The sequence below is a fragment of the Luteibacter sp. UNC138MFCol5.1 genome (genome assembly GCF_900110505.1).
In the GTDB taxonomy this organism is placed as follows: Bacteria; Pseudomonadota; Gammaproteobacteria; order Xanthomonadales; family Rhodanobacteraceae; genus Luteibacter.
Map to the genome: position 1 here is coordinate 1 of NZ_FODZ01000005.1, position 114,325 is coordinate 114,325.

At 68.5% G+C, this 114,325-nt stretch carries 100 protein-coding genes, 1 tRNA gene, 1 rRNA gene and 1 riboswitch (1 of these 103 cut by a window edge); of the genes, 48 read left to right on the forward strand and 54 right to left on the reverse strand.

Annotation, left to right across the window (positions count from 1 at the left end; genetic code table 11):
* Window positions 1–84 (reverse strand): 16S ribosomal RNA (locus BMY69_RS14190); the annotation flags it as partial.
* A 444-nt stretch (window positions 85–528) separates the two neighbouring features.
* Between BMY69_RS14190 and BMY69_RS14195 the strand changes: the two genes are divergently transcribed.
* Window positions 529–975, forward strand: a complete 447-nt coding sequence (locus tag BMY69_RS14195) for a DUF192 domain-containing protein (protein WP_090179471.1) — start codon at window positions 529–531, stop codon at window positions 973–975.
* Between the two features lie 257 nt (window positions 976–1,232).
* Here BMY69_RS14195 and BMY69_RS14200 read toward each other — a convergent pair whose 3' ends face one another.
* Complete coding sequence (locus BMY69_RS14200) at window positions 1,233–1,424, reverse strand: rubredoxin (RefSeq protein ID WP_090057151.1); 192 nt, start codon at window positions 1,422–1,424, stop codon at window positions 1,233–1,235.
* A gap of 96 nt (window positions 1,425–1,520) precedes the next feature.
* Here BMY69_RS14200 and thiE point away from each other — a divergent pair, with 96 nt between their 5' ends.
* Together thiE and hemL are read left to right on the forward strand one after the other, a co-directional pair.
* Window positions 1,521–2,165 (forward strand): thiamine phosphate synthase, encoded by a 645-nt coding sequence (thiE, locus tag BMY69_RS14205; protein WP_090179473.1) that lies wholly within the window; start codon window positions 1,521–1,523, stop codon window positions 2,163–2,165.
* Entirely contained in the window at window positions 2,165–3,442 is a 1,278-nt protein-coding gene (gene hemL / locus BMY69_RS14210; protein WP_090179477.1) for a glutamate-1-semialdehyde 2,1-aminomutase, read from the forward strand. The genes thiE and hemL overlap by 1 nt, the downstream gene beginning before the upstream one ends.
* A 45-nt stretch (window positions 3,443–3,487) precedes the next feature.
* Here the strand turns inward: hemL and BMY69_RS14215 are convergent, their stop codons facing one another.
* The 6 genes from BMY69_RS14215 to BMY69_RS14240 all read right to left on the reverse strand — a co-directional run bounded on the left by BMY69_RS14215 (window position 3,488) and on the right by BMY69_RS14240 (window position 10,157).
* Window positions 3,488–4,738 (reverse strand): acetylornithine/succinylornithine family transaminase, encoded by a 1,251-nt coding sequence (locus tag BMY69_RS14215; protein ID WP_090179480.1) that lies wholly within the window; start codon window positions 4,736–4,738, stop codon window positions 3,488–3,490.
* Between the two features lie 430 nt (window positions 4,739–5,168).
* Entirely contained in the window at window positions 5,169–6,434 is a 1,266-nt protein-coding gene (locus tag BMY69_RS14220) for a sigma-54 interaction domain-containing protein (protein WP_255364568.1), read from the reverse strand.
* 285 nt (window positions 6,435–6,719) lie between these two features.
* Complete coding sequence (locus BMY69_RS14225) at window positions 6,720–7,538, reverse strand: SDR family oxidoreductase (RefSeq protein WP_090179485.1); 819 nt, start codon at window positions 7,536–7,538, stop codon at window positions 6,720–6,722.
* A 10-nt stretch (window positions 7,539–7,548) separates the two neighbouring features.
* Entirely contained in the window at window positions 7,549–8,151 is a 603-nt protein-coding gene (locus BMY69_RS14230; protein ID WP_090057164.1) for an LON peptidase substrate-binding domain-containing protein, read from the reverse strand.
* 10 nt (window positions 8,152–8,161) lie between these two features.
* Window positions 8,162–9,520 carry a UDP-N-acetylmuramate:L-alanyl-gamma-D-glutamyl-meso-diaminopimelate ligase gene (gene mpl / locus BMY69_RS14235; RefSeq protein ID WP_090179488.1) on the reverse strand — a complete coding sequence of 453 codons (1,359 nt, stop codon included), beginning with the start codon at window positions 9,518–9,520 and terminating at the stop codon, window positions 8,162–8,164.
* A gap of 55 nt (window positions 9,521–9,575) precedes the next feature.
* Window positions 9,576–10,157, reverse strand: a complete 582-nt coding sequence (locus BMY69_RS14240; RefSeq protein WP_090179491.1) for an adenylate kinase — start codon at window positions 10,155–10,157, stop codon at window positions 9,576–9,578.
* Window positions 10,158–10,362: 205 nt separating this feature from the next.
* Here BMY69_RS14240 and BMY69_RS14245 point away from each other — a divergent pair, with 205 nt between their 5' ends.
* A complete protein-coding gene (locus BMY69_RS14245; RefSeq protein WP_090179492.1) occupies window positions 10,363–11,619 on the forward strand; it encodes a 6-phosphofructokinase in 1,257 nt (418 codons plus the stop codon).
* A gap of 97 nt (window positions 11,620–11,716) precedes the next feature.
* On the opposite strand, the gene BMY69_RS14250 is transcribed toward BMY69_RS14245, so the two are convergent.
* Together BMY69_RS14250 and BMY69_RS14255 are read right to left on the reverse strand one after the other, a co-directional pair.
* The gene (locus tag BMY69_RS14250) at window positions 11,717–13,135 is read right to left on the reverse strand and encodes a UdgX family uracil-DNA binding protein (protein WP_090179495.1); all 1,419 of its coding nucleotides are present in this window, start codon (window positions 13,133–13,135) and stop codon (window positions 11,717–11,719) included.
* Between the two features lie 2 nt (window positions 13,136–13,137).
* A complete protein-coding gene (locus BMY69_RS14255; protein WP_343124103.1) occupies window positions 13,138–14,511 on the reverse strand; it encodes a putative DNA modification/repair radical SAM protein in 1,374 nt (457 codons plus the stop codon).
* Between BMY69_RS14255 and BMY69_RS14260 the strand changes: the two genes are divergently transcribed.
* The 7 genes from BMY69_RS14260 (at window position 14,450) to ppa (ending at window position 29,288) form a co-directional block, all read left to right on the forward strand.
* Entirely contained in the window at window positions 14,450–15,736 is a 1,287-nt protein-coding gene (locus BMY69_RS14260) for an amidohydrolase family protein (protein WP_090179500.1), read from the forward strand. The genes BMY69_RS14255 and BMY69_RS14260 overlap by 62 nt on opposite strands.
* 149 nt (window positions 15,737–15,885) lie before the next feature.
* Entirely contained in the window at window positions 15,886–16,308 is a 423-nt protein-coding gene (locus tag BMY69_RS14265) for an RcnB family protein (protein WP_090179502.1), read from the forward strand.
* Between the two features lie 12 nt (window positions 16,309–16,320).
* Window positions 16,321–16,692 carry an RcnB family protein gene (locus BMY69_RS14270; RefSeq protein ID WP_090179505.1) on the forward strand — a complete coding sequence of 124 codons (372 nt, stop codon included), beginning with the start codon at window positions 16,321–16,323 and terminating at the stop codon, window positions 16,690–16,692.
* A 155-nt stretch (window positions 16,693–16,847) separates the two neighbouring features.
* Entirely contained in the window at window positions 16,848–24,221 is a 7,374-nt protein-coding gene (locus BMY69_RS14275; protein ID WP_090179507.1) for a SpvB/TcaC N-terminal domain-containing protein, read from the forward strand.
* A gap of 107 nt (window positions 24,222–24,328) precedes the next feature.
* Window positions 24,329–26,377, forward strand: coding sequence for a sodium-translocating pyrophosphatase (locus tag BMY69_RS14280; protein ID WP_090057187.1), 2,049 nt, complete (start codon window positions 24,329–24,331; stop codon window positions 26,375–26,377).
* Between the two features lie 166 nt (window positions 26,378–26,543).
* The gene (locus BMY69_RS14285; RefSeq protein ID WP_090179509.1) at window positions 26,544–28,667 is read left to right on the forward strand and encodes a prolyl oligopeptidase family serine peptidase; all 2,124 of its coding nucleotides are present in this window, start codon (window positions 26,544–26,546) and stop codon (window positions 28,665–28,667) included.
* 87 nt (window positions 28,668–28,754) lie between these two features.
* Complete coding sequence (ppa, locus tag BMY69_RS14290) at window positions 28,755–29,288, forward strand: inorganic diphosphatase (protein ID WP_090179511.1); 534 nt, start codon at window positions 28,755–28,757, stop codon at window positions 29,286–29,288.
* Window positions 29,289–29,361: 73 nt separating this feature from the next.
* Here ppa and BMY69_RS14295 read toward each other — a convergent pair whose 3' ends face one another.
* From BMY69_RS14295 to BMY69_RS14305, 3 genes are all read right to left on the reverse strand, one after another.
* Window positions 29,362–30,384 carry a DUF2333 family protein gene (locus BMY69_RS14295; RefSeq protein WP_090179514.1) on the reverse strand — a complete coding sequence of 341 codons (1,023 nt, stop codon included), beginning with the start codon at window positions 30,382–30,384 and terminating at the stop codon, window positions 29,362–29,364.
* Between the two features lie 59 nt (window positions 30,385–30,443).
* Complete coding sequence (locus BMY69_RS14300; RefSeq protein WP_090057196.1) at window positions 30,444–31,013, reverse strand: ferritin-like domain-containing protein; 570 nt, start codon at window positions 31,011–31,013, stop codon at window positions 30,444–30,446.
* 192 nt (window positions 31,014–31,205) lie between these two features.
* Window positions 31,206–31,871, reverse strand: a complete 666-nt coding sequence (locus BMY69_RS14305) for a TetR/AcrR family transcriptional regulator (RefSeq protein WP_090057199.1) — start codon at window positions 31,869–31,871, stop codon at window positions 31,206–31,208.
* Between the two features lie 362 nt (window positions 31,872–32,233).
* Here BMY69_RS14305 and BMY69_RS14310 point away from each other — a divergent pair, with 362 nt between their 5' ends.
* Complete coding sequence (locus BMY69_RS14310) at window positions 32,234–32,893, forward strand: protein-L-isoaspartate O-methyltransferase family protein (protein ID WP_090179516.1); 660 nt, start codon at window positions 32,234–32,236, stop codon at window positions 32,891–32,893.
* A 34-nt stretch (window positions 32,894–32,927) separates the two neighbouring features.
* Window positions 32,928–34,304: a TolC family outer membrane protein gene (locus tag BMY69_RS14315; protein ID WP_090057203.1), complete on the forward strand. Its 1,377-nt coding sequence runs from the start codon at window positions 32,928–32,930 to the stop codon at window positions 34,302–34,304.
* A gap of 84 nt (window positions 34,305–34,388) precedes the next feature.
* Here the strand turns inward: BMY69_RS14315 and waaA are convergent, their stop codons facing one another.
* The gene (gene waaA, locus BMY69_RS14320; RefSeq protein WP_090180001.1) at window positions 34,389–35,654 is read right to left on the reverse strand and encodes a lipid IV(A) 3-deoxy-D-manno-octulosonic acid transferase; all 1,266 of its coding nucleotides are present in this window, start codon (window positions 35,652–35,654) and stop codon (window positions 34,389–34,391) included.
* A 70-nt stretch (window positions 35,655–35,724) separates the two neighbouring features.
* Between waaA and lpxL the strand changes: the two genes are divergently transcribed.
* Complete coding sequence (lpxL, locus tag BMY69_RS14325; protein ID WP_254779375.1) at window positions 35,725–36,651, forward strand: LpxL/LpxP family Kdo(2)-lipid IV(A) lauroyl/palmitoleoyl acyltransferase; 927 nt, start codon at window positions 35,725–35,727, stop codon at window positions 36,649–36,651.
* A gap of 461 nt (window positions 36,652–37,112) precedes the next feature.
* The gene (locus BMY69_RS14330) at window positions 37,113–38,027 is read left to right on the forward strand and encodes a VirK/YbjX family protein (RefSeq protein ID WP_177191186.1); all 915 of its coding nucleotides are present in this window, start codon (window positions 37,113–37,115) and stop codon (window positions 38,025–38,027) included.
* Here BMY69_RS14330 and BMY69_RS14335 read toward each other — a convergent pair.
* The 6 genes from BMY69_RS14335 to BMY69_RS14360 all read right to left on the reverse strand — a co-directional run bounded on the left by BMY69_RS14335 (window position 37,974) and on the right by BMY69_RS14360 (window position 45,863).
* Window positions 37,974–38,768 (reverse strand): glycosyltransferase family 2 protein, encoded by a 795-nt coding sequence (locus tag BMY69_RS14335; RefSeq protein WP_090179521.1) that lies wholly within the window; start codon window positions 38,766–38,768, stop codon window positions 37,974–37,976. The two genes, BMY69_RS14330 and BMY69_RS14335, sit on opposite strands and share 54 nt — an antisense overlap.
* Window positions 38,758–40,038 (reverse strand): O-antigen ligase family protein, encoded by a 1,281-nt coding sequence (locus BMY69_RS14340; protein WP_090179524.1) that lies wholly within the window; start codon window positions 40,036–40,038, stop codon window positions 38,758–38,760. Before BMY69_RS14340 ends, BMY69_RS14335 begins: the two co-directional genes overlap by 11 nt.
* Window positions 40,035–41,174, reverse strand: a complete 1,140-nt coding sequence (locus tag BMY69_RS14345; RefSeq protein ID WP_090179526.1) for a glycosyltransferase — start codon at window positions 41,172–41,174, stop codon at window positions 40,035–40,037. The genes BMY69_RS14340 and BMY69_RS14345 overlap by 4 nt, the downstream gene beginning before the upstream one ends.
* A 62-nt stretch (window positions 41,175–41,236) precedes the next feature.
* Window positions 41,237–41,443, reverse strand: coding sequence for a zinc-finger domain-containing protein (locus BMY69_RS14350; RefSeq protein ID WP_090057215.1), 207 nt, complete (start codon window positions 41,441–41,443; stop codon window positions 41,237–41,239).
* Window positions 41,444–41,628: 185 nt separating this feature from the next.
* The gene (locus BMY69_RS14355; protein WP_090179529.1) at window positions 41,629–43,527 is read right to left on the reverse strand and encodes a S8 family serine peptidase; all 1,899 of its coding nucleotides are present in this window, start codon (window positions 43,525–43,527) and stop codon (window positions 41,629–41,631) included.
* Between the two features lie 35 nt (window positions 43,528–43,562).
* Window positions 43,563–45,863 carry a YadA-like family protein gene (locus tag BMY69_RS14360; protein WP_143070482.1) on the reverse strand — a complete coding sequence of 767 codons (2,301 nt, stop codon included), beginning with the start codon at window positions 45,861–45,863 and terminating at the stop codon, window positions 43,563–43,565.
* 236 nt (window positions 45,864–46,099) lie between these two features.
* Here BMY69_RS14360 and BMY69_RS14365 point away from each other — a divergent pair, with 236 nt between their 5' ends.
* Window positions 46,100–47,869, forward strand: a complete 1,770-nt coding sequence (locus BMY69_RS14365) for a hybrid sensor histidine kinase/response regulator (RefSeq protein WP_143070483.1) — start codon at window positions 46,100–46,102, stop codon at window positions 47,867–47,869.
* Here BMY69_RS14365 and BMY69_RS14370 read toward each other — a convergent pair.
* The 3 genes from BMY69_RS14370 to BMY69_RS14380 form a co-directional block, all read right to left on the reverse strand.
* The gene (locus BMY69_RS14370; protein ID WP_090179537.1) at window positions 47,851–48,543 is read right to left on the reverse strand and encodes a response regulator transcription factor; all 693 of its coding nucleotides are present in this window, start codon (window positions 48,541–48,543) and stop codon (window positions 47,851–47,853) included. The genes BMY69_RS14365 and BMY69_RS14370 overlap by 19 nt on opposite strands.
* 97 nt (window positions 48,544–48,640) lie before the next feature.
* Window positions 48,641–49,228: a YceI family protein gene (locus tag BMY69_RS14375; protein WP_090057226.1), complete on the reverse strand. Its 588-nt coding sequence runs from the start codon at window positions 49,226–49,228 to the stop codon at window positions 48,641–48,643.
* 73 nt (window positions 49,229–49,301) lie between these two features.
* The gene (locus tag BMY69_RS14380; protein WP_090179539.1) at window positions 49,302–49,895 is read right to left on the reverse strand and encodes a malonic semialdehyde reductase; all 594 of its coding nucleotides are present in this window, start codon (window positions 49,893–49,895) and stop codon (window positions 49,302–49,304) included.
* Window positions 49,896–50,029: 134 nt separating this feature from the next.
* Between BMY69_RS14380 and BMY69_RS14385 the strand changes: the two genes are divergently transcribed.
* Window positions 50,030–50,995: a mitochondrial fission ELM1 family protein gene (locus BMY69_RS14385; RefSeq protein ID WP_090179542.1), complete on the forward strand. Its 966-nt coding sequence runs from the start codon at window positions 50,030–50,032 to the stop codon at window positions 50,993–50,995.
* Window positions 50,996–51,083: 88 nt separating this feature from the next.
* Here BMY69_RS14385 and recG read toward each other — a convergent pair whose 3' ends face one another.
* The 4 genes from recG to rpoZ all read right to left on the reverse strand — a co-directional run bounded on the left by recG (window position 51,084) and on the right by rpoZ (window position 56,221).
* The gene (recG, locus tag BMY69_RS14390) at window positions 51,084–53,189 is read right to left on the reverse strand and encodes an ATP-dependent DNA helicase RecG (RefSeq protein ID WP_090180003.1); all 2,106 of its coding nucleotides are present in this window, start codon (window positions 53,187–53,189) and stop codon (window positions 51,084–51,086) included.
* A 29-nt stretch (window positions 53,190–53,218) separates the two neighbouring features.
* Window positions 53,219–53,602 carry a RidA family protein gene (locus BMY69_RS14395; protein ID WP_090179544.1) on the reverse strand — a complete coding sequence of 128 codons (384 nt, stop codon included), beginning with the start codon at window positions 53,600–53,602 and terminating at the stop codon, window positions 53,219–53,221.
* A gap of 36 nt (window positions 53,603–53,638) precedes the next feature.
* Entirely contained in the window at window positions 53,639–55,819 is a 2,181-nt protein-coding gene (locus BMY69_RS14400; protein WP_090057234.1) for a RelA/SpoT family protein, read from the reverse strand.
* A gap of 111 nt (window positions 55,820–55,930) precedes the next feature.
* Window positions 55,931–56,221: a DNA-directed RNA polymerase subunit omega gene (rpoZ, locus tag BMY69_RS14405; RefSeq protein WP_090057237.1), complete on the reverse strand. Its 291-nt coding sequence runs from the start codon at window positions 56,219–56,221 to the stop codon at window positions 55,931–55,933.
* Window positions 56,222–56,397: 176 nt separating this feature from the next.
* Between rpoZ and BMY69_RS14410 the strand changes: the two genes are divergently transcribed.
* A complete protein-coding gene (locus BMY69_RS14410; RefSeq protein ID WP_090057239.1) occupies window positions 56,398–57,234 on the forward strand; it encodes an MlaA family lipoprotein in 837 nt (278 codons plus the stop codon).
* 47 nt (window positions 57,235–57,281) lie between these two features.
* Here the strand turns inward: BMY69_RS14410 and prmA are convergent, their stop codons facing one another.
* Window positions 57,282–58,181 carry a 50S ribosomal protein L11 methyltransferase gene (prmA, locus tag BMY69_RS14415; RefSeq protein WP_090179547.1) on the reverse strand — a complete coding sequence of 300 codons (900 nt, stop codon included), beginning with the start codon at window positions 58,179–58,181 and terminating at the stop codon, window positions 57,282–57,284.
* Window positions 58,182–58,254: 73 nt separating this feature from the next.
* On the opposite strand from prmA, the gene BMY69_RS14420 reads away from it, so the two are divergent.
* The 3 genes from BMY69_RS14420 to purH all read left to right on the forward strand — a co-directional run bounded on the left by BMY69_RS14420 (window position 58,255) and on the right by purH (window position 61,218).
* Entirely contained in the window at window positions 58,255–59,097 is an 843-nt protein-coding gene (locus tag BMY69_RS14420; protein ID WP_090179549.1) for a zinc-ribbon and DUF3426 domain-containing protein, read from the forward strand.
* 226 nt (window positions 59,098–59,323) lie between these two features.
* Complete coding sequence (locus BMY69_RS14425) at window positions 59,324–59,557, forward strand: helix-turn-helix domain-containing protein (RefSeq protein WP_090057246.1); 234 nt, start codon at window positions 59,324–59,326, stop codon at window positions 59,555–59,557.
* 71 nt (window positions 59,558–59,628) lie between these two features.
* Complete coding sequence (purH, locus tag BMY69_RS14430; protein WP_090179551.1) at window positions 59,629–61,218, forward strand: bifunctional phosphoribosylaminoimidazolecarboxamide formyltransferase/IMP cyclohydrolase; 1,590 nt, start codon at window positions 59,629–59,631, stop codon at window positions 61,216–61,218.
* 68 nt (window positions 61,219–61,286) lie between these two features.
* On the opposite strand, the gene BMY69_RS14435 is transcribed toward purH, so the two are convergent.
* Complete coding sequence (locus BMY69_RS14435) at window positions 61,287–62,276, reverse strand: bile acid:sodium symporter family protein (RefSeq protein ID WP_090179554.1); 990 nt, start codon at window positions 62,274–62,276, stop codon at window positions 61,287–61,289.
* A gap of 96 nt (window positions 62,277–62,372) precedes the next feature.
* Here BMY69_RS14435 and BMY69_RS14440 point away from each other — a divergent pair, with 96 nt between their 5' ends.
* Together BMY69_RS14440 and BMY69_RS14445 are read left to right on the forward strand one after the other, a co-directional pair.
* A complete protein-coding gene (locus BMY69_RS14440) occupies window positions 62,373–63,263 on the forward strand; it encodes a LysR family transcriptional regulator (protein ID WP_090179556.1) in 891 nt (296 codons plus the stop codon).
* Window positions 63,264–63,308: 45 nt separating this feature from the next.
* Window positions 63,309–64,007, forward strand: a complete 699-nt coding sequence (locus tag BMY69_RS14445; RefSeq protein WP_090179558.1) for a glutathione S-transferase — start codon at window positions 63,309–63,311, stop codon at window positions 64,005–64,007.
* 6 nt (window positions 64,008–64,013) lie between these two features.
* Here BMY69_RS14445 and BMY69_RS14450 read toward each other — a convergent pair whose 3' ends face one another.
* Window positions 64,014–64,532 (reverse strand): DUF2782 domain-containing protein, encoded by a 519-nt coding sequence (locus BMY69_RS14450; protein WP_177191187.1) that lies wholly within the window; start codon window positions 64,530–64,532, stop codon window positions 64,014–64,016.
* A 94-nt stretch (window positions 64,533–64,626) separates the two neighbouring features.
* On the opposite strand from BMY69_RS14450, the gene polA reads away from it, so the two are divergent.
* From polA to BMY69_RS14470, 4 genes are all read left to right on the forward strand, one after another.
* Complete coding sequence (gene polA, locus BMY69_RS14455; RefSeq protein WP_090179561.1) at window positions 64,627–67,353, forward strand: DNA polymerase I; 2,727 nt, start codon at window positions 64,627–64,629, stop codon at window positions 67,351–67,353.
* Between the two features lie 332 nt (window positions 67,354–67,685).
* On the forward strand, window positions 67,686–67,904 hold the full coding sequence (locus BMY69_RS14460) for a hypothetical protein (protein WP_090179564.1): 219 nt from the start codon (window positions 67,686–67,688) through the stop codon (window positions 67,902–67,904).
* Window positions 67,905–68,078: 174 nt separating this feature from the next.
* Window positions 68,079–70,283: a DNA helicase II gene (gene uvrD, locus BMY69_RS14465; RefSeq protein ID WP_090179565.1), complete on the forward strand. Its 2,205-nt coding sequence runs from the start codon at window positions 68,079–68,081 to the stop codon at window positions 70,281–70,283.
* Between the two features lie 87 nt (window positions 70,284–70,370).
* Window positions 70,371–72,170, forward strand: coding sequence for an Hsp70 family protein (locus BMY69_RS14470; RefSeq protein ID WP_177191188.1), 1,800 nt, complete (start codon window positions 70,371–70,373; stop codon window positions 72,168–72,170).
* A 143-nt stretch (window positions 72,171–72,313) separates the two neighbouring features.
* On the opposite strand, the gene BMY69_RS14475 is transcribed toward BMY69_RS14470, so the two are convergent.
* The 3 genes from BMY69_RS14475 to BMY69_RS14485 are packed head-to-tail and all read right to left on the reverse strand — an operon-like array spanning window position 72,314 to window position 75,547.
* Complete coding sequence (locus BMY69_RS14475; protein ID WP_090179569.1) at window positions 72,314–73,570, reverse strand: heme biosynthesis protein HemY; 1,257 nt, start codon at window positions 73,568–73,570, stop codon at window positions 72,314–72,316.
* Entirely contained in the window at window positions 73,567–74,730 is a 1,164-nt protein-coding gene (locus BMY69_RS14480; RefSeq protein WP_177191189.1) for a uroporphyrinogen-III C-methyltransferase, read from the reverse strand. Before BMY69_RS14480 ends, BMY69_RS14475 begins: the two co-directional genes overlap by 4 nt.
* A gap of 46 nt (window positions 74,731–74,776) precedes the next feature.
* Window positions 74,777–75,547, reverse strand: a complete 771-nt coding sequence (locus BMY69_RS14485) for a uroporphyrinogen-III synthase (protein WP_255364571.1) — start codon at window positions 75,545–75,547, stop codon at window positions 74,777–74,779.
* Window positions 75,548–75,668: 121 nt separating this feature from the next.
* Here BMY69_RS14485 and BMY69_RS14490 point away from each other — a divergent pair, with 121 nt between their 5' ends.
* The 5 genes from BMY69_RS14490 (at window position 75,669) to BMY69_RS19380 (ending at window position 79,208) form a co-directional block, all read left to right on the forward strand.
* A complete protein-coding gene (locus BMY69_RS14490) occupies window positions 75,669–76,133 on the forward strand; it encodes a YiiD C-terminal domain-containing protein (RefSeq protein WP_090179576.1) in 465 nt (154 codons plus the stop codon).
* Window positions 76,134–76,162: 29 nt separating this feature from the next.
* Window positions 76,163–76,576 carry a hypothetical protein gene (locus BMY69_RS14495; RefSeq protein WP_090057833.1) on the forward strand — a complete coding sequence of 138 codons (414 nt, stop codon included), beginning with the start codon at window positions 76,163–76,165 and terminating at the stop codon, window positions 76,574–76,576.
* A gap of 49 nt (window positions 76,577–76,625) precedes the next feature.
* A complete protein-coding gene (locus BMY69_RS14500) occupies window positions 76,626–77,072 on the forward strand; it encodes a rhodanese-like domain-containing protein (protein WP_090057272.1) in 447 nt (148 codons plus the stop codon).
* 196 nt (window positions 77,073–77,268) lie between these two features.
* Window positions 77,269–78,486 (forward strand): hypothetical protein, encoded by a 1,218-nt coding sequence (locus BMY69_RS14505; RefSeq protein ID WP_090179579.1) that lies wholly within the window; start codon window positions 77,269–77,271, stop codon window positions 78,484–78,486.
* A complete protein-coding gene (locus BMY69_RS19380) occupies window positions 78,474–79,208 on the forward strand; it encodes a hypothetical protein (RefSeq protein WP_143070485.1) in 735 nt (244 codons plus the stop codon). The genes BMY69_RS14505 and BMY69_RS19380 overlap by 13 nt, the downstream gene beginning before the upstream one ends.
* A 65-nt stretch (window positions 79,209–79,273) precedes the next feature.
* On the opposite strand, the gene BMY69_RS14515 is transcribed toward BMY69_RS19380, so the two are convergent.
* On the reverse strand, window positions 79,274–80,329 hold the full coding sequence (locus BMY69_RS14515; RefSeq protein ID WP_255364572.1) for a 2Fe-2S iron-sulfur cluster-binding protein: 1,056 nt from the start codon (window positions 80,327–80,329) through the stop codon (window positions 79,274–79,276).
* Between the two features lie 49 nt (window positions 80,330–80,378).
* Between BMY69_RS14515 and BMY69_RS14520 the strand changes: the two genes are divergently transcribed.
* From BMY69_RS14520 to BMY69_RS14545, 6 genes are all read left to right on the forward strand, one after another.
* The gene (locus BMY69_RS14520; RefSeq protein ID WP_090057281.1) at window positions 80,379–80,834 is read left to right on the forward strand and encodes a hotdog fold thioesterase; all 456 of its coding nucleotides are present in this window, start codon (window positions 80,379–80,381) and stop codon (window positions 80,832–80,834) included.
* Entirely contained in the window at window positions 80,831–81,775 is a 945-nt protein-coding gene (locus tag BMY69_RS14525) for a serine/threonine protein kinase (RefSeq protein WP_090179587.1), read from the forward strand. Before BMY69_RS14520 ends, BMY69_RS14525 begins: the two co-directional genes overlap by 4 nt.
* A gap of 85 nt (window positions 81,776–81,860) precedes the next feature.
* Window positions 81,861–82,304, forward strand: coding sequence for a hypothetical protein (locus BMY69_RS14530; RefSeq protein WP_090179591.1), 444 nt, complete (start codon window positions 81,861–81,863; stop codon window positions 82,302–82,304).
* A 19-nt stretch (window positions 82,305–82,323) separates the two neighbouring features.
* Window positions 82,324–83,493 carry a class I SAM-dependent rRNA methyltransferase gene (locus tag BMY69_RS14535; RefSeq protein ID WP_090179594.1) on the forward strand — a complete coding sequence of 390 codons (1,170 nt, stop codon included), beginning with the start codon at window positions 82,324–82,326 and terminating at the stop codon, window positions 83,491–83,493.
* A 48-nt stretch (window positions 83,494–83,541) separates the two neighbouring features.
* A complete protein-coding gene (locus BMY69_RS14540; RefSeq protein WP_090057291.1) occupies window positions 83,542–84,624 on the forward strand; it encodes a DNA topoisomerase IB in 1,083 nt (360 codons plus the stop codon).
* Between the two features lie 65 nt (window positions 84,625–84,689).
* Window positions 84,690–85,613, forward strand: a complete 924-nt coding sequence (locus tag BMY69_RS14545; protein ID WP_143070486.1) for a hypothetical protein — start codon at window positions 84,690–84,692, stop codon at window positions 85,611–85,613.
* A 187-nt stretch (window positions 85,614–85,800) separates the two neighbouring features.
* Here BMY69_RS14545 and pnuC read toward each other — a convergent pair whose 3' ends face one another.
* The 3 genes from pnuC to BMY69_RS14560 all read right to left on the reverse strand — a co-directional run bounded on the left by pnuC (window position 85,801) and on the right by BMY69_RS14560 (window position 89,833).
* Complete coding sequence (gene pnuC, locus BMY69_RS14550; protein WP_090180008.1) at window positions 85,801–86,370, reverse strand: nicotinamide riboside transporter PnuC; 570 nt, start codon at window positions 86,368–86,370, stop codon at window positions 85,801–85,803.
* Between the two features lies 1 nt (window position 86,371).
* Window positions 86,372–88,546: a TonB-dependent siderophore receptor gene (locus BMY69_RS14555; RefSeq protein ID WP_090180010.1), complete on the reverse strand. Its 2,175-nt coding sequence runs from the start codon at window positions 88,544–88,546 to the stop codon at window positions 86,372–86,374.
* A gap of 56 nt (window positions 88,547–88,602) precedes the next feature.
* Window positions 88,603–88,699, reverse strand: a riboswitch (TPP riboswitch).
* Window positions 88,700–88,702: 3 nt separating this feature from the next.
* Window positions 88,703–89,833 (reverse strand): phosphotransferase enzyme family protein, encoded by a 1,131-nt coding sequence (locus BMY69_RS14560; protein ID WP_090179600.1) that lies wholly within the window; start codon window positions 89,831–89,833, stop codon window positions 88,703–88,705.
* 333 nt (window positions 89,834–90,166) lie between these two features.
* Here BMY69_RS14560 and BMY69_RS14565 point away from each other — a divergent pair, with 333 nt between their 5' ends.
* Window positions 90,167–91,090, forward strand: coding sequence for an MASE1 domain-containing protein (locus tag BMY69_RS14565; RefSeq protein ID WP_177191190.1), 924 nt, complete (start codon window positions 90,167–90,169; stop codon window positions 91,088–91,090).
* Between the two features lie 51 nt (window positions 91,091–91,141).
* Here the strand turns inward: BMY69_RS14565 and BMY69_RS14570 are convergent, their stop codons facing one another.
* From BMY69_RS14570 to rplM, 4 genes are all read right to left on the reverse strand, one after another.
* Window positions 91,142–91,585: a hypothetical protein gene (locus BMY69_RS14570; protein ID WP_090179605.1), complete on the reverse strand. Its 444-nt coding sequence runs from the start codon at window positions 91,583–91,585 to the stop codon at window positions 91,142–91,144.
* Window positions 91,586–92,216: 631 nt separating this feature from the next.
* Window positions 92,217–92,290: transfer RNA gene (locus tag BMY69_RS14575), tRNA-Gln, on the reverse strand.
* Window positions 92,291–92,356: 66 nt separating this feature from the next.
* A complete protein-coding gene (rpsI, locus tag BMY69_RS14580; RefSeq protein ID WP_089981021.1) occupies window positions 92,357–92,749 on the reverse strand; it encodes a 30S ribosomal protein S9 in 393 nt (130 codons plus the stop codon).
* A gap of 9 nt (window positions 92,750–92,758) precedes the next feature.
* Window positions 92,759–93,187, reverse strand: coding sequence for a 50S ribosomal protein L13 (rplM, locus tag BMY69_RS14585; RefSeq protein ID WP_072323841.1), 429 nt, complete (start codon window positions 93,185–93,187; stop codon window positions 92,759–92,761).
* 267 nt (window positions 93,188–93,454) lie between these two features.
* Between rplM and coq7 the strand changes: the two genes are divergently transcribed.
* Complete coding sequence (coq7, locus tag BMY69_RS14590; protein ID WP_090057311.1) at window positions 93,455–94,096, forward strand: 2-polyprenyl-3-methyl-6-methoxy-1,4-benzoquinone monooxygenase; 642 nt, start codon at window positions 93,455–93,457, stop codon at window positions 94,094–94,096.
* On the opposite strand, the gene BMY69_RS14595 is transcribed toward coq7, so the two are convergent.
* Both BMY69_RS14595 and speD read right to left on the reverse strand, forming a co-directional pair.
* Window positions 94,093–94,779 (reverse strand): extensin-like domain-containing protein, encoded by a 687-nt coding sequence (locus BMY69_RS14595; protein WP_090179608.1) that lies wholly within the window; start codon window positions 94,777–94,779, stop codon window positions 94,093–94,095. The two genes, coq7 and BMY69_RS14595, sit on opposite strands and share 4 nt — an antisense overlap.
* Window positions 94,780–94,862: 83 nt before the next feature.
* The gene (gene speD / locus BMY69_RS14600; RefSeq protein ID WP_036109987.1) at window positions 94,863–95,648 is read right to left on the reverse strand and encodes an adenosylmethionine decarboxylase; all 786 of its coding nucleotides are present in this window, start codon (window positions 95,646–95,648) and stop codon (window positions 94,863–94,865) included.
* 413 nt (window positions 95,649–96,061) lie between these two features.
* Here speD and crp point away from each other — a divergent pair, with 413 nt between their 5' ends.
* A complete protein-coding gene (crp, locus tag BMY69_RS14605) occupies window positions 96,062–96,676 on the forward strand; it encodes a cAMP-activated global transcriptional regulator CRP (protein WP_254779384.1) in 615 nt (204 codons plus the stop codon).
* Between the two features lie 17 nt (window positions 96,677–96,693).
* Here the strand turns inward: crp and BMY69_RS14610 are convergent, their stop codons facing one another.
* The gene (locus BMY69_RS14610; protein WP_090179609.1) at window positions 96,694–97,644 is read right to left on the reverse strand and encodes a bifunctional helix-turn-helix transcriptional regulator/GNAT family N-acetyltransferase; all 951 of its coding nucleotides are present in this window, start codon (window positions 97,642–97,644) and stop codon (window positions 96,694–96,696) included.
* A 140-nt stretch (window positions 97,645–97,784) separates the two neighbouring features.
* Here BMY69_RS14610 and BMY69_RS14615 point away from each other — a divergent pair, with 140 nt between their 5' ends.
* The gene (locus tag BMY69_RS14615) at window positions 97,785–98,531 is read left to right on the forward strand and encodes a sulfite exporter TauE/SafE family protein (protein WP_090179611.1); all 747 of its coding nucleotides are present in this window, start codon (window positions 97,785–97,787) and stop codon (window positions 98,529–98,531) included.
* Here the strand turns inward: BMY69_RS14615 and BMY69_RS14620 are convergent.
* From BMY69_RS14620 to BMY69_RS14640, 5 genes are all read right to left on the reverse strand, one after another.
* Window positions 98,528–99,235 (reverse strand): haloacid dehalogenase-like hydrolase, encoded by a 708-nt coding sequence (locus tag BMY69_RS14620; RefSeq protein WP_090057322.1) that lies wholly within the window; start codon window positions 99,233–99,235, stop codon window positions 98,528–98,530. The genes BMY69_RS14615 and BMY69_RS14620 overlap by 4 nt on opposite strands.
* 7 nt (window positions 99,236–99,242) lie before the next feature.
* A complete protein-coding gene (gene trpC / locus BMY69_RS14625; protein ID WP_090057324.1) occupies window positions 99,243–100,097 on the reverse strand; it encodes an indole-3-glycerol phosphate synthase TrpC in 855 nt (284 codons plus the stop codon).
* Window positions 100,098–100,147: 50 nt separating this feature from the next.
* On the reverse strand, window positions 100,148–101,179 hold the full coding sequence (gene trpD / locus BMY69_RS14630) for an anthranilate phosphoribosyltransferase (RefSeq protein WP_090179614.1): 1,032 nt from the start codon (window positions 101,177–101,179) through the stop codon (window positions 100,148–100,150).
* A 14-nt stretch (window positions 101,180–101,193) separates the two neighbouring features.
* Window positions 101,194–101,790: an anthranilate synthase component II gene (locus BMY69_RS14635; protein WP_090057329.1), complete on the reverse strand. Its 597-nt coding sequence runs from the start codon at window positions 101,788–101,790 to the stop codon at window positions 101,194–101,196.
* A gap of 213 nt (window positions 101,791–102,003) precedes the next feature.
* Window positions 102,004–102,894 carry a LysR family transcriptional regulator ArgP gene (locus tag BMY69_RS14640; protein ID WP_090179617.1) on the reverse strand — a complete coding sequence of 297 codons (891 nt, stop codon included), beginning with the start codon at window positions 102,892–102,894 and terminating at the stop codon, window positions 102,004–102,006.
* A gap of 105 nt (window positions 102,895–102,999) precedes the next feature.
* Here BMY69_RS14640 and BMY69_RS14645 point away from each other — a divergent pair, with 105 nt between their 5' ends.
* Entirely contained in the window at window positions 103,000–103,614 is a 615-nt protein-coding gene (locus BMY69_RS14645; RefSeq protein WP_090179619.1) for a LysE/ArgO family amino acid transporter, read from the forward strand.
* Between the two features lie 36 nt (window positions 103,615–103,650).
* Here BMY69_RS14645 and BMY69_RS14650 read toward each other — a convergent pair whose 3' ends face one another.
* Window positions 103,651–105,219 (reverse strand): serine hydrolase domain-containing protein, encoded by a 1,569-nt coding sequence (locus tag BMY69_RS14650; protein ID WP_090179621.1) that lies wholly within the window; start codon window positions 105,217–105,219, stop codon window positions 103,651–103,653.
* Window positions 105,220–105,331: 112 nt separating this feature from the next.
* On the reverse strand, window positions 105,332–106,303 hold the full coding sequence (locus tag BMY69_RS14655; protein WP_090179624.1) for a hypothetical protein: 972 nt from the start codon (window positions 106,301–106,303) through the stop codon (window positions 105,332–105,334).
* An 844-nt stretch (window positions 106,304–107,147) separates the two neighbouring features.
* On the opposite strand from BMY69_RS14655, the gene BMY69_RS14660 reads away from it, so the two are divergent.
* The 3 genes from BMY69_RS14660 (at window position 107,148) to BMY69_RS14670 (ending at window position 109,264) form a co-directional block, all read left to right on the forward strand.
* A complete protein-coding gene (locus BMY69_RS14660; RefSeq protein ID WP_090179625.1) occupies window positions 107,148–107,843 on the forward strand; it encodes a hypothetical protein in 696 nt (231 codons plus the stop codon).
* A gap of 67 nt (window positions 107,844–107,910) precedes the next feature.
* Window positions 107,911–108,294 (forward strand): VOC family protein, encoded by a 384-nt coding sequence (locus BMY69_RS14665; RefSeq protein WP_090179628.1) that lies wholly within the window; start codon window positions 107,911–107,913, stop codon window positions 108,292–108,294.
* 13 nt (window positions 108,295–108,307) lie between these two features.
* Window positions 108,308–109,264 (forward strand): D-2-hydroxyacid dehydrogenase family protein, encoded by a 957-nt coding sequence (locus BMY69_RS14670; protein WP_090179630.1) that lies wholly within the window; start codon window positions 108,308–108,310, stop codon window positions 109,262–109,264.
* Between the two features lie 87 nt (window positions 109,265–109,351).
* Here BMY69_RS14670 and BMY69_RS14675 read toward each other — a convergent pair whose 3' ends face one another.
* Both BMY69_RS14675 and BMY69_RS14680 read right to left on the reverse strand, forming a co-directional pair.
* Window positions 109,352–110,173, reverse strand: coding sequence for a DUF2884 family protein (locus tag BMY69_RS14675; RefSeq protein WP_090179633.1), 822 nt, complete (start codon window positions 110,171–110,173; stop codon window positions 109,352–109,354).
* Between the two features lie 118 nt (window positions 110,174–110,291).
* Window positions 110,292–110,930, reverse strand: a complete 639-nt coding sequence (locus tag BMY69_RS14680) for a response regulator (RefSeq protein WP_254779386.1) — start codon at window positions 110,928–110,930, stop codon at window positions 110,292–110,294.
* A 287-nt stretch (window positions 110,931–111,217) separates the two neighbouring features.
* Here BMY69_RS14680 and BMY69_RS14685 point away from each other — a divergent pair, with 287 nt between their 5' ends.
* On the forward strand, window positions 111,218–113,617 hold the full coding sequence (locus BMY69_RS14685) for an ATP-binding protein (protein WP_177191191.1): 2,400 nt from the start codon (window positions 111,218–111,220) through the stop codon (window positions 113,615–113,617).
* A 111-nt stretch (window positions 113,618–113,728) separates the two neighbouring features.
* Window positions 113,729–113,944: a hypothetical protein gene (locus BMY69_RS14690; protein ID WP_090057350.1), complete on the forward strand. Its 216-nt coding sequence runs from the start codon at window positions 113,729–113,731 to the stop codon at window positions 113,942–113,944.
* Here the strand turns inward: BMY69_RS14690 and BMY69_RS14695 are convergent.
* A protein-coding gene (locus tag BMY69_RS14695; protein ID WP_090057352.1) for a PA2169 family four-helix-bundle protein crosses the window boundary here: on the reverse strand, window positions 113,941–114,325 show its 3' portion. Its footprint extends 50 nt past the window's final position; the window shows 385 of its 435 coding nt (coding positions 51–435); its start codon lies off the right edge, out of view — the gene reads right to left on this strand; it ends in the stop codon at window positions 113,941–113,943. The two genes, BMY69_RS14690 and BMY69_RS14695, sit on opposite strands and share 4 nt — an antisense overlap.

Genomic DNA, 114,325 nt, shown 5'->3' on the forward strand with positions numbered 1-114,325 from the left:
AGCTCTGCTGTGCTGCCGTTCGACTTGCATGTGTTAAGCATGCCGCCAGCGTTCAATCTGAGCCAGGATCAAACTCTTCACTTAAGTTTTCGACCGTCTAAAAGACGATCTATCTTTCTGAAGTGTTTAACCCCAACAAGAAAAAACTCATTGCTGACTTCTTTCTAGTGGGACACTTGCATTTGGTTGACATCGTCAATCCACCGCAAGGCGTCCACACAATTCACCTGCGCACACTGTCAAAGATCAATCACTTGCATCATCTTTCGTTGATGCCCTCTGAACATTTCGTCCCGAGGTGAGCCGCCCATTCTATATCGTTTTTCGTTTCCGTCAACACCCTCGTGAAACTTTTTTTCGAGGTGGTTGGTGAAGCCGAAGAACTGTCGCGTGGGTGACTTTCGTCGCGACCAGGAGGAGAAGTATAGGGCCGGGCCGAAGGTCTGTGAAGGGGTTTTCGACATCTTTCTGAAAAAAAGTGGCGAGGTAGACTGCCCGCATCTCCTCACACTAATAAGGTGTCTTTCGATGCTCTTGCGCGTGCTGTCCGTCGCCCTCTTCCTGGCGCCCCTTGCCGCCACCGCTGCGACGCCGCCGTCGGTGACGCTGCATGGCGCGCGGTTTTCCACCGAATTCGCGATGTCGGACGCCCAGCGCGAGCGCGGACTCATGTTCCGCACCGAGCTGAAGCCCGATCAGAGCATGCTCTTCATCTTCCCCGACAGTCAGCCGCGCGCGTTCTGGATGAAGAACACCCTCATCCCGCTCGACATCCTGTACTTCGACGGAGCGCGCAAGCTCGTGGCGATGCAGCTGAACGCGCAGCCGTGCAAGGCCGATCCCTGCGCCATCTATCCCAGCGACGGGCGCGACGCGGCCTATGTCCTGGAGGTGGCCGCCGGCACCGCGGGCAGGCTCGGGCTGAAACTGGGCGAGACGCTCGCCATCGAGGGCGCCCCGCCGTCCGCGCGCTGAGCGGCCGAGAGTCCGTGTTCGCAGGGCACGCCCACGTGGTAAGGGACGAGCGACGCCGGGTCGAGCCGGGCCAGTTCGTCCCACTGGTCGTCGAAGGGTATGAATCGCTGCATCGCCGCTTCCTCCACGTCATCGGCGCACGTTGCGTGTGCCACGGGATCATGGAAGCAGGTTTTCCTGCCTTATCGCTGGCGAAATGGGGCGAAACGATGTCAGCCCCATTCCCGCATCGGTGCGGCTCCCGGCCGCATCCGCCGTCAGTCGATCTCGACGAGCTCGAAATCGTCCTTGGTCACGCCGCAGTCCGGGCAGGTCCAGGTGTCGGGGACGTCTTCCCAGCGCGTGCCCGGTTCGATGCCGTCTTCGGGCATGCCCAGCGCTTCGTCGTAGATGTACCCGCAGACGACGCACATCCATTTGCGCGTTTTGGTGTCGGTGTCGTTGCTCATGGCTTCGCGTACTGTCGTGGAGCGGAAAAGTCCCTCATTCTGTCACCCCCGGGCCGAAGGCGATAGCACGGCCCCGTCACGCTTCAAAGGATGCCCATGAACGCCCTCCCCCGCGCCGCCCGTCTCCGCGGCGGTGTCTACGCCATCACCGACGGCCCGCGCGACGACCTTTTCGCCGCCGTGGAGGCCGCCCTCGCCGGCGGTGCCAGCCTCCTGCAGTACCGCGACAAGACCGATGACGCGGCGCGCCGACTCGCGGAGGCCAGCGAGATCGCCAGCATCTGCGCGCGGTACGGGGTGCCGTTCATCGTGAACGACGACGTCGCACTCGCTCGCGAGACCGGTGGCGGCGTGCATCTGGGGCACACCGACGTTTCCATCGCGATCGCTCGCGAGGAACTGGGGCCCGAGGCGATCATCGGGGTTTCCTGCTACGGCTCGGTCGACCGCGCACGGCAGCTGCAGGCGGAAGGCGCGGATTACATCGGCTTCGGCGCCATGTATCCCTCCACGACCAAGCCCCACGCCGCGGTCGCGCCGCACGACGTATTGACGCAGGCGAAGACGCTGGGCCTTCCCGTCGTGGCGATCGGCGGCATCACGCCCGACAATGGGCGGGTGCTGCTCGAGGCGGGCGCGGATTACCTCGCCGTGGTGTCCGCGATCTTCGCCCAGCCCGACATCCAGACGGCGACGCGCCGCTTCGCCGCTCTTTTCGAATCCCGTTCCGGAACCCTCTGATGACCACGAACCACGAACTCTTCGAACGCGCCCAGACGTTGCTGCCCGGCGGCGTGAACTCGCCCGTGCGCGCCTTCCGGTCGGTGGGCGGCGAGCCCTTCTTCACCGCCCGCGCCGACGGCCCGTTCCTGTGGGACGTCGAAGGCAAGCGCTACATCGACTACGTCGGCTCCTGGGGCCCGATGATCGTGGGCCACAACCATCCCGCCGTGCGCGAGGCCGTCCAGGCCGCGGTACTCGACGGCCTCTCGTTCGGCACGCCCTGCCCCGCCGAAGTGACGATGGCGGAGACGATCGTGTCGCTCGTGCCGTCGGTGGAGATGGTGCGCATGGTCAATTCGGGCACCGAGGCCACGATGTCCGCCATCCGCCTGGCCCGCGGCGCCACGGGGCGCACGAAGATCGTGAAGTTCGAAGGCTGCTACCACGGCCATGGCGACAGCTTTCTGGTGAAGGCGGGCTCGGGGGCGCTCACGTTCGGCGTGCCGACGTCGCCCGGCGTGCCGAAAGCCGCCGCGGACCTCACGCTGACCCTGCCGTACAACGACTTCGCGGCCGCCGAGGCCCTGTTCGCCGAGCACGGCGACGACATCGCGGGCCTGATCATCGAACCCGTCGCCGGCAACATGAACTGCATCCCGCCGAAGGACGGCTACCTGCAGGCGCTGCGCGAGCTGTGCACGAAGCACGGCGTGCTGCTGATCTTCGACGAGGTGATGACGGGTTTCCGCGTCGCGCTCGGCGGCGCGCAGGCGCACTACGGCATCACGCCCGACCTCACCTGCTTCGGCAAGATCATCGGCGGCGGCATGCCGGTCGGCGCGTACGGCGGCCGTCGCGACCTGATGGCGCAGGTGGCGCCCTCGGGTCCGATCTATCAGGCGGGCACGCTGTCGGGCAATCCCGTGGCCATGGCGGCGGGGCTGGCGATGCTGACGCTGATCCAGGCTCCCGGCTTCCATGAGGATCTCGCGCGCCGCGCCGTCCGCCTCACCGATGGCCTGCTCGCCGCCGCGCGAGACGCCGGCATCCCCTTCAGCGTGACCCGCGTCGGCGCGATGTTCGGGCTGTTCTTCACCGGCGAGCAGGTGGAAACGTACGCGCAGGCGACGGCCGCCGACGTCGGCCGGTTCAACCGGTTCTTCCACGGGATGCTGGAGCGCGGCGTATACCTGGCGCCGTCGGCGTTCGAGGCGGGCTTCGTGTCGAGCGCGCATGGCGACGCGGAGATCGATGCGACGATCGCCGCCGCGCGCGAGGTGTTCGCGACGTTGTGATCATGCCGCCCCGGTCCCGTGGGCGGGACCGGGGCGGCAGGCCGATCAGGCGACCTGCGCTTCCTTGACGAATGCCGCGAGGGTGTCGTGGAGGCGCTGGAGGCCTTCCGCGGTTTCCTCGTCGGTGATCGTCAGCGGCGGCACGATGCGCAGGACATCCGGGCCGGCCTGGAGGATCAGCAGACCGTGGGCCGCCGCGATGTCCAGGATCTCGCCCGCGCGTCCCTTGTACGCCGCGTCGAGCACCGCGCCGATCATCAGGCCCCGGCCGCGCACTTCCGAGAAGACGTGGAACGCGTGGTTGAGCTTCGCCAGTCCCGCGCGGATGTCGTTCGCCTGGCGCTCCACGTTCAGCAGCACCGCCGGCGAGGCGATCTTGCGCAGCGCCACCAGCGCCACCGCCGCGGCCATCGGGTTGCCGCCGAAGGTGGTGCCGTGCGCGCCGAACTGCATGACGTCGGCGACCTTCGGACCCGCCAGCATCGCGCCGATCGGGAAACCGGCGCCCAGCGCCTTGGCCAGCGTGACGATGTCGGGCGTGACGTGATCGTGCGAATGGGCGAACAGCGTGCCGGTACGACCCATGCCGCACTGGATCTCGTCGAGCACCATCAGCGCGTCGTGCGCGTCGCACAGCTCGCGCACCTTCTTCAGGAACCCGGGCTCCGCCGGCATGACGCCGCCTTCGCCCTGCACGGGCTCGAGCATCACCGCGGCGACGCCGCCCTGGGCGAAGGCGCCTTCGAGCGCGGCGACATCGTTGAACGGCACGTAGCGGAAGCCGCCCGGCAACGGCTCGTAGCCTTCCTGGTATTTGGGCTGCGCGGTCGCGGTCACCGACGCGAGCGTGCGGCCGTGGAACGAGCCCTGGAACGTGACGATCACGCGGTTGTCCGGCGTGCGGCCCTGCGCGGCGGCCCACTTGCGCACGAGCTTGATCGCGGCCTCGTTGGCCTCGGTGCCCGAATTGCACAGGAACACGCGCTCGGCGAACGGCGCGTGCTCGACGAGCTCCTGCGCCAGGTGCAGCGGCGGCTCGGTGTAGAAGACGTTGCTGGCGTGCCAGAGCTTGTGCGCCTGCGCGACCAGCGCGGCGACGAGGTCCGGATCCTGGTGGCCCAGCGAGTTCACGGCGATGCCGGCCCCGAAATCGAGGTAATCCCGGCCCTGTGTATCCCACACGCGGGCGCCCTTGCCGTGATCGAGCACGACATCGCGCGGTCGATAGACGGGCAGCCAGTAACGCTTGCCCAGGCCCGTGAGTTCGGAGGGATCGACAGGATGCGACGACGACATTGGAACGACTCCCGGTGCCGGCCGCAGCGCCGGAACCCTTGCAGGAACGGATGGAATCGCACGGTACGCTCTGCGGTCCGACATCGATCCGAATCCCGCGGGGCAGCTTCCGGCCTGGCCGGAGCATGCGCGCGTGGGACATGCATCGTATAAGGCGCGGGCGGCGGCGACAACGCGCTCCGTGTAGCGCCCCTGCAACGGCGTGTTACACGCCGCTTTCAGAGGCCATGGGGCCTCCCCCGACCGCGCCGGAGAAATTCCTTGCGAATCAGAGCAACGCCCGGGTGGCATGGGGCTTGCTCCCCTCGCCAGTGAGGCGCCCCACCGGGCGCCGCGTGGTTCGCTCGTCCAGCGCCCTGCCAGCTGGGCGGCGAATGGGAACTCCCGGTCCCCCAGAGGACCGGGAGTTTTCTTGTCGGACGACGTGCCTTCAGCGCAGCTGGTCGAGGGCGAGTTGATGCTTCTTGCAGAGGCGGTACACGGTGACGCGGGACACGCGAAGGCGCCTTGCGCACTCGCTGATGTTGAACGCGCTGGCCCGGAGGCAGTCGACGATGGCCTCCCGTTCGGCGCAGGTGCGCGCGCTGCCGAGGCTGTCGCGTTCGCCGCCCGGCGTGTCGACGCTGAGCTCGAGGTCGTCGGGGGTGATCAGCGCATCGTCCGCGATCACGGCGGCGCGCTGCACCCGGTTCATCAGCTCGCGCACGTTGCCGGGCCAGCTGAAGGCGTTGAGCGCCTTGCGGGCGCTGGTGCTGAAGGCCCGGGCCCGCGTCCCGTAGCTTTCGCGGAAGGCGTCGAGGAAATGCTGGGCCAGCAGCTCGATGTCGCCGTTGCGCTCGCGCAGCGGCGGCATGCGCAGCCGCAGCACGTTGAGACGGTAGAAGAGATCTTCGCGGAACCTGCCCTGGGCGACGGCCTTTTCCAGGTCCACGTGCGTCGCGGCCAGCACGCGCACGTCGACGCGGATGGACTGGCAACTGCCGATGCGCTCGATCGTGCCTTCCTGCAGCACGCGCAGCAGGTTGGTCTGCGCGTCGAGCGGCAGGTCGCCGATCTCGTCGAGGAACACGGTGCCGCCGTCGGCGGACTCGAAATGACCGATGCGGCGTGCCGTGGCGCCGGTGAACGCGCCGCGCTCGTGCCCGAAGAGTTCGGACTGCACCAGATTGGCCGGGAGCGCACCGCAGTTGATGGCGGCGAACGGTTTCGCGCTGCGCGGCGACAACTGATGCAGCGCGCGCGCCGCCATCTCCTTGCCCGTGCCGGTCTCCCCCGTGATCAGCAGCGGGAGCTCCACCGGCGCGAACTTGCGGATGTTCTGCGAAAGCGCCCGGATGGCGGGACTGTTCCCCGTGAGCAGGTTGGGGGCATCGTCGTCGTGCGCGGGCTCGCCATCGCCGGGCGCGCGCATCAGCGCCTGGCGCAGCGCGCCGAGCGACGAGGTGCCTTCGATGATCTCGAACGCGTGCGGCAGCACGTGACGCACGCCGGGATCGGCGGACGGCGTCCGCGCGCCGGTCAACCCGATCCACGCCATGCCGGGGTGCGCATCCCGCAATCCGGCCAGGATCCGCACGGCCGCCTGGGCGCTCGCGCGCAGATCCACCACGGCGATGGCGGCATCGCCGCATTCGGGCAGTTCGCCCGGTTGCCGCGCCGGATCGGCGACCAAGGTGCGCCAACCGGCCCGGATCAAGCCGAAATGTTCTTCAACGCTCGGTCTGCCGATCCAGACGACGCAACGACCCGTCGATTCCCCGCGCGACATGCCTGCTCCTCACCCGTTCTCGTGGCCTGCTGCCGGCTTCGCGGGTACACCTGACGGACCCGCCGCCGGCACCCCCTGCAGGCCGGCAAGCCCCACTTGCCGCCTTCCCTTTGGCGGGAAGCGACCGTGGATCGACGTTACCCCGGCTTGCCGAAAGCGGCCATACGCCAAACGGGCTAGCCTGTGCGCGGCTTTTCTTGGCTGCCGCGGTAGCTACAGAAACAGATCCGGGAGCAGGGGCTGGCCCGGCGCCACGGCATAGCGCTCGAAATCGTCCACGCCTTCGGCGCGGAGCACGTCCTCGTCGATGAAGAACCGGCCCGTCGCCGCGCGTGAGGGTTTCGTGAGGATCGCATGCGCCGCGTCGGCCACGATCTCCGGCGTGCGGCAGTTCTCCACGCGCACGCTCTCGCCGAGCATGGCGACGGCTGCCGTGGCGATGACCGTCTTCGGCCACAGCGCGTTCACCGCGATGCCGAGGGGTTCGAATTCGGGCGCCATGCCGAGCACGCAGTGGCTCATGCCGAACTTCGCGATCGTGTACGCCACGTGCGGCGCGTACCACCGCGGATCGATGCTCGGCGGCGGCGAGAGCATCAGCACGTGCGGGTTCGTCGCGTGCTTCAGGAACGGCAGGCAGGCCTGCGTGGTGAGGAACGTGCCGCGCGTGTTGACCTCGTGCATGAGGTCGAAGCGTTTCATCGGCGTGCCTTCGACGCCCGCCAGCCAGATCGCGCTGGCGTTGTTCACCACGATGTCGATGCCGCCGAAGCGTTCCGCCGCCGTGGCGGCCGCCATGCGCACTTCCGCTTCCTCGCGGATGTCGACCTTCAGCGGCAGCGCGGTACCGCCGGCGGCTTCGATTTCCGCGGCCGCGGTGTGGATCGTCCCCGGCAGCTTCGGGTTGGCCACGTTGCTCTTGGCCGCGATGACGATGTTGGCGCCGTCGCGCGCGGCGCGCAGCGCGATCGCCAGGCCGATGCCGCGCGAGGCGCCGGTGATGAAGAGGGTCTTGCCGGCCAGCGTGGTCATGGCGTGTCCTTCAGGCGCGCTGGAATCGCGGCAGGATGTCGCGCAGTTCCGCAAGGCGCTGCAGCGGGTCGTCGAGTTCGAGCATGTGCTGGCATTCGTCGGGATCGAGCGGCAGCAGTTCGGACAGGCGGTAGCCGACCCAGCTCGCGTCGTCGAGCCGCTGCGCCACGTCGTGGCGCCACGGCGGCATCATCTGGTCGGCGAGGCGCTCGAGGATCGTGGCGAGCAGGCCGAACTCCGCCGGCAGCGGAAGCACTTCCTCGGCGCGCCACAGCGCGATGTCGCCGCGCACCTGGCCATCCGATCGCACCCGCGTGCGCGTGACGCGGAAGCGCAGGCCGCCTTCGGCAACGATGCCGAGCAGGCCGTCCTCGCGCGTGTGGAAGTCGGTGATGGTGGCCAGCGTGCCCACGGCGGCCGGCACGGCGGGCTGCCCCGCCTCGCGGCCTTCGAGGATCATGCACACGCCGAACGACCGCCCCGTCCGCGCGCATTCGCGCACGAGGTCGATGTAGCGCGGCTCGAAGATCCGCAGCTGCAGGTGGCCGCCCGGGAACAGAACGTTCGACAGCGGGAATAGCGGGAGGTCGAGGTCGGGCTTGGTCGCGGCCATGCCCGCCAGTCTAACCCGCGCCGAGCGCCGCGAAGAAGCGCCGGGGCGCGCCTTCGAAGCCGCCGTTCGACATGAAGACGACATGGTCGCCGTCGCGCGCCTCGCCGGCCAGCGTATCGACCAGCGCGTCGACCGAGCCGACCGTCGCGCCGCGCCCGTCGAGCGCGCCGGTGACCCTGGCGGCATCCCAGGGTAGCTCGGGGCGGTGCAGGAAGACGACGCGGTCGGCGTCGGCGAGCGACGGGGCGAGCGCGTCCGCGTGGGCGCCCAGCCGCATCGAGTTCGAGCGCGGTTCGAGGGCCACGAGGATGCGCGCGTCGCCGACCTTCGCCCGCAGCCCCGCGAGCGTGGTCGCGATGGCGGTGGGGTGATGGGCGAAGTCGTCGTACACGGTGACGCCGCGAGCGACGCCGATCGTCTCCATGCGCCGTTTCACGCTCGCGAAGGTCGCGAACGCCGGCAGCAGCGCGGCAGGATCGGCGCCCGCGGCCGCGGCGGCGGCCAGCGCCGCCAGGGCGTTCATCACGTTGTGCCTGCCCAGCGACGCCCAGCGGACCTCGCCGAGCGCCTCGCCACCACGGAGCACGCGGAAGTGCGAGCCGTCGGCGGCGATCAGTTCGGCGCGCCAGTCGCCACGGTCGATGCCGAACGTCTCCACGGGCGTCCAGGCACCCATCGCCAGCACCTCGGCGAGGTGGACGTCTTCCGCGTTCACGATCAGGCGTCCGTTGCCGGGCACCGTGCGCACCAGATGGTGGAACTGGCGCTGGATCGCCGCGACGTCCGGGAAGATGTCCGCGTGGTCGAATTCCAGGTTGTTCAGGATCGCGACGCGCGGGCGGTAATGCACGAACTTCGAGCGCTTGTCGAAGAACGCCGAATCGTACTCGTCGGCCTCGATGACGAACGGGCGTCCCTCGCCGCGACGGGCGGAAACGTCGAAGTTGCCCGGCACGCCGCCGATGAGGAAGCCCGGCGCCAGTCCCGCCGACTCCAGCAGGTGCGCGAGCAGGCTGGTCGTCGTCGTCTTGCCGTGGGTGCCGGCCACGGCGAGCACCTCGCGCCCGCCGAGCAGGGTCTCGCCGAGCCACTGCGGACCGGAGATGTAACGCATGCCCTCGTCGAGCATGTACTCCACCGCCGGGTTGCCCCGCGTCATGGCGTTACCCACCACGACGAGATCGGGCGCGGGCCGCAGATGCTCCGCGCGATAGCCCTGCATCAGCCCGATGCCGAGGCTCTCGAGCTGGGTGCTCATCGGTGGGTAGACGTTGGCGTCGGAGCCTTCGACCTGGAGGCCGAGTTCGCGCGCGAGCGCGGCGACGCCACCCATGAAGGTGCCGCAGATACCGAGGATATGGACGCGCATGGCTACGGACACCCGGGAGGTGGGCGGCCCGCCGCGACCGGCGGGCCGGGATGGATCAGGCGCTGGCGGCCTTCGTGCCGTCGAGCACGGACTTGATGCGCGCCGTGACCTCGTCGAGCTCGCCGACGCCGTCGACGACCTGGAGCTTGCCGCGCTTCGCGTAGAACTCGGCGACGGGCGCGGTCTGGTCGGCGTAGATCGCGAGGCGCTTCTTCACCGTGTCCGGATTGTCGTCCGGGCGATGCTCGGCCTCGAAGCGGACGACGCAGCGATCCACGATGGCCTCGTTCGGCACCTCGAGCTTGATCACCACGTCGAGCGGCTGCCCGATCTTGGCCAGCACGCCGTCGAGCGCATCGGCCTGCGCCAGGTTGCGCGGGTAGCCGTCCAGGATGAAGCCGGGCTTCGCGTCGGGCTCGCCGAGGCGGTGCTCGATGATGCCCAGCATGATGTCGTCCGGCAGGAGCTGGCCGGCGTCCATCAGGCTCTTCGCCTTGTTGCCGAGCTCCGACCCCGCCTTGATCTCGGCGCGCAGGAGATCGCCGGTGGAAATGTGCGGGATGCCCAGATCCTGCTTGAGGCGGGCCGCCTGGGTGCCCTTGCCCGAACCGGGCGCGCCGAATAGCACGAGTCGCATTGATGCTCCATTTCGCCGGACGTTCGGGAAAAATCCCCTGTCGGGCACGATAAAAATGGGTCTCAAGGTAACGGCACGGGCGCCGCCGCGTCAAACGGACGACACCGGCGAGGTGTACGGGGTCCCGGGTGTCGACCCTTTCAAGGCATCGCGACGCGCGGCGCGCTACGCTGGCCCTCCCGAGCTGACTTACAGGATGCGAAGCATGGCCGCCGGCAAACTTCTCTACGCCCAGTCGGGCGGTGTCTCCGCCGTGATCAACGCCACCGCCGCGGGCGTCATCGAGACCGCGAGGGACAAGGGCATCGTGGTGTACGCCGCCCGCAACGGCATCCTCGGCGCCCTGCGCGAGGAACTGATCGACACCTCGAAGGAGGCCAAGGCCAACATCGCGGCGCTGAAGCACACGCCCGGCGGCGCGTTCGGCTCCTGCCGCTACAAGCTGAAGTCGCTGGAGGAGAACCGCGCGGAGTACGAGCGCCTGATCGAGGTGTTCAAGGCGCACGACATCCGCACCTTCCTCTACAACGGCGGCAACGACTCCGCGGACACGGCGAACAAGGTCTCGAAGATCGGCCAGGCACTCGGCTACGAGGTCAACTGCATCGGCGTGCCGAAGACGATCGACAACGACCTCGTGGTCACCGACACCTGCCCCGGCTTCGGCTCGGTGGCGAAGTACACGGCGATCGCCGTGCGCGAGGCGAGCCTGGACGTGGCCTCCATGATGGATACCTCCACCAAGGTCTTCATCATCGAGGTGATGGGCCGGCACGCCGGCTGGATCGCCGCGGCCGCAGGCCTCGCGGGCTCCTCCGCCGGCGATCCGCCGCACGTGATCCTGTTCCCCGAGAACGTGTTCGATCCGGAGGCGTTCCTGGCGAAGGTGAAGGCCACGGTCGAGAAGGTGGGCTACTGCACCGTGGTCGTTTCGGAGGGCGTCAAGGACAGGGAGGGCAAGTTCCTCGCGGAGTCCGGCGCGCGCGACGCGTTCGGCCATGCGCAGCTCGGCGGCGCGGCGCCCGTGCTGGCCGCGCTGGTGCGCGAGAAGCTGGGCTACAAGTACCACTGGGCGCTGCCCGACTACCTGCAGCGCTCCGCGCGCCACGTGGCGTCGAAGACCGACCTGGACCAGGCCTACGCGGTCGGCAAGAAGGCCGTCGAATACGCGGCGGAAGGGCTCAACGCCGTGATGCCGGTGATCGTGCGCACCTCGGACGAGCCGTACAAGTGGAAGATCGAGGCCGCGCCGCTGGACAAGATCGCCAACCACGAGAAGAAGATGCCGAAGAACTTCATTTCGAAGGACGGCTTCGGCATCACCGCCGCCGCGCGCCGCTACCTCGCGCCACTGATCCAGGGCGAAGCACCGCCGCCGTACGGGCCCGACGGCCTGCCGGTGTACGTGACGCTGAAGAACACGCCGGTGACTAGGAAGCTGAAGAAGTTCGCGGTGGGGTGAGGCACGCTGGGGCGCTCTCGCTGGTTACATCGCCGATACGATCGGCTCCCACCCTACCGGAGGGTGGGAGCCGATCGTATCGGCGACGCATGTCGCCTCAGCCCAGCACGTCGTGCATGAGCGACAGATCGCGGACGAAGTCGGCGTAGCCGGCTTCGCGCGCCTCGTGATCCGGCAGGCGCAGCAGGTACGACGGATGCACGGTCGCCATGGCGCGGCGGCCGTCCGGAAGATCCAGCCATTCGCCGCGCTGCTGCATCAGCCGGAACGACGCGCCGAACACCGCCTGCGCGGCCATCGCGCCCAGGCAGACGATCGCCTCGGGCTGGATGCGGTCCAGTTCCGCCGCCAGCCACGGCCGGCAGGCGGCCTGCTCCTCGGCGTTCGCGCGCTTGTGCAGCCGCACCTTTCCGCGCGGCTCGAACTTGAAATGCTTGACGGCGTTCGTGACGTAAAGCGCGTCGCGTTCGACGCCCGCCTCGCCCAGCGCGCGGTCGAAGAGCTTGCCCGCGGGCCCGACGAACGGCTTGCCGGCGAGGTCTTCCTGGTCGCCCGGCTGCTCGCCGATCACGACGATGCGGGCATGCACCGGACCTTCGCCGAACACGGTCTGCGTCGCGGGCTTCCACAGATCGCACGCACGGCAGTCGCGCGCCTGCCGGCGCAGCGCGGCGATGCTGCCTTCGGGCGCGTCGACGGCCGCCTTCTGCAAGGGCGTGATCTTCTTCCTCGGCACCGTCGGCTGGTTCTTCACCATGGCCTGCATCCTCGGCAGCGCGTCGCGCACCAGTTCGGGGATGAGCCGCGCTTCCGGCAGGTTCTTCCAGTACTTCACCGGCATCTCGCGACGCATCGCGTCCACCTTCAGGCGGGCCGGATTGAAGATGCTCGCGTAATACGTGCGCCAGAGGTCTTCCAGCGCGTCGTCCGACGGCGCATCCGCGCGACTCGCGCCCGGCCCTATGGAGAGCGTCTCGCCATCCCAGTGCGCGCTGCGTGACGGCGTGAGCAACGACCAGCGCATGCCCGTGAACCGACGGACGAAGAACGGCGCCACGCGCGACACGATGTCGTGCTCGGGCTCGAACCAGGCCACGTAGATCGTCGCGTCGCCGAGAAGCACTTCGCGGAAGCGCACGAACGCCTTCATCTTGTGCATGTCGCGATTGACCTGCTTGATGCACGTGTGCGCCCAGGCGACGTCGTCGTCGGTGGCGATGCGCAGCAGGGCCTTCTCGCCGTGCGTCATCCGCCACAGCATGCGGTAGAGCGTCGCGTGGCGACGCGGGTCGCTGTGTGCCAGCACCGTGTCGGCAAGGCCGAGGAACGCGCGCGGCACGGCCGGCGTCGTTTCGCGCACGGGCGGAGGCAAGGGGGCGTCGTCGCCGAACAGGCCACCCGACGCGCCGGTCCGCCATTCGACCTCCGCGGGATCGACATCGGCGAGCAGCAGCGTGCGCGCCTTCGCGCGCCATTCGGCCGTATCGGACGGATCGTCCAGCGTGACGACGTGCATCGTCAGCCGAAAAGATCCGCCTGGGCGGGAACGGCCTCGCGCAGGTCGTGGCGCAGGAACGCGCTCTCGCGGTCGCCGCGCGGACGATGGTCGATGGTTTCGACGAACGGCGCGACCTTCTTCACCGGCACGCGGAGGCGCACGAGGTCGTCGTAGCGTACGCGCCGGTGCGCGCGCATGGCGATCAGGCGATCGACGGTTTTCACCCCGAGCCCCGGCACCCGCAGGAGCATCTCCCGGGACGCGCGGTTGAGGTCGACGGGGAAGCGCTCCCGGTGCCGCAACGCCCAGGCCAGTTTGGGATCGACGTCGAGCGACAGCATGCCGTCGTCGCCGGGCGGCGCGATCTCGTCGGCGCCGAAGCCGTAGAAGCGCATCAGCCAGTCGGCCTGGTACAGGCGATGCTCGCGAACCAGCGGCGGTGGCTTCAGCGGAAGCACCTTCGACGCATCCGGGATCGGGCTGAACGCCGAGTAGTAGACGCGGCGCAGGTGGTAATTCGTGTAGAGATTCGTGCTCGCCGTGAGCACGTCGCGGTCGCTCGCCGCGTCGGCGCCGACGATCATCTGCGTGCTCTGGCCGGCGGGCGCGAAGCGCGGCGCCTTCTTTTCAGCCTTGGCCTCGTCGATCGACAGACGCAGCCTCCCCATCGCGCTGCGGATGTCGCCCAGATCCTTCTCCGGCGCCAGCGACTTGAGGCCGCCTTCCGTGGGCATCTCGACATTGATGCTCAGGCGATCGGCCCATCGGCCCGCGGCGTCGATCAGCTCGGGCGACGCATCGGGAATCGTCTTCAGGTGGATGTAACCGCCGAAGCGATGCTCCGTGCGCAGCGTGCGCGCCACGCGCACGAGCTGCTCCATCGTGTAGTCGGGCGACTGGATGATGCCCGAGGACAGGAACAGGCCCTCGATGTAGTTGCGCTTGTAGAACGCGAGCGTGAGCTCGACCACTTCCTCGACGGAGAAACGCGCGCGACGCACGTTGCTGCTGCGCCGGTTGACGCAGTACACGCAGTCATACACGCAGAAGTTGGTCAGCAGGATCTTCAGCAGCGAAATGCAGCGGCCGTCCGGCGCGTACGCATGACAGATCCCCATGCCTTCCGTGGAGCCGATCCCGCCGGTCTTCAGCGAGTTCCGGCCCTTGCCGCCACTGGACGAGCAGGAGGCGTCGTACTTCGCGGCGTCGGCGAGGATGGCGAGCTTTTCAGTCACGTTCATGGCTAAGGGAATGGTGCCAAAACGACGCTTCACCTGCGTGAAGGCCGAAGGGCAGCGGGTATCATGGCCGTTCCTCCCCGGAGCCCTTTCCATGGACCTCATCATCCGCCACGCCACCCTGCCCGACGGCCGCACCGACGTCGACATCGGCATCGAGGGAGGGCGCTTCGCGGCGATCCAGACGGCGCTGCCGGCGAAGGGCGCCGAGGAGATAGACGCGCAGGGGCGCCTGGTCGCGCCGCCGTTCGTCGATGCGCATTTCCACATGGACGCGACGCTGTCGCTGGGCCTGCCCCGGCTCAACGCGTCCGGCACGCTGCTCGAAGGCATTTCCCTATGGGGCGAGCTCAAGCCGGTGCTCACGCAGCAGGCCCTGGTCGACCGCGCCATGGCCTACTGCGACATGGCCGTGGCGCAGGGCCTGCTCGCGATCCGCAGCCATGTGGACGTCTGCGACGACCGCCTGCTGGCGACGGAAGCGCTGCTCGAGGTGAAGCGGCGCGTCGCGCCCTACCTGCACCTCGAACTCGTCGCGTTCCCGCAGGACGGCCTGCTCCGCTCGGCGAGCGCCAAAGCCAACCTCGTGCGCGCGCTCGACATGGGCGTCGACGTAGTCGGCGGCATTCCGCACTTCGAGCGCACCATGGCCGACGGCGCCGCCTCGATTCGCTGGCTCTGCGAACTCGCGGCCGAGCGCGGGCTGCGCGTGGACATGCATTGCGACGAGTCCGACGATCCGCTGTCGAGGCACATCGAAACGCTCGCGGCGGAGACGGTACGGACGGGCCTGCAGGACCGCGTCACCGGCTCGCACCTCACGTCCATGCATTCGATGGACAACTACTACGTCTCCAAGCTGCTGCCCCTGATCGCCGAGGCGGGCGTGCACGCCATCGCCAACCCGCTGATCAACATCACGCTGCAGGGGCGCCACGACACCTATCCGAAGCGGCGCGGCATGACGCGCGTGCCCGAGCTGATGGATGCCGGCGTCAACGTCGCCTTCGGCCACGACTGCGTCATGGATCCCTGGTACGGCATGGGCTCCGCGGACATGCTCGACGTGGCGCACATGGGGCTGCACGTGGCCCAGATGACCTCGACCAAGGGCGTGGCGCGCGCCTTCGACGCGGTCACGGTCAACGCCGCCCGCGTGCTGGGGCTGGAGGACTACGGCATCGCGCCGGGGCACCCGGCGGACTGCGTCCTCCTTCAGGCGGGGGACGCGTACGAGGCCATCCGGCTGAAGGCGCAACGACTGCTCGTGGTCCGGCGCGGTCGCGTGCTGGCCCGTTCGCCTGAACGGAAAACAGCGCTGGAGCTGCCCGGACGGCCGCCGGAGCTCACGCTCGAGTTCCGCCCGGGGTCGATTTCCTGAACCGGTCGGTTCAATAGCTGTCGCGTCAATGAACGTCTTTCGCGAGCCTTTCATTCGTAGGACTTCGCGTTCAGGCAGCGCTTCCTAGCATCCGAATCGTCGATCGGCCGCGCGACACGCGGTATGACGATCGGGCCGGGAGACCTCTCATGAAGACGATGCTGCGTTCCGCTTTTGCCGCCCTCGCTCTGCTGACCACGACGATGGCGTTCGCCGACGACCACCACGGTCGCGACCACGACCGTCATGGCCACGATCGCGGGCACGACGACCGCCGCTGGCATCACGACAACGGCTGGCACGGCCATCGCCCGCCGCCCCCGCCGCCGCGTCCGTATTACGGCCACGGTTACTACCACGGCCCGGCGTATTACCACCGTCCGCCGCCGCCTCGCTATTACGGCCATTGGGAGCGCGGACACCGTTACTACGGCCGCAACGTGGTGGTCTACGACTACGGCAGCTACCGCCTGCGCCCGCCGCCGCGCGGCTACCACTGGGTCCGTGAGAACAACGATTTCCTGCTGGTCGCCATCGCGACCGGCGTGATCCTCGACATCGCCACGCGCTAAGGGAGACCTCTCATGAAGACTCTGGGCAAGATGCTTTTCTGCCTGGCCGCCGCCGGCGCGATCGCTCCGGCGTTCGCCTTTGACCCGCCGCAGCGCCACGACGACCGTCGCGACTGGCATGACGATCGCCACGACGACCGGCATGACGATCGCCGCGACTGGCACGACGACCGCCACGACCATCGCGGCCCGCCGCCGCATGCGCGTCGCTGGGAACGCGGCCACCGTTACGACGGGCGCGTCATCGTGATCCACGATTACCACGAGCGTCACCTGCGCGAGCCGCCACGCGGCTATCACTGGGTGCGCGACGAGGACAACTCGAACGAGTTCCTGCTCGTCGCCATCGCGACCGGCGTGATCCTGGACATCGCCACGCGCTGAGCTAGGCACCTGCTAACAAGAATGCCCGGCAACATGGGGGCTTGCCCCCATGTTGCCGAACGGACATGCCGATGATCCCCGATGTCGCGTCGCGCGACGGCTGGGCATCGTAGAATCGCTCCACGGCACGCACTTCCACGGATGGAGGCAGGCACATGAGCGATCGGTCGAACGTCCTTCGCCCTCCCGCCCTGTCAGGCAGCGGCACCCTCGAACCGGCGCTCTCCGGCGACTGGATCGGACCGGACCACTCGGGACAGACGAGCCTCGTCATCCCCCTTCCCTTGTCGCGTGCTGACGGCGCGCCCGATGTGTCGTTGGTCTACCGTCATTCCAGCACCGACGGGGTGTTCGGGCTTGGGTGGCGCCTGTCGTTGCCGTCATTGCGTCGGGAGTCCGACCGCGGCCTTCCTACGTTTACCGACGAGGACAGGGTTCTCGCGCCGGACGGTGAGCCGCTCCTCCTCGTCGAAAACTCGACAGCGTCGAGCTTCCGCGGGATCGCGCTGGGGGCGACCTACGACGTCCGTCGGTTCAGGCCGCGGACGGAGCGCGATCACACCCGCTTCGAACGGTGGACCGGTGCCGGCGACGACTTCTGGATGCTGCACTCGCCGGACGGGACGCTTCACGTCTTCGGCCGGCACGCGAACGCGAGACTGGCCGATCCGGCATCGCCGTCGCATGTCGCGGAATGGCGGCTCGAGGAATCCATCGGTTCCCACGGCGAACGCGTCGCCTACGTGTACACCGCCGAGGATGCGTCGGGAGCACCCGAGGATGGTCGCGACACCACCGCGGCGCGATACCTGACGCACATCCGGTACGGCAATGCGAACGCGACGGATCTTCCGCTTTGCCTGGTCGACGCGACGGACGATGCGTGGCGTTTCGAACTGGTGCTGGATTACGGACAGCGGACGCTTTCCGTGGACGAGGTACCCGGCTACGCGGCGGACCACGAATGGCCGTCGCGGGAACACCCCATCGCCGACGCGCACTATGGATTCGAGCATCGCCAGTTCAGGCTGTGCCGCCAGTTCCTGATGTTCCACCGCTTCAGCGAACTCGGCGAGCAGCCCGTGCTGGTTCGGCGGATGTTGCTCCACTACGCGCCGACGGAGCGGCATGCGAGGGTCTGTCGCGTCGATCGCTTCGCTTATGGCCTGTCCGGCATCCCCGAACGAGCCGCGCCGATGACGTTCGACTGGACGACGTTCGACGCGACGCAGGGCGGCGATCGGGAGTCGCCGCCCTTCCCTGGCACGGCCGCGTCGGGCTCGGCGTTCCTCGATGCGCTCGGCGAGGGCGTCCCCGGCGTGGTCTGGCAAGCGACGACGGGCCGTCTGTTCGCGGAACCCGTGAGAGCCGAAGACGGGGATGCGGACGCCATCGCCTATGCGCCGTTGCGCCCGCTGCCGATGCCGGCGCTGAGCCGGCCGGGCACGTCGCCCGGCCGGTTCTACGGCGGGGGCCCGTGGCATTCCATCGACATCTCGCAGGACGGGCGGGCCGACTGGGTGACCTCGTTCGGTCCCATCCATGGCTTCCATGCCGCCGCTGGCCTGGCGCGGTGGGAGGCGTTCAGACCCTTCAGCCACGCGCCGACGGAAGGCGATACGGCCTTCGCCTGGTGGGTGGACATCGACCGAACCGGTCGCGGCGCCTACGTGACCGTGCATCCGAACGGGATCCGCGTGGTGCCCCTGGAGGACGACGGCGGATTTGGCGCACCCCGCTTCGTGGACCACGCCGGCGAGCGGCTGCCGGCAGCGGGCGGCACGGATATCGTCGCCTTCGGGCCGATGCTCTGTGCCGGCGCGAACGACCTCGTCCGCGTCGCCCCGGACGGCACGGTCGACGCCTGGGGCGACCGCGGCGGCGGCGCCTTCGCGCCGAGGCATCGTCCCGGCGCGCTGACGACGGACCGTCCCCTGATCGCTCGGCACACGCACCTTGTCGACATCGACGGCGACGGATGGGTCGACATCGTCCACGCGACCGTCGAAGGCCTCGTCATCTGGCTCAACCGCGGCGGCCACGGCTTCACCGATCCCGTCGTCCGTCCGTGGCCAGCCGGCGTCCTGTTCGACGACGGCTGCAGCCTGGGCTTCTCGGACGTCGATGCGCGGGGCGGCATGACCGCGATCCTTGCGGTTCCCGCGCGAGGCGGCAGGACGGCCTGCGAATGGCGCATGGACATCGGCATGCCGTTTCCGTGGCGCCTGTACCGGACGAACAATCATCGGGGTGCCGTCACGTCGGTCACCCTGCGACGCAGCGCGCAGGAGTGGCTGGACGCCAAACGCGATGGCGCCTCGGCGGGTTCGTCGTTGCTGCCGTACTCCGTCGACATCGTGAAACGCGTCGATGTCGTCGACGACGTGTCCGGCCTGCACTATCGGCGCACCATGACGTATCGGGACGGCTACCACGACGCTTCCGATCGCACGTTCGCCGGTTTCCGGCGCGTCGACACGGTGCAGGAATGCGATCCACCGTCCGAACACTGGCCCTCGCGTCGCCTAGTCGCGTGGTACCACGTGGGCTGCGACGAGCTCGACACCGACGAGAGCGACTTCGCGCTCGACCTGCCCTGCCCGCTGCGGCTGCGACCGGACCGCCCGCCCGAAGAAAACGCCGCATCGTGGCGCCGCTCGCTGCGCGGTCGCGAACGACGTCGGGAGCTCTACGCGCCAGGCGCGTCCGATGCCGGGCCATGGTACGTCGCCCATTCGCGCCATGCCGTGCGCCGCGTTGCGGACACGGTCCGGGAAGCGTTGCTGGTCGAGACCGCGAGCGATCTCCTGGCGGGCAATCGCGAGGAACCCATGCGCCGGCATGAGCTGTTCCTCGACCACGACGCGTTCGGCATCGCACGCCGCACCCTGTCCATCGGTTGCGCGCGACCTCCTGGCCATGCGCCCGCCGACCCTGACGAGATCGCCCCGTGGCGCGATTCTCGCGATGACCAGCAGGGCATGCACACGTTGACCGAAACGCTCGTCATGCCCTGGCACGTGGATGCCCCCGGACGCTGGCGACTCGCCGTCGAGGGCGACCGACGAGTGCAGCGCGTCGTCGTCGGCCCCGACATGCTCGCCATGGCCGACATCTGCCTGGAGTGGTTCGAATCGCCGTCCTGCCCTGTCGATACGCTGCCACGCGCACTCGTATCGCTCACCTGCGTGCACTTCGGCGACACGAACACCGACGTGCCGCCGGATGCCGCGGCCTTGCCGATGGCGGTGTCGTCCGCGGCCATGGATGCGGCGGCACGACGGGAGCTCGCGGACGCGGCGGGGACGGATCGCGCGGACGCCCTGCTGGCGAAGGGCGGCTTCACGCCGATGCATAGTCGCCTGCTCGCGCCTGACGACGACCTGCTCGGTGTCGTGACGTCGCGGATGGTCTACGACGACTTCCAGGGGTTCCACCGCATCCTTCGTCGGTCGCCGGCCGCATCGATAGGCTGGACCACGTATGCCTACGATCGGCATGGCCTCTTCGTCGCACAGGTGACCGATCCGCTGGGCTGGAACATCACCATCGACACCGATTATCGCCGCCTGCTGCCGTGGCGCACCGTCGACGCCGACGGCGTGACGCGCGCGATCGCCATGGACGCGTTCGGCGCCGTGCGTGCGGAGACGCTCCACGGCAGGGAACTCGACACGGCGGGCGTGGCGATCGACACCGGCTTCGCCGCGATCTCCGGTCCGGACGCGACGCCCGGCTCGTCGGTGACGGATGCCATCGACGATCCCGAAGCCGCATTGCGAGGCCATGCGCGCGCATGGGTGGCGAACGATGCCTCGTGGAACGACGCATCGGCAGACCGTCAGCCAGCACACGTCCTGCAGATCGCGGCAGCGGACTTCCCCGCGGCGGCGACGGCGGCAGCGCCCCGCCTGACGGTGACGCACTTCGACGGCATCGGCCGCCCGATCGGCAGCCGCATCCGCACCCGGGTCGGCACGTGGGCGGTGACGCGGCACATCGTGCCGCCGCCCGAGGGCCCCGCGTCGACATCGTTCCTGCCCTATGTCAGCGACGACTGGCGCTTCGCCGACCCACCGCCGAACACGCCGACGAAACATGTCACGAGCGATGTCCTAGGCCGGGTGACCGTGGCGACGCGTGCGGACGGTGCGCTCAGGCGGCAGCGACATCGCCCGTGGTATGCGATCACCGACGATGAGAACTGCATGACGACGGGCCACGACACGCCGTCGGAGCCTCGGGTGTCGTCGTGGCAGCCGGATGGATCGCCCGCACGCACGGTTCGCTATCTGCGCGATAAAGGCAACGACACGCCGGCCGCATCGATCGAGCGGGTCGTCTTCGCCGAAAACGGGCGTGCGATCGAGGCCTTCGACGCGCGCATGGCTGTCCCGGCGCGCCGTTGGTCGAGCGCGCTGGGCGGTGTGCGCCACTGGAGCGCCGACGCGGGAGACGCGTGGTCGCTGACCGGCGACGCGGGCCAACACCTGTGGTCGCGTGATGCCACCGGCAGCCAGGTCATCTACGACTACGACGACGCAGGCCGCTTCGTCCGTGGCACCGTCGATGCGGACGGAGAGCAGCGCGTCGCGCTCCGGCAGTGGTGGGCACCGCCGTCGACGGGTACCGACGGACGCAACCTGGCGAGCTTTCCGGTCCGCGTCTATGACGACGCCGGGTGCACTGCCACGGTGCGTGCGTCGATCTTCGGCGTACCGATCGAAACACGGCAGCGCCTGCTGGCCGACGACGAGGACGCCGACTGGGCGGATGGGCCCGATATCGACGCGCGCCTCGAAGCACGCGAAGCGATCACGACCGTCATCCCGCGTGGTGACGGTGCGACTTCCGTTTTCATCGATGCCGCCGGGCATCGCCGTGAGTACACCTACGGCGACACGGGCGACATCTTGGCGGTTAATTTCGTGGCCGGCACGGGCACGCGCCACGTATTGGCGACGTCGATCGAGCGGGACGCGGCCGGGCGGATCGTGCGCATGGGCGTGGGTCCGCACCTCACGCGCGACTGGAGGTATGACGAGGCGACCGGCAACATGCTCCACAGCGAGACGAGGAGTGCCGACGGGACGGTGATCCAGGCGACGGATTATGCGTACGACCCCGTCGGCAATCTGGTTCGCCTCGTCGACGACGGCGAGACACGCACCTTCAGCTACGACAGCGGCTATCGGCTGGTACGGGCGACAGGCCGGGAACACCCCGACGCCGCGGACGACGGCTCGCTTCCACCACTGCTGGCCACGGGAAACGCCAGTGAGACGCGGACGTACGTCCGCACCCATGTGTACGATCCGGGCGACAACCTCCTCGAAGTCGAACACGCGCCCGCGGAAGGCACGACACGCCGGGCCACGATGATCGTTTCGCCCACTTCGAACCGGACCGTGCCCGCACAGATGGGCGTGCCGGCGGAGGATGTCGACACGTGCTTCGATGCCGCGGGCCGACTGCTGCGATCCTGGCCCGGGCTGTCGGCGTTGCGATGGAACACGCTGGGCCGCCTGCGCCGGGTGGACGTCGGCACGGCGCAGGGCGATGGCGAAACGTATCGCTACGACGCTAACCATCGACGCCGAAGAAAACGGTGGACGTACGCCGGGAACGGCGGCGAGTCGTTGTATCACCCCGGCGTGCGGTGTGACGACGAAGGTGGCAGCCGGCGCGAGACGATCGCGATGGCCGTGGGCATGGCGCGGTTCCGTGTCACGCACTCGCAAGGCGTCACCAGCGTGACCCACGAACTCGGCGCACCCTGCGTCGCAGGATCCCTCCTCGTGACCGACGACGGGGCCGTCCTGCGCCGGGAAGCTTACTATCCGTACGGTGGGGTCGCCTTGCGCATGGCACCTCCGGGAACTGACACCACGGGCCTCGACCTGCACTACGCCGGCGTCCAGCGCGATGGCACGTCGCTTTACGATTATGGGCGCCGGCACTATCTCTGCTGGCAGGCACGCTGGTGCGCGCCCGATCCGTCCGGCGACGTCGATGGCCTCAACCGCTACGCCATGGTCCGTGGCAATCCCATGACGTTCACCGACGAGGGAGGTCTTACCGGCGTTCCGGCCTACGCGGACGACACGTCGTTCAGGCATGCGGATGATCACGATCCGGACGACCACACGTTCATCGAAAGCCCCGCTGTGCAGGCGGGGCGGGAGAAGTTCGTGGAGATGGCGGCCGCTTTCATCAAACCCTACCTCCGCACCAACAAGGCGCGCGCGGAGCTGAAGACTTACACCGCGCTTGCGGGCTACTACGTACCTCCCGGAGAGATCGCGCTACCCACGGATCACCTCGCCGGTATCGTCGGCAAACGTCATGCCTGGCGAGTCGAGGGGAGTCCGACACAGCCGCCGGGCTTCGGACGCACGGGCTTCGTGAATCTGCCAGCCCGCGTATGGAACTCGGTGACGAACGCCTCGTTTCCGGGCACGACGCCGCTCACCTTCGGGGCCGTCGCGGGGAATCGCGTGGTCTTCGATCCCGAGATACAGGGAAGGCCTCATCCCGGCGCGATCGAACCCGCCGTGGCGTCGCAGTATTACGTCAATGATTCCGATGGCCTCGTCGCAGCCATCGAGGAGGTGCGCGCCAAGGGCATGCCTGCACCGAAGCAGGTCGGATCCGAGGCTGCGAATGCGGCACCGTCGACACCGCCCCCACTCCACAGCAACCTGGAGCGCGTGCTGCGCTCCTTCATCGACGTCCATCGGCCGGTTCCCAGGGCCGACGGTACGCATGACGTGCGACCGCATCGTCGCGACGACAGCATACCGGGATTGCACGCCGAAACACTCGCGACGAGTGCGGTACACCATGCGGTATCCGACTACGGCACGGCGAGAGCCGTGATTTTCACCATCAAGCTCGGACCGCTGAGTAACGGCGACGCCGCAAAGTGGACGATGGACGAGCTGAAGGCGCAGATACGGAGCGCCACGTTCGACGCCTGCTATCACTGCGATAGCCTTATAAGGCCCGATGCGGGGATCGAGAGCGGCGCCATCGGCCACGTCGCGACCGGCCGCGCTCGCCTGGGAACCGGGCGGCAGACGTTTCTCGACAACCACGTGCCGCTGGTGCCGCAGGACAACCCCATCGGGCGCCGCACCTCCAACATGCCGACACCCGCGTCACAGCCAGGAACGCCGGCAGAACCGCCTCTCACACGAGGCCAGGGTCACAAAGCCCCAGCGCTCAGCGCGCCCGTATCGGTCGCGCCAACGGCACCGGCGACGCCTCCCGCCCTCATGATCGCCGGCGCGCCGGAACCGGCGTTGAGTCCTGCGTGGGTCACGCGGGAGCTGCAGGCCTTCCACCGGGTGATGGGCCCCACGGGGCCGGAGCATGCACTTCCGCAGCATCCGTTCGCTCACGACCAGACGCAGGAACAGCGAAACGCGATAGGGCGGCTGACGAGGGCGCTCGCGAACCTGCAGAGAAATCTTCCGCAGAGCCGGGCGCGGAACCAGATCCCGCGAGGTCCCACGAGTTCGTGGTGACGGTCGTGGCGGATGGGTGGCGCAGCGCACAACGACCTCTCATGCGGTCGTGCCTATACTCGGAACAGGGGTCCGGCACGGGCCCCTCACAATCCGGGGAGGCTTCGATGCTGCAGCAGTACGGTTTATGGATCGCACTGGCATGTGCGGTCGTCGCGATCGCGTATGGCGCGTTTTCGGTCAGCTGGGTCCTGGCACGATCGCCGGGCAACGAACGGATGCAGGAGATCGCCGCCGCCATCCAGGAAGGAGCCCGCGCCTACCTCAACCGCCAGTACGCCACCATCGGCGTCGTCGGCATCGTGCTCTTCCTCCTCCTCGGCATCTTCCTCGACTGGGGTACCGCGATCGGCTTCGCGCTGGGGGCGGTGCTCTCGGGAGCCGCCGGCTACATCGGCATGAACGTTTCGGTTCGTGCCAACGTGCGTACCGCCGAGGCCGCCAGGAGCGGCCTTTCTTCTGCCCTCGCGGTGGCGTTCCGCGGTGGCGCCGTGACCGGCATGCTGGTGGTCGGTCTCGGCCTGCTCGGCGTCGCCGGCTACTACGGCGTGCTCACGCACATGGGCTACGAGCGCGCGCACGTGCTGCACGCGCTGGTCGGCCTGGCCTTCGGCTCGTCCCTGATTTCCATCTTCGCGCGGCTCGGCGGCGGCATCTTCACCAAGGGCGCGGACGTCGGCGCCGATCTCGTGGGCAAGGTCGAGGCCGGCATCCCCGAGGACGACCCGCGCAACCCGGCGGTCATCGCGGACAACGTGGGTGACAACGTCGGCGACTGCGCCGGCATGGCGGCGGATCTGTTCGAAACCTACGCGGTGACGCTGATCGCCACGATGCTGCTCGGTGGCGTGATGGCGACGGAGGTGGGACCGAATGGCATTCTCTATCCGCTGGTGCTCGGCGGCGCGTCGATCGTCGCATCGGTGATCGGCACGTTCTTCGTCAAGACGCGCGGCGGCAAGATCATGAACGCGCTGTACGCCGGCGTGTTCGTCTCCGCGCTGCTCGCGGCGATCGCTTTCTGGCCGATCACGCAGTCGTTGATGGCCGATTCCGCGTATGGGGCGGGCCGGCTCTTCGGCTGCGCGCTCATCGGCCTCGTGCTGACGGGCGCGATGGTCGTGATCACCGAGTATTACACCGCGACCGAGTACCGCCCCGTGCGGCACGTCGCGCAGTCGTCCACCACCGGACACGCGACGAACATCATCGCGGGCCTCGGCGTGTCGATGAAGTCGACCGCCCTGCCCGTGCTCGCGGTGTGCGCGGCGATCTGGGGCGCCTTCGCGCTCGCGGGACTGTATGGCATCGCCATCGCGGCCACCGCGATGCTGAGCATGACCGGCATGGTGGTGGCGCTGGACGCGTACGGTCCGATCACCGACAACGCCGGCGGCATCGCCGAGATGGCCGAACTGCCCGCGGAGGTACGCGGCGTCACCGACCCGCTGGACGCCGTGGGCAACACGACCAAGGCGGTGACCAAGGGCTACGCGATCGGATCGGCGGGCCTGGCCGCGCTGGTGCTCTTCGCCGACTACACGCACAACCTCGGCCTGCATTTCGGCGGCGCCGACGTGCGCTTCGACCTGTCGAACCATTACGTGATCATCGGCCTGCTGATCGGCGGTCTGATCCCGTACCTGTTCGCGGCGATGGCGATGGAGGCCGTGGGCCGCGCGGCGGGCGCCGTGGTCGAGGAGGTGCGCCGCCAGTTCCGCGAGATCGCCGGGATCATGCAGGGCACGACGAAGCCCGACTACTCGCGCGCGGTCGACATGCTGACCCGTTCGGCGATCCGCGAGATGCTGGTGCCGTCGCTGCTGCCGGTGCTGGTGCCCGTGGTGGTGATCTTCGGCTTCAAGTGGCTGGGCGGACCGGAGGCCGGCGCGCAGGCGCTGGGCGGCGTGCTCATCGGCACGATCGTCACGGGCCTGTTCGTGGCGATCTCCATGACCACGGGCGGCGGCGCGTGGGACAACGCCAAGAAGTACATCGAGGACGGCAACTTCGGCGGCAAGGGCTCCGACGCCCACAAGGCGGCCGTCACGGGCGACACGGTGGGCGACCCGTACAAGGACACCGCCGGCCCGGCGGTGAACCCGCTGATCAAGATCATCAACATCGTGGCGTTGCTGCTGATTCCGCTGCTTTGAGGCACGTCGATCGCCGATGCGATCGGCTCCCACCCTTCGGTAGCCACCCTGCTACCGAAGGGTGGGAGCCGACCGTGTCGGCGATGCCTAGGGCGGAAGTCATGGGGCCTGCCGCGATGCCATGGGTTATGGTCGGCTGTCACCAGCTTGCCGGACTACCAGACCCATGCCCCACCGCTTTATTGCGCTGGCCATCGCCCTTACCTTCTGTGGCATGACCCAGGCACACGACACCCCGCACTCCTCCGCCCCCGCCCCTCAGGCCGCCGGCGACGACGAAAACCTCTGGCTCGACGACATCGACGGCGCGAAGCCGCTCGCATGGGTGAAGGCCGAGAACGCGAAAACCGTCGCGGCCTACGCCGAAGGGCAGGATTTCAAGGCGCTCGACGCCCGCATCCTCGAGGTGCTGGATTCGGACGCGAAGATCCCGATGGTCTCGAAGATCGGTGGCCACTTCTTTAACTTCTGGCGCGACAAGCAGCATCCGAAGGGGCTGTGGCGCCGCACGACGCTTGCGGAATATCGCAAGGACAAGCCGGCGTGGGAGACCGTGATCGATCTCGACGCGCTCGCCGCGAGCGAAAAGGAGAACTGGGTCTGGCACGGCGTGCAGTGCCTGAAGCCCGACGACCGCCTTTGCCTCGTCTCGCTCTCGCGCGGTGGCGCGGACGCCGACGTGGTGCGCGAGTTCGACCTGTCGGCCAAGGCGTTCGTCAAGGACGGCTTCGCGCTGCCCGAGGCCAAGAGCCAGGTGGCCTGGATCGACCAGGACCATCTCTACGTCGCGACCGACTTCGGCCCGGGTTCGATGACCGATTCGAGCTATCCGCGCATCGTCAAGGAGTGGAAGCGCGGCACGCCGCTGTCGTCGGCGACGACGGTGTACGAGGGCAAGTCGTCCGACATGTCGATTTCCGCGTTCCGCGACCGGACGCCGGGCTTCGAGCGCGACTTCGTGCTGCGCGCGCTGGAGTTCTACAACAGCGAGACGTTCGTCCGCGGCAAGGACGGCAAGCTGACGAAGATCGACGTGCCCAACGATGCCGAGACCGACGTCGAGCGCGAGTGGTTGCTGGTCGAGCCGCGCACCGCATGGACGGTCGGCGGGAAGACATACCCGTCTGGCTCGCTGATCGCGACGAAGTTCGACGACTTCATGGCGGGCAAGCGCGAGTTCACGGTGCTGTTCACCCCTGACGAGCACACCTCGCTGTCGAGCCATTCGTGGACGCGACACCACCTCATCCTCAACGTGATGCGCGACGTCGTGAGCGAGGTCCGCATCCTGACGCCCGCGACGACCGGCGACTGGAAGAGCGAGGCGCTCGGCGGCGCGCCGGCGTTGAGCACCATGCAGGCCGGCGGCGTGGACGCCGACGATTCCGACGAATACTTCCTCACGGTGTCCGGCTTCCTGCAGCCCACCACGCTCTACTACGGCGTGCTGGGCAAGGGCGACCGCGAAGCGCTCAAGCACAGCCCGACGTTCTTCGACGCGTCGAAGTACACGGTGAGCCAGCACTTCGCGACGTCGAAGGACGGCACGAAGGTGCCCTACTTCGAGGTCGCGCCGAAGGCCATGAAGACCGACGGCAGCAATCCGACGCTGGTCTACGGCTACGGCGGTTTCGAGATCTCGTTGCAGCCGGCGTACTCGGCCGGCGTCGGGCGCGCCTGGCTGGAGAAGGGCGGCGTGTACGTGGTCGCCAACATCCGCGGTGGCGGCGAATACGGTCCGCGCTGGCACCAGGCGGCCCTGAAGGCCGAGCGCCCGCGTGCGTACGAGGATTTCGCGGCCGTGTCGCAGGACCTCATCGATCGCAAGGTCACCAGCCCGAAGCACATGGGCATGATGGGCGGCAGCAACGGCGGCCTGCTGGCCGGCAACATGCTCACGAAGTACCCGCAGCTGTACGGCGCGATCGTCAGCCAGGTGGCGCTGCTGGACATGAAGCGGTATCCGCACATGTCCGCGGGCGCGTCATGGATGGCCGAGTATGGCAATCCCGACGTCCCGGCCGAATGGAAGTACATCCAGACCTTCTCGCCGTACCACAACCTGCACAAGGGCACCCATTACCCGCCGGTGCTGTTCACCACCTCCACGCGCGACGACCGCGTGGGCCCGGTGCACGCCCGCAAGATGGCGGCACGGATGCAGGCCATGGGCTTCGACACCAGCTTCTACGAGAACATCGAGGGCGGGCACGGCGCGGCGGCGGACAACAAGCAGTCCGCGTTCATGAACGCGCTGGCGTACACGTACCTCTGGGAACACCTGAAGTAGTCGGCGGGAGCGGCCGGGTTTTGCCCGGCCGCTCCGCAGGACGTATGCTATCGGCCCCCTTAACCCCTCGAAAGATCAAGGAATCCCATGGGTCTGCACCTCGTCCCCGCCGGCAGGAACGTGCCGGACGAAATCAACGTCATCATCGAAATCCCCAAGGATGCCGAGCCGGTCAAGTACGAAGTGGAGAAGGAAAGCGGCGCGATCTTCGTGGACCGCATCCTGTCGACCCCGATGCGCTACCCGTGCAACTACGGCTACGTGCCGGGCACGCTGGGTGGCGACGGCGACCCGCTGGACGCCCTCGTGATCCTCCCGCTGTCGCTGGTGCCGGGCTCCGTGATCCGCTGCCACCCGGTCGGCATGCTGAAGATGACCGACGAAGCCGGCGCCGACGAGAAGCTCGTCGTGGTTCCGGTGGAGAAGGTGTTCGCCGGCTACGCCCACATTCGCGACATCGCGCAGGTGTCGGGCCACTGGCTGGAGCGCATCGGCCACTTCTTCGAGCACTACAAGGATCTCGAGAAGGGCAAGTGGGTCAAGGTCGACGGCTGGGTCGGCGCGGACGAGGCGAAGGCCGAGATCGTCGCCGGCATGGGCCGCTACAAGGCCGAGAACTGATCGGCGTCGGGTAGCGCGCGATGCGCGCTACCTTGCGAAGAAAACGAAAGGCCCGCGATCCGCGGGCCTTTCTTCATCCGCGGCCCAGCAGGGCGCGCAGATCGATGATCGCGGCGTTCGCGCGCGACACGTAATTGGCCATCACCAGCGAGTGGTTCGCGAAGAACCCGAACGGCGAGCCGTTCAGCACCACCGGGCTGCCGAGCGATTTCTGCGATTCCTCCAGCTCGCGGATGACCTGCTGCAGGCTGGCATCGGCGTTCTTGCTGCGCAGGATCGGCGCGAAGTCGTGGCGGATCGCCTTGAGCTGCTCCAGCAGCGTCCAGGTGTAACCGCGCGCCTCGTAGAAGTTGTCGTCGATCCGGTTCCACGGCGTCTTGACGAAGACGGCCTTGGCCGGCCCCGCCGCGGCGGGCGCGTCGGCGTTCGGCGCGGCGTCGACGCGAAGCTGGCCCACGCTCGCCGAAAGACGCTGCGACAGCGACCCGAGGCGCGCCGAGACGGTCTGCAGGTAATCGGCGAGGTTGTCGGCGCGCGCGTAGAAATGGGCGTTGGCGTCGGGCGCGTCGGAAAGGCGGGCGAGATAGTCCTCGAGGTCGTCCACCGCCTTGCCGTACTGCGATTCCGAGCTTGGCAGCAGCCAGCGGTCGTTCGGGCTGTTGAGCAGCGGGTCGGCCTCGCCCAGCGACTTGTCTTCCGTCGATTGCGTCTGCGAGCGGCTGAAGTCGTTGCGCAGGGCGCGAACCAGATCGCGCGATGCCGTGAGCGAGCCGAATTCCCAGTTCGGGACGTTGTCCATGAAGACGCCCGGCGGCAGCTTGTCGTTGCTGAGGTAGCCGCCGCGCTTGTCGAGCAGCGTGTCCACCGAACGGATCAGCGTATAGGTGGTGACCGCGCCGGTGCTCATCGGCCGGTCGATCTCCTTCATGTGCGCGGTGGTCACGGCCACCGGATCGAACTGCTCCGGTTCCTTGTCCCACCACCACATGAGGATCAGCACGAGCAGGATGAGCACGGCGATCGGCAGCGCGATCGCGATGCTCAGGGGCTTGCGCCGGCGGCGGGCGGCCGGCGGTGGAGTGGCGGTCGCATTCATGAGGGGTGTCCTTGTCGTCGTGAACGTTCGCCTAGCTTAACCGCCCGCCCCTTAACGGGTCAGTGCGCGCCAGGCGCGCCGTCACCCTTCGCACCGAGGTTTTCCAGCAGCGTCGCCATGTCCTCGGCGTGTTCCTCCTCCTGCGCGAGGATGTCTTCCATGATGCGCCGCGTCGTCGGGTCGTCGTCGCCGATGTACTGGACGATCTCGCGGTAGCTGTCGATGGCGATGCGCTCCGCCACGAGGTCTTCCTTGATCATGTCGACGAGCGTCACGCCCTCGACGTAATCGGCGTGGCTGCGCGAGAGCAGGCCTTCCGGATTGAAGTTCGGCGTGCCGTCGAGCTGCGTGATGCGTTCGGCGATGCGGTCGGCATGCGCCTGTTCCTCGTTGGCGTGCTCGAGGAACTCGGCCTTGACGCTCTGCGAGTGGATGCCGGGCGCCATGTAGTAGTGGTACTTGTAGCGCAGCACGCAGACGATCTCCGTGGCGAGCGCTTCGTTGAGCAGTTTGATCACCGTCTCGCGATCCGCACGGTAGCCCGACGTCACCGCGCCGTTGTCGATGTGCTCGCGGGCGCGCTTGCGGATGTTCTCGATGTCGCTGACGAAGGGCTTCACGCTGGACATGGCCTGGTCTCCTGGGAGAGTGGGAATGATCGGCCAGACGTTAGGGCGCTTCCTGGAAAGACTGGGTGAAGGCGCGGGCATCCACATCGCCCGACGCGCGTGGATGGCTGCCATGGCGAGATGGGCGCCGTCGTGCGGCAGCTCGACGGCCGAACCCATGCGGTCCGGCGGACGACCGTCCGCCGAGCGGGATCAGACGCTCACGTGGCGCGGCGAGTACGCGCGCATGAACATGTCGACGGCGGCCAGCGCATTGGCCTTGACCTCTTCGCCAAACTGCACGGCGCAATCCTCGCAGCCGAACAGGCGGCGGATCAGCAGGTCGCCCTTGAGCAGCGCGAGGAACTGCGTGGTCGCACGAGACGGATCGGGAATGTCGAGCTGCCCGCGCGCCGCCGCGCCCTCCAGCAGGCGCTGCATCAGCTTGTGCATGCGGACGGGACCTTCTTCCCACACGAGCCGACCGAAGCGCGGATTGCCTCCCGACTGGCAGTCGGAAAGGATCGCGCGGAACGTGCCGACCGATTCGGTGTTGGTCTCCATCGCGGCATGACGGCTGGCGATGTTGGTCAGCGTGACGCGGATGTCGGCGCCCGGGCTGAAATCGAACAGGTCGTCGGGCAGGCGCTCCTGCACGTGGGCGCGGATCACCTCGCGGAAGAGGTTGTCCTTGTCGCCGAAGTGGCTGTAAACGGTGAGCTTGGACACGCTGGCGGCGGCGGCCACGGCGTCCATGCTGGTGCCGGCGAACCCGCCCTGGGTGAACAGCGCTTTCGCGGCATCGAGGATGGCCGCGCGCTTCTCCATGTCCTTGGGACGGCCCGGGCCCTGGGCCTTGAGTTTCGGGCTGGCGTTCATGGCTGCACCTTCACAAACTAAGATTATGACTTTATTATACGCAGCGGTTCAGTTATTTCCAGCACGTCGCGGTTGGCATCGCGAGGGCCGTAACAACAAGAGTGCCGCCGTCCTTCTACCTTAGAATGCAAGGTGGGGGCGCTCCGGCGGTTCCCCATGGACGGCAAGGGGCCCGCGCAGCGACCGTTCAGGCGCCAGCGGCCGGCGGCGCGGCAGGAACCATGACTTGTGTCGGTTCCGTCCGGTGACTTCCGGCACTTCGCCCGGCGGCGACGGCGCAGCAGCCTTGCATCATTGGGAAAACGGGTCCTAACCGCTTATCCTTCCAAATCTTTTTGCAGCTTTCGTACGGAATACCAACCATGGCGATGAATTTCGAGCAGGCCCGGCAGAACATGGTCGAGAACCAGGTCCGCCCCGCGGAAGTCCTCGATTTCGATGTGCTCGATACCCTGAAGGCCGTGCGTCGCGAGGATTTCGTGGCTCCCGAGCATCGCAACGTGGCGTTCGCCGACCTCACGCTGCCCATCGGCCATGGCGAAGTGATGATGAAGCCGGTCATCGAGGGGCGGACCCTGCAGGCCGTGGCGCTCAACAAGACCGACGAGGTCCTCGAGATCGGTACCGGCACCGGCTACCTGACCGCCTGCCTCGCCCACCTCGCTGGCAAGGTCACCAGCATCGACATGCATGCCGACTTCGTCGAGGCCGCTCGCCAGCGCCTCGCGGCGGCGGGCATCACCAACGTCACGCTGGCGACGGCCGAGGCCGTCAACGGTTACGACCCGAAGGCCGTTTTCGACGCCATCGTGGTGACCGGCGCCGTCCATGCGGTTCCGGAGAAGTTCGTGCGCTGGCTGAAGCCCGGCGGGCGCATGTTCGTGGTGCGCGGCGATTCCCCCGCGCAGACGGCCGTGCTGCTCACCCACGAGGGTGACGGCCGCTACCGCGAGGAATCGCTGCTCGAAACGGACCTTCCCTACCTGGCGCATGCCGCGCCGGTGAAGCGCTTCGTGCTCTGACCCACCAGATCCCCATCACACACGAGGCGAAACCATGCGCTTGAAGCTGCTCACCGTCGCGTTGGCATTGGCTGCGATGCCCTTTGCCAGCCATGCGGAAGACCTGCTGGACGCCTACCGGCAGGCGCGGGCCAACGATCCGACGCTGTCGCAGGCGGATTCCACCCGCCTCGCCACCGGTGAAACGGTGGTGCAGGCCCGTGCCCTGCTGCTGCCGCAGATCAACGCGCAGCTCGGCCTGAGCCAGACGGACGTCAACGGTCCGAATCGCTCCGCCGGTCAGGACGCCAACGGCAACACCGTCATCGGACCGGATCTCGGCCACGTCCGCACGCGCACGCAGCAGGCGACGATCAGCCAGAGCGTGCTCGATTTCAGCAAGTACGCCGATCTGAAGGCGGCGAAGTCGTCGTCGGAGGCGCAGGACGCCACGTACGAAGCGGCACTGCAGCAGCTGGCTACCCGCGTCGCCACCGCGTATTTCCAGGTGCTGACCAACGACGACGCGCTGACCTTCGCGAAGGCCAACGAGCAGGCGCTCGCCCGCCAGCTCGAACAGGCGCAGCAGCGCTTCGACGTCGGTCTCTCCGCGATCACCGACGTGCAGGACGCCAAGGCCCAGCACGACACCGCCGTGGCCGCCGTCATCACGGCCGAGAACACGCTGGCCGACTCGCGCGAAGCGCTCACGCAGATCACCGGCAAGCCGGCGGACAACCTGAAGAAGCTGCGCGAGCAGCTGCCGATGGACGCGCCCTCGCCCAACGATCCGAAGGCGTGGGTCGCCGAAGCGGTCAAGAGCAACCCGCAGATCATCGCCTCGCAGTACAACGTCGAGTCGAGCGAGCACAGCATTTCCTCCGCGCGGGCCGGCCATCTGCCGACGATCGACGCCACGGCGAGCTACGGCAAGTCGACCCAGTGGTACGAGAACGGCGGCAACGGCGCCTCGTCGGCGATCAACCGCCTGAACGGTAACGGCCGTGGCCAGACGACCGTCGGCGTCACGCTGAACGTGCCGATCTTCTCCGGCGGCGCCACGCAGTCGCGTGTCCGCCAGTCGATCTACCAGCGCGACGCCGCGCAGGATTCGCTGGAGGCCACCCGCCGCCAGGTGGTGCGCGACACGCTCAACTACTACCGTTCGGTCGTGGCGGGCATCAGCAAGGTGGAAGCGACCAAGGCGGCCGTGGAGTCCTCCGAGAGCGCGCGCGACGCCACGCAGGCCGGCTTCGAAGTCGGCACGCGCACGATCGTCGACGTCCTGATCGCCCAGCAGAACCTCACCCAGGCGCTCAGCGACTACTCGCAGGCCCGCCACCAGTTCATCCTCGACAAGCTGCTGCTGAAGCAGACCGCCGGGACGGTGGACGTGAAGGACCTCGAAGCGATCAACGCGCTGCTGCAGTAATCCGCGGCGAACGGTCGCAACGAAGAAGCCCCGGGGAGACCCGGGGCTTCTTCGTTGGAGAACGTGCCGACCTCGCGGACGGCGTCATTCCTGCAGCAGGCGGTCCACCAGCTCCATGACCTTGCCGACCGAGCCGCGCTCGCTCTCGAACACCTGACGCGCCGCCGCGCCCATGGCGGCACGCCGCGCGGGGTCGCGCAGCAGCGACAGCACCTCGGCGCCGAGCTCGCTGCCGTCGGCGACGCGCTGGCCGCCCTTCTCGTCGAGCAGCAGCTGCGTGATCTCTTCGAAGTTGTACGTGTAAGGACCCACGAGCACCGGCTTGCCGAACGCGGCCGGTTCCAGCACGTTGTGGCCACCGATCGCGACGAGGCTGCCGCCGACGAAGGCCACGTCCGCCGCCGCGAAGAAGCGCAACAGCTCGCCCATCGAATCGATGACGAAACACTGCGTGCCGTGTCCCGGCAGCTTGTCGCCGCTGCGCGTCGCGACGTGGAACCCGAGGCTGCGCACCGATGCCTCGACCGCCTTGAAACGTTCCGGATGCCGCGGCGCGATCAGCAGCAGGGCGTCCGGCAGGCGGCGCATCACCTCGAGGTGCGCCTCGAGCACGCACATCTCCTCGCCCTCGTGCGTGCTCGCCGCGATCCAGACCGGGCGGCCGTTGCCCCAGGATTCGCGCATCGCGGTGCCGGCCTCCACGGCCGCGCTCGGTACCGGCATGTCGAACTTCAGGTTGCCCGCGACGGTGAGCTGGCTAGGCTCCGCGCCGAGCAGGCGATAGCGCGCCGCGTCCGTGCGCGACTGCGCGGCGATGTGGCTCACGCAGCGCAGCGCGCGTTTCACCAGCGAACTCATGCGCGCGTAGCCGCGCAAGGAGCGCTCGGACAGCCGCGCGTTGGCGATCAGCAGCGGGATGCCGTGGCGACGGCAGGCGAAGTAGAGGTTCGGCCAGATCTCCGTCTCGACGATCACAGCCAGCCGCGGGCGCGTGCTGCGCAGGAAACGCCGGACCGCGAACGGCAGGTCGTACGGCAGATAGACGCTGTGGACGGTGTCGCCGAAGAGCTGGCGCACGCGCTCCGAGCCCGTGGGCGTCACCGTGGTCACCAGCATCGGGGCCTGCGGATAGGCCTCCATCAAGGCCTTCACCAGCGGCTCCGCGGCGTTGACCTCGCCCACGGAGACGGCATGGACCCAGAGGCAACCGTTGAGCCGCGGCTCGCGGAACCGGCCGAAGCGCTCGCGCCAGCGCACGTGATAGTCGCCGTAGCGCATGCCGCGCGCCATCAGTCGCAGCATCACCAACGGCGTGAACAGGTACATCGCGAGGTTGTAGAGCAGGCGCAGCAGCACGCGGATCCTGGGTTTGCCCGTGACCGCGCAGTATAGCCGCCCCCATTCGCTACAATGACCGGCCATGCCCGGTATGCCCCGCCCCCACCTGACCCGCGCCCTCCTGACGCCCCGCCACTGGCCGGCGTGGCTCGGCGTGGCCGTCATCTGGTTGATCGCGCGCCTGCCCTTCCGGCTGCTGATGCGGCTGGGACGCCTCGCCGGCCGGCTGGCGCTCCACCTGAACCCCGAACGTCGGCGGGTCGCCGCGATCAACATCGCGCTGTGCTTCCCGGAGCTCGATCCCGCGGCGCAGAAGGCGCTGGTCCGGGCGAACCTCTGCGACGTCGGCATGATGCTCGCCGAGTTCGCGCTGGGGTGGATGGGTTCCGACCGCGCGATCGCCAACGTGCCGGTGACCGTCGAGGGGCTGGAGCACCTCGAGGCCGCGCGGGCGGAAGGCCGGGGCGTGCTGCTGGTCGGCGGCCACTTCTCGCATCTGGAGCTGTGCGCGCGCCTGGTGTCGCAGCGCATCCGCATCTCGGGCATGTACCGGCGCATGGATTCCGACGTCTTCGAATTCGCGGTGCTGCGCTCGCGACTGCATTACGCGGCCGCGATGTTCGAGAAGGACGACATCCGCGGGACGGTGAAGTACCTCAAGTCCGGCGGCACGCTCTGGTACGCGCCCGACCAGGACATGCGCAGCAAGGACAACGTCTTCGTGCCCTTCTTCGGCGTGCCCGCGGCCACGATCACGGCCACGCACCACCTCGCCCGCCTCTCCGGCGCGGTGGTCATCCCCTTCTACCATCGCCGCCTCCCCGGGGACGCCGGCTACGCGATGCGCCTCGGCGCGCCGATGACCGACTTCCCGAGCAAGGACGCCGCGCTGGACACCGCGCGCGTGAACGGAGAAATCGAGCAGATGGTCCGCGAAGCACCCGAGCAATACCTCTGGGTACACAAGCGCTTCAAGACGCGGCCTCCGGGCGCGGCGAAGGTTTACTGAGCCGCGGCCATAGGCCGTTCGAGCGTGACCTACCTTCGGGTGGGAGCGCGCTTGCGCGCGAACGGGCGCCACGATCGCCTGCATAGCCGCAGTGGCGGACCGCTCCCGCACTCAGGAAACTTCACCATCCGTCGATGCGTTACCAGAGCCGACGACTCAGGCTCGGCAGGTCTTCGGAGCCGGGTCGCGTCTATTTCATTACCATTTGTGCGCGGAACCGGTTGCCGATCTTCGCGGATACCTTGCGCGCCCGGACGGCATCGCGAATCAGCGACGCTGGCGACACGTGGGGTAGCGGCGCGCAAGCGCGCTCCCACCCGAAGACCGTCGCGGTCGTACGTACCTTTCCATGGGCTTTCTCGCCCCACAACACCCGCCCAACAGCCCCGACCTTTCGAAAGCCACGCGAAAAAACGACAGCGTAGAACGATGGCCATCGTCACCGGATGGACCGTTCCGCCATGCAATCGATCTTTCGTTTCGTGCGTTCCCTGCGCGGTCGTACCGGGTGGCACAGCACGCGGTCGCATGCCGTCGGGGCGGTACTGACGTATGTCGGACGCAGCGTGTCGCGCTGGCGCGAGCACGACGACTGGCTGGCGTTCCTCGAGTCCACGCCGATGCTCGGCATCGCCGCGATCGACACGGTGCTGCCGGAGCGCTACCAGCATCGCTACCTGAGCAAGGCATTCACGCGCGAGCGTCGCCTGCGCGCCATACGCGACCACTACGAGTTCGCGCTCGCGCGTTTCCCACGCCCGTTCTTCCACACGCTCTACCGCGAACGCAAGGTGGTCGCCGGCGAACTCACGCTGCGTGACGGCGGCAGGCTTTCGCTCATCGTGAAGGCACCGATGCGGCGCAGCCGCGAGGGCGAGCTCAGCCTGTCGCTCACCGACGAGAACGGCCTGCAGATTTCCTACGCCACGATCTCCTTCATCGATGGCGGCCGCACGATCGCGATCGGTTGTCTCCAGGGTGCGGCGAACAACGCGGGACGCGACGTGGTACGCGACCTGACGCGGCAGTGCCATGGGTTGCGCCCGAAGAACCTGCTCCTGTCGATGATCCGCGCGCTGGCCGATGCGTTCGACGTCGAGCGCGTGATCGGCATCGGCAATGGCAAGCACGTGTTCGCCGGTATTCCCGACAAGGTCAAGGCGGATTACGACGCGTTCTGGATCGAATCCTACGGCGTGCCTGGCGACGATGGATTCTTCGTACTCCCGCCGCGCGACCCGGTGCGTAGCGCGATGGATGTCGAAAGCAAGCGGCGCAGCGAGTTCCGCCGGCGCGAGGCGCTGCGGCACGAAGCGTGCGAGTTAATCGTCGCCGCGTTCGGCGTCCGGCGGCCGGCGCTCGCCCTCGCCGCCTGAGCGCTGCGACTCGTACAGCTTCGCGTATTTCAGGAACGCGTAGAACGCGTGCACGCGGGCGGCGACGAAGCCGGCCCATCCCGCGCGCCAGTGGCCGCGCCAGACGTAATAGCGCGCGAAGGCCACCGCCGGGTAGAACACCATGCGCGTGCGCAGGAAGCGTGGCTTGCGCGCGTCGCGGTCGCGCACCTGCAACGACGAGTAGCGGTTGGCCTTGTCGACGCGCCCCTCGATGTCACGCTCGCCGTAGTGATCGATCACCACGTCGAGGCGCTCGACGGGACCGTCCACGACGACGCTCTCGTGCACCTCGTGGCCGCTCATGCGTGCGCGCGTGCGATCGAACAGGCGGACGTAATGGTTCATCCGCGCCCGATCGGCCTGCCAGCGCCAGAACACCCACTCTCGCCGGAGCAGCACGAAACCTGCGGCGCGCGGCGCCGCGAGCGCGGCGCGCAGCCGTGGCCCGGCATCGGCCGGCAGCGATTCATCCGAATCCAGCAGCAACACCCAGCGATGGACCGCGAGGTCGATCGCCGCCTGCTTCTGCGCGCTGTAGCCGGCGAACGGCTGCACCGCCACGCGGGCCCCGTGACGCCGGGCGATCTCGCGCGTGGCGTCGGCGGACCCGGAGTCGAGCACGACGATGTCGTTGGCGAAGGCGACGGAGGCCAGGCACGCGCCGATCGTGTCGGCGTTGTCGAACGTCGTGACGACGACCGACAGCGGCTCAGCGCGCACGAACGGGCGCCTCGTCCGGAAGGTCGGCGAACAGCGCCGCGCACCACACGGACACCAGCCACGCGGCGAGCAGGCCCCACCACGCCGAGTAGAACGCCATGTGCGTGTTCAGGGGGAACAGGATCGCGACCAGCGCCACCGTCGGCGGGAACGCGCGGCGACGCGCTTCCGAGCCTGCGCGCCACCAGGCCCGCGCGGCGAGGATCGCCGCGACGAGCCACGCGACGAGTCCGAGCGTGCCGGTCTCCGTCGCGACCTCGAGCAGCACCTGGTGCGCGTGGCAGGCCCCCTCGCCGTCCCCGCATTTCTCGACCGTGAGGAAGTGATCGCCCGGTGCGGCGTACGCCGGATACGCGACGCGGAATCCGCGCACGCCCACGCCGTTCACCGGATGGGCGGCATAGAGCCGGAGGCTGGTCGTCCAGATGTCGAGCCGACCGGTCAGCGCGGCGTCGATACCGGCCGACGTGCCCGACAGCGCCGGCACCGTGTGCGCCACCCGGTCGCGGAAGCGCGGCGACACCTGCCAGGCCAGCGCCGCGACGAGCGCGACCGCCGCGCCGGCGCCGAGGCAGGCGACGGCGAAACGCCGGAACGTGCCGGCCTCGCTCCACAGGAACGCCAGCGCCACGATGCCGTAGCAGAGCCACGACGCGCGCGAGCCGGAAAGCAGCACGGGCCCGAGCGCCAGCAGGAACGCCAGCACGAGGCCGCGGCGGCCCCAGCGTTCGCGCGCGGCCCACAGCAGGAACGGCGCCAGCGCCGAAAGGGCCGGGCCGAGCTTGAGATTGGTGTCGCCGAAGATGCCGGAGAGGCGTTCGGGGTGCGAGGCGCCCGCGAGGCCGTAGCCGGTCACCGCCTGGACCCATGCGTCCGCGACCCAGACGGCGACCACGACGGCCGTCGCCCTGTACAGCGCGCGGACCTTGTCGGGCCGGCGCATGGCGAAGCAGGTGTAGACGCCCAGCGGCGCGAAACGAAGGATCCCGGCCACCGTGCCCCAGCTCTTCCCCGGCGCGACGGCGTCGATCGCCGAGACCAGCGCCGCCAAGGCGTACGCCGCGAAGAGCGCGAGAAAGAGCCGGGCGCCCGGATGATGACGGATCGCCTCGGGTTCGCGGACGATGAGCAGGATCGCGCCGACAAGCGCGAGGAACACGCCGAGCTCCGCGCTGCGACCGAACGGCAGCAGCGCGGGAACCAGCCAGACCGGGAGCAGCGGCGACGCGAGCCCCGCGCGGATCGATGCGCCGAAGCCGGTGCCGCTCACGCCGCGGCCACGCCGGCCATCACCTCGTCGTAGATCGCGAGCGTGGCCGACTGCATGTCGGCGAGGCGATAGCTGCGCGGCGGCGGGATCGACGGCGCAAAGCGCAGCAGTTCGGCGGCGCGCTCCACGAGCTTCTCGCGATCGCCCGGCGGCACGCGGCCGGCCGGATAGAGCTCCGCCAGCAACTCGCCGACACCACCATGCGCGTAGCCCATCACGGGGCGGCACAGCGCGAGCGCTTCGACCACCGTGCGGCCGAACGATTCCGGACGGACCGACAGCTGCAGGATCAGGTCGGACATGGCGTAGATGTCGCGGACGTCCGAACGCGGCGGCGAGATCACCACCTTGTCGTCCAGGCCGCGGTTGTGGATGAGCGAGCGCAGCTCGGCCACGTACGCTTCGCGGCCCGGCTCGTCGGCGCCGAGCAGGAGCAGGCGCACGTCGATGGCGCGCTGCGCCAGATCCGACACCAGCTCTATCGCGTCCGCGTGGCCCTTCAGGCGCGTGCCGCGGCCGGGCAAGGTCAGCAGCGGCGCTCCCGCCAGCTGCGGATACTGCTCGAAGAACGCGCGCTGCCAGGTATCGTCCGGACGGTAGCCGTACGGAAAGGCGTCCGTATCGATGCCGCGCGGCACGACGGCGATGCGTGAGGCCTCGATGTCGTCGGGGTAATGCCGCAACACGTAGTCGCGCAGGGTCTGCGACACCACGATCACGCGCTCGCCGCGCAGCAGGATCGCGCTGTAGCGACCGGGGCTGTTCAGGCCGTGCACCGTGGTGACGAAATGCGGCCGCGGCTTCACGCCGCGCATGGCCCACCAGCCGATCCAGGCGGGCACGCGCGAACGCGCATGCACGATGTCGGGCTGGATGTCGCGAAGGATGCGGCGCAGCTTGCCGACGGTGAACAGCGTGGCGAACGACTTGCGTCCGATGGGCAGCGTGATGTGCTGGCTACCCTCGGCCTCCAGCTGCGCCACCATGCGTCCGCCGGCGGACACGACGACCGAGCGGTGACCGGCGCGGACCAGGGCCCTGGCGATTTCCAGGGTCGAGCGCTCGGCGCCACCGGAATGAAGGGCGGGTATGAGCTGTACGACGGTCATCGTCCGGGCGGGAGAGACGGTGGCCATGGGCGGTCCGGATGGGGTGGGAGACGCGCAGGCGATGCACGAAGCATGCCCGCGCGGGTCGATCAGTCTTTCAGGACGTACGTCGCGCCGCAATACATGCACTTGGACGTGCCGCCGTCGTCGACGATCGGCAGGTAGACCTTCGGATGCGAGTTCCACAGGTACATGCCGGGCATCGGGCACGACAGCGGAAGGTCGGCACGCGTCACTTCGTAACGATTTTCGGCGTTCGCCGGGATCAGCGGCGCGGCCGCGGGATTGGGGCGCATGGGAAAACTCCGGCGATGCGTTGGAACGGGGACAAGGGGCGATGTTAGCAGGAACGCCCTGCCCGGCGACGCGCGCGCAGAGGATGTGGGAAGCCCGCTCGCGGGCGAACGGGTGCGCGCGGCAGGCCCCGTTCGCCCGCGAGCGGGCTTCCCACACCCAGGCTCCCCGGCGGAATCGCCCCCGGTCAGGGCACCACGAACGTCGCCACGACGTTCACGTTAGCGAAGTCCTTCACCGCCGCGAGGCGGATGTACCAGGTGCCGACCGACGGCGCCGGGACGACGATGCTTTCGGTGTTGCCGGGGCGCACCGAGCGGTAGCCGGCGTCGCTGCCGTCTTCCGCCGGGAGCCCACCGGCCTTCACGAACAGGGATGCGTCGCCCGTGCCGCCCACGCTGCGGATGACGAGGTTGCGGGCACCGGCGGGCACCTCGATGGAGAGCAGCACGCTGCTCCCGGCCGCCCGTTGCTGCGGCGGCGACAGACGTCCCTGCGCGAGCGCGACCACCTGCGGCGGCAGCGTCACGCCGAGCGCCGCGGCGACGGCGCCTTGCGCATCGAGGATGCCGGATCCCATCGGCCGGTCGATGGTCAGCGGGAACGGCCGCGCGCTGGAGGCAAGCATCGTCCGGATCGCCGCCGGCGACGGCGCCGGTAGGCCGGCCAGGCGCGTGGCGTCGAGCATCAGGGCGACGGTCGCGCTGACGTGGGGCGTGGCCTGCGACGTGCCCGCCATGCCGGCGTAGACGGAACCGCCGTCGGCCACCGATACCGGCGTGGTCGTGCCGTAGTTGTACGCCGCCCAGATGAAGCCGTTCGGCACCGACGGCGAGCCACCGAACCCGTCGTTCGGATAGATGCCGCCGCCCGGCGCCGACAACGTCACCGTCGAACCGAAGTTGGAATAGAACGCGCGACGTCCCGTGATGCCCGTGGCACCGACGCTGACCACGCCGGGGCAGCTCGCCGGCGTGTAGTTGCCGGCATCGTCCGCGGCGTTGCCGGCGGCGACCACCACGGTCGCACCGCGAGCGAGTGCATCGGCCACCGCGGCCGACGTGACGCCGTCGTATTCGCAGGGACCGCTGCCGCCGAGGCTCAGGTTGATGACGCTGGCGGGATGCGTGTTGTCGGGCACGCCGTCGACATGGCCACCCGCCGCCCAGACGATGGCGTCGGCGATGTCGGAGGTGTAGCCGCCGCAATGGCCGAGCGCGCGGATGGGAAGCACCTTCGCGCCCGGTGCGGCGCCGGCCATGCCGATGCCGTTGTTGGTGAGCTCGGACACGATGCCGGCCACGTTGGTGCCGTGCCAGCTGCTGAACTCCGCGGGATGGTCGTCGCTGGTGCATTCGCTCAGCCACGGCTCGTCGGTCGTCCAGTCGCCGATGTCCCAGCCGCCCGGCACCCGGCCTTCGGTGGCCCGTCCGGACACGAAGGGATCCACGATGAAATCGTAGCCTGCGTCGGCGAGCGACGTATCGAGGTCCTTATGCGCCGTGACACCCGTGTCGATCACGGCCACCGTCACGCCGCTGCCGTCGACGCCGGGAAACGCGCTCCAGACGCCCGGCAGGTTCGCGCCGCCCGTGGGATCGAAGAAATTCCACTGGGCGACCGTGTAGTTCGGATCGTCCGGCGGAGCTGCCGCGTCGGTGGCGCGCACGTCGCGGACGGCGTGCAGCAGGACGTCCGGCTCCACGTGGACGACGGCGGGATCGGCCGCGATCGCCTTCATCAGCGCCGTCGCTTCGCTCGCGCCCAGCTTGCGCGACACGCGAAACACGGTGCCGCCGACGGCCAGGCGCTGCAGGGTGCGCGCGGTGAGCGGCGCCGATGCCCGCGCGCGGCTGCCGGCGCTGCGCGAGACGGCCGCCGCGAACGACTGGCCGGCGATCGACGAGTCGCGACGTTCCGCGCTGCCGTCGCGGTAGCGCACGATGAAGCGGTCGACATGGCCATCGGCACGGATGCCGCCCAGGGCGACCTTGGCATCCGTCGTGGCGGCCAGCGCGAGGCCGGGGAGGCCGGCGAGGAGCGCGAGCGCCAGCACGCCGACGGAAAGGGAACGCGTCGTTTTCATGGAAGGTTTCCTCGGGGATCGTGGTGGGCGTGACGTCACAGGTCGACTCCGAAGCCGACACCGGCGGAGTTCTCGGAACCGCTGAAGGCGCCGCCGATGCTCATGCGCGTGCGCTCGCCCAGTTGCGTGGCGTAGCCGACCGCGAGCGCTTTCTGCCCGCTCTGCACGCCGGCGCCGACCGCGATGCGCCCGGCGCGCGAGGTGACGCCGCCCGCGTTGATCGCCATCTGCGTGCTCGCGGTGCTCATCGCGCCGATGCGATCGAGGCGGCGATCCACGGCGTGGAAGCGGTCGTCCATCTGCGTGAAGCGTTGATCGGTGTAACGCTTCGCGGTCTCGAGCGTGCTGCGGTCGCCCGTGTCGGCATAGCTTTTCGCCGACTGCAGCGCCTGGTCGACCTGTCCCACGTTGGCCGCGTCCGTCGCGGCCGTGCCGGCCGCCACCTGGGTGATGCGACGCTGCTGGCCCGCGTTGCCGACCGAGACCGTGTTGGCCTGGTCGGCGACCGAGTCCGCGCCGAGCGCGACGCTGTTCGCCGCGGTGCTCGACGCGCCCTGCCCCAATGCAGTGCCCGACGCCGCGGTGACGTGCGTGTCGGCACCCACGGCCACCGCGTTGGTGGCCGCGGCGTCGATCGTCGCGTTGCTGCCCACCGCCGTGCTGCCGTCCGCGCTGACCGTCGCGCCGGTGCCGATCGCTGTGTCGCGGCTGTCCTTCGCGACGCTGCCTTCGCCCAGCGACAGGCCGTTGCCGTGCCCGGGGCCGCCGTGTCCCGGTCCACCATGACCCGGCCCGCCCTGTCCGGGGCCGCCATCACCGACCTGCGCCTGCAGGTCCTGGATGTCCCGCAGCGCGCCCGTCAACGAGACGTCCAGCGCGGACAGCGCGTGGCCGACGTCCGAATACGGGTTGCCCTGGACGAGATACGCCGGTGCCGTCATCACGCCACCGGCGTACGACGCCCCGCCACCGAAGGCCGCCGCGATCGCGAGCCCGTTGAGTTCCGCGCCGCCCGTCACGCTCTGCAGCGCCGTGTTCATCTGCCCGACGTTCACCGCGTCGAAGTCGTCGGTGCCGGCGCGCACGTTGGTGATCTGCCGCGTATGCGCCTCGTGCACCTCGCCCTGATTGTCGGTCCACGCTTCGGACGTGCCGACCGAGACCGAGTCGTCGCGATCCGAACGCGATCCGGCACCGAGCGCGACGCTGTTGGCCCCGAGCGCGAGACTGCGCGCGCCGAAGGCGATGCCGTTGCCGAACGCCTGCGCGTGATCGCCGAACGCGATGGCGTAGTCGGCCGTTTCATAGGGGCTGGCGGCGCGACAGATCCAGCACGGCTCGTCGCCACCGCCGTCCGAGGGCGGCTCGGGACGCTGTCCGCCGGTGCGCGCTCCGAAGCCGAACGCCATGCTCGACCGGCCATCCGCCTGCGATTCGATGCCGATCGTCATCGCATAGTCGCTGAGCGCGGTGGACGGACCGATGGCGATCGCGCCCGTGTGCAGCGCCAGCGCCGAGAAGCCGATGGCCGTCGACGACGAGCCCGACGCGTACGCGTTGTTGCCGACCGCCGTGTCGTATCCGTACTGGCTGGAGGCATAGGCGTTGGCACCGATGGCGGTCGCGCCCTCGGCCAGCGCGTCCGCGCTGGCGCCGATCGAGACGGTGCCCTCGCCCAGGGCCTTCGCACCATTGCCCAGCGCCATGGCCACGAGTCCGTCCGCGCTCGCGTAGTTGCCGATGGCGATCGTCGCCGGTCCGAGCGACTGCGCCTGCAGGCCGACCGCCACCGCCTGGTCGCCGTACGCGTAGGCACCGGTGCCGACCGCGAGGCCGAAGTTGGATTCCGCGGTGGCACCCGCGCCCAGCGCCATCGCGGCGTAACCGCGCGCGCTCGTGCTCGCATCGATGAGGAAGCTGCCCGTCGGGTCGGGAATGGCGGCCGCGCCGCCGACGGCGATGGCGCCGGTCGCGGTGGCGAGGCTGCCGTAGCCGACAGCCACGCCGCTATCGCCCGTCGCGGTCGCGAGACTGCCCACGGCCGCGGCGCCGATGCCGGTGGAGAGACTGTAGGAGCCAAGCGCCACGGCATAATCGGCGAACGACTGGCTCGCATAGCCGAAGGCCGCGCTCGCGACGCCCATCGCCCCGCTCGCGGCGCCGACGGCGACACCCTGGGTGCCGGGCTCGACATAGGCGTCGTCGCTGCCGTCGCCCGCCCCGTCGACCGCCACGTAGCCATCGGCCGCGGCCGCCTGCGCACGCGCGGCGACCGCCGGCGTCGTCTTCACCTCATCGGCCATCGCCATCACGGGCAAGGCCGCCGCGACCGCCATTGCAATTCCAAGGCGCCCGAACGTCACATATGGATGTCCCACGTTTCCACTCCCCACGGAAAACGAATGAGGCGCCTGCCGCTTTCCCCCGGGAGTCCTTCCACGTGCAGGCGCCGGAATGTCCTGATCGACCGGCGTTGCGCCGGCATCGGGCCATCCTAGGGTTGTCATCCTCCCGTCACACGCACCGACGCTTACCGATGCTCACCGATCCTCTCCGACCTTCGAAATCCACCTTGCGCGACACGCTGCGCGGCGTCGTGCGCTGGCTGCGCGACGTGCCCGTCACCGATCCGATCGAGCGTCGCCACGCCCCGGTGCTGCAGGTCCTGATGGCGTTCATCCTCGTGACCGTTCCGGGCAACTGGGCCTATCACCTCGCGGTGGTGCGCACGCCGATGCGCCGGGACGTGATCGTGGACGTCGGCGTCGACGTGCTGGTGTGGAGCGCGGCCGCGTTCGCGTTGTGGCTGATCCGTCGCGGCGCCCTGCGACGCGCGACCTTCGTGTTCGTCGGCGCGATGCTGTTGTCGCTGACGACCATGTACGCGTCGATCGGCCTCACGCGCCAGCTGCTCGACCAGACCTATCCCGTGCTCACGATCGTGCTGGGCGGCCTCGTGCTCGGTCGGCGCGAGCTGTGGACGATCTACGCGCTGCTGATGGCCATGTTCTGCCTCGGCGGTCTCGTCGACGTCATGACCCTCTCGGGGCGCGCGTATCCGCGGCCGTGGATCGGCGCGGCCAACCTGCCGTCGCTGGCGATCAGCTACTTCGCGATCACGCTCGTGGTCGACCGCTGCGTCGCGGCCCTGCGCGGGGCGCTGGACGAGTCGCGCCGCCTGACGCGCGCGCTGGCGTCGAGCAACGCGACGCTGCGCGACGAGATGACGGCTCGCGAACGCGCGCAGGAAAACCTGCTGCACGCGCAGAAGATGGAAAGCGTGGGACGCCTCGCGGGTGGCGTGGCGCACGACTTCAACAACGTGCTCGCGGTGATCGAGGGCTACGCCGAGCAGGTGCAGGACAGCGCGGAGACGGCGCATCTGCGCGAGGCGGTGCAGGGCATGGCCGCCGCCGCGCGGCGCGGCTCCGCCGTGACACGCAAGCTGCTGAATTTCAGCCGCCGCGAGTCGATCCGGATGGAGGTGTTCGATGTCGCGGACGCGCTGCGCGACATCGCCCCCATGCTGCGCCAGCTGTTCGTCGACGGCAGTCGCGTCCGCATCGACGACGCGCTCGACACGCCTCGCCATGTGCGCATGGATCGCGGCCAGCTGGAGCTGTCGCTGCTGAACATCGCCGCGAACGCGCGCGACGCGATGGCATCGGGCGGACGTCTCGATGTCGGCCTGCGCGCCGTCCGCCACGCCGGCGTCGACGGTGTCGCCATCGAACTGCGCGACGAGGGCGAGGGCATGACGGAGGCGGTGCGCAGGCGCATCTTCGAGCCGTACTTCACCACCAAGCCCGCGGGCTCGGGCACGGGACTCGGCCTCGCGGTCGTGCGCGACGCGATGCATGCGGGCGGCGGCTGGATCGAGGTGGAGAGCGAGCCCGGCGAGGGCACGCGCTTCCGGCTGTGGCTACCCGCCGTCGCGGCGCCGGAGGTCCCGGAGCCCGCGTGCGCGGCGGTGCGCGTGTTGCTCGTCGAAGACGACGAAGACCTGCGCGAGCTGTTGCTCCACGCCCTGGACGACGCAGGCTGCGTCGCGATCGCCACCGACAACGCCACCGACGCGCTGCGCCTGCTGCGCGACGCGGGCGACTCGCTGCAGGTGATCGTCAGCGACTGCCACCTGCCCGGCACGGAGCATGGCCGGCTGGCGTGGCTCGACGCGGTCGACCTGCCCATCGTGCTGATCTCCGCCAGCGCGGAAGCGGAGGCCAGGCGTCTGCACGATGCCGGCAGGCACGTGAGCTGCCTGCCGAAGCCGTTCGCGCCGACGGCCCTCGTCGACCGCGTACGGCGCATGGCGGCGAACGCTCAGGCCAGCATGACGTAGCCGCTGCCGCGCACCGCGCGCAGCGGCAAGGCTTCGCCGCTGCGGTCGGCGATCTTGGCACGCAGGCGGTGGACCATCACCTCGAGACGATGCGGGTCGAAGTCGTAGATGTCGCCGGTCAGCGCCGCCGCCATGTCGTCGCGGCTCACCACCGCGCCCGGCGTCGCCATCAGCAGGGCGAGCACCTTGCGCTCGGCCTCGTTCAGCGCGACACGCCGGTCACCCGGCGAGACCAGGCACCAGCCATTCGCGTCGAGGCGCCAGCCGCCGCCCGGCGACGGCTCGGGGCGCAGGCGACGCAACAGGCTGTGCAGCGTCGCCGCGAGTTCGCCCAGATCGACGGGCTTGGCGAGATAGGCGTCGGCACCGTCGTTCAGGCCGCGAATGCGGTCGGCGCTACCGTTACGGCCCGTGAGCATCACGATGCCCACGCGCGACGCGCGACGCAGCCGCTGCGCGAGGTCGAAGCCATTCGTATCCGGCAGCCCGACGTCGAGGATCACGATGTCGAACGCGCCGCCGTCCATCGCGGCATCCAGCTCCGCCGCGCTGCCCAGTGCCACGCAGTCGAATCCGTACCCGCGCAGCCCGGGCATGAGGATACCGTCGCGCAACGCGAGGTCGTCCTCGACGAGGGCGATGCGCGGCGGATTCGTGGGGTCTCGCGAACTCATGCGGGCATTGATTAGACAGGCGGGCCCATCGTGTCAAGCAAAAGAAAACCCGCGCCATCGCTGGCGCGGGTTCGTCTTCATCCGTTGAAGGATGGGCTTACTTCTTCGCCGAGGCGTCGTGCGCTTCGGTGGTGATGCGGATCTTGATCTCGTCCGACACGTTCGGCACGTACTGACCGACGCCGAAGTCCGAGCGCTTGATCGTGGCGGTGGCGTCGAAGCCGACCGTCTGTACCTTCATCATCGGGTGCGGACCGGACTTGTTCAGCGTGACGTCGAGGGTGACCGGCTTGGTCACGCCGTGCACGGTGAGATCGCCCGTGACCTTCAGCTTGCCCTTGCCGGCCGGGACGACCTTGGTGCTCTTGAAGGTGACGTTCGGGTACTTGGCGGCGTCGAGGAAGTCGGCCGACTTCAGGTGCTCGTCGAGCTTCGGCACGAAGCTGTCGAGGCCCGACAGCGGCAGCGTGGCTTCGACGGTGGCCTTGGACGGGTCGGCCTCGTCGTAGACGAGCGTGCCGTCGACGTCGCCGAAGTTGGCCGACGGGTTGGAGAAGCCGAAGTGGTTCCAGCTGAACAGGACCATCGTATGGCCCGGGTCGAGCTTGTACGTGACCGGGGCGGCGACGGCGGTGCCGGCGGTGGCGAGCAGGCCCGCGAGGGCGACATAACGAAGGACGCGCATGGTGTGACTCCTGCAGTGAAGTTTAAGTACGGCCATGTAAAGGCGGCAGCATCGGGTCGCCGCCCGAAAGGTATCAGAGGATCTGGGCGGCGGCGTCGAACGCCAGGCGCGGGTTGCGCGGGAACAGGCCGTTTTCCGCGTCGCCGTAACCGATGTTGACCAGGAAGTTCGATTTCACCGGGGTGCCGGCGAAGAACTCGGCGTCGAGGCCCGCCTGGTCGTAGCCGGACATCGGGCCGCAATCGAGGCCCAGCGAGCGGGCGGCCAGGATCAGGTAGGCGCCCTGCAGCGAGCTGTTGCGGAACGCCGTCGCCTGGACCAGCGCCTCGTTGCCCACGAACCAGCTGCGGGCGTCGGCATGCGGGAACAGCTCGGGCAGCTTGTCGTAGAAGGCGAAGTCCGTCGCGACGATCGCGGTGACCGGCGCGGCCATCGTCTTGGCGAGGTTGCCCTCCGAGAGGAACGGGCGCAGGCGCTCCTTCGCGTCCTTCGAGCGGATGAACACCAGACGCATCGGCGAGGAGTTGGCGGAGGTCGGGCCCATCTTCACCAGGTCGTAGAGCTGGCGGAGCAACGCCTCGGGCACCTCCTTGTCCTGCCAGGCGTTGTAGGTGCGCGCGTTACGAAAGATCTGATCGAGCGCGGCATCGTTCAGCGGAGAGCTCATGGGTATCCTTGTACAGTGGCGGTACGCCGGATCGCCGGCACCGTGAGAGTGTAAGCGCCACGACGCGCGAATGAACGGTCAGCCAGGGAACGAACTGTGCCGAAATCGACAACAATCCACCGCACGGTGCGGCCATGAACGGCCTGCCACGCGACGCCTGCTGGGTCCTGACGGATGGCGCGGCCGGCAATCGGCGGCAGGCCCTCGCCCTCGCCGAGGCGCTGACCCCGTCGTTCCGCGAAATCGCCATCGATCTGCGCGCGCCATGGTCCTGGCTGGCGCCGCGCCTCTTGCCGGGGCCGCGAATGGCGCTGGCGCGCGGCGAGGACGCCCTGCTTCCGCCCTGGCCGCGGCTCGCCATCGGATGCGGCAGGCAGGCCGCCTGGGCGACGCGGCTGATCCGCCGCTGGTCGGCCGGCGCGACCCTCGCGGTGCAGATCCTCGATCCGCGCATCGATACCGCGCACTGGGATCTGGTCGTGGCGCCGCGGCACGACGGCCTGCGTGGCGACAACGTGCTCTCGCCGCTCGGGTCGCTGCATCCCATCGACGACGCATGGCTCGAGGACGGACGCGCGGGGTTCCCGTCGTTCGGGGAGCTGCCGCGGCCGCGCCTCGGCGTGCTGATCGGTGGCGACCGGCACGGCGCACCCGCGGATCCGCGTGCCTTCGACGCGTTCCTCGCCGCGGTGCGCGCGCGACATGTCTCGGAGGGAGGCTCGGTGCTCGCCGTCGCGTCGCGGCGGACGCCGGCCGCCTTCCTGCCGCGCCTTCGGGAAGCCTTCGCGGGTGTCCCTGGTCTGGTGTGGACCGGGACGGCCGACGGACCCAATCCTTATCCCGGCATCCTTGGCTGGGCGGACCGGCTCGTCGTGACGCCGGATTCGGTGAACATGCTGTCGGAGGCCTGCGCCACGGGTCGTCCGGTGCATACGGTGGTGTCCTCGCCGTTGCCGCCGAAGCTGGAGCGCTTCCATGCCGAACTTCACGCGGCGGGGCTGCTGCATGCCATCGATGCGGCGACGCCCGATCGGCAGCCGGCACTGCGCGAGACGGCGACGATCGCGGCGGAAGTGCGGCGGCATCTGGGGCCTGGCTGAAGCGTACGGCGTCAACCGCTCTCGGCCCGCTGCCGCGGGATCGCCGATACGATCGGCTCCCACCAGGCCCGCTGCCGCGGGATCGCCGTCAGGCGTCGACGTAGCGGGCGGCGTCGCCGACCCAGCGCGCGATGAGGCGTTCGCAACGATCCGGATGGTGTTTCATCATGGCCTCGGCCACGCGCTGCACGTCGGGCATCAGGTGCGCGTCGCGCGCGAGGTCGGCGATGCGGAACTGCAGCTGGCCCGTCTGGCGCGTGCCGAGCACTTCGCCCGGGCCGCGCAGTTCCAGATCCTTCTCCGCGATGCGGAACCCGTCGTTCGTCTCGCGCATCACCTGCAGGCGCTCCTTCGCCAGGCGCGACAGCGGCGTCTGGTAGAGCAGCACGCAGTTCGAGGCGACCGACCCGCGTCCCACGCGACCACGCAGCTGGTGCAGCTGCGCGAGGCCGAGGCGCTCGCTGTTCTCGATGACCATGAGGCTCGCGTTCGGTACGTCGACGCCCACCTCGATCACCGTCGTGGCGACGAGCACCGAGAGTTCGCCGGCCTTGAAGGCGTCCATCACGGCCTGCTTTTCCTTCGGCTTCATGCGGCCGTGGATCAGGCCGACCGCGAGGTCGGGCAACGCGGTGGTCAGCTCCGCATGCGCGACCTCGGCCGCCTGCGCGACGAGCTGTTCGGATTCCTCGATCAGCGTGCACACCCAGTAGACCTGGCGACCCTGCATGCACGCGGCATGGATGCGCTCCATCACGTCGTAGCGGCGCTCGCTTGAGATCGCGGAGGTCTGCACCGGCGTGCGACCCGGCGGCAGCTCGTCGATGGACGAGACATCGAGGTCGGCGTAGGCGCTCATGGCCAGCGTGCGCGGAATCGGCGTCGCGGTGAGTACCAGCTGGTGCGGGATGAGTTCGCCCTCCGCACCCTTGTCGCGCAGCGCGAGGCGCTGGTGCACGCCGAAGCGGTGCTGCTCGTCGACGATCACGAGGCCGAGCTTCGCGAACGCCACGCCCTCCTGCATCAGGGCGTGCGTACCGACGACGACGTGCGCGCTGCCGTCGGCGGCATGCCCGAGCGCCGTCTTGCGCGCCCTGCCCTGCACCTTGCCGGCCAGCCACTCGACCTTGAGACCCAGCGGTTCGAGCCAGGCGCGAAAATTGCGCAGGTGCTGCTCGGCCAGCAGCTCGGTCGGCGCCATCAGCGCGACCTGGTAGCCGGCCTCCACCGCCGCCACCGCGGCGAGCGCGGCCACGACGGTCTTGCCGCTGCCGACGTCGCCCTGCACGAGGCGGAGCATCGGGTGCGCGCGCACGAGATCGCGTGCGACCTCCTGCGACACGCGCGACTGCGCCGCCGTGAGCGCGAACGGGAGCCCGGCGAGCAGGCGATCGCGCAACGCACCGGCGCTCTTCAGCGCGGGCGCCTTGCGCTTCTTCACCGCGGCGCGCATGCGTCGCAGCGTGAGGTGCTGCGTCAGCAGTTCTTCGAACGCGAGGCGTTTCTGCGCGGGATGCGCGCCTTCGCCGAGCTGGCGCAGGTCGACTTCCGGCGGCGGACGATGCACGTAGAGCAGGGCGTCGCGCAGCGACGTCATGCCCGGCGGCAGGCCCGCGTCGTCGGGAATGAGTTCCAGCCGATCGTCGGCGGGCAGATGCGTCAGCGCGCGCGACACGACGCCCGCGAGGCGTCGCGGCCCGAGGCCTTCCGTCGTCGGATAGACCGGCGTGAGGCGCTCGTCGACCACCACGGGATCGTCCGGCTCGATCCGCTGGTATTGCGGATGCACCATCTCCAGACCCTGCGGGCCCTGGCGCACTTCGCCGAAGCAGAGCAGGCGCGCGCCCTTGGGCAACTGGTCGACCTGCGACTTGCGGAAGTGGAAGAACCGCAGCAGGAGCGCCCTGCCCGATTCGTCGCCGACGATCACCTTCAGCTGCGGGCGGAAGCGGAAGCCGCGCTCCACGAAGTCCACGGTACCCTCGACCTGCGCGCGGTCGCCCGGGCGCAGGTCGCCGATCGGCACCACGCGGGTGCGATCCTCGTAACGCAGCGGCAGGTGGAACCAGAGATCCTGCACGGTGCGCAGGCCCAGCCTGCCGAGCGTTTCGGCAAGCGCGGGACCGACGCCCCCGAGCGTCGTCAGGGGCGCATGGGCCGCGTCCGCGGGTGGCGCGACAGTGATCGGGGCCAGGCTACGGGGCACGGCGGTCGCTGGCGGACTCAGGGCAGGACGAGGATCGCGTCGACTTCGACGTTCGCGCCCTTCGGCAGTGCGGAGACTTCGATCGTCGACCGCGCCGGGTACGGCTGCTGGAAGTACTCGGCCATCACGGCGTTCACCGCGGCGAAGTCGCCGAGGTCGGTGACGTAGATGCCCACGCGCACGATGTCGGACAGCTTGCCGCCGGCCGCTTCGGCGACCGCGACCAGGTTGTCGAAGACACGGCGGGTCTGCGTCGTGATGTCGCCTTCGACGAGGTTGCCCGTCGCCGGATCGAGCGGGATCTGGCCCGAGAAGTACACGGTGTTGCCGGCGCGCACGGCCTGCGAGTACGGGCCGATGGCCGAAGGCGCCTTGTCGGTGGCGATGGTGCTGCGGGTCATGTGTCGTCCTCGATGGGGTATCGGGACAGTCTATCGTCAGAGGGGGTGGCGATACACGCCGCTGACGACACCCGTGCGGCGCACGCGACGCATGACGTCCGCGAGATGCTTGCGGTCCTTCACCTCGATGGCGAAGAGCAGCGTCGCGGCCGTGCTATCGCGCTCGATGTACTCGACGTTCTCGATGTTCGAGCCGGCGTCGGCGATCGCCGCCGCGACCGTGGCGAGCACGCCCGGACGGTTGAGCACCTCGATGCGCAGTTCGGCGCGGTAGTCGCCCGACACGTCGCGATCCCATTCGATGGCGACGATGCGCTCCGGCGTCTTGCGGAACTCGGCGACGTTCGGGCACTCCACGCGGTGGACCACGATGCCCTTGCCAGACGAGAGGAAACCGACGATCTCGTCGCCCGGCAGCGGGTGGCAGCAGTTACCGAAGCTGAGGACGCCACGCTCCGCACCGCTGATGCGGATCTTCTCCGCCGCGTGCTCGGCATGCGCGTGGGGTTCGTCCTCGCGGGGACCGAGCAGCCCCATCAGCTGCGTCGCGACCTGGTCGGCGAAGCGGTTGCCCAGCGCGATCTCCGAGAGCAACTCTTCGAGCCGCTTGAGCTTGGCCTCGTCGAGGAAACGGTCGAGCACGCCGGCGGGGATCGAGTCGAGGCTCGTGCCCCGCGCGTCGAGCGCGCGATCGAGCATGCGATGACCGAAATCGACGGCGTCCTCGTGCTGGAGATGCTTGAGGTACTGCCGGATCGCGGTGCGGGCCTTGCCGGTGACCACGGCCTCGAGCCATGCCGGGTTCGGCACGGCCGACGGCGCGGTGATGATCTCCACCTGCTGCCCGGAGACGAGGCGCGTGCGCAGCGGGACGAGTTTCTTGTCGACGCGCGCGGCGACCGCGTGGTCGCCGACGTCGGTGTGCACGGCGTAGGCGAAGTCGAGCGCCGTGGCGTTGCGCGGCAGCGAGAAGATGTCGCCGCGCGGCGTGAACAGATAGACCTCGTCCGGGAAGAGGTCGATCTTCACCGCCTCGAGGAACTCCGACGCCGAGGGCGTGTTGGCCTGGCTGTCGGCCAGCGCGGAGAGCCATTCGCGGGCGCGCGCCTGCGCGCTGTTCGCGGGGCCCGAATCGCTCTTGTATGCCCAGTGGGCCGCGACGCCCCGCTCCGCGACGGATTCCATCTCCGAGGTACGGATCTGGATCTCGATCGGCGCGCCGAACGGCCCGAGCAGCACGGTGTGCAGCGACTGGTAGCCATTGCCCTTGGGAATGGCGATGAAATCCTTGAAGCGGCCGTCGACCGGCTTGTACAGGCCGTGCACGGCGCCGAGCGCCATGTAGCAGTGCATGGCGGAATCGGTGATGACACGGAAACCGTAGACGTCCATCAGCTGCGCGAACGACTTGTGCTCGCTGCGCATCTTCGAATAGATGCTCCAGGCCGACTTGATGCGGCTGACGGCGCGGCCGGGGATCTTCTCCGCGGCGAGGCGGCCCTCGAGCGCCATCTCGATCTTGGCCATCGCTTCGCGGCGATTGCCGAGCGCGGCGCGGATGCGCTCGCCGATGATGCGGTGGCGATCCGGATACAGCGCCTTGAAGCCGAGGTCCTGCAGCTCGGCCTTGAACTTGTTCATGCCGAGGCGCTGCGCGATCGGCGCGTAGATCTCGAGCGTTTCGCGCGCGATGCGACGGCGCGAGTCGGAATCCTTCGCGCCGAGCGTGCGCATGTTGTGCAGGCGGTCGGAGAGCTTGATCAGGATGACGCGCAGATCGCGCGCCATCGCCAGGAGCATCTTGCGGAAGCTCTCGGCGTCGGCCTCGGCGCGGCTGGAAAAGCGCATCTTGTCGAGCTTGGTGACGCCGTCGACCAGCTCGGCCACCGTCTCGCCGAACTCGCCGGCGAGTTCCGGCCGTTCGAGGCGGGTGTCCTCGAGGGTGTCGTGCAGGATCGCCGCGATGATCGTCTCGGCGTCGAGGCCGAGGTCCGCGAGCACCTGCGCCACCGCGACCGGATGCGTGATGTACGGCTCGCCGGACTTGCGCGTCTGGCCTTCGTGCGCCGCCGCGCCGACGAGGAACGCGCGGCGGATGCGCATCACCTGATCGTGCGGCAGATACGCGCCCACGCGCTCTTCCAGCGCCTGCACATACGGAGGCACTGGTCCGTCATCGACCACGTCGGTCAGCTTTTTCGCAGGGATGACTTCCATGGAAGGATCGATCGCCTCAGAGGGCGACGCCTCCCGCGCGCGGCTTCAGCGGCCGCGCATCAACGTGCGCGGAATACGGATGAATGCAGGGCCGACAGCGACCCGGCGTCATCAGTCATCTCCACCCTTCGAGAGGTCGTCGTCCACTTCGGTGGCGGCCCACTCGAGGGCTTCACGCTCGGCGCGTTCACGCGCGGCGCGGTCGATTTCGTCGATCATGTCGTCGTTGACGCGACGCGCGGCGATCTCGCGCAGGGCGAGCACGGTCGGCTTGTCGTTGTTCGGATCGAGCGTCGGCTCGGCGCCCTTGGACAGCTGACGGGCGCGCTTGGTCGCCATGAGCACGAGCTCGAAGCGGTTGTCGACTACCTCGAGGCAGTCCTGGACGGTAATACGGGCCATTTCAAATCCTTGACAATAAAGACACTTCTGACCGTGCAGTTTACCGGTCCGGCCCGTTGGCTGGCAATCGGGGTAGGGGTATCATGCGCGGTTCTGACCAGGACGGACGGCTTTTAGTGCAAATAATAAAACCGCGCGGTACACTAAACCACCGCCCCACCCCTAAAGCCCCAGCGATGCGCCCCACGACCCCGCACCGGATTGCCCGGACCGCCCGTACCCTCCTCGGCCTCGTGGCCGTCGCGCTGCTCGCGGCCTGTCACGTCGCCCCGCCACGCACCGACGACCCGAACGAGAAGTTCAACCGCAAGGTGTACGCGTTCAACGACAAGCTCGACAAGGCGGTCATCCGCCCGGTCGCGGTCGGCTACCGGAAGGTCACGAACCCGCCGGTGCGCACGGCGATCAGCGACTTCTACACCAACATCCGCCTGCCGATCACGGTCGCCAACGACCTGCTCCAGTTCCGTCCGAAGCAGGCGCTGCAGACGACTGGCCGCTTCGTGGTGAACCTGACGATCGGCTTCCTCGGCTTCAAGGATCCCGCCAGCCTGCTGGGCATCCCGCTGGAAGACAACGACTTCGGCGTGACGCTGGCCCGCTGGGGCGTGCCCGAGGGCGACTACCTCGTGCTGCCGTTCGTCGGCCCGACCACGGTCCGCGACGTCTGGCGCCTGCCGGTCGACAGCTACTTCTTCGACCCACTCAGCTATTACAGCCGCAACCACGACTTCAAGTACGGCCAGCAGTACGTGCCGCAGCTGCTCTACCTCGTGACCCTGCGCTCGCGCGGCATCGACGCGGAGAGCTTCCTCGCCTCGGCCTACGACCCGTACGTCTTCGTGCGCGACGCCTACCGCCAGCAGCGCCTGTACAACATCTACTACGGCAACCCGCCGGCCTCGGCGATCGAGGAGATGCAGGGCCTGAACGACGACCAGGGCTTCGACCCGGACAAGCTCCTCCAGGAGCAGCACTCCTGGGAAAAGCAGAACGACCCCAAGGTCGAATGAAGAAAGGGCCCCTCGGGGCCCTTTCTTTTTGACGGCGTCCTGGCGACTCAGGCCTTGCGGCGGCCGCTGATCCGGACCCAGTCCTCCATCGTGCGCACGTCCAGGTCATCGAACCACTCGGCGTAACGCACCAGCAGTTCCTCGTGCTGGCCCTGCAGGATGCCGGAGAGGGCGAACGGCGCGCCGGGCTTCACGGCCGCGGCGAACGTCGGGGCCAGTTCGCCCAGCGGGCCGGCGAGGATGTTCGCGACGAGGACGTCGGCGGGCACGGCGGGAGCTTCGCCGGGAAGGTAGACCTGGAGGTCCGCGTCGACGTCGTTGCGCTCCGCGTTGTCGCGCGAGGCGAGCAGCGCCTGCGGATCGTTGTCGATGCCCACCGCCCGCGACGCGCCGAGCTTCAGCGCGGCGATGGCGAGGATGCCGGAGCCGCAGCCGTAGTCCAGGACGGTCTTGCCGGCCAGCTGCTGGCCGTCGAGCCACTCGAGGCACATCGCCGTCGTGGGATGGGTGCCGGTGCCGAACGCGAGGCCGGGATCGAGGCGCACGACGACGATGTCGCCCTCCACCGGAGGCTCGATGTTCCACGGATAGACCCACAGGCGCCGGCCGAACGGCATCGGCTTGAACTGGTCCATCCACGCGCGCTCCCAGTCCTGGTCGTCGACGACGCGCCAGACGATGTTGGCGGGCTCGATGAACGGCAGGTCGTCGGCGATCGCGGCGGTGAGGCCGCGCCGGTCGGCATCGGCGTCGAACAGCGCGTTGAGCACGATCTGGTTCCACAGCGGAATCTCGCCGACGCCCGGTTCGAAGATCGCTTCCTCGTCGGGCGTCTCGGCGTCGGCGTCCTGCAGCGTGATGGAAAGCGCGCCGAGGTCTTCGAGCGCGGTTTCGACGCGCGGCTGTTCGGCGGCACGGATCGTCAGGGAAAGTTCGAGCCAGGGCATGGACGGGACCATCGGGGAAGCGGGGCCTCATTCTAGCCGCGCAAGGACGCGGCGCGGCCGTTATGATCGGCCGATGTATACGCAGTGCCCCGAGTGCCTCACCGTCTACAAGCTGGAAGCCGAGCTGCTGGTGCCCGCCTGCGGCTGCCTGCGTTGCGGCCATTGCGAGACCGTCTTCAACGCGCTCGGGACGCTCGCCGGCCAGCTGCCTCCGGAGCCCTTCACGCGACTGGAGGAGCACGCGCTGGATCGCGAGCCGCCGCTCGCCGACGTGGCGGTGTTCCGGCCGCGCCCCGAGCCGAAGCCGGTGCCGGAGCCCTGGACGGAAGCGCCCGCCGACGCGGCCCAGGCCGTCACGGACGAAGCGGTCGCGACGGAGGACGCGGTCGAGGAGGATTTCTCGCAGCTGACGTTCACACCACGCTTCGCGCGCGCGAAGCGACGCTCGTGGCGCACCGCCGCGTGGATCGCGACGTGCACGGTGCTGGTGCTCGGTCTCGGCGCGCAACTGGCCTGGGCGAAACGCGACGTGCTGATCGCCGACGCGACGGTGGGGCCGATGCTCGCGAGCGGTTGCGCGATGGTGGGCTGCCATCTTCCGCTCGTCGCGGCGCCGTCGCAATTGCGCCTGCTCGCGCGCGACGTCGAACAGCATCCGTCCGTCACCGACGGCCTGCTCATCACGGCGAGCGTGCGCAACGACGCGACGTTCGCCCAACCGTATCCCGTCGTCACGATCGCGCTCTCCGACGCCGAAGGCCATCGCCTGGCGATGCGCCGCTTCCAGCCCGAGGACTACGTGGGCGACGCCGGCACCCGTTCACGCGGCATGGCGGCGGGCGCCACCTCGGCGATGGTGTTCGAAGTGCAAGACCCGGGCCAGCGGGCCGTCGCTTTCGCCTTCAGCTTCGACTGAGCCGTTCGAAAAAATTTCTTTTTGCAAGTCTGCAATTCGCTCCCGGGGGCGAGTAGACTTGGTCCCCTTCGCGACTTCGCGGCCGTCCGGAAGGACGCGCCCCGAGCGCACATCCAAGCGACCGAAACGAACACGAACCGACCGAGGCGACCGCTTCGGCCTGCGAGAGGGGAATGCCTTGAACGCTGTGAGACTGACTGCTGTCGAGGCTGCCAACGAAACCTCCATGCAGAGTGCCCTCAGCGAATGCGTCAGCCGCACGGTCCGTCGCTACCTGGCCGACATCGGTGACACCGAGTTCGGCGAAGGCCTGCATGCCCTCGTGATCCGTGAAGTCGAAGGTCCCCTGCTGCGCGAAGTGCTCGCCTTCCACGAAGGCAACCAGAGCCGCGCCGCCGTGGCGCTCGGCATCAACCGCGCCACCCTGCGCAAGAAGCTCGCCGCGCACGGCATTTCCTGATCCGGCCACCCGCCGGGCCGCGCGGACGTCCGGGCGGCTATAATGGCGCGCTTTCCTCCCCGGAAGTGCCCATGTCCACGCCCGATCTCGTTCCCGTCCGCCGTGCGCTCGTCAGCGTGTCCGACAAGCAGGGCCTGACGGAACTCGCCCGTCGCCTCGTCGCCGCGAACGTCGACATCCTCTCCACCGGTGGCTCCGCGAAGGCGCTGCGCGACGCGGGCATCCCCGTGCGCGACGTCGGCGACCTCACCGGCTTTCCCGAGATCATGGCCGGCCGCGTGAAGACGCTGCACCCGCGCGTGCACGGTGGTCTGCTCGGCCGCCGCGGTACCGACGACGCCGTCATGGCCGAACACGGCATCCTGCCGATCGACCTGCTGGTGCTGAACCTCTATCCGTTCGAGCGCACGGTCGCCGATCCGGCGTGCACGCTGGAAGACGCCATCGAGAACATCGACATCGGCGGCCCCGCGATGCTTCGCGCGGCGGCGAAGAACTGGAACGACGTCGGCGTGCTCACGGATCCCGCGCAGTACGACGAGGCGCTCGCCGAGATCGAAGGCAAGGGCGGCCTGACCCGCGCGACGCGCTTCCGTCTTTCCGTCGCGGCGTTCAATCGCGTGTCGAACTACGACGGCGCGATCAGCGACTACCTATCGGGCGTCACGCTCGACGAGACCCACACGAAGATCGCGGGCCGCAACGAATTCCCGGAGCAGTCGAACGGCCGCTTCGTGAAGGTGATGGACCTGCGCTACGGCGAGAATCCGCACCAGGCCGGCGCGTTCTACCGCGACCTGTATCCCGCGCCGGGCACGCTCGCGACGTTCCGCCAGCTGCAGGGCAAGGAACTCTCGTTCAACAACATCGCCGACGCGGATGCCGCGTGGGAATGCGTGCGCCAGTTCGACGCCCCCGCCTGCGTGATCGTGAAGCACGCGAACCCGTGCGGCGTCGCCGTCGCGGCGGACCCGCTGACCGCCTATGAACTCGCCTATGCGACCGATCCGACCTCGGCGTTCGGCGGCATCATCGCGTTCAACCGCCCTCTCGATGCCGAGACGGCGCGCACGATCCTGAAGCGCCAGTTCGTCGAGGTGCTGATCGCCCCGCAGGTCGACGCGGGCGCCGTGGAGGAAGCGGCGAAGAAGGCGAACGTCCGCGTGCTGGAGATTCCGCCAGGCGACGGCCGCAACACCCACGACGTGAAGCGCGTCGGCTCGGGCCTGCTGGTACAGACGGCCGACCATCGCCAGGTGCGGCGGGACGAGCTCAAGGTCGTCAGCAAGCGCCAGCCGACGACGGCCGAACTCGACGACCTGCTGTTCGCCTGGCGCGTGGCGAAGATGGTCAAGTCCAACGCGATCGTCTACGCGAAGGACAACCGCACGATCGGTATCGGCGCGGGCCAGATGAGCCGCGTCGTCAGCGCGAAGATCGCGGGCCTCAAGGCCGAGGAAGCCGGGCTCGTGGTGCCGGGCAGCGCGATGGCCTCCGATGCGTTCTTCCCGTTCCGCGACGGCATCGACGCCGCCGCCGCGGCGGGCATCCGCGCCGTGATCCAGCCGGGCGGCTCGATGCGCGACAACGAGGTGATCGCCGCGGCCGACGAGCACGACATGGCGATGGTGTTCACGGGCGTGCGGCACTTCCGCCACTGAGGCGATCCCGGATCGCCGATGCGATCGACTCCCACCCTTCGGCAGGCACGTCGCTGCCGAAGGGTGACTCAGCGCACGGCGGCCTTCAGGCGCGCTCCTTCCTCGCGGCGCAACGCGTAACGTCGCGCCAGCACCGCGCAGGTCATCAGCTGGATCTGGTGGAACAGCATGATCGGCAGCACGATCAGGCCCAGCGGATGGCCGGCGAAGAGCACCTTCGCCATCGGCACGCCCGAGGCGAGGCTCTTCTTCGAGCCGCAGAAGACGATCGTGATCTCGTCCTCCTTCGAAAAGCCGAGCGCGCGCGAACCGTAGCGGGTGATCAGCAGCGCGCAGGCCAGGAGCACCGCGTTGACCACGATCAGCCCGGCGAGGACGGGCACGGGCAACTGATGCCACAGACCCTGCAGCACCGCCGCGCTGAACGCGGTGTACACCACCAGCAGGATCGAACCGCGATCGACGTACGTGAGCAGCGCGGCATGGCGCGTCACCCAGCCGCCGATCCAGCGCTGCGCCACCTGCCCCGCGACGAACGGGACGAACAGCTGCAGCACGATGGCGCCGATCGAATCCCACGAAAGCGCGCCCTGCCCCGATCCCGCGATCAGCACGCCCACCAGCAACGGCGTGATGAAGATGCCCAGCATGCTCGACGCCGATGCGGACACGATCGCCGCCGGCACGTTGCCGCGCGCGATCGACGTGAACGCGATGGACGACTGCACGGTGGACGGCAGCGTGCACAGGAACAGGATGCCCAGGTAAAGATCGGGCGACACGAGCGGCGCCAGCACGGGCTTCAGCACCAGGCCGAGCAGCGGGAACAGCACGAACGTGCTGGCGAGCACCGTGAGGTGGAGCCGCCAGTTCGTCATGCCGGCCACCACCGCGGCGCGCGACAGCTTCGCGCCATGCAGGAAGAACAGCAGCGCGATCGCGAGGTCCGTGACGACTCCGAAGACGCTGGCGACCGCCCCTCGGCACGGGAGAACGCTGGCGAGCAGCACCGTCGCGATCAGCGAAAGGGTGAATCCATCGGGCAGGAAGCGGCGCATGGCGGCGTGTCGGTCGGCGCGGGAGTGGAGACTATTGCAACGCCGGACGATCCATAAGGCAAATCGTTTTATCTGATTCGGTGATAGATTTACGGCATGAATGTCTCGATGCGCCAGCTTCGCGCCTTCCTCGCCGTGGCCGGCCATCGCCATTTCCGCCGGGCCGCGGACGCCCTGCATCTCACGCAGCCCGCGGTGAGCCGGCTCATCGCCGATCTCGAAGCCGAACTCGACGTGCGGCTGTTCGACCGCAGCACGCGCGAGGTGGTGCCGACGGAAGCCGGTCGCTACCTCGAACAGGCCCTGTCGCGCGTGCTCGACGAGCTGGACGGCGTGCTCGCGCACGCCCGGGCGCAGGCGGACCCGCTCCGGGGCCGGGTACGCATCGCGGCCGTGCCGACTCTTTCCGCCGCGCTCGTCCCGCTGGGCATCGCGCGCTGCGCGAAGGACCATCCTTCGCTGGAGATCCTGCTGCGCGATCAGACGCAGGCGCAGGTGCTCGACGCGGTGCGGGGTGGCGAGGTCGATTTCGGTCTCAGCGTCGAACCGGCCACCGCGGAGGAGTTCGACACGGAGACGATCCTTCGCGATCCTTTCCGCTTCGTCTGTCGCGAGGATCACCCGCTGGCGTCGAGAAGCGCCGTGGCGTGGAAGGCGCTGGCGCACGAAGACCTCGTGCTGCTCGACCACGCCTCCGGCAGCCGCCGCCTGATCGACACCGCCTTCGCGTCGCGCGGCCTAGCGGTGAACGTGACCCTGGAGGTCGGCCATCCGCACACGGCGTTCCGCATGGTCGAGGCCGGGCTCGGCGTCACGGTCACGCCCGCGCTCTCGCTGGACGCGATGCGGCCGGGGCTGGTCGCGCTGCGCCTCAACCCCGAGGTGCATCGCGAGGTGACGCTCGTTCGCAGGCGGGCGCGTTCGCTGTCGCCACCCGCCCAGACGGCGTGGGACACCTTCCGGGACGCCGCGCTCACGCTGGCTTGAGCGACCGCGCGGCATCGTCCGGTTTTGACCCGACGGAGGATCGCGATGGCGTACCAGCTCTATTACTGGACGGGCCTGCAGGGACGCGGCGAGTTCGTCCGCCTGTGCCTCGAGGACGCCGCGGCGCCCTACGTCGACGTGGCGCGCGAGCAAGGCGACGACGCCATCATGCCGTTCCTCGACGGCGAGCACGCGGGCGCCCTGCCCTTCGCGCCGCCGTTCCTGAAGTCCGGCCGGCTGGTGATCGCGCAGGTGGCGAACATCCTGCATTACCTCGGACCCAGGCACGGCCTCGTGCCCGAAGGCGAGGCGGCCGCGCTCTATGCGCACCAGCTGGAACTGACGATCACGGACTTCGTCGCGGAGGTGCACGACACGCACCATCCGGTATCGTCGTCCGAGTATTACGAGGACCAGCGCGACGAGGCGAAGCGGCGCGCGAAGGATTTCCGCGAGAACCGCGTGCCGAAGTTCCTGGGCTATTTCGAGAAGGCGATCGACCGCGGCGGCGGCCGCTTCCCGCTACGCCAGCATTCCTATGTCGACCTGTCGCTGTTCCAGGTGATGGCCGGCCTCGACTACGCGTTCCCGAAGGCGATGGCCAGGCAGAAGGTGCCGCTGCTGCGCGACCTCGCGAAGCGCGTCGCCGACCGGCCGAACATCGCCGCCTACCTCGCCTCGGAACGGCGGATCCCGTTCAACACGAACGGGATCTTCCGGCATTACCCGGAGCTCGACGGGTAACGCCACTCAGTTGGAATCGACCGGCTTCGGCGCGTTGCCCCACTCGTAGACCTTGTACTCGGTGGGGCGGACACCGTTCTGCATGGTGCCCCGGAGCGTGCGATTGCCCGCGTCGTCGACGTCGTAGTACTGCGGGATGCCGTTCTTCGGGACGACGACCACCTGGTAGAGCTTGCCGTTCTGGCGGAACTCCTGAATCTTGTTCTCGCCCTCCTGCTTCTCCACGATCTCCGGCACGCCGTCCGAACCCAGGTCCGGCAGGTTGGCGGCGGAGACCTTCGAGCCCTGCGCGTCGGACGTGGCCGGCGTGGACTTGTACTGGTCGGCGTCCTGAGCCTGGTCGTAGGGCACGGGACGGGGGATCGGCTTCTGCCCCGAGCGGTCCGGCTCGCCCGGCTGATGGCCCGGATCGTTGAGCGCCGGCGGCGGCAGGGCCTTCAGCTTGGGATCCGTGGCGTTCTGGGCGGCGGCAGGGAGCGCCAGGGCCAGGGCAAGCGCGGCGACGAGAGCGTGCGAGCGGTTCATGGAGGGTCTCCGTACGGGGAGTCGAGGATAGCAATTCCCACGCCCGCGGCGGCGTGAACGGACGCCCCACGCGGGGCCGTGAGAGAATCCGGGGATGCCTACGCTCACGCTCATCGACGGGTCCTCGTACCTGTACCGCGCGTTCCACGCGCTGCCTCCCCTGACCAACACCTTCGGCGAGCCCACGGGCGCGCTGTTCGGCATCGTCAACATGCTGCGCACGACGATGAAGGCCGGGTCCGACTACGTGGCCTTCGTCTGCGACGCGCCGGGCCGCACGTTCCGCGACGACCTCTACGCCGACTACAAGGCGAACCGGCCGTCCATGCCCGACGACCTGCGCGCGCAGATCGAACCGATGATGAAGATCGTCGGCGCGCTGGGCTTCCCGATCCTCTGCGTGCCGGGCGTCGAAGCCGACGACGTGATCGGCACGCTGGCCGTGCAGGCCGCCGCGCAAGGCATCGACACGATCATCTCCACCGGCGACAAGGACTTCGCCCAGCTCGTCGGCGCGCACATCGTGCTGATCAACACGATGTCGAACACGACGATGGACATCGACGGCGTGATCGATAAATTCGGCGTGCGCCCCGAGCAGATCGTCGACTACCTCACGCTGATGGGCGACAGCATCGACAACGTGCCCGGCGTGGAGAAATGCGGCCCGAAGACCGCGGCCAAGTGGCTCGGCGAGTACGGCACGCTCGATGCCCTGTTCGCGAACGCGGACAAGATCGGCGGCAAGATCGGCGAGAACCTGCGCGCCGCGATGCCGCGCCTGCCCCTCTCCCGCGAACTGGTCACGATCCGTACCGACGTGCCGCTCGAGCAGGGGCCGACCGACCTGGCGATGCGCGAGCGCGACGTCGAGGCGCTGCGCGAGCTCTACGCCCGCTACGACTTCAAGGCGGCGTTGAAGGAACTGGAAGCCGGCGGCGATGCCGCCGCACCGGCTCCCGCCGCGGCAACCCCGGCGTCACCCGCCCCGGTGGTCGACGCCGCGCTTTCCGTGGACGGCGAGTACGAGCTCGTCGTCACCGAGGCCGCGCTCGCGACGTGGCTCGAGAAGCTCGAGACCGCGCCACTGATCGCCTTCGACACCGAAACGACGAGCATCGACGCGATGCGCGCCGACATCGTGGGCCTTTCGCTCGCGGTGGAGCCGGGCAAGGCGGCGTACGTGCCGCTCACGCACGATTACCCCGGCGCGCCGCAGCAGCTGTCGACGGAGCACGTGCTGGGCGCGCTGAAGCCGATCCTCGAGGACGCCACGCGGCCCAAGGTCGGCCAGCACGGCAAGTACGACATCAACGTGCTGTCGCATTACGGCATCGCGCTGCGCGGCCTGGCGCACGACACGATGCTGGAGTCGTATGTCTACAACGCCACGGCGACGCGCCACGACATGGATTCCCTCGCCTCGCGCTACCTCGGGTACACCACCATCAAGTACGAGGAAGTGGCCGGCAAGGGGGCGAAGCAGATCCCGTTCTCGCACGTGGACTGCGACATCGCCTGCCGCTACGCCGCCGAGGATGCCGACATCACGCTGCGCCTGCACCAGGCGCTCTGGGCGAAGCTCGAAGCGGAGCCTTCGCTGCGCAGCGTGTACACGGACATCGAGATCCCGCTCGTGCCGGTGCTGGCGAAGATGGAGCGCACGGGCGTCCTGATCGACGCGGACAACCTGCGCATGCAGAGCCAGCAGCTCGGCAAGCGCATGGTCGAACTGCAACAGCAGGCATACGCGTCCGCAGGCCACGAGTTCAACCTCGACTCGCCGAAGCAGCTGCAGGCCGTGCTGTTCGACGAGCTCGGCCTGGCGGCGAAGATCAAGACGCCCACCGGCCAACCCTCGACCAACGAGGAAGCGCTGGAGGCGATCGCCGATGCGCACGAACTGCCGCGACTGATCCTCGAATACCGCGGTCTCGCCAAGCTGCGCTCCACGTACACCGACAAGCTCGCGGGCATCGTCAATCCGCGCACGGGCCGCGTGCACACGAGCTACCACCAGGGCGCCGTCGCGACGGGACGCATCAGCTCGTCCGACCCGAACCTGCAGAACATCCCCGTGCGTACCGAGGAAGGCCGGCGCATCCGCCAGGCGTTCGTCGCGCCCGACGGCTGGCGCATCGTCGCCGCCGACTACTCGCAGATCGAGCTGCGGATCATGGCCCACCTGTCGAACGACGAAGGCCTCGTGCGCGCGTTCCGCGAAGGCGGCGACGTGCACCGCGCCACGGCGGCGGAAGTCTTCGGCGTGACGCCCGACGAGGTCACGCCGAACCAGCGCCGCGCCGCGAAGGCGATCAACTTCGGCCTGATGTACGGCATGAGCGCGTTCGGCCTCGCGCGCCAGCTCGGCGTCGACCGCGGTGAGGCGTCCGATTACATGGGCCGCTACTTCTCGCGCTACCCGGGTGTGCGCGCCTTCATGGACGCCACCCGCGAACAGGCCCATCGCGATGGTTACGTCCAGACGCTGTTCGGCCGCCGGCTGTACCTGGAGAACCTGAAGTCGCGCAACCAGGCGCACCGCGCCGGCGCCGAGCGCGCGGCGATCAACGCGCCGATGCAGGGCACGGCGGCGGACATCATCAAGCGCGCGATGATCGCGGTGGCGGCGTGGATCGAGCCGCGCGACGACGTGCGCCTGCTGATGCAGGTGCACGACGAACTCGTCTTCGAGGTGCGCGAGGACGCCGTGGACGAGGTCCGCGCCGGTATCGAGAAACACATGACCGGCGCCGCCAGCCTGAGCGTGCCGCTGCAGGTCGACATCGGCGTGGGAGCCAACTGGGACGAGGCGCACTGAGACCTTCCGGCGTTAAATTTCCCTAAGGCCAAGCCATTGCCGGGGCCGCAAGCGTCTGAAAGCATTACCGATGAACGCCAACTGACTTTTTTCGGCCTGGCGTTGCAACTTTCCGTGGGTCCGGCCCTCTAAAGCTTCGGACGCACGCAACGGCGTCCCATCGGTGGACTCCGCCTCCCTGGGGTCACCCTGCGGCCGGCACGATCTTCCCCTGGGTCATGTCGGTCACCGGCCCCGAGAGCTCCCCTGGCTCTCGGGGTTTTTTTTGCCCACACGATCCCTCGACATGGCCCCACGCATCCTCGGCGCCACATTCAACGGGAGGAATCCACATGCGTGCAGGTCTCATCGTCGTCGGCGTCATCCTCATCGGCCTCGGTCTCTGGGTGACCCTGGGTAACGGCAGCTACAGCAAGACCGATACGGTGGCGTCCATCGGCCCCGCCAAGATCGAAGCCACCCATGACAAGGCCATTCCGCAGTGGGTCGGCATCGCCGGCATCGTGATCGGCGGCATCGTGGCGGTGGCGGGGATCGCGCGGAAGAAATGATCGTCGGGGGGTTGGGGGATGGGAGTTGGGGGCGGCGCCTTGGTCGACTGAGGGGGCTGGCGTCGTGACGGATCATTCCGCCTCCAGGCACTCATCAGTGCGCCCCCATTTCCCACCTCCCATCTCCCAGGCCTGCGGCGCAGGCCGCCCGTGCCCCTCCGCTACAATGTCCCGATGGACGTTTCCCACCTGCTCGACTCCCTGAACGACGCCCAGCGCGAGGCCGTCAGCGCCCCGCCCGGCCACTACCTGATCCTCGCGGGCGCCGGCTCCGGCAAGACCCGCGTCCTCACCCACCGCATCGGCTGGCTGACCCAGGTCGAACGGGTGCCGCCGTGGGCGATCCTCGCGGTGACGTTCACCAACAAGGCGGCCGGCGAGATGCGCGCGCGCCTGGACGGACTGATTCCGGGCGGCACGCAGGGGCTGACGGTCGGCACGTTCCACGGCATCGCGCACCGCCTGCTCCGCCGGCACTGGCGCGAGGCGGGTCTCGTCGAGGGCTTCCAGATCCTGGATTCCGACGACCAGCAGCGCCTCATCAAGCGCGTGATCGCGGGCATGGGCCTCGACGAGGCGCGCTTTCCGCCTCGTCAGGCGTCCTGGCAGATCAACAACTGGAAGGACGAGGGCAAGCGCCCCGACGCGATCGAGCACCGCGACCACCCGGTGACGCGCACCTTCGTGGAGATCTACAAGGCGTACGAGCAGCAGTGCCAGCGCGCCGGCCTCGTCGATTTCGCCGAACTGCTGCTGCGCGCGCACGAGCTGTGGCTGAAGGATCCGCAGGTGCTGAAGCACTATCAGGATCGCTGGCGCTACCTGCTGATCGACGAGTTCCAGGACACCAACACGCTGCAGTACGCGTGGATCCGCGTGCTCGCGGGCAATACCGGCCAGGCCTTCGTGGTGGGCGACGACGATCAGGCGATCTACGGCTGGCGCGGCGCGAAGGTGGAGAACGTGCAGCAGTTCCTGCGCGACTTCCCTGGCGCGAAGACCATCCGCCTCGAGCAGAACTACCGTTCGACCTCGACGATCCTCAACGCCGCCAACGCGGTCATCGCGCGCAACGGCGGCCGTCTTGGCAAGCAGCTGTGGACGGACGGCGGCGAAGGCGAGCGCATCGCGTTGTATGCGGCCTACAACGAGCAGGACGAAGCACGCTTCGTCATCGAGCGCATCCGCGAATACATCGCCGAGCACGGCAACGCGCGCGACTGCGCCATCCTGTACCGCTCCAACGCGCAGTCCCGCAACTTCGAAGAACAGCTGATCCAGCGCGACCTGCCTTACCGCGTGTACGGCGGACTACGCTTCTTCGATCGCGCGGAGATCAAGGACGCGCTCGCGTACCTGCGCCTCGCGTCCAACCGCCACGACGACGCCGCCTTCGAGCGCGCCGTGAACACGCCGCCGCGCGGCATCGGCGATCGAACGCTCGACGAGCTGCGCCGCCGCGCGCGCGCCGACGGCAGTTCGATGTGGGAAGCGTCGCTGACCGAGGCCTCGATCGGTTCGCTGGCTGGGCGCGCGAAGAACGCCATCAAGGCCTTCATCGGTCTGATCGACAACCTGGCACGCACGTTCGCCGGTCGCGGCGATGCCGAGGCCGACGAGGAACCGACCGCGCTGGACCTGGCCGAGCAGATCGAGCACGCGATCGTCCACACCGGCCTGCGCGACTTCTACGAGAACGACAAGCGCGGCAACGGCGAGGCGCGCGTCGAGAACCTGGACGAGCTGGTCAACGTCGCCAGCCGTTTCGAGATGACGCCGGAAGATGTCGACGCCGGTCTCAACGAGCTCTCCGCCTTCCTGTCGCATGCCGCGCTCGAAGCCGGCGAAGGCCAGGGCGAGGCCTGGGACGACTGCGTGCAGCTCATGACGCTGCATTCGGCGAAGGGCCTCGAATTCCCCGTCGTGTTCCTCGTGGGCATGGAGGAAGGCCTGTTCCCCAGCCAGCGCTCCACCGAGGAGGAAAACCGGCTGGAGGAAGAGCGCCGCCTGGCCTATGTGGGCATCACGCGTGCCCGCGAGCGCCTCTACGTGTCGCATGCCGAGTCGCGCCGCATGCACGGCACCGAGATGCTCGCCCGACCGTCGCGATTCCTGGGCGAGATCCCGCCCGAACTCATCGACGAACTGCGCCCGCGCGTGCAGGTGTCGCGTCCGGCCTATGCGGACCGCTTCGCCGCGTCGTCGCTGGAGGAGCCCTCGCCCGTTCGTCTGGGCCAGCGCGTCAGGCACCCGACGTTCGGCGAGGGCACGATCGTCAGCGCGGAAGGCGCTGGCGCGCACATGCGCGTGCAGGTCAACTTCGAGGATGCCGGCAGCAAGTGGTTGGTTTACGCTTACGCGAACCTCACCGCGCTCTGACGGGCGTCGCGCGGAACGGAAGCTCGCCGCGTCGCCACGATGGCGACGGCGCGTCCGGAGGATGCGGACGCAGAGGGGAAGGATCGCGTGATCGTCGGTATCGACCTGGGTAGCTCCCACAGCCTCGTCTGCGCATGGATCGACGGCGCGCCGCGCCTGATTCCGAACGGCGCGGGCGAGGTGCTCACGCCTTCGTGCGTGGGCGTCGGAGACGACGGACGCATCCTCGTCGGCAAGGCCGCCCTCGCGCGTCGCGAAACGCATCCCTGGGATACGGCGACACGATTCCGTCGACACCTCGGGCACCCGCACGCGGTGCGCCTCGGCACGCGCGATTACCGGCCCGAAGAGCTCGCGGCGCTGGTGCTGCGCACGCTGGTGCGGGACGCGGAGGCGTTTCTCGGAGAACCGGTCACCGAGGCGGTCGTCACCGTGCCGGCGTGCTTCTCCGGCGAACAGCGCGAGGCGACGCGTGCCGCCTGCGAACTGGCGGGCATCAAGGTCGAGCGGCTGCTCAGCGAGGCGACCGCCGCCGCGCTGGCGCACGCCGTGGACCTGGTCACCGACGAGGCGCGGTTCCTCGTGTTCCGTCTGGGCGCGGCGACCTTCGACGTGGCGGTGGCCCAGCTGACCGACGGCATGATCGGCGTGCGCGCCAGCGCGGGCGACGATTCGCTCGGCGGCGACGACTTCACCGCGCTGATCGCGACACAGGCGTTCGCCAATGGCCTGCCCGACGCGGCCGGCGAGAGCGTGGCGTTCATGCGCGACCTGCTCGCCCTCGCCGAAACGGCGAAGTGCGAGCTGACCCGCCGCGGCACGGCGCATCTCGAGGCGGCCTATGGCGAGACGAGCGTCAGCGTCGCGCTGGATGGCGACACGTTCGCCACGCTGACGCAGCCCTTGCTCAATCGTCTGTGGTACCCGATCGAACGCGCCATGCGCCTCGCGCGTATCCGCGCGGCGGACCTCGACCACGTGATCCTCGCCGGTGGTGCGACGCGGATGCCGGTCATCCGTGCGCTCGCGACGCAGATGTTCGCGCGGGAGCCGACGACGACGATCGATCCCATGCACATCGCCGCCATCGGCGCCGCGGTGCAGGCGGGGATCGCGATGGGAGATCGCGCGCTACGCGGACTCGATGTCCTGGAGACCGGCAGCCGTGCCTCGCCGACGGTCGCTTCGTCGTCCACGGCAACCTCGGTAACCTCTGCTTCCGACCCGACACTGGACCTGGCGCTGGGCTTCGCCGCCGACGTCGGCAAGCAACCTGTCACCGCCGTGCAGGGACTGCTGGCGAACGCGCTCGCCGAGCTGCGCAAGCGCTACATCGATGCGCCCGGCCAGTTCGAAGAGCACCTGATCGACCTGCTCGTCGCCCAGCGCATCGGGCAACGCGTGGCGGTGTTCGAAGCGGCGGCCGACGCGTTCCACTGGCGGCTCGCGGATCACCTCGACGCACTTGGCTCACGAGGCGACTGGATTCGCCGCGTGCTCACCGAAGGCGACGACTGGCTCGCCCTCGACGAAAGGCGCCGGTTCGAATGGCTCGATCTCGCCGCGCTCGGGGAGGCGCGGCTCGATGCGCCGATCGTGCCGTGCTGGCCCGAGATGCGCGTCATGCGCGAGCGGTTTCCGACCTTGATCGGGCTCTTCGTGTCGACGGGCACGCTGGCGAATTGGAAGGCGGCGTTCGATGCGTTGCCGGCGTCGTCGCGTGATCGCCCGAAGCGAGTCGTACCCGGTGCGGAGTCACGCCTGTCGACCGCGGCCGCAGCTGCGGATCGCGATCGTCGACGCAAGGCATGGCGTGCCGCCGTGCTGATCGTCGTCGCGCTGGCGCTGTGCGCGTTCGCGCTCTGGCACGGGGCGCCTCGTCGGTGACGCTCGTTCGCGCGTGAACGCGCTCCCACCCGAAGGGTCACACGATGCGGCGACCGGGCTAATGTCGGGTGGGAGCGCGCTCGCGCGCGAAGGGGCGCTTGCGTCGAGCACCCATTCGCGCGCCAGCGCGCTTCCCATAGGTGTCAGGGCGACAGCCGCGGCACGCCGTGCTGGTCGCGCTCTTCCACCGCGGTGACGCGCGTGTCGATGCGGCGGGCGCGAAGTTCCTCCGGCAGCGCTTCCGTGGCGTCGCCGCGGGCGAGCGCGAGGGCGTTGCGGTAACAACGCTGCGCCAGTTCCGGATGATTCTCGCCGACGTAGACGTCACCGAGCGCTTCCCAGGCGTCGGCGCTAGGCTCGATGGCCAGCGCGCGTTCGAGGTACGGCTTCGCCTTGCCCCACAGGCGCACCCGGACGCACATGCGGCCGACGGCGGTCAGCAGCACGGCGTCGTTGGGATGGCTGTCGATCCAGCTTTCCGCGCGGCGCAGGCGCTGTTCGATGTCCTCCGCGCCCATGCCGCCGTACGTGGCGACCAGCGCGGGCGACCAGTCGCGACGCAGCGCGGTCTCGATCTCGTCCATCGCGGCCATCGTCTGGCCGAAACGCGCGGCCTGCCGCGCGTAGGCGTCGATCGCGGCGGGAAGGCGGCGCTGTCCCTTCGGAAGCTGCGACCACAGCGTCGCCAGCGACGCGCCATCCGAGGCACTGCCGACGTAAGCCGCGATCACACGCGCTTCGAAGGCGGCATACGCGCGAGCACCGAGCTCGCCGCTCTTCTGCAACGGCTCCAGCGCCCGCATCGCGCTGCGCGCGTCGTGCGTGTCGAGCGACGCCTCGGCGTATTCGACCCAGCCCGCGGGCGTGAGACCGCCGGCGGCGGCCTCCGGCGCGAGCAGGGCGACGGCCTCGGACGCGCGGCCCGAACGACGCAGCAGACGTGCGCGAAGGATGCGCGCGGCGCGCGGCGTTTCCTGCGCGGCCTCGTCCAGCGTTTCCAGCGCACGCGTGGTGTCGCCGTGCCGCTCCGCGGCTTCCGCGGCGGCGAGCAACGCCGGACCACGCAAGGAGGGATAACGCGCGGCGCGATGGAGGTCGCGTTCCGCCTCGCCGTGACGGCCTTCGATCAGCGACACGAGACCATCGGCGAGGCGACGGCGGCTCACCCGGCGATGCCGGCGCGTCATCGCGCCGAACGGCCAGCGGATGAGCGCCACGAGCGCGGTGATCACGGCCCAGGCGAGCAGAAGCAGCACCACGGCGGTCACGACGGTCGTCTGCACGTTGGTGCCGCGCAGGTGCACGAGCACGTAGCCCGGATCCTCCGCGACCCAGTGCCAGGCGAACGCCGCGACGACCGCGACGAGAATCAGTCCGACGACCCAGCGCCACGGCTTCATGGCGTGGCCTCGTGCGGCGCGCTGGCGCTGGCGGCCGGCGCGGGCGCCGGGGCGGACGATGCCTTCGCCGGCCCGGAGGTCGGCGCGCCACCCTGGAGCGCGTGCACCGAGCGCAGGTTGCGCAGTTCGGCGAGCGCGGCGCCGAGCTTCGGTTCGGCACCCTTCGCCTGGCTGGCGAGCAGCGCGGCGATGCGGGCGCGCGCCGCCTGCACGGACGGAGCGGTGGTGTCGAAACGTGCGGCGAGCACGGCGTCGACGCGCTTCAGCGCCGCCTGGCGGCCGACGTCGTCGTACGCGAGCACGGCCGCTTCGGCGTGCGCCACGTCGAGCGCCGCGAGTTCGCGCGCGATGCGGTCGTCGGCGAGACCGATCGGCGTGCCGTCGTCGTGGCTCACGCGCACGATGCTGCCCAGTGCCGCACCCGCGCGCTGCCAGAAACCCTGCTCAGCGCCTTCGGCGGTCTTCGCGTCGTCGCTCTTCAACGGCAGCGTCGTCAGCTGGCCACGCAGGGCCGCGAGCGTCGCGAGATCGTTCGCGCGGGCGCGCGGCGCGATGGCGGAAAGCGCCTCGCGCTCCGCGGTGACGTTCTGGCGGACCGCCGCGAACGCCGCGTCGTTGACGGCGGCGAGCGTCTTGTCGGCGAGATCGTAGGCGGACAGCGCGCCGCTGGCGTCGCCGAACAGCGCGAAGCGCTCCTTCGCCATGCGCAGCAGCGATTCCGCTTCGTCGAGCAACATGGCGTCGTGGCCGCTGAGGCTGCGCTCGGACAGGTTCGCCACCGCGTCCTCGAGATTGCGCGTGCGCTCGGACATGCCGAGCATCTCTTCGCGCGCCGAACGGCTCACGGCATCCGCGTCGCCGAGGCGGCGGCGAAGGTTCGCGTTCTCCTCGCGCGTGGCGTCGACCGCGGCCTGCAACGTATCGACCTGTCCGCGCAGACCATTGGCCGCGCCGAGGTCCTGGCGCATCTGCCAGGAGGTCCAGGCGGTGTAGCCCGCGGCGCCGAGGGCGGCAAGCGAAAGCAGGATGGCGATCGCCAGCGCGCCACCGCCGCGCCGAGGCGCCGGATCGACGCGCCGTGGCGGCACGGTGGTACGGGCGGCGGCGGCCGGGGCCGGCGTCGCCGGAGCGGTATCGGTCGGGGGGGTCTCGGTCGTCATGGCGGGCATGCTAGCAGGCCATACGCCAACGCACGGAACACATCCCTCAACGGCGGGTGAACGAGACCCCTGCGGCGGCGGCGAGGAGGTCGGTGGGCAGCGCGGACCGGGCGACCGCGACGCGCTCGAACCCGGCCTCCAGCGCGATGCCACGCAGACGTTCGCTGCTCACGACGGCCACGGCCTGGACCAGCCGTCGCCAGGCGGGCGCCACCAGCGCGCGATGCAGGTGATCGAGCGCCTCGGCACTGGAAAGCAGCACGGCGGAGCGGCGACCGAGTTTCAGGAGCGGATCGATATGGCGGCGGTCGATCCGTGGCGCGACGCGGTGATAGACGTGGATCTCCTCCAGGTCCGCGCCGCGCGCGGCCAGTCGCTCGCGAAGCAGGCCCCGCCCGCCGGGGGCGCCGATCAGCGACACGCGGCGTCCGGTGACGTTCGCCAGCTCCGGCAAGGCGAGGACGCCCTCGCTGTCCTGAGACGTTTCGGGGAACCGCACGTCGACCACGTCGGCCGTTTTCAGAGCGCGGGCCGTGCCGCGGCCGACCGCCACCACCGTGGCGCGCGTGGCCAGCGGCAGGACGTCGGCGGCGAAGCGCACGGCGGCGGGACTCGTGAAGATCAGCATGTCGCCTTCCAGCGCCTTGCGCAGCGCGGCGTCCACCGCCGTGGCATCCTCCGTCGCCCGCAGGGACAGGCCCGGCACGCTGACGGGAATGCCGCCAAGCTTGCGCACCCGCCGCGCCAGCGGGCCGGCGGTGCCCGCGGGGCGGGTAATGACCACGGTGACGTTGCGTAACGGTAGGGTCCGGCTCACGTAATGCATCCTGCGATCGACGGCTCAGCATAGGAACGTGGGGACACCGTCACCAATGCCGAAGGTTGGGTCGCCCATACGGATGCGAACGGGCCGCGCACGAACGTAGACTTGCCGGCTTATGACCACGATCCAGACCCCTCTCGCCGACCTCGGACGGTTCATCCGCGACAGCATTCCGCTGGCCCGCGCCATGGACGTCGCGATCGAGGCCTTCGACGGCGAGCGGCTGACCATGACGGCGCCGCTCCAGCCGAACATCAACGACAAGGGCTGCGCCTTCGGCGGCAGCCTCGTCACGCTGATGACCCTCGCCTGCTGGGCGCTGGTGGAAGCCCGTCTGCGCGAGCGCGGCGCCGACTGCGACGTCTTCGTGGCCGACTCCACCGTCCGCTACCTCGACCCCGTGTGGGACGACCTGCGCGCCGAGGCCACGCTGGCGCCGGGCGCCGACTGGGCCACGTTCTTCGCCACGCTCGACGCGCGCGGCCGTGCCCGGGCCGACTTCACCTGCGTGGTGCCGGGGGAGAACGGCAAGGCGCTGGCGAGCCTGGATGCGCGTTTCGTGGCCAAACGCCGGGCATAATGCCGCCCGACGCCCCGATGGAATCCGCCATGCGCCCGTACGCCCTGCCCGCTGTCGCCCTTGCCTTCCTCGCCCTCGCCGGCTGTGCCACGGACAAGCGCAACCAGGCGCTGAACAAGACGCTGATGAGCTACGCCTCGGCGATCCGCTGGGGCGACTTCACCAGCGCGCAGGCGTTCATCGACAAGGACTACCTGCAGGAACACCCGATCAGCTCGATCGAGCAGGGCCGCCTCCAGCAGCTGCGTGTCACGGGCTACGACGAAGGCGCGGGCCCCAAGCCCGACGGCGACGACGACGTGATCCAGGTCGTCCAGGTCAACGTGGTCAACATCAACACGCAGGCCGAGCGCAGCGTGATCGACCGCCAGCGCTGGCATTACGACCGCGAAAAGAACAAATGGACCCTGATGACCGGCCTGCCGGACTTCACGCCCCGCTAAAGCCGATATAATCGGCCGTTTATCCCCTCCTGGGACGCGGAAAGACACGATGAACGACGTTTTGCAGAAGCTGCCCGCTTTCGTGAGCAACCACACCGCGCTGGTCGCCCTGTTCGTGGTGATCCTGGTCGCGCTCGTCGCCACCGAAGTCGGCCGTCTGTTCCGCAAGTGGAAGACCCTGACGCCGGCCGGCCTGACGCAGCTGATCAATCGCGACACGCCACTGATCGTCGACCTCTCGGCCAGCGCCGACTTCGAGAAGGCCCACATTCCGGGCGCGAAGAACGTCGCCATGAGCCAGTTCGATCCGGAAACGCAGAAGGACCTGTCGAAAGCGAAGGAACTGCCGGTCGTGCTCGTCGACAAGGACGGCCGCGGCGTCGGCAAGGCGGCCAATCGCCTGATCAAGGCCGGTTTCCCTAAGGTCTTCGTGCTCGAAGGCGGCACCTACGCCTGGCAGACCGCGCAGCTGCCGGTGGTCAAGGGCAAGAAATAAGGCCGCCACGCACACGGCCGGGAGACGCTTCGCGACAGACCCGCAAGCCTTTCGTGGTGCTCTCGCGGCATCCATCGCGGACGGAGCCGCTCCTACGGCTATAGCGGGCGACGACGGTGGGATTCGACGAATCCTGCGGACATCCACGGCGCCCCGCTCGACCTAGCCTGATCGCTCCCCCGAACTAGGAGCGACCATGCAACCCACCTTGTTCCCGGGCGCCATCGCCATGGCGCTCTTCCCGTTGCTGGCGAATGCGCAGTCGACGGCTCCCCCCGTCGACGGTTGCGCACCCATGGACATCGGTCCGGCCTACGACGCCTCCCTGTCCACCGGCGCCACGCTCGGCTGCTTCCAGTTCGTGACGCCGGCCACGCCGGCGGCGTCCAAGGTCGACGTCAACCTCGCCGGCTTCCGGGCGGAGGAACTGCACGATGTCAGCCTCGTGCGCGTCGATAGCGACGGCAGCACCCGCGCCGCGGCGACCGACGCGTCGATGGACGCCTACCGCATCCTGCAGGCGATAAGCGACGCCTCCACGCGCTGGCTGCTTCTCGTCGGGCGACCCAAAGGCGGCGAGGTCTCTCCATTCCAGATGCAGGTGACCCTCGCCACAGGCGCCGATCGCCATGAGCCGAACGATGCCTTCACGACGATGACGAAGCTGGAGGGCAACCAGCGCATCGAAGGCAACCTCGACAACGCTGGCGACGTCGACAACTTCCTCATCACATTCCGCCCCGAGCAGAAGATGGCGAACCTCGAACTCGAAGCACCCCCGGGCGTCGTCGGCATCGTCGTCGACGGGGCGAAGAAGACCGGCGAGCTTCGTGGTGGCTCGGCGTTCCGGGTGAGCTCGTCCAGACCCGTCTTCGTGCAGATCAAAGGCGGCGCCAGCACCGTCGGTGCGCGGTACACGATCGCGCTGCGCGATCCCGGCGCGACAGCGGTCGTCACGATGGTTCGAAGCAGCGAAAACATCAGCCACCTCGCCCCGGCTCTGGACTCGACGATGCCGGGCGGGGCCAACGTCGCGCGAGTCGCCGAGGTCGAAGCGCAGGTTTTCGAAGGCGACCGGGCAACGCCCGTCGGTGCGGGCTATGTCGTCAAATTCGAGGGTTATGACGTCGGCACGAACGGTCATTGGCTTCTGACGGAACTGACGGCTGTTACCGACGAACGCGGTATAGCGCGCACCACGCTCAACGTTGGTCCGTGCAAGGGCGGAGCCATCGGGCCGATCACGGTGCCTACGCGTGGAAACCCACCCGATTTCTGGGACATCGAATACAACCCGTCGGGCGCTGTGATCGCCTGGGTCGACGGTAGCGATACCTCCGATGCGACAAGACCTCTCAGGTTCGAACACATCTGCAAAGAGACTTTCAGGATGCATCGCCCATGGAAACCCTGACCATTCGCAGCTCGATCGATTCCCGGGCGTCGCATGCAAGCACTGCCATTAGCGACGCGAAACCAGCCGTTGCCGATGATCAGCGCCTGCGACCACCACCGGAAGGGCCCTCCATTCACGAACTGTCGGAGCGCCTGCTGGCCTCCATATCCCATTCTTTGGCCGAGCAGAAAGATCTCGGAAGACGCCTGGCGTCATTTACGGACGCGCTCGTCCCTTTCCTCGCATCGCTGACGCTGGAGCGACCGGGCGTGGTGGCCATGGATTTCGACCTGCATCTCGACGAGGGCCGTCTGAAAGCAACGGGTAAGGACGTGCATCCCGACGATCTTGCGTGGCTTGAATTCCGCATCGCTCAGTTCCCACGTCTGGCGAAACTTGCCGGCGAATTCAATCAGGCGGTCAGCCGGACATTCGGCGATGCGGAAAAAGACAAGTACTGGCGTCTGGAACCACCTCGCGGTTGGCAGGATTACCCCGCGGTTCCAGATCTGGACAAGACGGTGGACAGAGATGTGGGCTTCATGTCGTTGCTGCGCCAGGTTCGCGACGACGGAATGCCGCAGACTTTCGACGGAATGCCGCCTCCGGAACGATTCGATGCCACATCGTCGAGGGTCCTCGCCATGATCATCACGCCGGAGACGTATAAGGTGACCCCGGGCGGATTCATATCGTTGAATCATCCGAAGCCGCTTTCGAAGGGAAGCTGGGTTGCATAGTCGCTACGCTTCCGCGAGCGCCATCGCGTCCAGGGCCGCTCCTGCAGGCGGAGCATGGCTGACAATCAAAGCCCGTGGATGCCCGCGCGACCGCGGAGGATGGCATCCAGCACGTCGGGTGCGACGTCGAACGAGTCGAAGTACAGCCGGTCTTCCGGCAGGTTCGCGTCGATGAAGAGCTCGCGACCCGCCGCGATCATGGCCGGCGGGCCGCTCATGTACAGGTCGAACGCCGAGAGGTCCGGATGGTCCTCCAGCACGGCTTCGTGGACCAGGCCCTCGCGCAGGCCGCTGGCCTGCGCCTCCTCGGGATCGGAGAGCACGGGAATGAAGCGGATCGTCGGGACGTCGCGCGTCCAGCCGGTGGCGAGGTCGGCGAGGTAGAGATCGGCGACGCTGCGCGCGCCCCAGTAGACGTGCATCGGCCGACGCGTGCCCAGCGCGATGAAGTGCTCGACGATGGCCTTCACGGGCGCGAAGCCGGTGCCGCCCGCCACGAACAGCATCGGGCGTTCGGAATCCTCGCGCGGGACGAACGTGCCGAGGGGCGCCTCGATCGTCAGGCGATCGCCGACCTGGAGCGACTCGTACACCCAGGACGTGAAGCCGCCGCCCGGTACGTGGCGGACGTGCAGTTCGATGCGTCCGTCCGGACGCGGACCGCTGGCGATGGAGAACGGGCGGTGACGGCCGTCCTCGAGGATCACGTCGAGGTACTGGCCGGGCAGCCAGTTCAGGCGGTCGCCGTCCAGCGGCTGCAACCAGACGCCGACGACATCCGGCGCCAGCGCGGCGCGCTCGACCACCTCCACCTCCAGACGGCGATGCGGTATGTCCTCCACCGAGGCGATCTCGCGCGCCTGGATGGCGATGTCGCCCTCCGGCACGGCCTGGCAGAGCAGGATCGCGTGATGCAGGCGCGCCGTCGCCGAGAGCGCGACGGGCGGATTCCGCGGGTAGCTGCACGCGCCCTCGACGAGGGTGGCCTTGCAGCTTCCGCACACGCCGCCCCGGCACGAATACGGGAGGGCGATTCCCGCGCGCTGGGCGGCTTCGAGCACGGTTTCGCCGTCGGCGGCGTCGAATCGCTTGCCGGACGATGTCAGGGTTACGGTGGGCACCCGCCCATTGTAGGACAATGACGGCTTGCCCCACAGGATCGCACCCCTCATGACCTCCATCTGGAAACAACCCCTCGACCTCGCCCGCATCAACGCGTGGAGCCGCGGCACGATGATGGAGACGCTGGACATCCGGTTCACCGCGTTCGGCGACGACTGGCTGCGCGGCACGATGCCGGTCGATCACCGTACCCAGCAGCCCTTCGGCCTGCTCCACGGCGGCGCGTCCGTCGTGCTGGCCGAGACACTCGGCAGCTCGGCGGCCCTGCTCACCCTCGACGTGGAAAAGGAGGTCGCCGTGGGCCTCGACATCAACGCCAACCACATCCGCGGCGTGCGCGGGGGCCTCGTCACCGGCACGGCGAAGGCGGTGCACCTCGGCCGGACGACGCAGGTCTGGGAGATCCGGATCGAGGAAGAACAGGGCAAGCTCGTCTGCCTGTCGCGCCTGACCATGGCGGTGATCCCGTCACCGGGCGGCGCGCCCGGGAACCTGCGCGCGTGAGCGAGGCGGCGCCCTACGAGGGCCTGTCCCCGGACGTGGTCCTGGCGGCGGTGGATGCCGGCGGTGCCTGGAGCGATGGCCGTCTGCTCGCGCTGAACAGTTACGAGAACCGCGTCTTCCAGGTCGGCCTGGAAGACGGCGGCTTCGTCGTGGCGAAGTTCTACCGGCCCGGCCGCTGGACCGATGCCGCGATCGAGGAGGAGCACGCGTTCGCGCGCGAGCTCGCGGAAGCCGAGCTGCCGATGGTGGCGCCGCTCGTGGTCGAGGGCCGTACGTTGCTGCGCGAGGCCGGCTATCGCTACGCGCTGTATCCGCGGCGCGGTGGCCGCGCCCCCTCCCTCGAGTCCACCGACCAGCTGGAATGGCTGGGGCGCCTGCTCGGCCGCATGCACGCGATCGGCGCGCGCGAACGCTTCACGGCGCGCACCACGCTGGACCGCGCCACGATGATCGAAGGACCGGTGCGGGCGGCGCTGGGCTCGGACCTCCTGCCCGCGCACCTGTTCGACGCCTATCGCGACGCGGCGCGCCGTGTTAACGACGCCGTGGCGGCCCGCTTCGATGCCGTCGGCCCCGTGCGCCGCATCCGCCTGCATGGCGACTGCCATCCGGGCAACGTGTTGTGGACCGACGCGGGCCCGCACTTCGTCGATCTGGACGACGCGCGCATGGGCCCCGCGGTGCAGGACCTGTGGATGCTCGCGTCCGACGACGCGATGCTGGACGCGCTGCTCGAAGGCTACGGGCAGTTCCGCGAACTCGACCGCGGCGAGCTCGCGCTGATTCCCGCGCTTCGCGCGATGCGTCAGGTGCATTACGCGGGATGGATCGCGGAGCGCTGGCACGATCCCGCGTTCCCGGCCGCGTTCCCCTTCGCGGCCGAGCCGCGCTGGTGGGAGCAGCACATCGCCGACCTGCACGAGCTGGCCGACGGTCTGTGAACCGGAACCGGCTCGTCCGCGCGCCAGCGGCCTTCCCACCGACGCGACACGCCATAATCGTCCCCCGCTCTGACCAGGACCTTCCATGCATTCCTTCCTGACCCGCGTCATCGCCGTGTTCGAGATCGCCGGCGGCCTGTTCGGCCTCGTCCACCAGTTCGACCGGTTGCTCGGCTCGCGTGTGGTCGGCATGGACGCGATCGTCGCGGTGCTCGGCGTGCTGCTGTTCGGCTTCATCCTCGTCGCCGGCGTGCTGCTGGCCAGCAACGACGGCCGCGGCACCTCGTTCTCGATCTGGGCGCAGTTCCTCCAGGCCCCGCTCCTCGCCACGCCCTTCTTCAGCTACGCGCTGTCCAGCGGCGCCTTCGCCAACCTGTCGATGACGCTGCAGCGCTCGCCGCGTCTCGGCTTCGACTGGTCCATCGCCGAGCACGGCTGGCTGCTGGCACTCGCCGGGCCTTCCGCGGCCCACATCGGCATCAACCTGCTGGCGCTGGGCTCCTGGCTCGTCCTGCGCTTCGGGCGTTGAGCCCCGGTATCATTCACCGATGAACAGCCCCGCACTCCCCGTCATCCGCCTGAAGTCCGACCGCGTCCCCGGTCATCCCTGGGTCTGGTCCGCGCAGATCGTGAAGCCCGACGACCGCCTGCCGCCCGGCAGCGTCGTGGACGTGCACGACGCGAAGGGCCGCTTCGTCGGCCGCGGCTTCTGGAACGGCCACGCGCGCGTCGCGCTGCGGCTGCTGACGACCGACCCCGACGTCGCCATCGACGACGACTGGATCGCGCAGCGCATCGCGCGCGCCGTCGAACTGCGCCGCGAGCTGCTGCGCCTGGACGAGGTGAGCGACGCGTGGCGCGTCGTCCACAGCGAAGGCGACGGCCTCTCGGGCCTCGTCGTCGACCGCTACGCGGATCACCTGGTGGTGGAGTATTTCGCCGCCGGCATGTGGCGCTTCCGCGAGACGATCCACGCGACGCTGCAGCGTCATTTCCCCGGTGCTTCCCTGTACTGGTTCGCCGAGCAGCACGTGCAGCGCCAGGAATCCTTCGACGTGCGCTCCAACGACGCGCCGACGGCCGTCGACGTGCACGAGCACGGCCTGGCGTTCCACGCCGCGCCGGGCCTCGGCCACAAGACCGGGTTCTTCGCCGACCAGCGCGACAACCGCCGCCGCTTCGCCGAACTGGCGCGCGGCCGCCGCGTGCTCGACCTCTGCTGCAACGCCGGCGGCTTCGCCGTGCACGCGATGAAGGCCGGCGCCCGCGAGGCCACCGGCGTCGACGCCGACGCGGCGATCCTCGAGGTCGCGCGCGAGAACGCCCGCATGAACGGCGTGGTCGCCACCTTCGAGCAGGGCGACGTCTTCGAATGGCTGCGCGCCGCGATCGCCCGCGGCGAGACGTGGGACGCGGTCGTGCTCGATCCGCCCAAGCTCACGCGCGATCGCAACCAGGTGGTCAACGCGCTGAAGAAGTACTTCGCGATGAACCGGACGGCGCTCGACGTCCTGGCGCCGGGCGGCATCCTGCTGACGTGCTCGTGCACCGGGCTGGTCGGCGAGAGCGACTTCCTCGAGATGATCCGCCGCGTCGCGCTCAACGCCGGGCGCGACATCCAGGTGCTCGACGTCGCCGGTGCCGGCCCCGACCATCCGGTGGCGAGCAACGTGCCGGAGAACCGTTACCTCAAGGCGGTGTTCTGCCGCGTCGGCTGACGAGGCGTTCACCCGGCCTTGATCGGTCGCCGGGACATAGTCCCGGCCATGTCCAGGAACCCACCGGCCAACGCCCTCGCGGCGGCGAGCGTCGAGAAGGCCCACGCGAAAGCGGCGGGCCTCGTCTATGTCTGCGACACCGATGAAGGCATCACGCGCTGCAAGCGCGGAAAGAGCTTCGCCTACATCGGGCCGGATGGCCGCAGGATCACCGACGAGAACGTGATCGCGCGCATCCGCTCGCTGGCGATCCCCCCGGCGTATACGAACGTCTGGATCTGCCCCGACGAGCGCGGCCACCTGCAGGCGACCGGGCGCGACGCGCGGGCACGCAAGCAGTACCGTTATCACCCGCGCTGGCGCGACACGCGCTCGCAGGGCAAGTTCGAGCGCATCGTGGAGTTCGGCGAGGCCCTGCCCCGCCTTCGTCGCCGCCTGCGCAAGGATCTGGCGCTGCCCGGCCTGCCGCGCGAGAAGGTGCTCGCGCTGGTCGTCAGCCTGCTGGAAGAGACGATGATCCGCGTCGGCAACGACGCCTACGCGAAGCAGAACAACTCGTATGGCCTGACGACGCTGCGCTCGCGACACGTCGCCATGCGCAAGGGTCGCATCACGTTTCATTTCCGCGGCAAGAGCGGGCTGTGGCGCGACGTCGAACTCGACGACAAGCGACTCGTGAAAGCGGTGCGCCGCGTCCAGGAGCTGCCCGGGCAGCGGCTCTTCCAGTACATCGACGACGACGGCCACCCACAGCCCGTCGACTCGGGCATGGTCAACGACTACCTGCGCGAGGTGACCGGCGGCGAATTCACCGCGAAGGACTTCCGCACCTGGGGCGGCACCGTGCACGCGATGGGCGTGCTCGGCACGACGGCGCTGCCCGACGAGGGGGGCGAGCGCGCGATCAAGGCGGCCCTCGCGCAGGCCGTCAAGCAGGTCGCCGCCGTGCTTGGCAACACTCCGGCGGTATGCCGCGCTTCGTACATCCACCCGGAGGTCTTCACCGGCTGGACCGAGGGCAAACTGCATCGCTGCGTGCCGCCGGCGGGTCTCCGCTATCCCCGAAAATTGGAAGCGTCCACCCTGGCTTTTCTGCGCCGACGGCTACGTGCGTCGAAGCGCTCCCGTTGAGACGAATGGATGGCTATAGTGCGCGCACGGGGAAGGGGTTCGATGAGTCAGGGGTCGTGGTGAAGATGTCTCGATGGAAGCTCGTTCCCGTCCTGCTCGGCCTGCTGGCCGGCGCGGGCGTGCATGCCCAGGAAGCGGCGAACGCCGGCCCCGTCAGCCTGCCGGACATGCAGGAGCATCGTGGCGTGGTGGACGACACCTGGATCGTCGCGCCCCGCCGCCTCGCCGACGCGACGCTCGCCGCGGTGAAGAATTACGCCGACGAAGGCGATATCGCCGCGGGTGTATCGCTGCGTTATCACATCGACAACGCCGACTGGCTGATCGCCGACGTCTTCATCTACCCCGCCGGCGAAGGCGACAACGCGGCCATGCTCAAGCGCGCGGCGGAAGATTTCCGCGAATCGGTGGCGTTCGCCGAACGCCAGCAGATCTACCGCAACGTGTGGTGGGGCGACGAGAGCGCTTACACCGCCAACCTCGCCGGTGGCAGGAAGGCCGAAGGCCGGTTCCTGCCGATCGTCTTCGACGCCCAGCAGGACATGCTCACCTCGCGTGCGTACCTGTTCTACCGCAAGCTCTATTTCGTGAAGATCCGGCTGAGCACCGCGGTCGAGGCCGTCGACAGCCTGGCGGAGAACGCGGATCGTTTCGTCGCGAGCCTGCTCGATGGGGTCGACATCGTCAGCGTGGGCAATTGCGGACGGCGGATGGATATCCTCATGGCGACGCCCGGCCAGGCGCCGCCGGCCGACCTGAAGGACGGCGTGAGCGCCGATGGGTATCGCGTGCTGTTGCCCGCGAACCGCGCGGGCTCGACATCCACCCGTAGCCAGCTCGCCAAGGTGATGTCGCTGGCCGCCGCGCGGCAACAGGCCACGGGCTGCACGACGCTCGAATACAACCCGCCTCTCGAGAACGGAACGCGGGCTGTGCTGCACCTGAGCTTCCAGCCCGAGGACTGGGGCACGACGCCGCGCACGAAGTGAATCCTCCAACGAAGAACGGCCGGGGCGCGTCCCACGCCCCGGCCGTTGCCGTTCACCGGTTGGTACAGGGCTCAAATCCTTGAGCAAACACGTCCAACCCGCGGCGACCAGTGAATTTTGCGTGGTCCGCCGCAGTTCGGATATGGAAGTTTTCTGAAAAATCGGTCGGATTTCACGGTGGCTTGATCTAAGCCTGCACGGGCACGGACCGCTCCGCGCGCCACGCCCGCAATCCGATGGCGGCGAGGACGACGAAGCCCGCGTAGAGCACCGCCGTGACCGGCAGCGATTTGTAGAGGTACTCGCCGACGTAGATCACGTCCACCGCGATCCACAGCCACCACGCGGCGGCATGGCGTCGCGCCTGCCACCACTGCGCGACGAGACTGAACGCGGTGAGCGCGGCGTCGAGCCAGGGCAGCGACGCATCGGTGTAACGGTGCATGGCATAACCGAGCGCGAGCGCCGCGGCCGTGCCGAGGGCGAGATGGGCGATGGCCTCGCGTGGAGCGAGCGCCGCGACGCGGACGTGACCGCTGCCGTCGAGGTTGCGCGTCCATCGATGCCATCCATACAGGATGAGCACGGCGAAGATCGCCTGCAACAGCGTGTCCGAGTAAAGCCGCGCGTCAACGAAGATCCACGCGTACGCGACCACCGACACCAGGCCCACCGGCCAGCACCACGGACTGCGCCGCGCCGTCAGCCACACGCCCGCCGCGCTGACCAGCGCGGCGAACAGCTCGAACAGGGACAGCTCAAAGCTCATAGGTCACCGACAGGCGGGCCAGTCGCGGCATGCCCGGGAACAGATAGCTGTCGCCACCGGAACTGCCCGTGTCGCGCCAGTAGAACCGGTTGAACACGTTATCGACATTCAGGCGCCACGTCAGCGCATGGCCGCCCACCTGCGTGGCGAACCGCAGCCCCGCGTCGAACACGTTGTACGCCGGCACGCGCGTGGCGCCGTCGGGTGTCGCCACGTTGCTGCCCGCGTAGCGCCAGCCGCCCAGGATGGCCAGGCCCGGCGCGAACGGCAGGCTGTAATCGGCGTACACGGCGCTGCGCCAGCGCGGTACGTTGACCACCTGGTGGCCTTCGTACGTCGGCGCCCCCGTGTTCTCGGCGCGCGCGCGGATCGCGTTCAGGCTGGCGGTGAGGCGCAGGTTCTCCGTCAGCCGCCCCGCGAGGTTGAGCTCCACGCCCGTGTGCACCTCCCGGCCCTGCTGCACGAACGTGAAGCCTTCCGCCGTGTCGTCCGGACGCGCGAACTGGTACGCCTGACGGATGCGATACACCGCCGCCTGCAGGTCGAGGCCCTCGCCGATGGCGTACTTCACGCCCGCCTCGACCTGACGCGAATGCAACGGCGCCAGCGTGGTGCCGCCATTCGACGTCCAGTACGGCGCCTCGCGGCCGAGGGACAGGCCCTCGCCGTAGCTCACGTACGTCGTCAACGGCGCGGTCGGCTGCCAGAGTACGGCGGCCTGCGGCAGCGACTGGCTGCTGCGCGTGTGGCGTTCGATCGCGCCGGTGTCGTCGTAGGCGCTTTCGTCGAGGCGGACGAAGCGCGTGCCGGCGAGCACCTGCCATTGCTCGCCCAGGTGGATCCGGTCGATCGCGAACAGCGTGCGCTGCCAGCTCGTCAGGCGGCGGACCGACGGACCCGGCTCGTTCGGCGATGGTGCGAACGACGGCACGACACGGTCATAGATGTTGGCGGTGCCGACGTAGTCGTACACGTAGGCGCGGCGATCGATGGTCCGGCGAAAGCTCGTGGCGCCGACGTTGAGCTCGTGGTCGACGCTTCCCGTCGCGAAGCTGCCGGTGACGACGCCGCGCACTTCGTCGTTCTGCCGCGTGTCGTCGGGACTGCGGAAATCGTAGACGTCGTAGTCGCCGTTGGGTGCGAAGAAGTAACCGGGCGTGGCGCCGGATGCACAGGATTCGGCGTAGAAGCACCCGTAGGCGAACGCGACGTTGTCGTCGATGACGGTGTGGCTGTGCCCCGCCGAGACCTGCGCGTTCCAGTTGTCGCTGAAGCGGTAGTTGAAGCGCAGCGACGTATTGCTGGAATGGATGCCCACCGGCCGCTGCCACGACTGGTAGCCGAGCAGGCGCGTGCGGCTCGCATGGGCGGGCACCGTCGTGCCCCCGAGCAACTGGTAGCCGGACGCCGAGCGCTGTCCGCTCGTCTGGTAATCGGTGTCGAGCAGCAGGGTCGCCTTATCGGTGATCTTCCAGTCGGCCGCGATGGAGACGAAACTGCGCCGGCCATCGGCGTGTTCGATGTAGGAGTGCGTCTTCTCGTTCGCGGCATTGACGCGCAGGCCGAACGACGGCGAGAACCAGGCGCCCAGGTCGAGGGCCTCGTAGTTCGAGCCGTGCGAATCGGTTCCGATCGTCACGTTATGGACGTCCGCCGGACGCTTGCTGACGTAGTTGACGAGGCCACCGGGCTCGACCACGCCGGCCTCGAGTCCGCCCAGCCCCTTCAGCACCTCGACGCGCTCCTTGCCTTCGAGCGCGAGGAGCTGCTCCGCCGACATGATCATCCCGTTGAAACGGAACCCGGTCGCGAGGTCGAGCGGGAAACCGCGGATCGAAACGTCCTGGTAGTAACCCGCCGGCGCGTAGTTGTCGGTGATCGCGGCATCGCCACGCACCAGTTCGCTCAGCGTGCGGGGCTGGCGATCGTCGATCTGCGCGCGCGTGATGACCGTGATGGCCGCGGGCGTATCGTGCAGCGGCGCGCTGCCGAAGCTGCCGAACGTATCCAGCTGCGAGTCGGCGGCGCGGTAGCTGTCGGTGGTCGTCGCGTGGACGTCCACGGTGGGCAGCGTGCGCGCCTGCGGGGGCGCGTCGTCCGCGGCGTGCGCCGCGGCGGCGAACGCAAGGATGGCAAGGGCGAGCGGGGTACGGGCAAGGATCATCGTCGTCTTCGGGTCCATGGACGAAGCGACGGCGAACCACGGGCCCGGCCGGGCCATCCGTGGATCTGCAAGCTCCCTACGCCGGTACTAACCGGGTCAGGTTCCAAGGGACTCTCTCAGCCCGGCGATCGCCGGGCACCCCCGCTTCTAGAACCGTTATTGAACCACAATCCGGTCGAGGAACGTACGGCCGTGTCCGGTGGCGAACCAGCGCGCGTGGCCGAGCAGGAACGTGTGGTAGGCCACGTCCGCATGGTCGCGGCGGCCGGTGATGCCCTCGAAGTATTCGACCTCGGAGAGGGCGAAGTCGATGTGCACCAGCGGCAGCAGATCGACGAGGAGCGCGAGGTCGCCCGCCGCGAGCGGCCGCACGGACCGGTAGCCGTCGACGATCGCGCGGGCGAGATCCGCTCGCCCGATGTCGCCGCGATCGACGTCGAGCCAGGCGATCGCGTTGCGCTCGATCGCGGTGGCGAGGTCGAACAGCGCGAACGTCTCCGCCGAGAGGCCGAGGTCGAGGACATCGGTGATCGAGGCGTCGTCGCCGGCGCCGCTCCAGCAGAGATTGGAGACGTGCCAGTCGCCATGGGTCCACAGGCGGGCCTGCATCGCGATGCCGCCGACGGCGCGTGCGTGCCATGGCGCTATCGCACCGGCGAGTTCGGTTTTCCAGTCGCGCCCCTGCAGGTAGCGCGCGAGCGCCGGGCGTGAAGGAAGCTGCGCGTCGATGGCACGAGCCGGTTCGGCCGCCGCGAGGATTTCCGCGCGCGCGACGAGAATGTGCGTCTCGCGCTGCGGTGCCTTGTAGTCGCGCGCGGCGTCATGCAGACGGGCGAGCATGGCGCCCGCCGCGCGCGCGTGGTGCTCGCCATCGATCGGCGACCAGGAATACGCGTCGCGGTAGACATCCAGGCCTCGCGCCGCCTCGTGCACTTCGTAGACCCAGTCGCCGGCGGAAAGCACGGACGTGGCGTCCCCTGCTCGCACGATGCGCGGTACGGGCATACCGCTTTCGCGCAGGTGCGTCGCGAAGCGATGTTCCTCGGCGAGCGTGTGTTCGTCCCGGACGGAACGATGGTGCCGCTTCACGAAGCAGCGCCCCCGCTCCGTCGTCACCAGGGCCGCCGCGGACAGGGGTCGCGGGCTGCGCCAGTCCAGCGAGCGAAGCGTGCCGAGCGACGGGAGCCGTTCGACGATCGCGGCGAGTTCGTCGCGACGCAGGGCCGGCCAGTCGGGCTCGAGCTGGTCGCCAGCGAGGCCGTGGGCGAGATGGGGGGCGTGAGTCATCCCGGGATTTTAGTGCGGGACGCGGTCCCGTACGGCCCGGTCGGGCGCCCTGGCGGCAGTCCCGGACCGGCGGCAAGGGGGTCGGGAGGCTCGCGCAGCCGACGCTCAAGAACAAACGGGGCCCTTAATCGGCAAATCCTTCAAAAACGTGTCCAATCCATGGCGAACGGGCCGATATACCTTCAGACTACCCACACGGGAGCGGGTGTGTGACAGGGGTCCGCGTGGCTCCGGCCAGCCGACGAAACGCGCCAGACAGGCGAACGATCAATCATGTAAGGACGAGATCGACCTAGGGGGACTACCGTGGGCGGAATGAACAGGGACGCGTTGGTGTGGGGTCGATACGTAGCCGTCGCGGGCGCCTACGCGGCCTGTTACGAGCTGACCCGCAATTTTTCGTTCTCGCACTGGATGCTCACCGCCGGGCTGCGCATGGCGTGCCTGCTGCTCGTTCCCCGCAGGTTCTGGCCGGCCCTCGCCGTCGGCGAAGCGCTGCCCATCGCCGAAATGGCCTTCGTGCACATGTCCGACTACGGCGTGGCCTGGGCCGTGGCCAACACCGTTCCTCCGATCGTCTTCTGCATGCCCATCGTCGCCTGGCTGCAATCGCGCCTGCCGATCATCCGCGTCGGTGGCGAGGTGAACATCGGCATGATCGTCCTGGCGACGCTGCTGTGCGCGGTGATGAACGCGGCCGAGAACTCGGTCGTGCTGAGCCTCATCCGCATGGACGATGGCTCACCCGCACCCACTGTGACGGCGCAGATCTTCCTCGCGTGGTTCCTCGGCCTGTACCTCGGCGCGCTCACCCTGACGCCGAGCATCCTCGCCTTGCGTGAACGTCTCGCCGCGCAACCGAAGCGGACCCTCACGTGGGACGCCATCCGTCATAGCGCGCTGGCCCGCGACCTGCTCCTCATCGCGGTGCCATCGCTGGCGTTGCTGATGGGTATCGCCTCGCAGACCGAAGGCACGACCCTGCAGGTCACCCGCATGGCGATGGCATTACCCGTCGTCGCCCTCACGCTGCGTCATGGCTGGCATGGCACATCGCTCGGCGGTCTTTTCGCGAGCGTCGCGATGGCATCCACCTCGTTCAGCCTGCTGGATCCCGCGATGATCCAGGCGCAGACGGTGATCGCCTTCGTGCTTTCGACATCGCTGCTGTTCGGCGTGCGTGTCGCACGTCGCCAGGCGGCCGCAAGACAAGTCCTGCTCGCGCAGGACCTGTCCTCGGGTTTTCATCGCCACTGATGTCCTTTGCAGTGCGCGTGCCGTCGGCACGCGGACATGCCCGCGCGATCGTTACCGACTCGTGCACTCCACGGGGTTCTTGCACTCCACGGCGACCGCCATCATGCGCATCGATCCATCGGACTGCGGCGCCACCGCGATCTGCGTCGCGGCATCCTGGTAGACGACCGTGTATGCGGTGCTCGCCGGTGCAGGCAGCCGATCGTCGGCCGTGGCGAGGTTGGACGCGTCGGTACCGATCGGCAGCCCGGTGATGTCACCGGTGACGGTGCGCATGAAGGCGCCGCGAACCGTGCCGTTCGCGTCGTTGACCTGGAAGTACGTGATGTTGCCCTTCTTGAACTTGTAGACGTGGTAACCGGAGTTCGCACTGATGTCGGTCGTGTTGGGCCAGGACTGGCCGAGGCCGGTCACGGCGGTCTGTGCGTGGGCGGCGCCGATGCCGAGGGAGAGCGTGACGAGCGAGGCGAGCAAGAGGCGGTTGTGCGTGCGCATGATGGATACTCCTGTGTGATGGAAGTACGGCCCCGATGTCTTACTGCCCCGGGTTCCGTGTGTCGCCCATGGCGAACCCATGGCCGATACCGCCACTTTCCCGCATCGACCGCGGTCGCTTGGGGGCACCTGCCGAATCCGCGCATAGCTTGGACGGCTGTGTTGCGAGTCGGCCCCCTCCGGGTCCAGGCGCGCCCTTCCCTGCTTTCCGATGGATATCGATCAGCGTCGAATAAACTGGCCTTTTTGCGGCACGCACGCCGACGCGGCACGCGTCCGCCTGCCGGAATGGTCTGGAATGATCGTTTTCATCGACACCCGGCGCCGGTCGTCGCCCAGGCGCTTGCCTGGCTACCGACCACGCCGCTCGCTCCCGCCACCCTCACCCGGATAAGCATGGGTCCGCCCCTCGGTGCGTGTCGTGATTCGACTGAAAAGCATCGCGCCGGTAACTGAGGCGCGCAGGCAGTCTGCCGGATAACCCGGACAGCGACCAGCACCGGTCCCATGAACGTCCCTTGCAGACGTTCGTCGTGCGGCGTCGCGAAAGCGGTCGCGACCCGCGCCGTTCCCGACGCTCCGCGAAACGCGCAAACAAAAAGGCCCCGATTTCTCGGGGCCTTTCTGCGTTTGGCTGGGAGACTAGGATTCGAACCTAGATAAACGGAGTCAGAGTCCGTTGTCCTACCGTTAGACGATCTCCCAATAAACCGGGATTCGATGCGCTCTGACCTTGATGCACCGAATTGAAGCGCGAATTCTACTAGAAAATTAGCGCTTGGAGAACTGCGTTGCGCGACGTGCCTTGTGGAGACCGACCTTCTTACGCTCGACTTCACGGGCGTCGCGGGTCATGAAACCAGCCTTGCGCAGCGGCGACTTCAGGGCTTCGTCGTATTCGACGAGAGCGCGGGCGATGCCGAGGCGGATCGCGCCGGCCTGACCCGTGATGCCGCCACCGGCGACCGTCACCATGATGTCGAACTTCTCGGTGTTCTCGGTCAACTCGAGCGGCTGACGGACGATCATACGCGAGGTTTCACGACCGAAGAACTGGTCGAGCGGCTTGCCGTTGACGACGATGCCACCGGTGCCCTTGCGGATGAAGACGCGGGCGGCGGAGGTCTTGCGGCGGCCGGTACCGTAATTCTGCTGGGTAGCCATGTCGATTCCTTAGATTTCCAGCGCCTGCGGCTGCTGTGCGGTATGCGGGTGCTCGGCGCCGCCGTACACCTTGAGCTTGCGGTACATGGCGCGACCCAGCGGGTTCTTCGGCAGCATGCCCTTGACGGCGATCTCGATCACGCGCTCCGGGTGCGTGGCGAGGAGGTCCTTCAGACTCGTGGTCTTCAGGTTACCGACGTAGCCGGTGAAGCGGTGGTACATCTTGTCGTCCAGCTTCGCACCGGTGACCGCCACCTTCTCGGCGTTGATCACGACGATGTAATCGCCGGTATCGACGTGCGGGGTGAACTCGGGCTTGTGCTTGCCGCGGAGACGGCGCGCGACCTCGGTCGACAGGCGACCCAGGGTCTTGTTCGTGGCGTCGATCACGAACCAATCGCGCTTGACGCTCTCCGGCTTGGCGCTGAACGTTTTCATTTCGAAAATACCTGGTTTGCCGCCAAAGAGGCGGAACACGGAATCGGTGAAAGCAAAGGCGCGAGAGAATAGCGGACTTTTCCCTCATCGCGCAAGCCCACGTCGATAGTGAGCTTTGGGCCGACAATCATAGCACGGGTTGACGGCATGATCACAACCCTTCCCGGTGCATGGGATGCCCTGCGCGACAAGCGGCCGCAGTGCCTTCACTCGGGATCGGACGGCGGGCATTGTACCGTGTGTCGTCCCCGCACGCCTGGAGTTTCCATGTCCGCACGCATCCTGAGCCCCCTCGACCGCCTGCTCGCCGGCCTGGAGCGCGCCATGGAGGCCGTGGCCGGCTCGCCCGAGCCCTCGCGCCGATCGCCGGGAGACGCGATCGCGGATGCGCCGCTGGACGACGCCGAGCGCCGGCACGCGGCCGGCCTCATGCGCATCAACCATGTCGGCGAGGTATGCGCGCAGGCGCTCTACGTGGGCCAGGCCGCCCTCGCCCGCACGGACGAGACGCGCCAGCACCTCATGCACGCGGCGCAGGAAGAGACCGACCACCTGGCCTGGTGCGCCGAACGCCTGAAGCAGCTCGACAGCCGGCCCAGCCTGCTCAACCCCCTCTGGTACGCGGGCAGCTACGCGATCGGCGTGGCCGCGGCCGCGGTGGGCGATCCGATCAGCCTGGGCTTCGTGGTGGAAACCGAGCGCCAGGTGGAGGCCCATCTGGCGGAGCACCTGGAACGCCTGCCCGCGCAGGACGAACGCTCGCGGGCGATCCTGCGCCAGATGCAGGCGGACGAGATCCGCCACGCCGACGCGGCGCAGGCCCGCGGCGGCGTCGACCTGCCGTGGCCGCTGCCGCGACTGATGCACGCCGCGTCCGCCGTCATGAAGACCGTGGCCTACCGCATCTAACGACAGAGGCCGAAGCCGCGCCCCTGCAAGTGGAAGTGGGTGCGGTGCGCGGCGTTGTAATCCGGACCGAGGAAGGCGCCGAAGTAGCGGCAGCCGTCCGTCTGCAATCCATGCAGGAAGGCGGCCTCGCCGGGCGCGGCCCAACCCCGCTCCACGGTGATGCGCCGTCCATCGGCCAGGCGCCAGCCGGTGACGTCGATCGCGTCGGCGACGGCGTGGCGGCTCAGGGGCGCCTGATCGCGGTGGTAGACGTTGCGGCACGCATACGAGCCCACGTGCTCGACGCGCCGCACCGGTGCGCCGAACGCCTGCTCCGCCGAGGGCTGCAGCAGGTGGCGGTGGAAGAGCACGAGCGACGCCGCCAGCGGGCAGGTCACGGTGACGGGCGACGCGAACGTGGCGGGGCCGATCGCCGAGAGACGCACGGCGTCCGTCCAGCCGCAGCCACTGACTTCGTGTCGATCCGGAACGGGGACGAAAGCCGCCCCACCCTCTCGGATTGCCGCGCGACACATCGCCGGATCGTCGTCGAGCCGCGCCAGCTTGAAACGCAGGAAGGCATCCGGCGTCGCGCGCAGGTCCAGCGGCGCCCAGGGGTTGTAGCGGTCGGGCGGCCGCCAGCCGCTGGTCCAGACCAGCGCGCAGAGGGACAGCAGCAGGACGAGGAGCAGCAGCGCGCGCATGGGACGACGCTAGCGGGGCGGGCGTGAAGGCCCGGACCATGACGCCGGGTGTAAAAAAAACCCCGCTTCCGCGGGGTTTTTCGTTACATCAGGTTGCGACCATGGAAGAGTTCTTCGATCTCCCGGCGGAGCAACGACTCGATGCGCTGGCGCTCCTTGAACGAGAGGTCGTCGGCCTGGGCCTCGAACAGGTAGGTGTCGAGGTCGAAGTCCTTGATGTGCATCTTCGTGTGGAAGATGTTTTCCTGGTACACGTTCACGTCGAACATCTCGTACTTCTGGCGGATGTGCTTCGCCAGGTAGTCCTGCACCGAGTTGATCTTGTGGTCGATGAAGTGCTTCTTGCCCTTCACGTCGCGCGTGAAGCCGCGCACGCGGTAGTCGGCGATGACGATGTCCGACTCGAAGCTGTCGATCAGGTAGTTCAGGGCCTTCAGCGGCGAGATCACGCCGCAGGTGGCGACGTCGATGTCGGCGCGGAACGTGGCGATGCCGTTGTGCGGATGCGTTTCCGGGTACGTATGGACGGTGATGTGGCTCTTGTCCATGTGCGCCACGACGGCGCCCGAGATCGTGTCGCGGCCGAGCTTCTCGACCACCGGCTCCTCGGAAATGAGGATGGTGACCGACGCGCCCTGCGGGTCGTAGTCCTGGCGCGCGATGTTCAGAATGTTGGCGCCGATGATCTCGGCCACATCCGTGAGGATCTGGGTCAGGCGATCGGCGTCGTACTGCTCGTCGATGTACTCGATGTAGTTCTGCCGCTGCTGTTCGGAAACGGCATAGCAGATATCGTAGATGTTGAAGCTCAGTGCCTTCGTCAGGTTGTTGAAACCCTGCAGGCGAAGGCGGGGAAGCGGTTTGACCACAGCGACTCTCCGAGGCCGGGGGATCGGCCAGCAGCAGACGCGGGTTAGCAGCAAGGGTCCCCGCAAAATGAAAAGCACCGGACGGCGAAGTGTGCCCGGCGCTTGTGTACGGCGTGAGACAGGGGGTCCGGACGCCGAGGGGGTGAAATTATGGGGCAAGTTGGCGAGGATTTGAACACGCCGTCCACAGTCTCTCGAAATGGGTGGATTTCACGGGCCCTTTGTCTGCAATAATCGGCCGGGGACATGGCGAGTCGGCGACGCCTGACGGAAAACCGTCGGCCGACCGCTGGACGGGGGCGCCATGCCATTGAGACTCATCGGAATCAGCTGTGGCTCAACTTAAATATCTGTTGCAACAGGCGTTCGAACGGTCGCAGGCTCCTTCGAGCTTCGCGCCGGACCCGGCTGCCATGGGCCGTTTCCTCGACGCCTGCCACCGTCGTCGCTATCCGGGGAAGACCGCGATCATCCGGCCGGGCGATCCCGCCAACACGCTCTACTACGTGGTCGAGGGCTCGCTCGCCGTCTGCACCGAGGACGAGGAAGGCCGTGAGCTGATCCTCGCCTACATCAACCGGGGCCAGTTCATCGGCGAAATGGGCCTGTTCGTCGAGCAGGCGCAGCGCGAATCGCTCGTCCGGACCCGCACGGCCGTCGAGATGGCGGAAATCAGCTACGAGCGGCTGTTCCAGCTGCTCGAGGGTCCGCTGGCGGCCGAATGCCCGAAGCTCCTGTTCGCCATCGGCTCGCAGCTGACCCACCGCCTGCTTCGCACGTCCCGCCAGGTCAGCCGCATGGCGTTCATGGACGTGACCAACCGCGTCTCGCGGACCCTGCTCGACCTCTGCCAGGAGCCGGACGCCATGACGCACCCGGACGGCACGCAGATCCGCATCTCCCGCCAGGAAGTCAGCCGGATCGTCGGATGCTCGCGCGAGATGGTGGGCCGCGTGCTCAAGCAGCTCGAGGAAGAGCGCATGATCGACGTCTCGGGCAAGACGATCGTGGTGCGCGGCACCCGCTGAGGGCGCCCCGCGCCGGCTCAGTCGCCCCGGTAGACCATGTAGACGTCCGCCCTCGCGTAATGCGAACCGGGGCGGATGCCCGGCTGCCGCTCGAAACCGGCGCGCTCGTACATGGCCAGGGCGCGCTCGAGCCGGCTGTTCGACTCGAGGAACAGCTCCCGGCCCTCGCGGCGGCGGAACGTGGCGATCGCCTCGTCGAGCAGCTTCCGGCCCGCCCCGAGGCCGCGATAGTTCTCGTCGACGCCCATCTTCGACAGCTCGTAGACCCCGTCACCCTCGTGCATGAGGGCGCAGGTTCCGACGACCTCGCCGGCGTAGAGGGCGAACAGGATCGCGCCGCCCGGCGCGATGATCATCCCTTCCGGATCGGCGAACAGGGCGCGATCGACGTCCTCGACCCGGAACTGGCGCTCGAGCCATTGCTGGTTGAGGCGCCGGAAGTGCTCGCGCAGCGCCGGCTGGTACGGCACGACCTCGACCACTGCCTGCGACAGCACCGCCCGCTGGTCCAAGATCGCGGCCACGAGCGGCCGTTCCGCCAGCGCCTGCTCGCAGCCGTCGATCTCATCCAGCAACGCCGCGCCGCGCGGACCGAGCGACTCGGCCATGCCGCGACGGATCGCGAGCCAGACCGGCCCGAGATCGCCCAGCGCGCGTTCGCCGGCGGCGGTCAGCACCAGCACGCTGCGCCGCCCGTCGTGCGGGTCGCGCTGGCGCGTGACCATGCCGGCCTCCACGAGGCGATCGGCGAGCTGGCTCACGGCGGAGTGCGTCTGGCCGATCGCCAGCGCCATGTCGGTCACGGTGGTCGGACCCACGTCGCGCAGGTAGCGGAGCACGGGGAACCAGCGCGACTCGATGCCGGCCCCGCTAGCCCTGTAGACCTCGTCCACGGCCTGGTAGAAATGATCGCTCAGGGCCTTGAGACGACTGCCGAGCGCCAGTTCGCGCAGGGAAGAGAGGTACATCGGCGATCCAGGGGACGGGGGACGTGAACGATCAGGCTAGGACGGCGCGATGCCGCACGCAAGCGACGAACGTCACCTTCATCGGGCGAACGCAGCGCCGTCGTATATGGTGGAGGCGGATTCCCGGGATGAGATGACACATGGACTGGACGCAATTCCTGACCTTCGTCGGCGTGGGGCTGCTCGCGCAGCTCGTCGACGGCGCGCTGGGCATGGCCTACGGCATCGTTTCCAATTCGGTGCTGCTCGCCCTCGGCCTGCCGCCCGCGGTGGCCAGCGCCACCGTGCATACCGCCGAGGTCTTCACCACCGGCGTCTCCGGCGGCGCGCACGCGTTCTTCGGCAACGTCGACTGGAAGGCGTTCCGGCGACTGGCCATCCCCGGCGTGATCGGCGGCATCGTCGGTGCGTGGTTCCTCGCCAGCGTGCCGGGCGAGGCGTTGAAGCCCTACGTCTACGCCTATCTGCTCATCCTGGGCATCGTGGTGCTCGTTCGCGCCGCGGGGCGCGTGGTGTCGCACCATCGGGTGAAGCACAAGGGCTTGCTGGGGTTCTTCGCCGGACTCCTCGACGCCATCGGCGGGGGCGGCTGGGGACCGATCGCGACGTCCACCCTGCTCGCCCGCGGCGGCGCCGTGCGACAGACGATCGGCACCGTCAACGCGGCGGAGTTCGTGGTGACCGTCGCGATCTCGACCACGCTCGTCGCGCACATGGGCATCCAGCACTGGCCCATCGTGCTCGGCCTGCTGACGGGTGGCGTGATCGCCGCGCCCTTCGCGGCGTGGCTGGTGAAGCACCTGCCGCCGCGCTACGTGATGACGGCCGTGGGGCTGCTGATCGTCGGCATCAGCGTGTACCAGCTGGGAAATCTGCTGCTGCGCTAGTACCAGTGCAGGACTTCGAGCTTGTCGCCCAGGACCCGGGCCGCTTTCTTCGCCGTCTTCGGCGTCGGATTGACGAGCCGCGCCGCGTCCGCGGCCTTCAGCATGGGGATGTCGGACAGCGAGTCGCCGTACGCGATCGCCCAGGGCCGCGCGATGCCCGCCTGGTCGAGCGTGCGCACCTTCACGCCGTCGACGTTGTGGCGCACGAAGCGCACGCCGAACAGGCCGCCGCGCGTCTGCGACCCCGCCAGTTCGTAGCCGGCGAGGTTCACCTCGTCGAGGATCGCCTCCACCAGATGCCCGTCGTTCCCGGTGACGATGATCACGCGATCGCCGGCGTCCGCGTGACGACGGAGCGCCGCCACGGCGTCACGGCAGAACACGCCCGGCCGGCGCGCGTACGCCCGGCCGAACGCCGCGACGAGGCGCCGGTAGGCGGCCTCGCGGCGGCCGAACGTGACGACGCGGAGGAACACGCGGCCCAGCATCCGCGTGCCGGCCGCGCTTCGTTTCAGCAAGGGGACGAAAGGAACGAGCGGAAACGCCAGCAGCAGGCGCCAGCGCCCCATGCCCGCGAGCCGCTCGCGAAAGAAGAGCTCGAGGGTCTGGTGTCGCACGATCACGCCATCGAAATCGAACAACACGACGCGTCGCGTGTCCGCGGCGGTGTCGTCGACGACCGCCGTGCCGTTCCCCTGATCCATCTCGCGTTTACCGATGCTTGTGAGGCGTATGCGACTGCGGCGGCGCGCCGAAGAGCTTCTGCAGTTCCGAACCCGGGTCGGCCGCGCGCATGAACGCCTCGCCGACGAGGAAGGTATGGATGCCGGCCTCGCGCAGCTTGCGCACGTCTTCCGGCGTGTGGATGCCGGATTCCGCGACGATGGCGGTTTCCGAACCCACGCGGTCCTTCAGCTTCAGCGACGTGCCGAGCGAGGTCTCGAACGTGCGCAGGTTGCGGTTGTTCACGCCGATGAGCGGCGCGGGCAGACCGAGCGCGATCTCGAGTTCGTCCTCGTTGTGCACTTCCACGAGCACGTCCAGGTCGAGCTCCGCCGCCAGCATCGAGAGTTCGAGCAGCTCGTCCTCGCGGTAGATGACATCGTCACCATCCTTGTCCGCGAAGGCCGCGACGATGAGCAGGATGCAGTCGGCGCCGATCACGCGCGCCTCGTACACCTGGTACTCGTCGATGATGAAGTCCTTGCGCAGGATCGGCAGCGAGCACGCGTCGCGCGCCTGCTTCACGAAATCCTCGTGCCCCTGGAAGAAATCGGCATCGGTCAGCACGGACAGGCAGGTGGCGCCGCCGGCCTCGTAGCTGCGGGCGATGGCCGCCGGATCGAAGTCGGCGCGGATCAGGCCCTTGCTGGGGCTGGCCTTCTTGATCTCGGCGATGACGGCGGGGTGGCCGTCGTGCAGGCGCGCATCGATCGCCGCGACGAAGCCCCGTGTTTCGGGCAGGTCGGCGACGAGCGCGGCCATATCGTCCAGCGTGCGCCTGCGGCCGCGCTCGGCGATCTCTTCGCGCTTGCGGTCGAGGATGCGGTGGAGGATGTCGGGCATCGGAAAGGCTTCCTTGGGTAAGGCCGGGGTATGGGGACACCCCGACGATATCAGGCGCCGAGCCGCTGCGTCGCGGCTACGAACGCTTCCATTTTTGCACGAGCCGCGCCGCTTGCAATGGTGGCGCGGGCGAGGTCGATGCCCGCCTGTATCGTCGACGTGACATCCGCGGTGTACAGCGCCGCGCCGGCATTGAGGCAGACGATGTCGTGCGGCACGCCGGGCACGCCCGAAATCGCGTCCAGCAGCATCGCTTTCGATTCCGCCGGATCCTCCACGCGGAGGTTGCGGCTCGACGCCATCGCTAGCCCGAAGTCTTCCGGCTCGATCTCGTATTCGTGGACGGCGCCGTCGCGCAGCTCGCCAACCAGCGTCGCCGCGCCGAGGGAAATTTCGTCCATGCCGTCGCGGCCCCAGACCACCATGGCGTGCCGGGCGCCGAGCGCCTGCAGCACGCGGACCTGGATGCCGACGAGATCGGGATGGAACACGCCCATCAGGATGTTCGGCGCCCCCGCGGGATTCGTCAGCGGGCCCAGGATGTTGAAGATGGTGCGCACGCCCATCTCGCGGCGCACGGGCGCCACGACCTTCATCGCCGGATGGTGGTTCGGCGCGAACATGAAGCCGATATCGGTCTCCGCCATGCAGACGGCCACCTGGGCCGGGAGCAGGTCGATCCGGGCACCCAGCGACTCCAGGACATCCGCGCTGCCGGATTTGGACGAGGCGCTGCGGCCGCCGTGCTTCGCGACGCGCGCGCCAGCCGCCGCCGCGACGAACATCGACGCGGTCGAGATGTTGAACGACGACGCGCCGTCGCCACCGGTGCCGACGATGTCCAGGAAATGCGGGTGCGGGCCGGCGTCGACCTTCGCGGAGAGATCGCGCATCACGCGCGCCGCGCCGGTGATCTCGCCCACGGTTTCCTTCTTCACGCGCAGGCCCGTGAGGATCGCGGCCGTCATGAGCGGACTGACGTCGCCGCGCATGATCTGGTGCATCAGCTCGATCATCTCGTCGTGGAAGATCTCGCGATGCTCGATCGTGCGCTGGAGCGCCTCGGAGGGAGTCATGGGCATGGAACGGGAAATCCTTACGCGGCGAGCGGCAGCGGCATGCCGAGGAAGTTGCGCAGCAGGTCGTGGCCGTGCTGCGTGAGGATCGACTCGGGGTGGAACTGCACGCCTTCGATGTCGAGCGTGCGATGGCGCAGGCCCATGATCTCGTCGATCGAGCCGTCCTCGCGCTCCGTCCAGGCGGTCACCTCGAGGCAGTCCGGCACCGAGTCCTTCTCCACCACCAGCGAGTGGTAGCGCGTCGCCTCGAACGGATCCGGCAGGCCGGCGAACACGCCCTGCCCCAGGTGCCGGACCGGCGAGGTCTTGCCATGCATGATCTCGCGCGCGCGGATCACCTTGCCGCCGAACACCTGGCCGATGGCCTGGTGGCCCAGGCAGACCCCGAAGATCGGCAGCTCCCCGGCCATCTCGCGCAGGATGTCGATCGACACGCCCGAGTCGTCCGGCGTGCCCGGCCCCGGCGAGATCATGATCCGCGAAGGCTTCAGCGCCCGGATGTCGGCGACCGTCAGGGCGTCGTTCCGCACCACCTTGACCTCCTGCCCCAGCTCGCCGAGGTACTGGACGAGGTTGAAGGTGAAGGAGTCGTAGTTGTCGATCATCAGCAGCATAGCGGACCTAACCGATTGTTTTCATTGCCACGTGACAGGGGGTATCTGTAAAGGTACCCCGATAAGTACCCCCATGCTTCGCTGGACCGCGCGTCAGGAGGGTGGTCGGCCATTGTACGGCACATGCTTCATACCGCCTGCGCCAGCGAGTCGCGACCCGGATGTCCGTGGCGGCCATGTCTTTCGCCCGTCTCGTCGCCTTCCCGGACATGATCACGGTCGTAGCGCAGTCCGGGCCGCTTCGCGCATCGCGCGGCCAATGTGCTCCAGCGTGTCCGAGCGCACCGCCGCGTACTGCCAGTACAACGACACGTCCAGCCATCGCCCTGGGTCGAGATTGACCACATGTCCTGCTTCGACCGCCGGGGCGATCAACGACTCCGGGGCCAGACACCAGCCGAGTCCCAGCGCGGCGGCTTCGACGAATCCCGTGGCGGTCGGCAGGTAGTGCGTGGGTGGAGACAAACGCGCGCGGGTGATGCGTCGCATGAAGCGCCACTGCAGGTCGTCCTTGCGGTTGAACACGATGAGGGGGGCTGTCGCCAGGGCTTCCGCGTTCAACCCGTCCGGGAAGTTCCTTTTCGAGAATGCCGGCGATGCGATCGCGTGATAACGCATCGTGCCGAGCGGATGGACGTTGCATCCCTGGATGGCCCGGGCCTCTGCCGTGACGGCGCCCAACACGGTCCCGTCTCGAAGCATCTGGAGGGTGTGATCCTGATCGTCCACCCGGACATCGAACAGGTAGCCGAAGCGTCGATGCAGCTCGGCCAGTCCGCCCAGGAACCACGTCTGCAGGGAGTCATCGTTCACCGCGATCGCGACGGACCGCGGCCCCGACTCTCGGGCCGGCGCGAAATCCGCCAGCGCCTCGGCCTCGAGCGCCTGCATCGGCCTCACCCGCCGCAGCAAGTGCTCGCCGGCAGGCGTCGGGCGAGACGGAATCTGGCGCAGGATCAGCACCTGGCCTAGCCGATCTTCAAGCGCCTTGACCCGCTGCGAGACGGCAGATGAGGTCACCGACAGACGCTGCGCCGCAGCCTCGAAACTACCTTCGTCAAGCACAGCCACGAATGCGGCAAGTTGCGGATGCAGCAGATCCATCGACGACGCCTCTGCTTAGAACTTCTAAACACTCTACAGAATTATTAGTTTTCCTAACCGACGGGGACGATGCAATCTGACGCGCCGTCCCTTCGAGTGCGTTCCATGTCCATTGCTGCGGCCGTTGCCGGCTTCTTCGCGAGTGCCGGCCTCATCATCGCCATCGGCTCGCAGAACGCCTTCGTCCTCAGGCAGGGCCTGCTGCAACGACACATCGGCCTCGTCGTGTGCACTTGCGCGTTTGGAGACATCCTCCTGATCGTGAGCGGCACGGCGGGCGTCGGGGTGCTCGTCCGCGAGTGGCCGGCCCTCCTCCAGGCGCTGCGCTTCGGCGGTGCAGCGTTTCTGGCGATCTACGGGTGGATGGCGGCCCGCCGGGCCTGGCATGGAAGCGGGGCTCTGGCGCCGGGCTCCGCCGGAGAAAAGAGCTGGCGTCGGGTGCTGCTGGCGTGCCTGGCCTTCACGTTCCTCAATCCGCACGTGTATCTGGACACCATGGTCCTCCTGGGGAGTCTCTCGACCCAGTATCCCGGCGCATCGCGGTGGGCGTTCGCTGGTGGCGCATGCCTCGCGAGCGTGACGTGGTTTTCGGCGCTGGGTTACGGTTCCCGCCTGCTGGTGCCGGTGTTTCGCAGCGCTTCGGCGTGGCGCCTGCTCGACGGCTTCGTAGCGGTCTTCATGATTTCCTTGTCCCTTGCTCTTCTGATGCGCCCACTCTGAGCGGCTGCACTAGCGACGACATGTCGCCACGCACCGCTAAGCACCGGGCTCCGGTGCGACATCCTTGGTGTAATACGCCACCGATTCCGTCTCCGGCATCGATACCGTCAGGCCGCGCACCTTGCCGAAGGCGTCACGGCGGAACTCGAAGCGGAAGACGTAGATGCCGGACTGCACGAACTGCGCGGGGCCAAGGGCCTGCAGCACGACGGGCTTTTCCTGTCCAGGCAACGTGAGCGAGACCGCGTCGCCCTTCACCGTCACGTCCAGCGACGCATGCTCGAAGCTGTCGGCGAGCGCGCGGCGCACGTCGATCGGTACCGACGCGTCGAGGCGGTACGTGCCGGCGAAGTCCGGCGCGGGTGGCACGCGTGGCTTGATCGTCATCACCGGCGGTCGCGCGCCCAGCCCGGTCGCGTCGTCGAGCGCGTTGCGCACCTCGGCGATCAGCGCGAGGCCGTTCGCGCCGTTGGTGAGGATGACGTAGCCGTCGCCGGTCTCCGGGTATCCCTGCATGAGGGCGAGATAACTTTCGTTCGCTCCGAGATGGAAGAAGTAGCGACCACGCCCTTCGCCGCCCAGGCGGGGGCCGAGACCGAACGGGCCGGGCGAGACTTCCGTCAGCATGTCGGTCGCCAGCGGTTGGGGGAGAAACGAGTCGGTGCCACGGTAGCTGCCGATGATCGCGGCGACGAATCGCCCCAGGTCGTTCGCGCTCGTCCACAGGCCGGAGGCGCCGGCCTCCGCGAAACTCTCCCATCCGCGCGGGAGCGCCGTCGGCGCGCCGCTGGCGTCATGGGCTTTGGCGATGTTGCCGCGTGTGGCGGAGAGCGGACTCTCGTAGGTGCTTCGACGCATGCCCAGCGGCGTCAGCACGAGATCCCGAGCGACGTCGCCGAGAGGGCGACCGGTCGCGTCCTCGATCGCCATCTGCTCGACGGTGACACCGCCACCCGAATAGTCGTCGACGCTGCCAGGGGCGGCCTTGAATCGCACCGCTTCACCCTTGGCGGGACGCTGACCGTCGAGCACCTGCACGAGCGTCGGCAGGGGATCGGCCGGCTGGTAATCCGCGAAGCCGTGCACGCCCAGTCCCGAGGTGTGCGACATGAGCATGCGCAGACTGACCTCCGGATGCGGCACGGCGGGCGATGCGGGAAGCTTCCAGCGTTTCAGGTAGGCGTCGACATCGCGATCGAGGTCGAGCGTGCCCTGCGCGGCGAGCCGAAGGGTCGTCGTGGCGGTGACGACCTTGCTGATCGAGCCGACCGAGAACAGCGTGTCGGCGTCCACGCGGTCGCTCGTACCTGCCTGTTTCACCCCGTAACCGCGAACCTGCGCCACACGACCGTTCTTCAGCACGGCCACCGCGACGCCAGGCACCTTATGGAACCGCATGCGTTCTTCGATCGACCAGCGCGGGATATGTTCGCCGGGCGCGACGACCGTCGGTCGAAGGCCATGGTCGAGCGCGGCGAGCGGCCCGTCGGTCGCGGTCACGCCGGCCGCGGCGAGACTCAGCCCGACGAAGGCGAGACAAGGCCACGATCGCCGCGAGCGGCGGGCGGGGGAAACGGAACTGCCCAGGAAAGCCTGCACGTCCATACCGAATGCCTCGCCGGTGGAGCCCGCAGTATCCGGGCGCACGATGCGGCACCGATGTGCTGGAAGTCATGGCCCGGCACCGTCGCGCCACCTCTTGCCGGAAACGCCGTAGCTAACGCCGGCCGGCTCCGGCTAACCGAGAATCGACAGGCCGTCCTTCCGCCGAACTGCCCGACTTTTGAGATGGCTCGAGCAGGCCTATGGTTTCGAACGCGTCCGCCACTTGCTCAGGACCAACGGTCGCCCCCCAGCCGACCAAGGTCTGGACCAACTGTCCACGCCGGAAGAAGAAAAACGACGGGGTCGAAGCTAAGTCGATCCCCGGCCACGACGCGTTGTCGAAGGCAATATGGGCCTTGAAGGCGGGGAAATCCTGTTTCCACTGCCTGATCACATCGATGTCGGTTTCGGCATCGCCGAGCAACCACACCACGCGCGGCCCCCCTAGTACCCCTGCGAGCCGCGGATCCAGCGAAAGCGCCTTCGCTGCCCTGTCCGCGATGTGGCAACCAATGACGACGACAACATAGGATCCATCGTCAGGGAGTTCGATCGCTCGATGCCTGAGCTTCCCCCCACGTCCCAAGGTATATCCCGAACGCCCCTCGAACACGCGCCGTCCTTGCTGCATGAAACCACTGTACCGACGGAAGACGGATGGATCGACAAGGGTCTCCATGCGCCTGGCATCATCGAACCGCCGGCGCGCCACCAGTGCCTCGAGATATTTTTCCAGTTCCAGCTCCCGCCGGGTCCCCCGCCGACCAAGCTCCTCGACGACCGCGCGCATCCCGTCCAGGTAGTCGGCGCGCCGGGCATAGTCGGCAACCGACGAGAGTCGCGATGCCGCGTCCAGCACGAGAAACAAATCACGCAATTCGGCTTCAGGAAGCGCAGGCAGATTCCTCAGCTCGCGAGCAAGCCTTCGTTGGTACAGCTCCGCGAACAGCAGCGCTCTGTCCGAGGGCTCGTCACTCTGGCTCCGTATGATGGCCAGATCGCTCCAAACCCCTCTCGAATGGTCAGGTGGAAATACGTCCGCTGACGTCGACAAAAGAAAGGCCATGCTCAGGTGAAGTAACATTCGAACCATCCGCCGGTTGATTGACGAAGGTCCGACTCCCGTTTCAGTAAACGTGAGAGACGGACCATGTCAGAGGCTGCGAGCCGAGCGCCGGCGCTCCAGGTCACCGCGACCGCAATTCATCGTGGATCCTGGCCTTCGACGCCACAGCCTGCCGGACAACGACTTCCTGTGTTTGGCACGCATCGAGTCGGCCGATGCGGCGAAATAACGCACATCCTATGCAAGTTATCTCTCGGTCGCTGCGAGTATCGCTTGAGGATGTTCTCGACCTCTGCGTCTTCGAAACCCACTGAACGACGTATATCGGCCGTATCTGCCTGCACTCCGAAGAGCGTAAGAATCCTATAAATGCTCGTCGAGGGTAGGCCTTCGAGTTCGAGGAACGAATATGACGCGAGACCTGCGTCGGTAAAAAGAAGAGATTCAACGAAAGACTTTCGCTTCGAAGGCTCTAACGCGAGGAGAGGCGATGTTGGGTCGGAGCTCAAGTGAGCATGGAGTTGGTCTTTCGAACGAATGGCCGCTGTCATAACGTTCACTCGCTCCTCCGCCCTGCTTAAGAGATCGGACGCGACTGCCCCCGACGCAAACGCAATGGCAAACATGCCGATTATGATCCGGTAGTTCATGAAGTCCCCTGATTGTCTTGAACGCTGCTAAAGGAGGTGCTCATCCAGCCCGCGTATACTGGCTTTCCATGAGCACAACATCTGCCGGGAGAGGGCGCCGGGGCAGGTCGGATTTCACCGATTCCCGCTCACTACCTACTGGCTTGTCTTCGTGGAACTCCGGCCGTTCATCGAGCCTGTCGCTACGGTGAGACCTAATCGAGTATTCCTCCATGCGCAATCTCGACTTCAGTTCCTGGCAGGGCCTGCTCACCACCTTCATCGGGCTGGCCGTGGTGACGTTGATCGGCGTCGGCATCCGTCTGATCGCACAGCAGACGGTGCAGCAGCGGCGGGAGCGTGAAAACCGGCAGATCAACGAGCGGCTACGCACGCTGATCGCGGCCTACAAGACGCTAGGCGGCTCGTTCACCGGCGATCTCAGCGTCGATCCGACGCACCTGCGCGACATCCTGCAACGCGCGGCGAGCGCGGACGCCACCGACGCACCCACGACGGATCCGGGCGGCCGCAGCGAGCGGGCACGCCGCGTGCGCGACGCCGTCGAAGCGGCGCTCTCGGACATCATCCTGCTGGGCACCGAGGAACAGGTGGAACTCGCGGCGCGCGCGGCGAACGACCTCGCCGCCGGGCGGCCCATCCATACCGATGCGCTCGTCGTGTCGTTGCGCGATTTCGTCCGGAAGGTGCTCGATCTCGAGCCCGTACCGACACACCTCGCGATTCCGAAACAGGGGCCGGCACGTGTCGTCGCCAGTACGCGTGGCAAGGCCGACGGCGGCGGCAAGGGAGAAGGCGGTGGTGGCAGAAGTGGCGGTGGTGGTGGCGCGGGGCTCGGAGGCGCCGCTGGCGCGGGCCTCGGCCTCGGCGGTGGCCTGGCGCTGGACGACGAGCATCGCGCCCACTGAACCAGCGCCTTGCCCAGGGACGACTCAACGGCGATGCTTGGCATTCCCCTTCCCCGCGAGCAGACCCATGGCCTCACTCGGTGCCGTCACCTACCTCGTGCGCGAGTACGACGAAGCCATCCGCTTCTTCGTCGACGCGCTGGGATTCGAATTGTTCGAGGACACGCCGCAGGGCGACGGCAAACGCTGGGTGACGGTCGGACCGCGCGGTTCCACGACGCGCCTGCTGCTGGGCCGCGCGGTGAACGACGAGCAGCGTGCCTGCGTGGGCCGGCAGGGCGGCGGCCGGGTATTCCTGTTCCTGCACACGGACGACTTCGCCGGCGATCATGCGCGCATGCTCGCGCATGGCGTGCACTTCCGCGAAGCGCCGCGCAGCGAGGCGTACGGCACCGTCGCGGTCTTCGACGATCTTTACGGCAACGGCTGGGATCTCATCCAGCCGGCCTGACCGGGACGCCCTCATGAACGACGCGACGAAGCGCATCGCGATACTCGACGATTATCAGGGCGTCGCCCTGACGAGCGCCGACTGGTCCCCACTACGAGGCCGTGCCGACGTCACGGTCTTCCGCGACCACCTCGCCGATCGCGAAGCGCTGGCACGGCGGCTCGCGCCGTTCGACGCCATCTGCGTGATGCGCGAGCGCACGCCGGTGGACGCGGCGCTCCTCGCGGCCCTGCCGCGCCTGCGGCTCATCGCCTCGACCGGCGGAAGCAACGCCTCGATCGACGAGGAGGCCGCGGCGGCGCGTGGCGTCGAAGTCGTCCACACGCATTACTCCTCCACGCCCACGATCGAGTTCACCTGGGCGGCCATCCTCGGCCTGGTGCGCGGCATCGCGACCGAGGCGGCCTCCGTCCGCGCGGGAGGATGGCAGGTGGGTCTCGGCACCGAACTCCGCGGCAAGACGCTCGGTATCGTCGGCCTCGGCAGGATCGGTTCCCGCGTCGCGCGCATCGCCCAGGCCTTCGACATGCACGTGATCGCGTGGAGTCAGAACCTCACGGACGACGATGCGGCGGCGGCCGGCGCCACACGCGTGCCGAAGGATGCGCTCTTCGCGCGATCGGACGTGCTCACGATCCATACGCGGCTGAGCGACCGCACCCGCGGCCTCGTCGGTGCCGACCAGCTTGCGGCAATGAAGCCATCCGCGTTCCTGGTCAACAGTTCGCGCGGCCCCATCGTGGACGAGGCGGCGTTGATCGACGCCCTTCGCGAACGGCGGATCGCCGGCGCGGCCATCGACGTGTTCGCGGAGGAGCCGCTGCCGCCCGACCATCCGTTCCGTACGTTGCCGAACGTGCTGGCGACGCCGCACATCGGTTACGTCACGGAAGAGATGTACCGGACGTTCCATGGCGACACGGTGGCGAATCTGGTGGCGTGGCTCGATCGGGTGGCGGCGGTGCGGTGATGCTCGCGGCGACGGGTGCTGTCGCGAGCGCCTTTCGCGCGCGAGCGCGCTCCCACCCGAAGCCAGGTGAGTGCAGACGGATCGGCGTCAGAACGATGCGACCTTGTCGTGGTCGTTGTCGCCACTGTGCTTCGGCTTGATCGTCATCAGTTCCAGCGGCTTTCCGTCGGGAAGGCGTACTTTCCAGGCGCGCTGCAGCTCGGCCAGTGCGTCGAGGCGCGGACAGATCGTCGCGGTGCGTGATTCGAGCGCCCTGGATCGCTTGTTCATCTCGCGATTGAGCGATTTGTCCAGCGAGTCCGCGCGGGCCTGGAGCGCGGCGACCTTCGACGTGTCGCCGGAAAGCGCGGCCGTCACCGCGCTGGACGTCACCGAACCGACGAGCTCGCCGACGCCGTCGGACACCGATCCCGCGACCGTCTCGGCCATGCGGTTCGACGACCAGTGCCCGGCGCCGATGCCCTCGTCGATGGACCGCAACGAATCCGCCTGCTTGCGCTTGAGCTTCTCGAGGATCTCCGCACGCTGGTCGCCTTCCGCGAAGGTGAGCGTGACGCTCGTCATCGCCTCGTAGCTCATCGACACGCCTTCGCGGGCGATCGCGGCCACCTCGGGCACGAGCTTCCGCACGCCGTCCTCGTAACGGCGCAACGCCACGGCGTCGGCATCGGACACCGTCACCGGTTTGCCGTCGACGCGAAGGGTCCCGTCGTGGAGGAACACCTTCGCGGGGCTGCCGTCCGTCCGGTGGAACGACAGGCCGGCAGCGGTGACGTCCACGTCGAAGGGCGTCGAATAGTCGTACCGGCAGGTGTCCGTGCTGAAACTGGCGCCGCCCGCCGCGCTGGCGGACGCGGACGCGAATGCCGCGGTGGTGGCGATGGCGATGGCGATCAGCGGATGACGCATGGTCCTTCTCCCCGGGGACGAATAGGCGCAACGTCGGATGCGCCCGACACGGGGATGGTTTAAACCCCGACGGCCCGTCCGCGCGCGGGTCGTTCGTCACCGGTGACTTCCGGCAGGGTCAGGAGGCCAGGCCTCGCTCGCGCGCGTATTCGGACAGGCGACTGTCGTGATCGATGCCGAGCTTGCGCATCGCGTCGCGCTTCTGCCGGCTGACGGTCTTGACGCTGCGGCTGAGCCGCTCGGCGATCTGCGAAATCGACATGCCGCTGACGTAGAGCCGCACGACCTCGATCTCCCGGGCCGACAACCGCGCCACCTCGGAGGTGTCGTGCACGCCCGCGGCGTCGAACTGGCGTCGTATCGTGTCGCTGAGGAATGCGCGACCCGCCGCCGCCTGGCGCACGGCGACGGCGACCTCCTTCAGCGGTGCGCGCTTGTCGCACAGGCCGAGCGCGCCGCGCGACCGCATCGTGTGGAGCACGGCCGCGTTGTTCACCATCGTCAGGACGACGATGGGCAGGCGCGGATAGCGACGACGCACCAGATCGATCAGCGCGAGGCCGTCGCCGTGGCGGCCGCCGGGCATCGAGAAATCGGTGACCACGACATCGCACGGATGCGTCGCCAGCAGATCGACCAGCTGATCTCCATTGGCTGCCTCGCCGACCACGTCGATATCGCCCGTGCCTTCGAGCGCCGCGCGGGTACCCATCAGGACCACAGGGTGATCGTCGGCGATGATCGTGCGCAGAACCATGCGTTTCCTCGCAGGCGGAAAGGTGCACCCGCCCTCCGTGAGATGTGTTACTCGTCGTACCATCGTGGAGATTACAGGAAACCCCTGTGCGTGGTCGAAGGAACGCCATGACGCTATTGAGAAAACTGCCCATTTTGTGGCTCGCCGCGACCTGCGTGAACGCTTACGCGGCGCCCCTTTCTACCGGCAATGAGGCGCGGGCGATTCATGCCGATCCGGTGCGCGCGTGTGAGAACATCGGACCTCCGGAGCGACGCGAGGCCGACACGCTCGCGTCCGCGAACGCCATGGAGCGAGACGCTCGGGGACGACAGGAGTCGCCGGGCTGCGACGCGCCAGACCAGCGCGCTCCGCTGAGCGACGACGATCGCGCATGGCTCGCCAGCCTTCCGCCGTTGCGCGTCGGCATGGATCCGACGGCAGCGCCGATCTCGTTCAACGGCAAGGACGGCATTCCCACCGGACTCGCGCTCGATTACCTCGCCGACGCGCTGACATCGCTCGGCCTGCGCCATGTCGTCGTGCGCACGAGCGACTGGTCCGACACGGTCGCCCGCGCCACCGCGGGCGATATCGACTTGCTCGCTTCGGCCTCGCGCTACAACGACGCGCTCGGTCGCCGCTTCGTGTTTACCGCGCCGTATACGGAGTTTCCCATCGTCGTCGTGACGCGGGCCGATGCGGCCCCGATCGCGGGTTCGACGGATCTCGCCGGTCGGCGCGTCGTGGCGAACCTGTCGCAGGGGGCGATCGCCCGGGCGGTCGGTGCGCTTCCGGACGTCATCGCCGCCGACGTGCACTCCGTGGCGGAGGGTCTCGATGCGGTCGAGGCGGGTCGCGCGGACGCTTACATGGGGGACATCGCCACCGCCGAGTACGTCATGCGCCGCGACCATGCGGCGCGGCTCAAGCTCGCGGCGGCGACCGACGAACGCGCCGAACTCTCCATCGCCGTCGACCGACGCCTCGCCCGCCTCGTCCCCTTGCTCGACCGCGCGCTCGCCGCGGTGCCGGAACGCCGTGCCCACTCCCTGCGCAACACCTGGCTCCGCTCGGTCTATACCTGGGGCGGGTCGTGGCGCGACGTCGCGCGAAAAGCGGGCCCGTTCGGCCTCGCGCTGCTCGCGGTGCTCGGATGTCTCGCTCACGCCCATGTCCGGCTGCGCAGAGAGACGCGACGCCGGCTCGAACACGCCGAACACCTCGCGGAAGCGAAACGGGCCGCCGAGGTGGCGGCGGAAGCGAAGAGCCAGTTCCTCGCCGTGATGAGCCATGAGATCCGCACGCCGATGCACGGCATGATCGGCATGCTCGAGCTGCTCGGGGACACGCCGCTGGAACACGGGCAGCGCCGCCTGCTCGATACCGCGTCGAACTCCGCGGAGAGCCTGCTGCGCATCCTCGACGACGTGCTGGACTTCTCCCGGATCGAGGCCGGCAAGCTGAGCATCGAACGCGCGCCGCTCGACCTGCGCGACGTGGTCACCGCCGTCGCCGACCTGTTCAGGGCGCGTGCTCATGAGAAGGGTCTCACGCTCGATGTGGCGATCGATGCCGCGCTCGCCCCGTTGCTCATGGGCGACGCGACCCGGCTGCGCCAGGTGCTGCTCAACCTCGTGAGCAACGCCGTCAAGTTCACCGCGTCCGGCGGCATCGACGTCCGTGTCGACGTCGTCGACACGGAGGAGGGGCGCCAGCACCTGCGCATCCTCGTGCGGGATACCGGCATCGGCGTCGCGGCGGAGCATGTCGAACGGCTCTTCGCGCCCTTCAGCCAGGCCGAAACGTCGACCACGCGCCGCTTCGGAGGCAGCGGACTAGGACTCGCGATATGCCGACGCCTGATGGAATTGCTCGGCGGACGCATCGAAATGACGAGCGACGAGGGCATCGGAACCTGCGTGACACTCGATATCGCTCTCGACATCGTGGCGGGAAGCTTCGCCAACGAGAACCGCACACACGCACCCCGGCATGCCGGACGGCCGCTCGATGTGCTCGTGGCCGAGGACAACCCGATCAATCGCGAACTCGTCGCCGTGCAGCTCGAACGCCTCGGCCATCGCTGTCACGTCGTCCACGACGGCGGGGAAGCGCTCGACCTGCTCGCGACGCGCGAGGTCGACATCCTGCTCACCGACCTGCACATGCCGGTGATGGACGGCTATGCGTTGACGCGGACCTTGCGCGAGCGCGGCGCATCGCTTCGCATCGCGGCCATGACCGCCAACGCCATGCCGGGAGAACGGGAGCGCTGCCTCGCGCTGGGCATGGACGACTTCGTCACCAAGCCGGTCCGCCTCGCGGAGTTGGACGCCCTGCTCGGCCGTGCGTCCGCCGCCTCCCTGCCGATGCCATGGGATGACGACGCGTGGGTCGGCACGTATGGCGATCTCGCGTTGCTCCCGGCCATGGTCGAGCGGTTCATCGCCTCCACGCGCAACGACCTGGAGGCCCTGGACCGGGTCGTCGATACCACCGATGCCGCGGCGTGGGTGCACCGCGTCCTCGGCGGCATGCGCATGTTCGGCGACTCGCCCGAGTGCATGCAGGCGGAAGCGCTGCTGACGTTACTGCGCGGCGACCCTGTGGCCGGCCTCGAGGCACTGCCCGCGATACGCGCGGCGCTCGAGCGCTTCATCGTCCGGCTGGAACGTATCGCAGCGTCTTCTGTCGTCGAGGAATGAGAAACGTCTGAAAAATCCGGCCTTCATTTTCAGACTAGTCTGATATGCGGTGCCGGCGCGTTCCGCCATCCTGTCAGCGAAATCCTAAGCCGACTGCAGAGGAAGGCCGACGTGACAGAGATCATCGATTACCACATCGCCGATACGAGCGACGGCTGGGGCATCTTTCGCGAGGGCATGCAGATCGCCGTGCGGAAGGATCCCGCCGATGCCATCGCATTCGCGAACTTCTTCGCGGATCGCGAGACGCTGGCGACGCGGCAGCCGGTCATGGTGTCGGCGGACAGCTGCCTGCATCGCATGCTGGGTCTGCTCCGCGCCGCCTAACGTCCGGCGGCGCCGCCCAGATTGGTCATGTCCAGGTGCAGCAGGCGCAAACGCGCGATGTGGCGTCCGACCAGGGCGCGATCGCCCGATGTCGCTTCGAGTTTCAGGAAAGCATCGAGCAGGCGCCGCTCCATCTGCTCGAGGGTGCGGATGTAGGTCACGTCGGGATCGTGCGAAAGCTTCACCGACGCCTCCATCATCGTCCGGCGCACGCCGCTCATGGGGCCACCCGCGGTGGCCGGGCGGGCGCCGGTGGCCGTCACCTGCGACTGCAGGTCGCCGGCGATCGCGGTCAATGCATCGGCTGATTCTTCGAGGATGGCCTTGAGGCCGGGTTCGCGGACGCCGCGCGCGGCTTGCCGGTAGAGGTCGCGGTCCGCA

Bases quoted from the DNA above. Each gene is read 5' to 3' on its own strand.
- BMY69_RS14435 (WP_090179554.1), bottom strand. From the start codon at position 62,276: ATGCGCCGCTTCCTGCCCGATGGATTCACCCTTTCGCTGATCGCGACG.
- BMY69_RS14505 (WP_090179579.1), top strand. From the start codon at position 77,269: ATGCAACCCACCTTGTTCCCGGGCGCCATCGCCATGGCGCTCTTCCCG.
- BMY69_RS14635 (WP_090057329.1), bottom strand. From the start codon at position 101,790: ATGCTGCTGATGATCGACAACTACGACTCCTTCACCTTCAACCTCGTC.
- BMY69_RS14490 (WP_090179576.1), top strand. From the start codon at position 75,669: ATGACCACGATCCAGACCCCTCTCGCCGACCTCGGACGGTTCATCCGC.
- BMY69_RS14675 (WP_090179633.1), bottom strand. From the start codon at position 110,173: ATGCGTCATCCGCTGATCGCCATCGCCATCGCCACCACCGCGGCATTC.
- BMY69_RS14195 (WP_090179471.1), top strand. From the start codon at position 529: ATGCTCTTGCGCGTGCTGTCCGTCGCCCTCTTCCTGGCGCCCCTTGCC.
- polA (WP_090179561.1), top strand. From the start codon at position 64,627: ATGCCTACGCTCACGCTCATCGACGGGTCCTCGTACCTGTACCGCGCG.
- BMY69_RS14310 (WP_090179516.1), top strand. From the start codon at position 32,234: ATGGCGATGAATTTCGAGCAGGCCCGGCAGAACATGGTCGAGAACCAG.
- coq7 (WP_090057311.1), top strand. From the start codon at position 93,455: ATGTCCGCACGCATCCTGAGCCCCCTCGACCGCCTGCTCGCCGGCCTG.
- BMY69_RS14275 (WP_090179507.1), top strand. From the start codon at position 16,848: ATGAGCGATCGGTCGAACGTCCTTCGCCCTCCCGCCCTGTCAGGCAGC.
- BMY69_RS14230 (WP_090057164.1), bottom strand. From the start codon at position 8,151: ATGGCCGCGACCAAGCCCGACCTCGACCTCCCGCTATTCCCGCTGTCG.
- lpxL (WP_254779375.1), top strand. From the start codon at position 35,725: ATGCCCGGTATGCCCCGCCCCCACCTGACCCGCGCCCTCCTGACGCCC.
- BMY69_RS14450 (WP_177191187.1), bottom strand. From the start codon at position 64,532: ATGAACCGCTCGCACGCTCTCGTCGCCGCGCTTGCCCTGGCCCTGGCG.
- BMY69_RS14260 (WP_090179500.1), top strand. From the start codon at position 14,450: ATGGACCTCATCATCCGCCACGCCACCCTGCCCGACGGCCGCACCGAC.
- BMY69_RS14385 (WP_090179542.1), top strand. From the start codon at position 50,030: ATGAACGGCCTGCCACGCGACGCCTGCTGGGTCCTGACGGATGGCGCG.
- BMY69_RS14665 (WP_090179628.1), top strand. From the start codon at position 107,911: ATGGCCTCACTCGGTGCCGTCACCTACCTCGTGCGCGAGTACGACGAA.
- BMY69_RS14400 (WP_090057234.1), bottom strand. From the start codon at position 55,819: ATGGAAGTCATCCCTGCGAAAAAGCTGACCGACGTGGTCGATGACGGA.
- BMY69_RS14555 (WP_090180010.1), bottom strand. From the start codon at position 88,546: ATGATCCTTGCCCGTACCCCGCTCGCCCTTGCCATCCTTGCGTTCGCC.
- BMY69_RS14595 (WP_090179608.1), bottom strand. From the start codon at position 94,779: ATGCGCGCGCTGCTGCTCCTCGTCCTGCTGCTGTCCCTCTGCGCGCTG.
- BMY69_RS14650 (WP_090179621.1), bottom strand. From the start codon at position 105,219: ATGGACGTGCAGGCTTTCCTGGGCAGTTCCGTTTCCCCCGCCCGCCGC.
- rpsI (WP_089981021.1), bottom strand. From the start codon at position 92,749: ATGGCTACCCAGCAGAATTACGGTACCGGCCGCCGCAAGACCTCCGCC.
- BMY69_RS14420 (WP_090179549.1), top strand. From the start codon at position 58,255: ATGTATACGCAGTGCCCCGAGTGCCTCACCGTCTACAAGCTGGAAGCC.
- BMY69_RS14300 (WP_090057196.1), bottom strand. From the start codon at position 31,013: ATGTCCAGCGTGAAGCCCTTCGTCAGCGACATCGAGAACATCCGCAAG.
- BMY69_RS14270 (WP_090179505.1), top strand. From the start codon at position 16,321: ATGAAGACTCTGGGCAAGATGCTTTTCTGCCTGGCCGCCGCCGGCGCG.
- BMY69_RS14500 (WP_090057272.1), top strand. From the start codon at position 76,626: ATGAACGACGTTTTGCAGAAGCTGCCCGCTTTCGTGAGCAACCACACC.
- BMY69_RS14620 (WP_090057322.1), bottom strand. From the start codon at position 99,235: ATGGATCAGGGGAACGGCACGGCGGTCGTCGACGACACCGCCGCGGAC.
- BMY69_RS14250 (WP_090179495.1), bottom strand. From the start codon at position 13,135: ATGCACGTCGTCACGCTGGACGATCCGTCCGATACGGCCGAATGGCGC.
- BMY69_RS14480 (WP_177191189.1), bottom strand. From the start codon at position 74,730: ATGACGACCGAGACCCCCCCGACCGATACCGCTCCGGCGACGCCGGCC.
- BMY69_RS14330 (WP_177191186.1), top strand. From the start codon at position 37,113: ATGCAATCGATCTTTCGTTTCGTGCGTTCCCTGCGCGGTCGTACCGGG.
- BMY69_RS14370 (WP_090179537.1), bottom strand. From the start codon at position 48,543: ATGAGTTCGCGAGACCCCACGAATCCGCCGCGCATCGCCCTCGTCGAG.
- BMY69_RS14640 (WP_090179617.1), bottom strand. From the start codon at position 102,894: ATGGATCTGCTGCATCCGCAACTTGCCGCATTCGTGGCTGTGCTTGAC.
- BMY69_RS14540 (WP_090057291.1), top strand. From the start codon at position 83,542: ATGTCCAGGAACCCACCGGCCAACGCCCTCGCGGCGGCGAGCGTCGAG.
- BMY69_RS19380 (WP_143070485.1), top strand. From the start codon at position 78,474: ATGGAAACCCTGACCATTCGCAGCTCGATCGATTCCCGGGCGTCGCAT.
- BMY69_RS14610 (WP_090179609.1), bottom strand. From the start codon at position 97,644: ATGTACCTCTCTTCCCTGCGCGAACTGGCGCTCGGCAGTCGTCTCAAG.
- BMY69_RS14345 (WP_090179526.1), bottom strand. From the start codon at position 41,174: ATGGCCACCGTCTCTCCCGCCCGGACGATGACCGTCGTACAGCTCATA.
- thiE (WP_090179473.1), top strand. From the start codon at position 1,521: ATGAACGCCCTCCCCCGCGCCGCCCGTCTCCGCGGCGGTGTCTACGCC.
- BMY69_RS14315 (WP_090057203.1), top strand. From the start codon at position 32,928: ATGCGCTTGAAGCTGCTCACCGTCGCGTTGGCATTGGCTGCGATGCCC.
- BMY69_RS14655 (WP_090179624.1), bottom strand. From the start codon at position 106,303: ATGTTACTTCACCTGAGCATGGCCTTTCTTTTGTCGACGTCAGCGGAC.
- rpoZ (WP_090057237.1), bottom strand. From the start codon at position 56,221: ATGGCCCGTATTACCGTCCAGGACTGCCTCGAGGTAGTCGACAACCGC.
- BMY69_RS14425 (WP_090057246.1), top strand. From the start codon at position 59,324: ATGCAGAGTGCCCTCAGCGAATGCGTCAGCCGCACGGTCCGTCGCTAC.
- BMY69_RS14280 (WP_090057187.1), top strand. From the start codon at position 24,329: ATGCTGCAGCAGTACGGTTTATGGATCGCACTGGCATGTGCGGTCGTC.
- BMY69_RS14495 (WP_090057833.1), top strand. From the start codon at position 76,163: ATGCGCCCGTACGCCCTGCCCGCTGTCGCCCTTGCCTTCCTCGCCCTC.
- BMY69_RS14440 (WP_090179556.1), top strand. From the start codon at position 62,373: ATGAATGTCTCGATGCGCCAGCTTCGCGCCTTCCTCGCCGTGGCCGGC.
- BMY69_RS14560 (WP_090179600.1), bottom strand. From the start codon at position 89,833: ATGACTCACGCCCCCCATCTCGCCCACGGCCTCGCTGGCGACCAGCTC.
- BMY69_RS14360 (WP_143070482.1), bottom strand. From the start codon at position 45,863: ATGGCGGTCGCGGCGGCCTTGCCCGTGATGGCGATGGCCGATGAGGTG.
- BMY69_RS14660 (WP_090179625.1), top strand. From the start codon at position 107,148: ATGCGCAATCTCGACTTCAGTTCCTGGCAGGGCCTGCTCACCACCTTC.
- BMY69_RS14395 (WP_090179544.1), bottom strand. From the start codon at position 53,602: ATGACCCGCAGCACCATCGCCACCGACAAGGCGCCTTCGGCCATCGGC.
- BMY69_RS14615 (WP_090179611.1), top strand. From the start codon at position 97,785: ATGGACTGGACGCAATTCCTGACCTTCGTCGGCGTGGGGCTGCTCGCG.
- BMY69_RS14375 (WP_090057226.1), bottom strand. From the start codon at position 49,228: ATGCGCGTCCTTCGTTATGTCGCCCTCGCGGGCCTGCTCGCCACCGCC.
- BMY69_RS14225 (WP_090179485.1), bottom strand. From the start codon at position 7,538: ATGACCACGCTGGCCGGCAAGACCCTCTTCATCACCGGCGCCTCGCGC.
- rplM (WP_072323841.1), bottom strand. From the start codon at position 93,187: ATGAAAACGTTCAGCGCCAAGCCGGAGAGCGTCAAGCGCGATTGGTTC.
- BMY69_RS14380 (WP_090179539.1), bottom strand. From the start codon at position 49,895: ATGAGCTCTCCGCTGAACGATGCCGCGCTCGATCAGATCTTTCGTAAC.
- trpD (WP_090179614.1), bottom strand. From the start codon at position 101,179: ATGCCCATGACTCCCTCCGAGGCGCTCCAGCGCACGATCGAGCATCGC.
- BMY69_RS14475 (WP_090179569.1), bottom strand. From the start codon at position 73,570: ATGAAGCCGTGGCGCTGGGTCGTCGGACTGATTCTCGTCGCGGTCGTC.
- hemL (WP_090179477.1), top strand. From the start codon at position 2,165: ATGACCACGAACCACGAACTCTTCGAACGCGCCCAGACGTTGCTGCCC.
- BMY69_RS14670 (WP_090179630.1), top strand. From the start codon at position 108,308: ATGAACGACGCGACGAAGCGCATCGCGATACTCGACGATTATCAGGGC.
- ppa (WP_090179511.1), top strand. From the start codon at position 28,755: ATGGGTCTGCACCTCGTCCCCGCCGGCAGGAACGTGCCGGACGAAATC.
- purH (WP_090179551.1), top strand. From the start codon at position 59,629: ATGTCCACGCCCGATCTCGTTCCCGTCCGCCGTGCGCTCGTCAGCGTG.
- mpl (WP_090179488.1), bottom strand. From the start codon at position 9,520: ATGCGCGTCCATATCCTCGGTATCTGCGGCACCTTCATGGGTGGCGTC.
- BMY69_RS14520 (WP_090057281.1), top strand. From the start codon at position 80,379: ATGACCTCCATCTGGAAACAACCCCTCGACCTCGCCCGCATCAACGCG.
- BMY69_RS14245 (WP_090179492.1), top strand. From the start codon at position 10,363: ATGGCCGCCGGCAAACTTCTCTACGCCCAGTCGGGCGGTGTCTCCGCC.
- BMY69_RS14285 (WP_090179509.1), top strand. From the start codon at position 26,544: ATGCCCCACCGCTTTATTGCGCTGGCCATCGCCCTTACCTTCTGTGGC.
- BMY69_RS14680 (WP_254779386.1), bottom strand. From the start codon at position 110,930: ATGGTTCTGCGCACGATCATCGCCGACGATCACCCTGTGGTCCTGATG.
- prmA (WP_090179547.1), bottom strand. From the start codon at position 58,181: ATGCCCTGGCTCGAACTTTCCCTGACGATCCGTGCCGCCGAACAGCCG.
- uvrD (WP_090179565.1), top strand. From the start codon at position 68,079: ATGGACGTTTCCCACCTGCTCGACTCCCTGAACGACGCCCAGCGCGAG.
- BMY69_RS14240 (WP_090179491.1), bottom strand. From the start codon at position 10,157: ATGCGACTCGTGCTATTCGGCGCGCCCGGTTCGGGCAAGGGCACCCAG.
- crp (WP_254779384.1), top strand. From the start codon at position 96,062: ATGGGCCGTTTCCTCGACGCCTGCCACCGTCGTCGCTATCCGGGGAAG.
- BMY69_RS14355 (WP_090179529.1), bottom strand. From the start codon at position 43,527: ATGAAAACGACGCGTTCCCTTTCCGTCGGCGTGCTGGCGCTCGCGCTC.
- BMY69_RS14305 (WP_090057199.1), bottom strand. From the start codon at position 31,871: ATGAACGCCAGCCCGAAACTCAAGGCCCAGGGCCCGGGCCGTCCCAAG.
- BMY69_RS14530 (WP_090179591.1), top strand. From the start codon at position 81,861: ATGCATTCCTTCCTGACCCGCGTCATCGCCGTGTTCGAGATCGCCGGC.
- BMY69_RS14255 (WP_343124103.1), bottom strand. From the start codon at position 14,511: ATGCCGATGTCGACGTCGGTGCGGCCGTCGGGCAGGGTGGCGTGGCGG.
- BMY69_RS14460 (WP_090179564.1), top strand. From the start codon at position 67,686: ATGCGTGCAGGTCTCATCGTCGTCGGCGTCATCCTCATCGGCCTCGGT.
- BMY69_RS14570 (WP_090179605.1), bottom strand. From the start codon at position 91,585: ATGCGCACGCACAACCGCCTCTTGCTCGCCTCGCTCGTCACGCTCTCC.
- BMY69_RS14445 (WP_090179558.1), top strand. From the start codon at position 63,309: ATGGCGTACCAGCTCTATTACTGGACGGGCCTGCAGGGACGCGGCGAG.
- BMY69_RS14535 (WP_090179594.1), top strand. From the start codon at position 82,324: ATGAACAGCCCCGCACTCCCCGTCATCCGCCTGAAGTCCGACCGCGTC.
- BMY69_RS14545 (WP_143070486.1), top strand. From the start codon at position 84,690: ATGTCTCGATGGAAGCTCGTTCCCGTCCTGCTCGGCCTGCTGGCCGGC.
- BMY69_RS14685 (WP_177191191.1), top strand. From the start codon at position 111,218: ATGGAGCGAGACGCTCGGGGACGACAGGAGTCGCCGGGCTGCGACGCG.
- BMY69_RS14410 (WP_090057239.1), top strand. From the start codon at position 56,398: ATGCGCCCCACGACCCCGCACCGGATTGCCCGGACCGCCCGTACCCTC.
- BMY69_RS14295 (WP_090179514.1), bottom strand. From the start codon at position 30,384: ATGAATGCGACCGCCACTCCACCGCCGGCCGCCCGCCGCCGGCGCAAG.
- trpC (WP_090057324.1), bottom strand. From the start codon at position 100,097: ATGCCCGACATCCTCCACCGCATCCTCGACCGCAAGCGCGAAGAGATC.
- BMY69_RS14215 (WP_090179480.1), bottom strand. From the start codon at position 4,738: ATGTCGTCGTCGCATCCTGTCGATCCCTCCGAACTCACGGGCCTGGGC.
- BMY69_RS14645 (WP_090179619.1), top strand. From the start codon at position 103,000: ATGTCCATTGCTGCGGCCGTTGCCGGCTTCTTCGCGAGTGCCGGCCTC.
- BMY69_RS14265 (WP_090179502.1), top strand. From the start codon at position 15,886: ATGAAGACGATGCTGCGTTCCGCTTTTGCCGCCCTCGCTCTGCTGACC.
- BMY69_RS14200 (WP_090057151.1), bottom strand. From the start codon at position 1,424: ATGAGCAACGACACCGACACCAAAACGCGCAAATGGATGTGCGTCGTC.
- BMY69_RS14350 (WP_090057215.1), bottom strand. From the start codon at position 41,443: ATGCGCCCCAATCCCGCGGCCGCGCCGCTGATCCCGGCGAACGCCGAA.